Origin of the sequence: Streptomyces sp. NPDC048352 (assembly GCF_040651895.1) — a bacterium.
In the GTDB taxonomy this organism is placed as follows: Bacteria; Actinomycetota; Actinomycetes; order Streptomycetales; family Streptomycetaceae; genus Streptomyces.
Genome location: NZ_JBEZKZ010000005.1, coordinates 1 through 115343 on the forward strand (window position 1 = coordinate 1; position 115343 = coordinate 115343).

Genomic DNA, 115343 nt, shown 5'->3' on the forward strand with positions numbered 1-115343 from the left:
GGCCGGGGCCCCCGCACACGCCCGCCCCCGGGGCCGGGGCCGTCACCGGCGGGCTGGCCGTCGTCGCCCTGCTGCTGTGCGCGGGCCCCCTCGCCGGCGGCGCCGTCCAGGAGTTCCTGGACCGGATGGCCGGGGTCTTCGCGCTGGTCGCGCTCTCCGGCTCCGTGATGCTCGGCCTCGCCACCGTCTTCCGCGACGTACTCACCCCCGGCCGACGGCAGTTCGCGCAGCTCCTGCACCGCGCGGCCGGCCTGGCCGGCGTCGGCTTCCTGCTCGTCCACATCGGCGTCAAGGTCGCCGGCGAGAGGATCGACGCCGCCGACGCGGTGCTCGGCTGGGGGAGCGGGGACCTCCTCGTCGACCTCGGCACCCTGGCCGCCCAGCTCTTCGTACTCGCCCTGCTCACCGGCCTGTGGCGGGGCGTCTTCGCCACCCGCCGCTGGATCCGCCCCTTCCGGGTCCTCCACGGGCTCGCGTACGCCGGCTGGGCCGCCGGGCTGGTCCACGGCCTCGGCGCCGGCCGGACCCCCGCCGCCTGGGTCGTCGCCGCCTACGCCCTCTGCGCCGCCGCCACCGTCGCGGCCCTCGTCCACCGCCTCACCCGCGGCCGCCGCACCCGCACCACCCGCTGAACCGCCCCGGACCGCACGGATCCGGCCGGAGGGCGCCGCCCCCGGCCGGAAACGCGCGCCCGGGGCCTTCCCGCGTAGAGCGAATATAGATCCGCCCCCAAGGATCGGCGTGTTGCATCCGCCGCCCTGGGCGGACGGGGCTGCCGACACACCCCCCCTCAAACGCATTGGAAGGACTGGTCGCGCATGCGGACCCAGACGAACAGCCTCCGTGGGCAGAGCAGCACCGGATCCCCCGGGTTCGCGCTGCGCCTGGACGGTGTCGTGAAGGAGTACGGAAAGAGCGGGCGCGGAGTGCGCGCGCTGGACGGCGTCTCGGTCGGCATCGAGCGCGGCTCGTTCACGGCCGTCATGGGACCCTCCGGTTCCGGCAAGTCGACCTTCCTGCACTGCGCGGCCGGCCTGGACAAGCCGTCCAGCGGCAAGGCCTTCATCGGCGACACCGAACTCGGGGGGATGAACGAGACCCAGCTGACCAAGCTGCGCCGCCAGCGCATCGGCTTCGTCTTCCAGGCCTTCAACCTCATTCCGGCGCTGTCGGTGCGCCAGAACGTGGAGCTGCCGCTGCGCCTGGCCGGCGAGCGCCTCGACGCGGCCTGGCTGGAGGAGATCCTCACGCGCGTGGGCCTGGGCGGCCGCGCCACCCACCGGCCCGCCGAGCTCTCCGGCGGCCAGCAGCAGCGCGTGGCCATCGCCCGCGCCCTGATCACCCGGCCCGACGTCATCTTCGGCGACGAGCCCACCGGCGCCCTCGACACCGTGACCGCCAAGGAGATCCTCTCCCTGCTGCGGTCCTGCGTCGACGAGACCGGCCAGACCGTGGTCATGGTCACCCACGACCCGGTCGCCGCCTCCTACGCCGACACCGTCCTCTTCCTCGCCGACGGCCGGATCGCCGACCGGATGCAGGCCCCCACCGCCGACCGCGTCGCCGACCGCATGACCCACCTGGGAGCGTGGGCCTGATGCTGCGATACGCCCTGCAGACCCTGCGCGCCCGCAAGGGCGGCTTCATCGGGGCCTTCCTCGCCCTCTTCTGCGCCGCCGCGCTCGTCACCGCCTGCGGCATCCTCCTGGAGACCGGCCTGAGGGGAACGATCGGCACCGAGCGCTACGCCGGTACCCCGGTGATCGTCGGCGGTGACCAGAACGTCCACCAGGTCACCGTCAAGAACAAGGGGGACAAGACCAAGACGAAGGCGAAGGAGAAGCCGCTCGGCGAGCGCGTCTGGCTCCCCGCCGACACCGCCGCCACCCTCGGCTCGCTGCCCGGCGTCCAGGCCGCACTGCCGGAGATCACCTTCCCGGCGTACGCGGTCAGCCCCAAGGGGCAGGTCGTCCCCGGCGTCGACGGCAAGCCCTCCTACGGCCACTCCTGGACCTCCGCGGCCCTGACCCCCTTCACCCTGGCCGAGGGCGCCGCCCCGGCCGGCGCCGACGAGGTCGTCGTCGACCGCGAACTGGCCCGCCGGGCCGGCATCAAGCCCGGCACCGAGCTGACCGTCCAGGCCACCGGCTCCCCGCGCACGTACCGGGTCAGCGGCATCGCGGCGCCCGCCGGCGGCGACCTGGAGCAGCAGACCTCGCTGTTCTTCTCGGACGCCGAGGCCGAGCGGCTGTCGGGCCGCGAAGGCCAGGCCGCGGTGGTCGGCGTGCTCGCCAAGCCCGGCGTGTCCACCGCGGACCTCGCCGCGCAGGTCGAGAAGGCCCTCGCCGGCACCGGCGCCCAGGTGGTCACCGGCGGTGAGCGCGGCCCGGTCGAGTTCCTCGACGCGGCCAAGGCCCGGATCAAGCTCGTCTCCATGGGCGGCGCCATCGGCGGCACCTCCCTGCTCGTCGCGATCCTCGTGGTCGTCGGCACCTTCGCCCTGTCCATCCAGCAGCGCTACCGCGAACTGGCCCTGCTGCGCGCCATCGCGGCGACGCCCAAGCAGGTCCGCCAGCTCATCGGCCGCGAGGCACTGATCGTCGGCGCGCTCGCCGGTGTCCTCGGCTCGGTCACGGGCCTGCCCATCGCCTACTGGCTGCACGGCAAGTTCGTCGGCTTCAAGGCGATCCCCGACACCCTCGAAGTCACCTTCAGCGTCTTCCCGTTCTTCGCGGCCATCGGCGCGGCCCTGCTGGGCGCCTGGGCGGCCGCGCGGATCTCCGCCCGCCGCACCGCCCGCATCCGTCCCGCCGAGGCCCTGTCCGAGGCGGCCATGGAGCAGCGGAACTTCGCCTGGGGCCGGCTCGGCGCCGGCGCCGCGTTCCTGGCCGGCGGTGTCGTCCTCCTCGTGGTCCTCGCGGCGCTGCGCAGCGAGCCGGCCTCGACCCCGGTGACCTTCCTGTCGGTCGTCGTCCTCGCGGTGGCGGTCTCGCTGCTGGGGCCGCTGATCGCCCGGATCGCGGTCGCCGTCCTCGGTGTCCCGCTCAAGGCCTCCCGGGTCGGCGGCTACCTGGCCACGGCCAACGCCCGCGCCAACACCAAGCGGCTGTCCGCGGCCGTCACCCCGCTCGCCCTGCTGATCGGCATGGCCTGCACCGTGTTCTTCGTCCAGACCACCATGGGCGCGGCCGCCACCGCCCAGGCCAAGGCCGGCAACAAGGCGGACTGGGTCGTCGGCTCGGCCGGCCCCGGCGTGCCCGCGCAGGCCGCGGACAGCCTGCGCCGGGTCCCCGGCGTGTCGGCGGTGACGGAGGTCGTACGCACCTCCGTGCGCGTCGGCCTGGAGAAGTACCCGGCGCAGGGCGTCTCCACCGAGGGCCTGACCCGCACCTGGGACCCGGGCGTCAGCGCCGGCACCCTGGACGGCTTCGGGGCGCGGTCGGTCGCGCTGAGCGACGTCGCGGCCGACAACCTGGGCAAGAAGCCGGGGGACAAGCTGAAGCTGACCCTGGGCGACGGCACCGAGACCGAGCTGACCGTGGCGGCCGTCTACGACCGCGGGCTCGGCTTCGGCGACCTGACCATGTCCCACGAGCTGGTCGTCAAGCACGTCGACAACCCGCTGGCCTCCTCGCTGCTGGTCAAGACCGCCGGCGAGGGCAAGCCCGGCCGCGCCGAGCTGCAGAAGGCCGTGGGGCCGCTGCCCGGCGTCGGGGTGCTCGACCGGGACCAGGTCGAGGACCTCCAGGCCGAGGTCCAGCAGTCCAACGCCGAGGTCAACTACGTGGCCATGGGCCTGATCATCGCCTTCACCGCGATCGCCGTGGTCAACACGCTGGCCATGTCGGTCTCCGACCGGATCCGCGAGTTCGCCCTGCTCCAGCTCGTCGGCACCACGCGCCGCCAGGTGATGGGCATGCTCCGGATCGAGTGCGCCCTGGTGGTCATCATCTCCGCCGTGCTGGGCACGGGCATCGCCTTCGCGGTGCTCACCGCCTTCAGCGTCGGGATGACGGGCTCCGCGTCCCCGTCCATCGACCCCTGGATGTACCTCGGGGTGCTGGGCTTCGCGGCGGTCCTCACCGTCCTGGCCACGCTGGTCCCGGGCCGTCTCGCCCTGACGGGCCGCCCCGCGGACGTCATCGGCTCGCGCCAGTAACGGCTCGACGGCCGGAGGGCCGGCCCCCTGGTGGGGGCCGGCCCTCCGGCCTTGGGTGCGTGCGGGGCGGGCGTCAGTTGAGCACCGCCCCGCCGCCCTTGCGGTCCACGCGGCTGCGCCGGTGGTCCAGGTGCGCGTAGACCCGGTGGAGCCAGCGGTCCTGGCCGTCGTAACGAGGGGTGAAGGAGGTCCTGCCGTGTACGGCGAGCCGGTTGTCCACCACCGCGAGGTCACCGACCCGCAGGGCCAGGGCCGACATCGTCCGCATGAGCGCCTCGCGCAGGTCGCCCATGGCGTCCGCCGCCTCGTCGTCCAGCGGGTGCGTCGCGGCGAAGTCCACCAGGATGTTCGGGTCCTCGGGGTCCCCGACCAGGATCGGGTGCGCCGGAGTGACGGAATTCAGGTCGCCGAAGGACGGCGGCGGCTCGGTGAGGAACCGCGGCGCGGCCAGGACCGAGACCGTGTGCCCGGAAAGCAGCGGAAGGGCCCGCCGGATCGAGGACGTGCACAGTTTCGCGTCACCCGTCGGGTCCTCGCGCACGCACAGCAGGCCCACGTAGTCGGGCTTGTTGTCATGGAAGGCGTTCTCGACGTGGAGTTCCAGGAGAACCGATCCTGCATTGCTCTGCGAATTCTCGCTCCCCGGCACCGGAACGACGTTCTGGACCAGGGCGCCGGTCTTTTCGCTGCGGTAGGCGATGACCTCCCCGAGCTGCAGCATCGCCGCCGTGACCAGGGCCGACGCCACGGCCGGCACCCGCTCCACGGAACCGGGCACCGCAGGGGTCTCCGGCAGCGGGTCGTTCGCCACCACCGGAACGTTGCGCAGCAGCAGCACCGCGTCCGGGCCGGCGTCGTGACGGAACCGGCGCAGCGCCGTGAGGACCGTGCGCGGCAGCATCGCCGAGGCGTCCCGGACGGCGTCCAGCCATGCCGGATCGTCGATCAGCGCCGGAGTGGACTCGAGCACCTCCGCGGCCAGGGCGCTCAGCCCGTCGCGCTCGGCGTCCGTGAGGGTGACGGCGTCCGGCGTCGTACCGGTCGCGGAAAGAGTAAGGGTGTGTTCCCGGGTACGGGGCATGGAGGAATTCCTCGGGTAGACGAGCCTTGACCCGAGTCAGTTTCCGGACGTGCTCTATCCCATTCCTATGGAAAACGCTCCCGCACGGTCCGGGGAAATAGGTATAGGCGGGACATAGTTGCCCGCCGAATGCTTATGGGGCGGCTTTGTACCGGGTCGACCCCGAGTTCAGCCGCAGGTCCCGCACCATCCGACGGGGGAGAAGAGGGGAGGATTTTCATGGCATTGAGAGAAGAGGATCCCGCCCACGGCGCGGCGATGGCCGCGGCCGGCGCCCTCGGCGCCCAGGGGGAGGCCCACGTCTGGTGGTGGCGTCCGCCGGAGCAGACCGATCCGGCCGACCTGCCGCTGCTGGACACCGAGGAGTTCCGGCGGGCGCTGTCCCTGCCCGCCGAACGCGACGCCGCGGCCTTCGTCCGCTCCCGCGCCGCCGCCCGCCGGGCCCTCGGGGCGCTGTTCGCCCTCGAACCCCGGGACATCGCGCTCGGCCGGGACGACTGTCCCGGCTGCGGCGACGCCAGTCACGGTCCGCCCCGGCTCGTCGTCCCGTCGGTGCCGCTCGCCCTCAGCATGAGCCGGACGAACGGCTGCGGGGTCTTCGTGCTCGGCGCGGGGCCCGCGATCGGCATCGACGCCGAGGCCCTGCGCCCGGTCCGCGGCTCGGCGACCACCGATCCCGACCTGACCCCCGCCGAACGCGCCCACCTGGGCGCACTGCCGCCCGGCCCCGGCCGGGACGCGGCCTTCCACCGGATCTGGACCCGCAAGGAGGCCGTGGTCAAGGCCACCGGCCTCGGCCTCTCCGGCGTCGAACTGGGCCTGCTGGAAACCCATCCGGCCCGCAGCGGCCCGGTCCGGGTCACCCACACCCACCGCGGCCGGACCACCGCCTGGACCGTCGAGGACCTCCCGGTCTTCGAGGGCGTCGCCGTGGCGCTCGCCCGGCCGGCGGGACCCGCCGCGCACGGCCCGGTCCACCACCACACCGACCGCACGACCGCCCCCTGAACCCGCCACGCTCCCCGTCCCCAGCCGACCGTCCCGGTACCGCCTCAGCGAAAGGCCCGTAGCGCCATGACCATCGAGTCCTTCCTCCCCGTCGACGAGCTGATCGCCGACGACGCCCTCCACGGCCGGCCGTCCTCCGGCTCCCCGGCCGGCGACCCGTCCTTCGACGCCCCCGGCCGGCTGCTCGGCCTGACCCGGCAGGACCTGGACGCGTACTTCACGCAGATCGCGGAGGCCGTCGAGCAGGACGACCCGGGCCCGGCCGCGCGCGGCGGCTGGGAGGAGCGGGAGCGGATGCGGTTCTCCACCTGGGTCCGCCGGGTCTACGAACACCCGCTGTCACCGGCCGTCTTCGCGCTCCCCGCCACCCGGTTCGTCCGCGGGGTCCAGCTCGCCCAGGCCGCCGAACTCGCGTTCCGCATCGACGTGGGGCGCGCCCGGGCGAAGGCCGCGAAGCCCTCCGCCGAGGTACGGGCCACCGCCGCCGTCGCGTCGGCCTGGGCCATCGCCGCCGACGCGCTCTCCCAGTCGCCCCGCCCGCCGCGCGAGCGGGTCGTCGGCGACGTGTGGACGATCGTGCGGGAGACCATCGAGCCCGCCCTGCGGCCGGCCGGCACCTTCCAGCACCGCTCCCACAGCTCCTGGTGAGGGTGGGGGCCGCCCCGGCGCCCGGCCGGCCCGCTCACCGCACCGCGGAGGGGAAGGCGTCCCGCGTGGTCAGCGACGCCGCCAGCAGCCGCACCAGGTCGTTGCACCGGTACAGCGGCCTGCCCTGGGCGTCCAGCCCGGACAGCTCCATCAGGGCGCAGTCCACCAGGGCGTCCAGCGCGGACTCCGCCTCCTCCTCCGCCGAGCCCAGCACCAGCGCCGCGTACTGGGCGGAGAAGGGTTCCCCGTCCCAGTCGGCCAGCCCGGTCAGCGCGGCCAGCTCGGGTCCGCCCAGCCGGCGTACGCAGTGCACCAGCGCCTCGCGCACGCTCACGTCGCCGTACGCCAGCTCGCCCAGCCGGGCGTCGGGATCGGCGAGCCGGGCCGCCATGCGCGAGACCGGCCAGTGCGGGCGCGCCGCGAGCCGGGCACCGGTCACCGACAGGGCCAGCGGCAGCCCCGCGCAGTACGCGACCAGGTCGTCGGCCCCGTCCGGGTCCGCCTCCAGCCGGTCCCGGCCGGCCAGCGAGGCCAGCAGCTCCAGGGCCTCGTCGTCGCCGAGCGGCGTCAGCGCGGTGGTGTCCGCGCCCGCCACCCGCGCCAGCCGGGCCTGGCTGGTGATCAGCACCGCCGACTCGGGCCCGCCCGGCAGCAGCGGGGCCACCTGCCGGTCGCCGACCGCGCCGTCCAGGACGAGCAGCAGCCGGGCACCCGAGGTCCGGGTCCGGTACAGCCGCACCAGTTCCTCCAGGTCCTGAGCGGCGGCGGCCGGCGGCGGCTCCCCGAGGGCCCGCAGCAGCCGGACCAGCACCTCGGCCGGCTCCTTCGGAGCGCCGTCCGGGTGGCACAGCTCCACGTACAGCTGCCCGTCGGGGTACCGCGCGGCGCAGTCCTGGGCCGCGCGCACCGCCAGCGCCGTCTTGCCCACCCCGGCCATTCCGGTGACCAGCAGCCGGCGCGGGCGGCCGTCCTCGCGGGTCAGCCGCTCGCGCAGCGCGGCCAGTTCGGTGCGCCGGCCGGTGAACTCCCCGTAGGGCGCCGGCAGCGTCGAGGGCGCGCCGGCCCGGCCCGCGGCCGGGGCCGCGACCGCCGGGGCGCCGTCCGCAGCGGACGGCGCGGGGGCGGCCGAGGCCAGGCCCAGGCCACCGCCCAGCACCGCCTGGTAGGTGGAGCCCAGCGCCTCGCCCGGGTCCACGCCCAGCTGGTCGGCGAGGACCGCCCGCCCCTCGTAGTAGGTGTGCAGCGCGTCGGCCTGCCGCCCGCAGCGGTACAGGGCCGTCATCAGCTGGGCGCGCAGGCGTTCCCGTACGGGGTGCTCGGCGACCAGCCCGGTCAGTTCGGCGGTGACCTGCTCGTGCCGGCCGACGGCCAGGTCGGCCTCGATCCGGCTCTCGAGCGCGAGCATCCGCGCCTCCTCCAGCGGGGGCAGCTCGGCCTCGATCATCTGCTCGGTCGCGTTGGCCAGCGCGGTGCCCCGCCACAGGTCCAGCGCGTCGCGCAGCAGCGAGCCGGCCTCCTCGAAGCGCCGCTCGGCGAGGGCCTCACGGCCCAGCCGGTCGAGCCGGGTGAACTCGTGCAGGTCGATCCACGCCCCGGGCGCCCGCAGCACGTAGCCGGGCTGGCGCCGGACGATCTCGATCTCCTCACCGAGGTGCTTGCGCAGCCTCGACATGTACGTGTAGATCTGCGCGCTCGCCGTGGCCGGCGGGTCCCACCCCCACAGGAGCGCGCTGAGCCGGGCATCGGAGACCACGCGTCCCTCGGACAGCAGCAGCGCGGCGAGCACCGTGTGCACCTTCGAACCGGAGAGCGGGATCGTAGCGCCGCCTCCCCGTTTGGCCTCGATCGGCCCGAGCAGCCGGAAGTCCATGCGGCACCCCCTTCTGGTATGAGCGTCCGTTCTGGATTCCAGAAGCTATGCGGGAGCCTTATTGGCGGGTTATCGCCCGGCGTCCGGCCCCGGGGGCGCACCGATATCCGCCGGCCGCGCGGTTGACGCCCGGTCAGACGGGCAGGCCCGTGGGCTCCTTGATCCGCTTCATGATGATCTGGGAGTTGACCTCGGTGACCCCCGAGAGCGCCGTCAGCCGCTCGATCCACAGCCGCTCGTACGCGCGCAGGTCCGCGACCGCGATGCGCAGCAGGCAGCCGGGGCTGCCGAAGAGGCGGTAGGCCTCGACGACGTCGGGGATGTCCTGGAGGGCCGCCTCGAAGGCCTCGACGGCCTCCCGGTCCCGGCGGACCTCCACCGACACCAGCACCTCGAAGCCGCGCCCGACCGCCTCGGGGTCGATCACCGCCCGGTAGCCCTGGATCACCCCGTCCTGTTCCAGCTGCCGCACGCGGCGCATGCACGGGGAGGGGGTCAGGCCCACGCGCTGGGCGAGCTCCTGGTTGCTGAGCCGGCCGTCGCTCTGAAGCTCGCGCAAGATTTCACGGTCAATCGCGTCCATCGCGCAATTATCGCTCAGTGTTTGTTACAGGTGGGCTCAAACGCGCAATCGCATTGCGCGTAGATCTCACTATCATTGCCCTCTCCAGAAAATCTGTACGAACCCCGTCCGGGGGTCCGCACGCGCAAACGGAAGGGTGGCCATGGGGCGCATCGTCGTCATCAGCACCGGCGGGACGATAGCCAGCCGGTGGACGGGTTCGGGCTTCGCCGCCGAGGCGGACGGACGCGAGGTCATGGCCACCGCCCCGCTGCCCGAGGGCATCACCGTCGAGGTCGTCGACCTGTTCAGCGTGAACAGCCCCCGCCTGACCACCGCCCACCAGCTGACCCTGCTGCGCACCGTCCACGAGGTCCTCGCCGACCCCGGCGTCGACGGCATCGTCGTCACCCACGGCACCGACACCCTGGAGGAGTCGGCCTTCCTGGTCGACCTGCATCACCACGACGCGCGCAGCGTCGTCTTCACCGGCTCGCAGCTGCCGATGGGCTCCGCCGACGGCGACGGCCCCGGCAACCTCTACGACGCCCTGCTCACCGCCGCGACCACGCGCGGCCTGGGCGTACTGATCACCTTCGCGGGCCGGGTGCACGCCGCCCGCGGCACGGTCAAGACCCAGGCGGTGGCCCTGGACGCGTTCGCCGACCCCTCCAAGGAACTGCTCGGGAAGGTCGGCTTCGGCAAGGTCACCGTACTGCGCCAGGCCGAGCGCCCCGCCCCGCTCACGCTGCCCGCCATGCCGGAGCTGCCGCCGCGCGTGGACATGGTGATGCACCACGCCGACGGCGACCCGCTGCTGCTGAACGCCGCCGTCGAGGCCGGAGCCCAGGGCATCGTCCTCATCGGCACCGGCGCGGGCAACGCCACCCCCGAGATCGTCGAAGCCGTACGGGCCGCCATCGCCCGGGGCGTGCTCGTCGCCCTCACCACCCGCGTCGCGGCCGGGCCGGTCACCGAGATCTACACGCACGGCGGAGCGGTCGACCTCGTCGCCGCCGGAGCCGTCCCGACCGGCACGTTGCGCGCCGGCCAGGCCCGTATCGCGGTGCTCGCGGCGCTCCTGTCCGCCACCGACCCCGCCGCCCGGACCCGGGCCCTGCGCGCGGCCCTCGGCACCCCCGACCCGGCCCTGGTCGACGCGTAGGATCCCGCCGCCGCGCACCTCCCGGGCCCCATAGGATCTCCGCAACGGACATGACGTCGCGGGGGGACGCAGACATGGAGCCCGGGATCATCGGCACGCGGCTGGCCTCGGCCGCCATCGGCCCGCTCGTCAGGAAGCTCTTCGTCGCCGAAGGCCCGGGAGCCGGCCTCGTCGACAAGCCGATCCGGATCTCCGGCTACGTCTCCTTCACCGGCGAGAAGCGCTCCCTGACGGAGTCCGACCTGCGCACCCTGGCGGCGAAGCTGGTCCGCCAGGCCCTGCGCACGGGCGAACGCCCCGTCGCCGCCGACGAGCAACGGGCGGTGGCCGACGCCCTGGCCGCCACGCTGCACGCCCTCGGCGACCTCACGCTCAGCGACGTGGACGCGGTCCGGCTCGGCGCCGCCGATTTCGCCCGCGCCCTGCGCCGCGCGGCGTCCCGCCCCGAACGGGAACTCACGGCGGACGCCACGTACTTCTACGAGCGGCTGCTCGAAGCCGCCTGCCTGCACATCCTGCACTTCTTCACCCAGCGCTCGACGTTCGTCGCCCACTCCCTCGTCGCACAGACGCGCGGGATCGCGGAGCTGACGGCCAAGGTGGACGAACTGATCCGCCGCGACCCGCTCCCGGGCGCGCAGGACGCCGCGTTCGAGGAGGAGTACCTCCCGTACGTGGCGCGCAGGCACGCGAAGCTCACCATCTACGGCATCGACCTGGGCAACTCCCCGACCCGGTGGCCACTGGACGCGGCGTACCTGAGCCTGGAGGCGTCGGTGCGGCCGGGGATGCGGATGATTCCGGCGAGCGACCTGGACCCGGATGCCGGAGCCGACGCGCCTTCGGGCGTGTTCGCCGTCGACGGCCCCGTCGACCCGGCCCGGGCCGAGTGGATCCTGCGAGCGCTCGCCGAGGGCCCGCAGCGCGCGGACGAGGCTCTCGCCCGCAGCTCCAGGGTCCTGCTGCGCGGCGAGGCCGGCTCCGGCAAGACCACCCTCGTGCAGTGGCTGGCCGTATCCGCCGCCCGCCAGGACCTCCCGCCGCAGATGGCGTACCTGGAGGACCGGATCCCCTTCGTCCTGCCCCTGCGCACGCTGACCCGCCACGGCGAACGGCTCCCCGAGCCCCGGGACTTCCTCACGGCCGCCGGCTGCCCGCTCGGCGGGAGCCAGCCCGAGGGCTGGGCGCACCGCGTCCTCGCCGCCGGACGCGGGCTGGTCCTGATCGACGGCATCGACGAGGTCCCCGACCGCGAACGCGACCGCACCCGCACCTGGCTGCGCGACCTCATGGACCTGTACGACGGCGACAACCGCTGGCTCCTCACCTCCCGCCCCTCCGCCGTCGGCATGGACTGGCTCGCCGAGGAGGGTTTCACCGAGTTGGTCCTCTCCGCGATGGGCCCCGCCGAGATCGCCACCTTCATCAAGCGCTGGCATGCCGCGGCCCGTCGGGGCACGGACGAGGACAAGGAGCTGGATTCGTACGAGACCCAGCTGCTCACCGCCGTCCGCCTCAAGCCGGACCTCGGCCGTCTCGCCACCAACCCCCTGATGTGCGGCCTGATCTGCGCCCTCCACCGCGACCGGCGGGGCTACCTGCCGCACGGCCGCAAGGACCTCTACGAGGCCGCGCTCTCCATGCTGCTCAGCCGCCGCGACCGCGAGCGCGACATGCGCGTCCCGGACCTGCGGGAGGAGCCGCAGCTCGACCTGCTCCAGCGCCTCGCGTACTGGCTGATCAAGAACGGCCGTACGGAGATGGACCGTTCCCGGGCCGAGGACATCATCGCCCGCGCCCTCCCCGCCGTCCCGGAGGCGGCGGCCCTGGGGGAGGCGCCCGCCGTCTTCGAGCACTTCCTCCAGCGCAGCGGCCTGCTCCGCGAACCGGCCCCCGGCACGGTCGACTTCGTCCACCGCACCTTCCAGGACTTCCTGGGCGCCCGCGCCGCCGTGGAGGACGGCGACTTCGGCCTGCTGACCGCTCACGCCGCCGACGACCAGTGGGAGGACGTCATCCGCATGGCGGTCGCCCTCGCCCGGCCCGGCGAACGCGTGACGGTCTTCCGGGACCTGCTCGCCCTGGGCGACCGCTCCACCGACCGGCGCACCAGGGCGCGCGTTTACCTGCTCGCCGCCGCCTGCCTGGAACACGCCACCGCCCTCGCCCCGGACGTGCGCGCGGAGGTGGAATCGCGCGCGGCCACCCTCATTCCGCCACGGGACCAGGAGGAGGCCCGAGCCCTGGCCGAGGTCGGCCCTCTGGTCCTGGGGCTGCTCCCGGGCCCCGCGAGTCTCGCCGCCGGGGACGCCCACCACGTGGTGATCACCGCCTCACACGTCGCGTCGCCGGCCGCGGTTCCCTTCCTCGCCCAGTTCGCCCGGCATCCCTTCACGCCCGTCCGTTCCCAGCTCGTATGGGCATGGTCGCGCTTCGACCTCGGCGACTACGCGGACGAGATCATCGCCCGCCTGGAGCCGGGCGGCCTCCTCTACACCGTCCAGTCCGATGAGCAACTGGAGCAGCTGGAGCGCATCGGGCTCCGTCCGGCCAACCTGGACGTGAGGCGGGGTGTGTCCTCGGAAGCCCTGGCGGACTTCCTCGACGGATGTCGCCCCACCCATCTTGTGCTCCTGCGCTTTCCCGCGGCCGATCTGACGTTCCTGACGGCGGAGACCGCTCCGCGTGGCCTCTCCCTCCACGACTGCCCGAACCTGGCGGACCTCTCCGCGATGGGAGGGCTGCCGATCGAGCAGCTGAACATCAGCACCTCCCGGACGGACTTCGACCTGCGTGCGATGTCAGAGCTGGGAAAGTTGCGGACCCTCAGCATCGACGGTCCCGTCGGCATGGCCTGGACCGTGCGGGACCTCCCCCCGAACGCCCCCCTGAGCGCCCTCTCCGTCTCCGGAGGGGTCGCCAGGACGCACGCGATCGAGGGGCTCGGGACCTTCTCGGAACTCCGCCACCTGGCGCTCAACCCGGCGTCCGCTCCGGTGTCGGACGCCGACTGGCAGGAGATCCGCGCCCTGCCCCTTGACTCCCTCACGGTGCCCGCCGCGTCGCTCGACACGCTCCCGGCGGACGCGACCCTGCCGAGTGTGATCAGTCTGCACCTCTCCAGCACCGGGGACGGAGCCCTCCGGAGGGCCATCCAGCGGCTGCCGGCCCTCTTTCCCCGCCTGACGTTCTGCCAGTTCGTCGGAGATCTCAGCGCGGAGGGGAACATCGACATCACACCCCTGGCGGAACTGACGGAACTGGAGGAGATCTTCATCGAAGCGGACCGAGGCCGTCTCCGCGGCACCGACCTGCTCCAGCACGTGTCCCTGGGCTGCTCCCCGACCGACGGCTGACCCGCGTGCGGGCCCGGCGCCCCGGCCCGCACGCGGGCCGGGTCAGCCCCCGAACGCCCCCAGGATCCGGTCCGCCGCCGACGTCGCGGTGACGGAGCCCTCCCGGACCGCCGCTTCCAGCGAAGGGGCCAGCTCCCGTACCGCCGGGTCCGCCCGCAACCGCTCCAACAGTTCGTCGCGGACCATCGACCAGGTCCACTCCACCTGCTGCGCGGCCCGCTTCGCCGCCAGCCGGCCGCCCGTCTCCAGGACCGTCCGGTGCTGTTCCAGCCGGTTCCACACCTCGTCCAGGCCCGCCGACTCCCGCGCGCTGCACGTCAGCACCGGCGGCGTCCACGCGGCGTCCGCCGGGTGCATCAGGCGCAGCGCGCCCGACAACTCCCGGGCGGCGGCCTTCGCGTCGCGCTCGTGCGGGCCGTCCGCCTTGTTCACCGCGAGGACGTCCGCCAGTTCCAGGACGCCCTTCTTGATGCCCTGGAGCTGGTCGCCCGTACGGGCCAGCGACAGCAGCAGGAAGGAGTCCACCATTCCCGCCACCGTCGTCTCCGACTGGCCGACGCCGACCGTCTCCACGAGGACCACGTCGTAGCCCGCCGCCTCCATGACGATCATCGACTCGCGCGTGGCCTTGGCGACCCCGCCCAGGGTCCCCGCCGACGGCGAGGGCCGCACGAAGGCGGCCGGGTCCACGGCCAGCCGCTCCATCCGGGTCTTGTCGCCCAGGATGGAGCCGCCCGTACGGGTCGAGGACGGATCCACCGCGAGGACGGCGACCCGGTGCCCGAGGCCCGTCAGCATCGTGCCGAACGCGTCGATGAAGGTGGACTTGCCCACCCCCGGCACCCCGCTGATGCCGATCCGGCGCGCCCTGCCCGCATGGGGCAGCAGCTCCGTCAGCAGCCGCTGCGCCAGGGCGCGGTGGTCCGCCCGGGTGGACTCGACCAGGGTGATGGCGCGCGCGACGTGCGCGCGCCTCCCGTCGAGCACGCCCTTCACGTACACGTCGACGTCGATCTTCGGGGGCATGTCCGGCCCCCGCCTACAGCTCGTGGCCCAGATCCGCGGCCAGCCGCGTCACCAGGTCGTGGGCCGCGTCGGGGATGACCGTGCCCGGCGGGAACACCGCCGTCGCGCCCATCTCCAGCAGGGTCGGGACGTCGGCCGGCGGGATGACCCCGCCCACCACGATCATGATGTCCTCGCGCCCCTCCTCCGCCAGCTGCTCGCGCAGCGCCGGGACGAGGGTCAGGTGGCCGGCCGCCAGCGACGAGACGCCCACCACGTGGACGTCCGCCTCGACGGCCTGGCGGGCCACCTCCGCGGGGGTCTGGAACAGTGGGCCGACGTCCACGTCGAAGCCCAGGTCGGCGAAGGCCGTCGCGATCACCTTCTGGCCGCGGTCGTGGCCGTCCTGGCCCATCTTGGCGACCAGGATGCGCGGACGGCGGCCCTCCGCCTCCTCGAACCGGTCGACGAGCGCACGGGTGCGCTCCACGGACGGGGACTCGCCTGCTTCGGTGCGGTACACACCGGAGATCGTACGGATCTGGCTGGCGTGCCGCCCGTACACCTTCTCGAGTGCGTCCGAGATCTCACCGACGGTCGCCTTGGCCCGCGCCGCGTCCACCGCCAGCGCGAGGAGGTTGCCCTCCAGGCCCTGGCCGGCCCCGCGCTCGGCGGCGTTCGTCAGCGCGCGCAGCGCGTCCTGGGTGCGGGACTCGTCGCGCTCCTCGCGCAGCCGGCGCAGCTTGGCGATCTGCTGGGCGCGCACCGAGGAGTTGTCGACCACGAGCACGTCGATCTGCTCGTCGTTCTCCACCCGGTACTTGTTCACGCCGATCACCGGCTGGCGGCCGGAGTCGATGCGCGCCTGCGTACGGGCGGCGGCCTCCTCCACGCGCAGCTTCGGGATGCCCGCGTCGATGGCCTGCGCCATGCCGCCGGCCGCCTCGACCTCCTGGATGTGCTGCCAGGCCCGCCGCGCCAGGTCGTACGTCAGCTTCTCCACGTACGCGCTGCCGCCCCACGGGTCGATCGACCGGCAGGTCCCCGACTCCTGCTGGAGCAGCAGCTGGGTGTTGCGGGCGATGCGCGCCGAGAAGTCCGTCGGCAGGGCGAGGGCCTCGTCGAGGGCGTTGGTGTGCAGCGACTGGGTGTGCCCCTGGGTCGCCGCCATCGCCTCGATGCACGTACGGGTCACGTTGTTGAAGACGTCCTGCGCGGTCAGCGACCAGCCGGAGGTCTGCGAATGCGTGCGCAGCGACAGCGACTTGCCGTTCTTCGGGTCGAACTGGCTGACCAGCTTCGCCCACAGCAGGCGGGCCGCGCGCAGCTTGGCGACCTCCATGAAGAAGTTCATGCCGATCGCCCAGAAGAACGACAGGCGCGGGGCGAAGGCGTCCACGTCCAGCCCGGCGCCCTGACCGGCCCGCAGGTACTCCACGCCGTCCGCGAGGGTGTACGCCAGCTCCAGGTCGGCCGTGGCCCCCGCCTCCTGGATGTGGTACCCGGAGATGGAGATGGAGTTGTAGCGCGGCATCTTCTGCGAGGTGAAGGAGAAGATGTCGGAGATGATCCGCATCGAGGGCTTCGGCGGATAGATGTAGGTGTTACGGACCATGAACTCCTTGAGGATGTCGTTCTGGATGGTCCCGGCGAGCTTGTCGGGGGAGACGCCCTGCTCCTCCGCCGCCACGATGTAGAGCGCGAGGACCGGCAGCACCGCGCCGTTCATCGTCATCGACACCGACATCTTGTCCAGCGGGATGCCGTCGAAGAGCTGGCGCATGTCGTAGATCGAGTCGATCGCCACGCCGGCCATGCCGACGTCGCCCGTCACGCGCGGGTGGTCGCTGTCGTAGCCCCGGTGCGTCGGCAGGTCGAACGCCACCGACAGGCCCTTCTGGCCGGACGCCAGGTTGCGCCGGTAGAAGGCGTTGGACTCCTCGGCCGTGGAGAAGCCGGCGTACTGCCGGATCGTCCAGGGCTGGTTGACGTACATCGTCGGGTAGGGGCCCCGCAGGTACGGCGCCATGCCCGGGTAGGTGCCCAGGAAGTCCAGGCCCTCCAGGTCCCGCCCGGTGTACAGCGGCTGAACGCCGATGCCCTCGGGCGTCTCCCACAGCAGGTCGCCGGTGGCGGTCCCGGTGGATTCCTTCACCGCGGCCCGCCACTGGTCCTCGGTGGCACCGCTCGGGGCCGTGCCGAGGGCGAGCTCGGAGAAATCGGGGATGCTCACTGAGCGACTCCCATCCGGTCGAGTACGGAGGACAGCACGGCGACCGCGTCGCAGCCGGCGAACACGTACTCGTCCACGGCGTCGGCGCAGGTGCCGGGCTTGCCCGCGAGGAACACGGTCGTCGCGCCGGCCCCGCGCAGGGCGGCGGCGACCGCTTCTGCCTGCTCCGCGTACAGCGCGTCGCCGGAGCACAGCACCGCCACGCCGTCGGCGCCGCTCGCCGCGTACGCCTCGGCGGCGCTCGCGGCGTCCACGGACACCGGGTCGTGCACGGGCTCGATGCCGCCCGCCTGGAACAGGTTCGAGGCGAAGGTGGCGCGCGCGGTGTGCGCGGAAGCCGGGCCCAGCGCGGCGAGGAAGATCCTCGGGCGGGCGCCGGTGGCCTCCAGGTGCGCGTCGCTGCGGGCGCGCAGCGCCTCGTACGCCTCGTCGCGCCGCACCCGGGGCAGGCCGCCGGACGGCGCCGCGGGCAGCGGCTCGCGGACCACGGGCTTCTCCGACAGCAGCGGGAACTCGCTGACCCCGGTCACCGGTTCGCGGCGGGTGGCCAGCTTCTTCGAGCGCGCCGCCCAGGTGGCCGCGAGCCGCTCCGCGACCATGCCCGAGCGCAGCGCGGCGGCCTGGCCGCCCGCCCGCTCGACGGTCTGGAAGAACTCCCAGGCCGCGTGGGCCAGTTCGTCGGTCAGCTGCTCCACGTAGTACGAGCCGCCCGCCGGGTCGATCACCCGGGCCAGGTGCGACTCCTCCAGCAGGATGGTCGAGGTGTTGCGGGCGATGCGGCGCGCGAAGGCGTCCGGCAGGCCCAGTTCGCTGTCGAAGGGGAGCACGGTGACGGAGTCCGCGCCGCCCACCCCCGCCGCCATGCAGGCGACGGTGGTCCGCAGCATGTTCACCCACGGGTCGCGGCGGGTCATCATCACCGGCGAGGTGACGGCGTGCTGCCGCTGGGCGCCCGCCTCCGGGGCGCCGCAGGCCTCGGCGACCCGGGCCCACAGGCGGCGTGCGGCCCGCAGCTTGGCGATGGTCAGGAACTGGTCGGCGGTCGCCGAGTAGCGGAACTCCAGCTGCCCGAAGGCGGCTTCGGCGCTCAGTCCGCCCTCGGTCAGGGCGCGCAGGTACGCGACCCCGGTGGCCAGGGACAGGCCCAGCTCCTCGGCGGCCGAGCCGCCCGCCTCGTGGTAGGGCAGGGCGTCGACGGTCAGGGCGCGCACGCCCGGCCAGGACGCGGCCGCCTCGCGGGCCAGCTCGACGGCGGGCGAGGGGTCCAGGGCCTCGCCGGTGCGGGCCTCGTGGCCCAGCGGGTCGATGCCGAGTGCGGCGCGGGCGGCCTCGGGGCTGATGCCCCGCTCCGTGTACAGGGCGAGCAACGCCCGCGCGGCGTCGGCGTACGCGGCGCCCGCGTCGAGGGTGACCGGCGCGAGGTCGAGGTAGACCCCGTCGAGGGCCCGGCCCAGACCCCCGACCGGGATGCCGCCGTGGCCGACGGTCAGCCACAGGGAGGTGGTGCCGTTCTCGAGGTCGGCGAGGGCCGCCTCGTTGACCCGTACCGGATCACTGCCCGCGAGGCGCTGGCGCACGTCCCACCCGGAGGCGCTGGTGCCCTCGGGGGTGCCGCCCCGTACGAAGGGCGCGAACCCGGGGAAGCCGGTGTCGGGGCCGTCCGTGTCGGGGCGCGCCGTGTACAGGGGACGGGTGGTGAGCCCGTCCTCGAGCGTGGTGGACAGCGCTGCTTCCGCTGCCTCGCCGGATACTTCCTTGCCCGACTTGCGCAGTACGCCTTCGACGAGGCGTTGCCACTGCTCATGTGTCGCGTCAGGAAATTCGGCGGCCAGGGAGAGCCCGTCGTCAGGCAGGACCGTCATGGCTCGAATGCTAGGGGGGGCCGCTCAACCGAGACCAGAACCATCGGATGTGATCTCCCCCTCGCACATGAGCCCCGGGCCCTCCCCCCGTCCCCTCCGCAACGCACGAGGCCGAAACCGGCCCCGCGGGCGTTCGGGGAGTGGGGTCCGGTGCGGAACGTCAGGGGATGCGGGGCGCGGCCTCGGGGAGCGGCGCAGGGCGGGCAGGGGGTGGGGAGGGGTGCGGCCCGTGCAGCGGCACACCCGGCCCCGCGAGGCCGCCGGCATGGCGGCCGCGTTGCGGGCCCGTGAAATCCGGCCAGGCGTTTTCGGCCGCCCGCCAGGGCGAAAGGCCAGGTCAGCGGGCATGCACCCGTACCCCGCGGGACCCCCGGCCGGGGTTGACCCCCGGCGGGGGCGCTGACAGGCTCCGACCCATGACCGCGAACGCGCACCTCGCCCCGCGGCTCCACACCTCCGGCCCCCGCACCGCTGCGGCCGCGTGTCCGGGCCGCTGTCCGGCCCTCATCGGGGCCTGAGCACCCCGAGCCGCCCGGCCCTGCGCCGCCCCGGCCCCCGCGTCACCGCTCTCTCCTGAGCCGTCCCGCGCCCCCGGCGGTATCCGCCGATTCGTCCACACCCCTGCGCCCCGCCGGCGCCCCCTTCCGCGCAGCCGGGAGCGGGCACCCGCGGGTGCGTCCCCATGTTTCCTCCGCTCCCGGGAGTCCCCATGACCACGGTCACCGCCACCACTGTCACCACCGCCACCATCACCGTCACCCGCCTCGGCGGCCGCATCGGGGCCGAGATCGGCGGCGTACGGCTCGGCGGCGCCCTCGCGCCCGAGACCGTCGCCGAGATCCGTGCCGCCCTCCTCGCCCACAAGGTCGTCTTCTTCCGCGGCCAGGACCACCTCGACGAGGCCGGCCACGAGGCCTTCGCCCGGCTGCTCGGGACGCCCGTCGCGCATCCCACCGTCCCCTCCGCCGACGGCCGGTACGCCCTCGGCATCGACTCCCACCACGGCGCCCGCGCCAACCAGTGGCACACCGACGTCACCTTCGTCCCCGCCTACCCCGCCTTCTCGATCCTCCGCGCCGTCACCGTCCCCCCGTACGGCGGCAACACCCTCTGGGCCAACACCGCCACCGCCTACTCCCACCTCCCCGAGCCGCTGCGCGCCCTCGCCGACGGTCTGCGCGCCCTCCACTCCAACGAGTACGACTACGCCGCCCTCAGGCCCGACGCCCTGCCCGAGGCCCTCGCGCAGTACCGCGAGGTGTTCACCTCGACGGCCTTCCTCACCGAGCACCCGGTGGTCCGGGTCCACCCCGAGACCGGGGAACGCACCCTGCTGCTCGGCAACTTCGTCCAGCGGATCCAGGGCCTGACCGGGCGTGACAGCCGTACGCTCCTCGACCTCTTCCAGGCGCACATCGAGAGCCCCGAGAACACCGTCCGCTGGCAGTGGCGGACCGGCGACGTCGCGATCTGGGACAACCGCGCCACCCAGCACTACGGCGTCGACGACTCCGACGACCACGAGCGCACCCTGCGCCGGGTCACCGTCGACGGCGAGGTCCCGGTCGGCCCCGACGGGGTGCCGTCCCGGCTGATCAGCCCGGAGTCCGTCCCGGACCCCTCCTTCGGCATCCCGTCCGGAGCCTCCACGACCACCGCCTGACCGCCAGAACGGAGCACCCCGTGCCCAAGCTCCTCGCCCTCACCGGCAGCCCCTCCGCCCACTCCCGCACCGACGTCGTCGCCGAGCACGTGCTGCGGCGCCTGTCGCACGCCGGGTTCGAGACCGCCCGCCTCCCCGTACGCACCCTGCCCGCCGCCGACCTGCTCTCCGCCCGGCGCGGGGAGCCGGAGATCCGGCGCGCCCTGGAAGCCGTCGCCGAAGCCGACGGCCTGGTCATCGCGACCCCGGTCTACAAGGCCTCGTACACCGGGCTGCTCAAGGCCTTCCTCGACCTGCTCCCGCAGGACGGCCTGGCCGGGAAGACGATCCTGCCCCTCGCCACCGGCGGCAGCCTCGCCCACGTGCTGACCCTCGACTACGCCCTGCGCCCGGTCCTCGCCGCCCTCGGCGCCCGGCACGTCACCGCCGGGCGGTTCGTCCTCGACTCCTCGGTCGAACGCGGAGCCGGCCCCGACCGGCTGCGGCCCGAAGCCGAGCTCGACCTCTTCCAGGCCGTCGACGAGTTCGCCGGGGCCCTGCGCCCGGCCGCCGCCCTTACCCCGACCCCGTAACCGCAAGGACCACGCCATGCCCGCAGCACCCGTCACGACCACCCGCTCCCGGCGCCAGTTCCTCACCCTGCTCGGCATCTCGGCGGCCGCCGTGAGCTGCGGCACGGCCACCGCCACCGGAGGCGGCCGCCGCTCCGGGGGCCAGGTCACCACCCTCAAGTACCAGGGCAACGTCGGCGCCGTCACGCTCCCCGAGCTGGCCGCCGACCTCGGCTACCTCGGGGACCTCCGGCTGGAATGGGTCGGCAACACCATCAGCGGACCCCAGGACATCCAGTCCGCCGCCACCGGCCAGATCCACTTCGGCGGGGCCTTCAACGGCGCGATCGTCAAACTCGCCGCGGGCAACGCCCCGATCACCTCCGTCATCTCCTACTACGGCGTCGACCGGGATGCCTACAGCGGCTACTACGTCCTGGAGGACAGCCCCCTCCGTTCCGCCCGCGACCTCCTCGGCAAGAAGGTCGGCATGAACACCCTGGGCGCGCACGCCCAGGCCCTCCTGGACATCTACCTGAGCCGCAACGGCATCTCCAAGGCCGACGCCGCCAGGGTCGAGGCGCTGGTCGTACCGCCCGTCAACACCGAGCAGGTGCTGCGGCAGAAGCAGATCGACGTCGGCGTGCTGGGCGGCGTCCTGCGCGACAAGGCCCTCGCGGCCGGCGGAATCAGGCCGCTGTTCAGCGACTTCGACCTGCTCGGCGCGTTCAGCGCCGGCTCGTACGTGATGACGAAGCAGTTCGTGAAGGAGAACCCGGACACCGTCCGCACCTTCGTGACCGGGGTCGGCAAGGCCATCGAATGGTCGCGCACCACCCCGCACGAGGAGGTCGTCGCCCGTCAGACCGAGATCGTCAAGAAGCGCGGCCGCAACGAGGACACCGCCACCCTCCGCTACTGGCGCTCCTACGGCGTCGCCGGGCAGTACGGGCGCATCGAGGACAAGGAGTTCCAGCTGTGGCTGGACTGGCTCGGCGAGCGCGGCGAGGTCAAACCCGGCCGGCTCAAGGCCGCTGACCTGTACACCAACGAGTTCAACGGCCAGGGGAAGGGCTGAACCGGCATGGCCAAGATCGTGTTCGAGTCGGTGACCAAGACGTTCCCGGTCAAGGGGGGTGGGAAAGGTGCCGAGTTCACCGCTCTCGACGGCATCGACCTGGAGATCGGCTCCGGCGAGTTCCTGGTCGTCGTGGGCCCCAGCGGCTGCGGCAAGTCGACCCTCCTCGACCTCCTCGGCGGGCTGACCCGCCCCACCTCCGGACGCGTCCTGCTCGACGGCGCGCCCGTCACCGGTCCCGGACCGGACCGGGGCACCGTCTTCCAGCAGTACGCCCTGCTGCCCTGGCGCACCGCGCTTGGCAACGTCGAGTTCGGCCTGGAGGCCACCGGCGTCCCCCGCCGCCAACGCGCCGAGCGCGCCCGGGAGTTCCTCGACCTGGTCGGTCTCGGCGGGTTCGAGGACCGCCACCCCCACGAGCTCTCCGGCGGCATGCGCCAGCGGGTCGCGATCGCCCGGTCGCTGGCGTACGACCCGGACGTGCTGCTGATGGACGAGCCCTTCGCCGCGCTGGACGCGCAGACCCGCGAGTCCCTCCAGGACGAGCTGCGGCGCATCTGGCAGCGCACCGGCAAGACGGTCGTGTTCATCACGCACGGCATCGAGGAGGCCGTCTACCTCGGGCAGCGGGTGGCCGTCATCACCTCCCGCCCCGGCCGCGTCAAGGAGGTCGTCCCGGTCTCCCTCGGCGACCGGCCCGCCGCGTCCACCGGCGAGGACCCGCGCTCCAGCCCGGAGTTCGCCCGCTACCGCCACGAGATCTGGAGCCTGCTCCACGACGAGGTGGCCCGCGCCCAGCAACTGGAGAAGGAAGAGGCCGCCGCATGAGCACCCACACCCCCGCCCCGACCCGGCCCGGGCCGGACGTACGGGAACCCGTGCGCCCGGCACCGGCCCCGCCGGCCCCCGCGGCCGAGGTCCCGGCGGCCGAGGCCCCCGCCCCGGCGGCGCCCCCGCGCCGACCGGCCCGGGCCCGGGCCGTCCTGCGGTGGCTGCGGGCCGGCCTGCTCCGCTCGGCCGCCGTCCTCGTCCTGCTCGCGCTGTGGGAGACCGCACCGCGCCTCGGCCTGGTCGACGCCACCTTCCTGCCCCCGGTCAGCGAGGTGGCCCGGGCCTGGTGGGAGCTGCTCGGCGACGGGCAGCTGGGCGAGCACACCCGGGCCAGCCTCACCCGCTCCTTCGGCGGCTTCGCCATCGCCGTTGCGGTGGCGGTCCCGCTCGGCCTGCTGATCGGCTGGTACCGGCCCGTCGCCGCGTTCCTCGGCCCGCTGTTGGAACTGTTCCGCAACACGGCGGCCCTCGCCCTGCTCCCCGTCTTCGTCCTGCTCCTCGGCATCGGGGAGACCTCGAAGGTGTCGATCGTCGTCTACGCCTGCGTCTGGCCCGTCCTGCTGAACACCATCAGCGCCGTCGGGAACGCCGACCCCACCCTGATCCGGCTGGCCCGGTCGATGGACCTCTCCACGCCCCGGCTCTTCCAGAAGGTGATCCTCCCGGCCTCCGTCCCCGCGGTCTTCACCGGCATCCGGCTCGCGGGAGCGGTCTCGATCCTGGTCCTGGTGGCCGCCGAGATGGTCGGCGCCAAGGCGGGGCTCGGGTACTTGATCAACGCCTCGCAGTTCAACTTCGCCATTCCGCAGATGTACGCGGGGATCGTCACGATCTCGGCGATCGGCGTGGCCTTCAACCAGCTGCTGGTCACGGTCGAACGCCGCCTCAGCCTCTGGCGCGTCCCCGCCTGACCGCCTGACCGCCGGGCCCGCCAGGCCCCCCGTCCCGCCCGCCCGACCCAGGGAACGAACATGCCCGCACCCCGCACCCTCCACCTCAACGCCTTCCTGATGAACGCCGGCCACCACGACGCCGCCTGGCGGCACCCGGCCGGCAGCCCCGAGCGCATCACCGACGTGCGCTACTTCCAGGAGCTGGCCCGCACCGCCGAACGCGGACGGCTGGACTCGATCTTCTTCGCGGACGGCCTGGCCCTCTGGGGCAAGGCCCGCCACAACGCCCTCGGCGGGTTCGAGCCGCTCACCCTGCTCTCCGCCATCGCCGCCGTCACCGAGCACATCGGCCTGATCGCCACCGCCTCCACCACCTTCAACGAGCCCTACCACCTCGCCCGCGCGTTCGCCTCCCTCGACCACATCAGCGGCGGTCGCGCCGGCTGGAACATCGTCACCTCCTCCACCGTCGACGAGGCCCGCAACTTCAACCGCGACGAACACCTGGAGCACGGCCTGCGCTACGAGCGCGCCCACGAGTTCCTCGACGTCGCCACCAAGCTCTGGGACAGCTGGGAGGACGACGCGATCGTCCTCGACAAGGAGCGCGGCATCTACGCCGACACCGACAGGCTCCACCCCGCCGCGCACCGCGGCGAGCACTTCGCCGTCGCCGGACCGCTCAACGTGCCCCGCTCCCCGCAGGGCCACCCGCTGCTCGTGCAGGCCGGATCCTCCGAGGCCGGCAAGGAGTTCGCGGCCCGGTACGCCGAGGCCGTCTTCACCGCCCAGCAGACCCTCGCCGACGGCCAGACCTTCTACAAGGACCTCAAGTCACGCCTGGCCCGCCACGGCCGCACCGAGGACGACCTGCTCGTCCTGCCCGGCATCGCCCCCCTCATCGGCTCCACCGAGGCCGAGGCGAAGGCCCTGGAGCAGGAGCTCACCGACCTCCAGGTCCCCGAGTACGGGCTCGCCCAGCTCTCCGGGATGCTCGGCACCGACCTCTCCGGCGCCGACCTCGACGGCCCGCTGCCCGACCTCCCCGAGGAGCGGGACATCAACGGCAACAAGAGCCGCTTCACGCTCGTCGCCGAGATCGCCCGCCGCGACGGCCTGACCCTGCGCGAACTGATCGCCCGTCTCGGCGCCGGCCGCGGCCACCGCGTCTTCGCCGGCACCCCCGAGCAGATCGCCGACCAGCTGGAGGAGTGGTTCACCCGGGGCGCCGCCGACGGCTTCAACATCATGCCGCCCGTCCTTCCCACCGGCCTCACCGACTTCGTCGACCAGGTCGTACCGATCCTCCAGGCGCGCGGCCTCTTCCGCACCGGGTACGCGGGACGCACCCTGCGCGAGAACTACGGCCTTCCGCGCCCCGCCAACCGGTACACCCGGTAGGGGCGAGCACGTACGCGGGCCCCCGGGGCCCGCGTACGCGTGCCGGACCGCCGCGCGCCCGGGTCAGACCGTGAGGACGATCTTCCCCCGGGTCCGGCCGGCGGCGCTCAGGGCCCACGCCTCGGCGGCCTCCTCCAGCGGCAGCACGTGCCCGACCCGGACGGCGAGCCGGCCCGCGTCGGCGAGCTCCCCGAGAGCGGTGAGGTCGGCGCTGGAGGCCCGCGCCCAGATGTGCCGGGCGCCCTTGGCCCCGGCGTCGTTGTCGGCGACGGAGATCACCGGACCGCCCGGCCGGACGACCGACTGGAGCAGCTCGACCCCGCCCTCGCCGTGGAAGTCGAGCCCCACGTCCGCCCCTCCGGGGGCCAGGGCGCGGATCCGGTCCTCCACGCCGTCCCCGTAGGCGACCGGTTCCGCGCCCAGGGCGCGCAGGTAGGCGTGGTGGTGGGCGCCCGCCGTGCCGATGACCCGGGCGCCGAGGGAGACCGCGATCTGCACGCCCAGCGAGCCGACGCCGCCGGCCGCCGAGTGGATGACGACGGTCTGGCCGGCCGTGACGCCGGCGCGGGTGACCGCCTGATAGGAGGTGAGCCCGGCGAGGGGCAGGCCCGCGGCCTCCTCGAAGGTCAGCGTGCGGGGCTTGCGGGCGAGGGTGCGGACGGGGGCGGAGACCAGCTCGGCGTACGTGCCCAGCTGCACCCACTCCTTGCGGACGTAGCCGTAGACCTCGTCGCCCACGGCGTAGTCGTCGGTGTCGGGCCCGACGGCCTCGACGACGCCGGAGACGTCCCAGCCGGGGATGACGGGGTGGCGGACCTCGAGGACGTGGCCGAGGAACCCGGCCGCGAGCTTCCAGTCCACCGGGTTGACCCCGGCGGCCTTGACCCGGATGAGGACCTCTCCCGGACCGACCCTGGGTTCGGGTACCTCAACGAGCCGTAAGGAGGCGGGGGTTCCGTAGCCGCTGTAGGTGATTGCCTTCATGTACGGCGCAACGAGAGGACTGGCGGACGGTATTCCGGTTCACCGGCGGGCTCGAGCGGTCCTCAGGCGGGGAGCGAGTTGCGGTGCGAGCGCCGCCGGGCCGCGCTGAGCAGGGCCTGGATCTGGACGCCCGCCTGGCCGGCCTCGTCGAGGACGGAGGGGAAGGGCAGCCGCACGTCGCGGTGGCCGGCGCGCTCCTCCAGGCGCAGGGTGATCCCGTACCGGTCCAGGGCCAGCGGCAGCGCGCGGACGACGGCGGCCGAGGGCAGGGGGCGCACCAGCCGCAGCAGCAGGGTCACCAGCTCGGGGTGGTCGTCCAGGAGGTGGGTGAGCATGCCCGCCTCGTACGGGGCCAGCGGGTCGGGCCGGGCCCCGTCCAGTTCCTCCAGCCCGATGTACGAGGTCCCCCGCGCGGTCTCCAGGACCGCCCGGCCGTACTCCACGCAGGCGGTGGCCCCCGGGGCGGAACCCTCGCCGGCCCAGGGCGTCAGCAGCCGGCCCAGGACGGTGACGCGGGCGCGCACCCGGTCGCGTACGGGCGTCGGGGCGACGTCGGTGAACTCCAGCCGGACGGCGGGCGCGGCACCGCCCGGCAGCGGGTCGGGGTCACCGGCGGCGGGCGCGGCGGGGTGGAGGTGCAGCCGGCCGAGCACGTCGCCGCCCTCGAGGTCGCGGACCTCGTGGCGCACCCCGTCGATCACCACCGTCATCGAGTGCGCGGCGGCCAGGACGGAGCGGACCCGTTCGGCCCCGGTGGGCGCGGCGGGCGGGGCGGCGGGGGCACCGGTCAGGCGCATGCGGATCTCTCCCTCGGCGAAGCGACTTAGGTAACCCTAACCTAACCGATCTGCCGGTCGGGGAGTACCCCGCGGGCCAGCCGGCCCAGCGTCTCGGCGATCCGTGCGGGCGCGAAGCCGAGGGTGTGCCGCTGGAACTGGTAGACCTCCGGGGACAGCGGGCTCAGCAGGGCGTCCACGCTGACGTCGGGATCGGCGGCGCCGGCCTCCACCAACACGACGCGGACGTGCTCGCGCCAGTGGCGGTACATGCCGCACGTGAAGCGGGCCGGGCCGGGCCCGGTGACCAGCGCCAGCGGAAGGTGTCGCTCCAGGTGCTCCAGGGCCGCCGAGTAGAACGCCGCCAGCCGCTGCGCCGGGGGAGCGCCGGGCCCCAGCGGGGGCGGGCCGAAGGCGAGGCGCCCCCGCAGGATCCGCTCGTGCTCCTCCAGGAGGGCGGCGGCCACGGAGGCGGGATCGGGGAAGCGCCGGTAGAGCGTGGCCCGCCCCACGCCGGCCGCCTTGGCTATGTGGTCCATCGTCACGCCGCGGGGGTCCCGCTCGGTGAACAACTGCTCGGCGGCCGCGAGGATCTGCACGCGGTTGCGGATGGCGTCCTCGCGCTGCCGGGGGTGCGGGAGCCGCCCACCGCGCCCGGGCGCGGCGTGCCGGGCGGGACCGGCGCCCTCGGTGTCGCGTAACGTGCGGACCTCGTCGCCATTGGTCATGGCGGCGACCCTACGTGCTCCGTGTCGGTGTTGGGCTGAACGGGTGAAACACGAGAGGATAGGGGGATGCACATGAAGCGCACGGCCGAGGCGGCCCGGTGAGCAGGTACGACGTCACCGACGAGCAGTGGGAGGGACTCGCGCAGGTGGTACCCCTGCGCAGTCGCAACGAATGGCCCTCCCGGGTGGACCACCGCACCATCCCCAAGGCCCCCGGGGCGGCCGCGGCGGAACAGCGGCGCTTCGTGGTGATCCGGGTTCAGATCTTCGCCGACGCGCGGGAGGTGGCGGAGTACCTGATCGCGCAGATCCCCGTACTGCTGGACCTCACCGGCGCGGACAGCGAAGTGGCCAAGCGCATCCTCGACTTCAGCAGCGGCGTGGTCTTCGGCCTGGGCAGCGGCATGCACCGGGTCGACCGCAACGTCTTCCTGCTGGCGCCGGTCGGCACCGAGGTCGAGGGGATCGCGGCGGCAGCCGTCCCCCGATCGTAGGAAGGTCGCGGCGGCGGAACGGTTCGGCGGGCGCCCGTCGCCCCCGGCGGACCGTACCGTCCGGCCATGGACGCCACCCTGGACGCGGTGAGGCCCGGCCCACCCGCCGCCCCCGCCGACGCACCGCACCCCCGCACGGCCGCTGCTGACACCCCGTTACCGGACCTGGCCGGAGCCGCGGACCCGGCCGAGCCCGCCGGAGCCCCGGAGCCCCCGGAACCGGCCGAGCCCGCCGGAGCCCCGGAGCCCCCGGAACCTGCCGAGCCCGCCGGAGCCCCGGAACCCGCCCGAGCTGCGGAGCCGCCCGAGCCCGCCGAGCCCGTCGCCGGAGCCCCGGAGCCCGCCGAGCCCGCCGCCGGAGCCGCGGAACCCGCCCGAGCCGCGGAGCCGCCGGAGGCCGCCGAGCCCGCGCCGGCGCCGGGTTGCGCTCCGGTGTCCGGGGCCACGTCGGAGGGCGCCTCCGCCGGCGGAGCCGCTCCCGGTACGCCGCCGACTGCCGGCGCCGCCACCCCCTCCGGGACCGAGGCCGGTCCGGTCCGGCCCGCCGTCACCGAGTTGCGGCTGTCCGCCTTCGGGGCGCACCGGGCGGCGGTGTTCCCGCTGGGCCCCGTGACGCTCTTCACCGGCCCCAGCGGCAGCGGCAAGTCCCAGGCCCTGGCCGCTTACGAGGCCCTGGCCGCCCTCGCCTCCGGGGCCACCCTGGGCGAGGTCTTCCCCGACCCCGTGTCCCGGGTGCCCGAGCGGGCCCTCCCCGACCGCGGCGGGCGGCGCGGCTTCCACATCGGCTGCACGGTGGACGGCCCGGCCGGCCCCGTCCGGCTCGACCTCGCGGTCCAGGCCGAGCCCGTGCTGCGCATCGCCGGCGAACGGCTCTCCCAGGACGGCCGGATCCTGCTCGCCACCGCCCTGCGCGACCCGCGCCGACGCACCGTCGAGGCCGCCTGGTTCACCGGCGGCACCGTCGGCCGGACCCGCGCCGCGCTGCCCGACGACCGGCTCGGCACCGTCCTGCTGCCGCTGCGCGTCGCCGGGTCCACCGCGGGGCAGCGCCGGGTCCTGGCCGCCGCCGAGCAGGTGGTGGTCGCACTGCGCTCGGTGTTCCCCTGCGATCCGCGCCCCGGCCGCATGCGGGAGCCCGTCCTGCCCGGGGAAGGCCGGCTGCGGACCGACTGCGGCAACCTCGCCGACGTGCTCCGCCGGACCCGGCACGAGTGCGGCACCCGCCACGCGCTGCTGGCCGGCGCGGCACGGGCCGGGTGCGCCGGGCCGGTGGCGGGACTGGATGTACGGGCGGCCGCCGACGGCACCGGGCTCGTGACGGCCGTGCTCGACCGGGGCCCCGCCCGCCCCGCCACCGGCCTCGGCCGGCTCGGCGCGGGCGAACTGCGCTTCCTGGCACTGGCACTCGTCCTGCTCACCGGGCCCGGGGTGCTGGCCGTGGACCCGGCCGCCGAACTGCTTTCCGCCCGCCAGGCCCTCACCGTGCTCGCCGACGGCCTCGACCGCGGCCTGGACCGGCGGCAGGCGGCCGAGCTGCTGCGGCTGGCCCTGCTGTCCGGCGGGCGCGGCCACATCCGGCTGGTGGCATCGGTCGGCGAGGACACCGCGGGAACCGGGCGGGCTCTCCCCGGCGTCTCGGTGGTAGACCTGTCCCCATGAACGCTGCACCCGCGGGCCACGGTCCCGCTCAGCCGGACGGCGAACGGCTCTACCGGCTCCAGCGACGGCTGGCCGATTTCGCCGCAGCCCGGGACTGGGCCCCGTACCACACGCCCAAGAACCTGGCCGTGGCCCTGAGCGTGGAGGCCTCCGAACTGGTCGAGATCTTCCAGTGGCTGACACCGGAACAGTCGGCGGCGGTCATGGAAAAGCCGGAAAGCGCACAGAGGGTGGCGGACGAGGTGGCCGACGTGATGGCGTATCTCCTGCAGTTCTGTGAGGTTCTCGGGGTGGATGTGCTGGATGCGCTGGCGGCGAAGATCGAGAGGAACGAGCACCGCTTCCCGGTAACCGGCACTTCGACACCAGATCGTCACTCTTCGGAGTGATGGCGTCGTCCACAACCATGTTTGTGTCCACAGATTTCCGAATACCCCTGGCTTTACTGGCTCGTTGCCTTCACTCTGGGTAGTGGAGAACGGCGGGATGTCGTGCGGACGGGGGACGGCATATGGATGCGGTACGGCTCATCGCGGCCGGCCGGCACGCGCTGGCACGGAGCGGGGCGGCATGGGACATCGTGGGCGAGGCCTGGCAGGCCCAGGCGCTCGCGCACGGCATCGGGAGCTGGCTGGCGGTCACCGGGCCGCCGGAGCTGAGAGCGGAGGCGGGGGGACTGGGAGAAGCCGGCGGCAGAGGCTGCGGGGTCATCGACCGCGCGGCCCTGTACGCCGAGGGCAGACCGCCCGAACAGCCGCCGAGAGCGGTGCAGCTGACCGGCGTGGCCGACGTACGGCAGGCGCTCCTCGGGCTCCAGGAGCTGCTCGGCGAAGTCGGCATAGCGCTCGTCGGGGTGGCCTGCGCGACGGACGACGAGGGTCTGTACTGGCAGTGCATAGAGTCGATCGACGCGGCGGACGAGTCGAGCGACCGGGTGCGGGCGCTGCTGCGCCGGATGGCGTCGGTGCGCGAGCGGGGATCGGCGTCGGGAGTGAGCTGAGCCCGCCGGGCAAGCGGGCGCGGGGCTCGGCGGCTCCGTGCCCGGGCGGTCCGGCGGCGGAGGAGCGGTGCGCCGCCGAACGGCACCGCGCCGGCGCGGCGGCGCGGTCATGCGGCTGTGGGGTCCCGCCGCGCGCGACGGGACCCCCGCACGGTCAGACGGACCGGTCGGAGTGGTGGTCGGAGCGGAGCCCGCCCTCGTACGCGGGGCCGCCCGGGGCCGCCGGCGCGGCCGGAGGAGTGCGGTCCGCGGAGTGCTGGAGGTCGGCGTCGAGCTGGGAGAGGTCGGCGTTCAGCGCCGCCATCAGCTCCTCCATCTGCTGGAGCAGGCCCTTCGGCGCGCCGCCCTGGGCGGGGTCCGGGGACTCCTGGCGTGCGTGGTCGTGTGCTGCCTGTCCGGTCTGTCCTGGATGCTCGGGCACGGACTCGTGGGACATGGCGGCCTCCTCGGCCCTGGCCCCTCCGGTGCGGAAGGGGGCGGTGGACGCGTCGGCGCAAGGCCGCCGGCGCGCGGGCCGGGCGGTCCGGCTCCGTCCGAGCCAACGATCTCCATCGGCGCTGGTCACTGGCGGGGCGGGGGGCGGACCTCCCGGTTGACGCAGATTCACCCGGCAGGGGCGGGGAGGGCAGGATGGGAGGCATGGACCTCCGCATTTTCACCGAACCCCAGCAGGGTGCCGACTACGACACCCTCCTGACCGTCGCCAAGGCCACCGAAGACCTCGGCTTCGACGCGTTCTTCCGCTCGGACCACTACCTCCGGATGGGCTCCGTCGACGGCCTGCCGGGTCCCACCGACGCCTGGATCACCCTCGCGGGCCTGGCCCGCGAGACCCAGCGGATCCGGCTGGGCACGCTGATGACGGCCGGTACCTTCCGGCTGCCCGGCGTGCTCGCGATCCAGGTGGCCCAGGTCGACCAGATGTCCGGCGGCCGGGTGGAACTCGGCCTGGGCGCAGGCTGGTTCGAGGAAGAGCACAAGGCCTACGGGATCCCCTTCCCGGCGGAGCGGATGGCCCGGCTGGAGGAGCAGCTGGCCATCGTCACCGGCCTCTGGGCCACCGCGCCCGGTGCGGTCTTCGACTACCGAGGCGTCCACTACCAGGTGGAGAAGTCACCGGCCCTGCCCAAGCCCGCCCAGGCCAAGGTGCCCGTCCTCATCGGCGGCCACGGCGCCCGGCGCACGCCCCGCCTGGCCGCCCGGTACGCGGACGAGTTCAACATGCCGTTCGCCTCGGTCGAGGACAGCCGCCGCCAGTTCGCCCGGGTCAGGGAGGCCGCCGCCGAGGCCGGGCGCGAGGCGGACGCGCTCGTCTACTCCAACGCCCTGGTGGTGTGCGTCGGCAAGGACGACGCCGAGGTCGCCCGTCGCGCCGCCGCGATCGGGCGCGAGGTGGACGAACTGAAGGCCAACGGCCTCGCCGGTTCTCCGGACGAGGTCGTCGAGAAGCTCGGCACCTACGCCGCCATCGGCTCCTCGCGCGTCTACCTCCAGGTCCTCGACCTCGACGACCTGGACCATCTGGAGCTGATCTCCAGCCAGGTCCTGTCCCAGCTCGGCTAGGAGGGGGTCGGCGATGCCCCGTGCGACCGGCCCGCTCGCCGGAGCCCTCGCCCGCAGGGCCGTACTCCTGGACGGCGGGCTGAGCAACCAGCTCGCCGCCCAGGGCTGCGACCTGTCCGGGGGCATGTGGACGGGCCGGGTGCTCGCCGAACGCCCCGACCAGGTGGAAGCCGCGCACACGGCGTACGCCCAGGCCGGCGCCGAGGTGCTGATCACCGCGAGCTACCAGGTCGGGCAGCACCCCGCCCTGCTGGAGCGCGGGGTGCGGGTCGCCGCGGACGCGGCGCGGGCCGCCGGGCACGAGGTCTGGGTGGCCGCCTCGGTGGGCCCGTACGGGGCGGTGCTCGCGGACGGCTCGGAGTACCGCGGCCGGTACGGCCTCACGGTGGAGGAGCTGGCCGCCTTCCACCGGCCCCGGATCGGGGCGCTGCTGGCGGCGGGCCCGGACGTGCTGGCCCTGGAGACCGTCCCGGACACCGAGGAGGCCGAGGCCCTGCTGCGGGTCCTGGCCGGGACGGGAGCCCGCGCCTGGCTCGGCTACACCGTCGCGGGCGGCCGTACCCGGGCCGGCCAGCCCCTCGCGGAGGCCTTCGCCCTGGCGGCGGCCGCCCCCGAGATGATCGCGGTCGGCGTCAACTGCTGTGATCCCGCCGACGTGTTGCCCGCTCTGGAGGCCGCCGCCTCCGTCACCGCGAAGCCGCTGGTCGCCTACCCCAACGACGGCTCCGTCTGGGACGCGGCCACCGGGACCTGGAACGCCCCGTCCGTCCCCGCCCGTTGGCCCGTCGAGGCCTGGCGCACGGCGGGCGCCCGCCTCATCGGCGGCTGCTGCCGCATCGGCCCGGACCGCATCGCCGCCCTGGCCGCCCGTCTGGCCTGACCCGGCCCGCCCGGGGACGCCGGCAAGAGTGCCCGGCCGACTATCACTCGATCGGGTGAAGTGCCTTTCTGGGGGGCTCCCGCTGGGATAGGCAGGAGGGATGAAGCGCACCAGCAGGACGGGCGCCGCCGCCAGGCGCCGCATCACCCGCTCCCGGGCGTGCGGGGAGAAGAAGCAGTTCGCGAACGAGGCCGCCGCGGAACACGCCGCGAGCGAGATGAACCGCATCCAGCCGTGGCAGCACGAGCGGATCGCCTACCTGTGCCCGTACAGCGGCAGCGAGCCGCACTGGCACATCGGCCGCCCGCTGAACATCCCCAAGCAGCGCTGAGTGAAGCCCGTTGCGGTTCCCGGGCACCGGAGGCCGCACCGCACCCAGGGCCGCCGCGGCCCGCCGCACCGGCCCGCGGCGGCGCGTGAGCCGCAGCCCGTGAGCGGGGCTTCGCGTAAAGGCGCGCCGTAAAGCGGAGGCCCCCGTACGGCCCGGAATTAGGTCGTATGGGGGAACTTTCGCGCGGAAGCCCCGGGAAAGCGGCGGCGGGATCGTTCATCCAGGGCAGCGGAGTGTCCGCGACCCAGGAAGGACGGAACGTCACCTATGAAGATGACCGCGCGCGGAAGCATTGCGGCGCTCATGACCTGTATGGCCGCGGCCGCCGCGGCCTCCCCCGCCGCAGCCGACTCGGTCCCGGTGGGTGTCCCGCTCGAGGCCGTGGAGACCACGCTCGGTGTGGCCGCCCCGCACCTGGCCACCGGCGTCCCGGTGCCGATCGTCGGTGCCCCGGAGGCGCCGCGCTACCACACGGGGAACCTGCTGCCGGCCCCACTGCTGCCGATGGTGCCGATCGCCGCCGACCTCGGGGCCACCCGGCTCAGCTCCGCGGTCCCCAACCTCGCCGGGGAGCCGGCGACCGACGGCGAGGGCTCCCTGGAGTCCCCGGCGAGCACCCTGCGCACCCGCACCCCGGGCGCGAACGTCGGCGCCCCGCTGACCATGCCGGACGGCGGCAACTTCGGGCTCCCCAACCTGACCGCCCCGGACCTCGGCCTGATCGCCCCGGAAGTGGTCGGCGCCCCGACGGCACTTCTCGGCCTGCGCTGAGCCGGGAAAGCCGACTCGAGGTCAAAAGGCCGCCCGGTCTGGGAACGTGTACGGCATGGGATTCCACGTCGACTCCGAGACCGGGCGGCTGCGCCGCGTCATCCTCCACCGGCCCGACCTGGAGCTGAAGCGGCTCACACCGAGCAACAAGGACGCCCTGCTCTTCGACGACGTGCTGTGGGTGCGCCGGGCACGCCAGGAGCACGACGGCTTCGCGGACGTGCTGCGCGACCGGGGCGTCGCCGTCCACCTCTTCGGCGACCTGCTGCGGGAGGCCCTCGACATCCCCGAGGCACGGCACCTCGTACTGGACCGGGTCTTCGACGAGAAGGAGTACGGCCCGCTCGCCACGGACCACCTGCGCTCGGTCTTCGACGGGCTGTCCTCGGCCGCCCTCGCGGAGGCGCTGGTCGGCGGCATGACGAAGCGGGAGTTCCTGGAACGGCACGCCGAGCCGCTCTCGGTGCGCTTCCACGCCCTGGAGATGGACGGCTTCCTGCTGGGACCGCTGCCCAACCACCTGTTCACCCGCGACACCTCCGCCTGGATCTACGACGGGGTGTCCATCAACGCCATGCGCTGGCCCGCCCGCCAGCGCGAGACCGTCCACTTCGAGGCGATCTACCGGCACCACCCGCTCTTCACCGGCTCCGGCCCCTTCCACTACTGGTCGCAGGGCCAGGCGGACTACCCCTCGACCATCGAGGGCGGGGACGTCCTGGTCATCGGCAACGGCGCGGTGCTCATCGGGATGAGCGAGCGGACCACCCCGCAGGCGGTGGAGATGCTCGCCCGGGGCCTGTTCGCGGCCGGCTCGGCGACGGTCATCGTGGCCCTGGACATGCCCAAGCGGCGGGCCTTCATGCACCTGGACACGGTGATGACGATGGTGGACGCAGATACGTTCACTCAGTACGCCGGGCTCGGCATGCTGCGCTCCTACACGATCCGCCCGGGCGACGGCCCGAGCGAGCTGCGGGTCAGCGACCACCCGCCGGAGCAGATGCACCGGGCCATCGCCGAGGCCCTCGGCCTGGACAGGGTGCGGGTGCTCACCGCCACGCAGGACGTGCACGCCGCCGAGCGCGAGCAGTGGGACGACGGGTGCAACGTGCTGGCCGTCGAGCCGGGGGTGGTCGTCGCCTACGAGCGGAACGTCACCACCAACACCCACCTGCGCAAGGAAGGCATCGAGGTGATCGAGATCCCGGGCAGCGAGCTGGGGCGGGGCCGCGGCGGACCGCGCTGCATGAGCTGCCCCGTGGAGCGGGACGCCGGGTGAGCGGGATGCGTCCGCCGCAGCGGCGCGACGCCGTGTGATGTGATCCACGAAACCGCATATCAATACAGAGGATCGTATAGACTTCCAGTCATCCCCTGTCAGCGCACACTGGAGCGTCCCATGGCCACCGACCTCTTCGGCCGCAGTTTCCTCAAGGAGCTCGACTTCACCGCCGCCGAGTTCCGCGGCCTCGTCGAGCTCGCAGCCGAACTCAAGGCGGCCAAGAAGGCCGGCGCCGAGCAGCGCCGGCTCCAGGGCAAGAACCTCGCCCTGATCTTCGAGAAGACCTCCACGCGCACCCGCTGCGCCTTCGAGGTCGCCGCCGCCGACCAGGGCGCCCACACCGTCTACCTCGACCCGTCCGGCTCGCAGATCGGCCACAAGGAGTCCGTCCGGGACACGGCGCGGGTGCTCGGCCGGATGTTCGACGGCATCGAGTACCGCGGTGACAGCCAGCAGGCGGTCGAGGAGCTCGCCGCCTTCTCCGGCGTGCCCGTCTTCAACGGACTCACCGACGACTGGCACCCGACCCAGATGCTCGCCGACGTGCTCACCATGACCGAGCACTGCGCCAAGCCGCTGGAGCGCACCGCCTTCGCCTATCTGGGCGACGCCCGCTTCAACATGGGCAACTCCTACCTGGTGACCGGGGCGCTGCTGGGCATGGACGTGCGCATCGTCGCGCCGAAGGCGTTCTGGCCCGCCGAGGCCGTCGTGGCGCGGGCCCGGGAGCTGGCCGCGGCCAGCGGGGCGCGGATCACGCTGACCGAGGAGGTCGCCGAGGGCGTGGCGCAGGCCGACTTCGTGGCCACGGACGTCTGGGTGTCGATGGGGGAGCCCAAGGAGGTCTGGGACCAGCGGATCGAAGCCCTGGCCCCGTACGCCGTCACGATGGACGTGCTGCGCGCGACCGGGAACCCGGACGTGAAGTTCCTGCACTGCCTGCCCGCCTACCACGACCTGGGCACCAAGGTGGCCCGGGAGGTCCACGAGCGGCACGGACTGGACTCGCTGGAGGTCACGGACGAGGTGTTCGAGTCCGCGCACTCCGTCGTCTTCGACGAGGCGGAGAACCGGCTGCACACCATCAAGGCCGTGCTCGTCGCGACGCTCGCCGAGCCGACGGCCTAGCCGACGGGTCGCTCCCGAGCGGCCCCCGCATAGTCATGCGGGGCTGCGGACTCCGCGGTCGTCGCCCGCGCCGGGACCGCCGCCAGCGTGAACCAGACGGCCTTGCCGCGCGCGGTGGGCCGGTGGCCGCAGGCGGAGCTGAGGGTCCGGATCAGCAGCAGCCCGCGGCCGTGCTCCTGCCAGGGATCGGGGAAGCCGGCGCCCGGGCGGGCGAGGAGGTCACCGGGCGGCTCGGGATCGCCGTCGTGGACCTCGACCTGGCAGCCGTTCGCCCGCAGCTCCACGACCAGCTCGATCGGGGCTCCCCCCGCGGTGTGCTCGACGGCGTTGGCCACCAGCTCGGCGGTCAGCAGCTCCGCGGTGTCGCTGTCGGGGGCCCGCTCGGCGTCGGTCAGCGCGGTGCGGACCAGAGCGCGGGCCAGGGGCACGGCGGCCGTCGTGTGCGGGAGGGCGATCCGCCAGGCGGAGGCGTCGTGCACGGCGGGGTCCGTCCTTCCGTGAGGGAGAGGGGCGAGGCGCGCCGGGCTGCCGCCCGGGGGCGGCGCGCACCGGCGCGAGGAAATCTCGTATTCAACGATACGAAGTGGAACCGTGGGTCCGTAGGGCACCCCGGCGCAGCGGCCCGGGACCACGGTGGGCGGGCCGGGGGGACTTCCGGCCCGTGCGCCCGCCGTCCGGACGCATCTTGTCGCGTTTCTCTGACGGTGGTCACAAGTCGGTGATAACTTCGATGGTGTGAGCCCCTTCACCGGTTCCACACCAGCGACCGAACGGTGGCGCCACCTGCGGGTGACCCGGCAGGACGGCGTGGCCACCGTCACCCTCGACCGCCCCGAGAAGCTGAACGCGCTCACCTTCGGCGCCTACGCCGACCTGCGCGATCTGCTCGCCGAACTGTCCCGGACCCGTTCCGTCCGCGCCCTCGTCCTGGCCGGCGAGGGGCGCGGCTTCTGCTCCGGCGGAGACGTGGACGAGATCATCGGCGCCACCCTCGCCATGGACACCGCCCAGCTCCTCGACTTCAACCGGATGACCGGCCAGGTGGTGCGCGCGATCCGCGAATGCCCCTTCCCGGTCGTCGCCGCCGTGCACGGCGTGGCCGCCGGCGCCGGAGCGGTGCTCGCCCTCGCCGCCGACTTCCGCATCGCCGACCCCTCCGCCCGCTTCGCCTTCCTCTTCACCCGCGTCGGCCTCTCCGGCGGGGACATGGGCGCCGCCTACCTGCTGCCCCGGGTCGTGGGCCTCGGCCACGCCACCCGGCTCCTGATGCTCGGAGAGCCCGTACGCGCCGCCGAGGCCGAGCGGATCGGCCTGCTCAGCGAGCTGGTCGACGAGGGCAAGGCCGACGCCCGGGCCGCCGAACTGGCCGCCCACCTCGCCGCCGGGCCCGCCCTCGCGTACGCCCAGACCAAGGCCCTGCTCACCGCCGAGCTGGACATGCCCCTGACCGCCTCCGTGGAACTGGACGCCAACACCCAGGCCCTGCTGATGAACGGCCAGGACTACGCAGAGTTCCACGCCGCGTTCACCGCGAAGCGGCCCCCGGAGTGGAAGGGCAGGTAGCCCCATGTCCGCGAGCGCCATGAGGACGGCCGTCGTCGGCGGCGGACCGGGCGGGCTCTACGCCGCCGCGCTGCTGGCCCGCCGCGGACACGCGGTCGAGGTGTGGGAACGCAACGCGCCCGACGACACGTTCGGCTTCGGGGTGGTGCTGTCGGACGAGACCCTCGGCGGCATCGAACGGGCCGACACCGCCGTGCACGCCGCCCTCGCCGCCGAGTTCGTGCGCTGGGACGACGTGGACGTCGTCCACCGGGGCCGGCTGCTGACCTCCGGCGGCCACGGCTTCGCCGCCCTCGGCCGGCGCCGGCTGCTGGAGATCCTGCACGAGCGCTGCGCCGCCCTCGGAGTCCGCCTGCGCTTCCGCACCGAGGCGCCCGACGCCTTCGAACTGGCGAACGCGTACGACCTGGTGGTCGCCGCGGACGGAGTGCACAGCGCCACCCGCGCGCGCGGAGCCGCCCGCTTCCGGCCCACCGAGACCCCCGGGCGCTGCCGCTACATCTGGCTCGCCGCCGACTTCGCCCTCGACTCCTTCCGCTTCGAGATCGCGGAGACCGAGCACGGCGTCATGCAGCTGCACGGCTACCCGTACGCGGCCGACGCCTCCACGGTGATCGTGGAGATGCGCGAGGAGGTGTGGCGCGCCGCGGGCCTCGACCTGTGCGACGAGGCCGAGTCCGTGTCCCGCTGCGCCAAGACGTTCGGGGAGGCCCTGCGCGGCCGGCCGCTGCACGGCAACCGCTCGGCGTGGACCCGCTTCCGCACCGTCGTCAACGAGCACTGGTCGCACGGCAACGTGGTGCTGCTCGGCGACGCGGCGCACACCGCGCACTTCTCCATCGGTTCCGGGACCAAGCTCGCCGTCGAGGACGCCCTCGCCCTCGCCGAAGCCCTGGACCGGCAGCCGGACGTCCCCTCCGCCCTGGCCGCCTACGAGGAGGAGCGGCGTCCGGCGGTGGCCAGCACCCAGCGCGCCGCGGCCGCCAGCATGCGCTGGTTCGAGGAACTCGCCGGGTACGTCGACCAGCCCGCCCGGCAGTTCGCCTTCAACCTGCTCACCCGCAGCCGCCGGGTCACCCACGACAACCTGCGGCTGCGCGACGAGCGGTTCACCCGCGCGGTGGAACGCGACTTCGGCTGCCCCGAGGACGCGGCCGGGGCGGGAACCCCGCCCATGTTCACGCCGTTCACCCTGCGCGGGCTCACCCTGCGCAACCGCGTCGTGGTCTCGCCGATGGACGTGTACTCCGCCCGCGAGGGCGTGCCCGGCGACTTCCACCTCGTCCACCTGGGCGGGCGGGCCCTCGGGGGAGCCGGGCTCGTCATGACGGAGATGGTGTGCGTCAGCGCGGAGGGCCGGATCACCCCCGGCTGCGCCGGCCTGTGGACCGCGGAGCAGGCGGCCGCCTGGAAGCGGATCGCCGACTTCGTCCACACCAGCGCGCCCGGTACCGCCCTCGGCGTCCAGCTCGGCCACTCCGGCCGCAAGGGCTCGACGCGCCTGATGTGGGAGGGCATGGACGAACCGCTCCCGGACGGCAACTGGCCCCTGGTCGCCGCCTCCGCGCTGCCGTACAAGCCCGGGGTGTCCGCCGTCCCGCGCGCCCTGGAGGCCGCCGACCTCGCCGCGATCCGCTCCGACTTCGCGGCGGCCGCGCTACGGGCCGCCGACTGCGGCTTCGACCTGCTGGAACTGCACTGCGCCCACGGCTACCTGCTGTCCGGGTTCCTCTCCCCGCTCACCAACCACCGCGACGACGCCTACGGCGGCACCCTGGAGAACCGGCTGCGCTTCCCCCTGGAGGTCTTCGACGCGGTCCGCGAGGTCTGGCCCGAGGAGCGCCCGATGACGGTCCGGCTCTCCGCCACCGACTGGGCGCCCGGCGGCACCACCCCGGAGGAGGCCGAACGGATCGCGGCCGCCTTCGCCGCCCACGGCGCCGACGCCGTCGACGTCTCCACCGGACAGGTCGTCGCCGAGGAGACCCCGGAGTTCGGGCGCTCGTACCAGACCCCCTACGCCGACCGGATCCGCAACGCGCTGGGCGTCCCCGTCATCGCCGTCGGTGCGATCTCCTCCTGGGACGACGTCAACTCCCTGCTGCTGGCCGGACGCGCCGACCTCTGCGCGCTCGGCCGCCCGCACCTGTACGACCCGCACTGGACGCTGCACGCGGCCGCCGAACAGGGGTACGCCGGCCCGGGCGCGCCCTGGCCGGCCCCGTACCGGGCCGGCAGCCGCAAGCCCCCGACCGGAAAGGGCTGACGCGCCGCCTCGTCATCCGGACCGACCTGACCGTGTCGCCCGAGGGGAAGGCCACCGCCGACGCCCTGCCGGCGACGGTCCTCGACCAGGTCTACCGGGGCCTGGCGTTCCCCACCGTCACCGACTCCGGCCGAGCGCCTTCCCCCGGCCCCTCCAGCACGACCCGGTCCTCGACCGGGACGTAGCCCAGGCGCTGGTAGAGGCCGTTGCTGGTGGGGTTGGCCAGGTCGGTGAAGAGCAGCACCCGCTCCGCGCCCGCCGCGTACGCCGCCCCGCTCGCCGCGTGCGTCACCCCGGCGGCGTACCCGCGGCCCCGCTCGGCGGGCGGGGTGTAGACCGGCCCGATCCGCGAGACGCCGGCGGTCGGGCGGGAGAACCCGGCCAGGGACACCGGGGTGCCGCCGTGCTCCCAGAGCAGGCAGCCGCCGTAGGAGATCCGGTCGCGCAGGGCGGCTTCGGAGGCGGTTCCGGGCAGTGCGCACTCCCGGTTGAACGCCCCGACCCACTCCAGCAGCAGCGGCAGGTCCGCCTCGGCTGCGGGGCGGCCGCGGCCCTCGGGGACCGGGTCCGGGGCGAGGCTCCCGGCCAGCACATAGAGCCGGTTCTCCTCCGCGACGCGGGCCGGCGCCCCCCAGATGCCGGCCAGCGCCGACGCGTCGGCCCGGCGGGCGTTCAGGCTGCCGGTCCCGGCGAGCAGTGGCTCGGAGGCGAAGGCCCGGGCCAGCGCGCGGACCGCCTCGGCGGGCAGCGCCCCGAGCAGCAGCGGGAAGGGCGGGGTGCGCAGCAGGGCCCCGGCGACGCGCCCGTCGGCACCGGTCCACCAGCCGAAGACGGGGTCGGCGGGGCCGAAGGCGTGCGGGCCCCGCCGCTCCAGCGCATCGGTGACGGTCAGCAGGACGGTGTTGACGACGGGCTGCGCGGCCACGGCGGGGCGCGCGGCGGCCAGATAGGCCGCCAGATCAGAGCTGAAGGTCCATGTCATGCCCCATCGTGGCGGGCCCGGGAAGCGGTCCGCACCGGGTTTTCGCCCCGGCCTGCGAGTGTGCATGGCGGCCGTGCGTGGCGGCCGTGTGGGAGGGGGGCGGCGGGCGTGCGGGGGCCCGGTCCGTGCGCTCCCCCGCGTGGGGGAGGTGATCCCCCCGCGCGGGGGAGGATCGGGTCACGGGCCGCTGGGATCTTGGGAGTGCGAGCAGGAGCAGGCCCCCCCAACTGTGGGGGCCACCGGAACGAGGAGGAACCATGAGCAGCACGCACACCACCCCGGCGGCGCACCTCCAGGGGACGGGCGCCGCGCCGCTACGGCTGCACGAAGCGGGCGCCGGTGTCGCGCAGCCGGGCGTGGAGCTCGGCGAAGACCGCCGCGGCCCGGTCGCCCGGCCAGTCCGCCGGGAGCAGCTCGCGGGGCAGGCCCGGGTCGGCGTAGGGCAGCCGGCGCCAGGTGTCCAGGGCGAGCAGGTAGGCCCGGTAGGCGGCCTCGGGGGTGGGCTCGGGTCCCGACTGGAGGGCGCGCAGGACCGGCTCGTGCAGGTCGAGGAACTCCTCGTGCTGCTTGGCCAGCGCCGCCAGGTCCCACCAGCGGGCCACCGCCTCGGCGGTGGGGGCGAAGCCGGCGTGGGCGCCGCGGAAGAGCTCCACGTACGGCGTCAGGTGCAGCCGGTCCAGCGTGTGCCCGGTCTCCCGTGCCACCTGCGCCGGGGCGATCCACACCCCCGGGGCCACCGCCCCGAAGCCGAGCCGGGCCAGCCGCGAGCGCAGCAGGTGCCGCTTGTGCCGCTCCTGCTCGGGCACCGAGAAGACCGCGACCAGCCACTCCGACGACACCGGCTCGGCGCCGTAGATCCGCCGGTCCCCGTCCTCCAGCAGCTGCCGCGCCTCGTCGGAGAGCGCATAGGCCGCCGAGCCGTCCCGGGCCTTCGCGGGCACCAGGAAGGCGCGTCGCTTCAGCCGGGACACCGAGGAGCGGACGGAGGGCGCGTCGACACCGGCCGCGCCCAGCAGGCGGACCAGCGCCGAGACCGGTACGGCCCCCTCGAAGGACCGCCCGTAGGCTCCGTAGAAAGTGACGATCAAAGACCGCGGGGTGTGCTGCTCGACCACGGGTTCACTCTAGATCGCGCAGCCGGAACCGCTGCAGTTTGCCGGTCGCCGTCCGGGGGAGCGAGGGGAGGAAGACGAAGGAGCGCGGGCACTTGTGGGGGGCCAGCTCCGCCAGCATGAAGGTACGCAGCGCCTCCTCCGTCAGCACTACTCCCTCCCGCAGGACGGTGTACGCCACCGCGATCTGGCCCCGCCGCTCGTCGGGGCGGCCGACGACCGCCGCCTCCACCACGTCCGGATGGCGCAGCAGGGCCTCTTCGACCTCCGGGCCCGCGATGTTGTAGCCCGAGGAGATGATCATGTCGTCGGCGCGGGCGACGTAGCGGAAGTACCCCTCCGGGTCGCGGACGTAGGTGTCGCCCGTCAGGTTCCAGCCACCCCGTACGTACTCGTCCTGCCGGGGGTCGGCCAGGTACCGGCAGCCCACCGGACCGCGCACGGCCAGCAGCCCCGGCTCGTTGTCGGGCACGGGCCGCCCGGAGGGGTCCACCACCCGCGCCTGCCAGCCGGGGACCACCCGGCCGGTGGTACCGGGCCGGATGTCCTCGTCGGCGGCGGAGATGAAGATGTGCAGCAGCTCGGTGGCGCCGATGCCGTTGATGATCCGCAGCCCGGTGCGCTCGTACCAGGCCTGCCAGGTGGCGGCGGGCAGGTTCTCGCCGGCCGACACGCAGCGGCGCAGCGCCGACAGGTCGTAGGCCCCCGTGTCGTACGGGCCGAGGGTGTCCAGCATCGACCGGTAGGCGGTGGGCGCCGTGAACAGCACCGTGACCCGGTGCTCGGCGAGCGCGGGCAGCAGGGTGCGGGGCGTGGCCTGCTCCAGCAGCAGCGCGCAGGCGCCGGCGCGCAGCGGGAAGACGACCAGCCCCCCGAGGCCGAAGGTGAACCCGAGCGGCGGACTGCCGGCGAACACGTCGTCGGGGCGCGGGCGCAGGACGTTGCGGGAGAAGGTGTCGGCTACGGCGAGGAGGTCCCGGTGGAAGTGCATGCAGCCCTTGGGGCGCCCGGTGGTCCCGGAGGTGAAGGCGATCAGGGCGACGTCGTCGGCGGAGGTCCCGACCGCGGGGTAGGGCGCGGTGTGCGCCTCGGCCAGCCGCAGCAGGTCGTCCTCGCCCCCGCCGCCGTAGGGGGTGATCCGCAGCCCGGGCACCGATGCCCTGGCCAGGTCGTCGAGGGCGCTCACATGGCACAGGGCGTGCCCGACCCGGGCCATCGAGCAGACCGTCGCCAGCTCCTGGGCGCGCTGCTGGGCCAGGACGGTGACGGCCACCGCGCCCGCCTTCATCACCGCCAGCCAGCAGGCGGCGAGCCAGGGGCCGGTGGGCCCGCGCAGGAGCACCCGGTTGCCGGGGACGACGCCCAGGTCGATGGTGAGGGCGTGGGCGAGGGCGTCGACGCGTTCGCGCAGCTGCCCGTACGACCACACGGCGCCCGCGCCGTCGCGGAAGGCGGGCCGGTCGGGTCCGAACCGCTCGATGGTGGCGTCGAGCAGTTCGGCGCCGCAGTTCAGCCGGTCCGGGTAGGCCAATTCGGGCAGGTCGAAGACGAGCTGCGGCCAGGCGTGGGCGGGCGGCAGGTGGTCACGGGCAAAGGTGTCGGCGTGAGCGGATGGCTTGAGCTCCAAGGCGGGTTCGCCCCCTTGCAACGTCCGGGTTTCGGGATGGAGCCGGCCGTGCGGACTGCGTTCCGAGCGTATCGTGATGGTGACGGCAGTCAACAGGACGCGATAAGAGTGTCGACGGGACTTGGGGGCATTCGGATGGCCGGATTCGCGCTCGGGGCGGAAGAAGAGGAATGGTGCGGCCGGTTGCGCACCCTGTCGCGCGACCGGCTGCGGCCGCTCGCCGAGAAGGGCGAGCCCGGCCGGGTGAACCGGCCCCTGCTGGCCGAACTGGGGGAACTGGGGCTGCTGGAGCGGGTCTTCAGCTCGGGCGCGCTGGAGCTGTGCCTGCTGCGGGAGTCCCTCGCCTACGGGTGCACCGAGGCGGAAACGGCCCTGGCGCTCCAGGGGCTCGGGGCGCATCCCGTGCTCCGGTCGGGCAGCGCGGCCCAGCGGGAGCGGTGGCTGCCGGGGGTGCGGGCGGGGCGGTACGTGGCGGCGTTCGCACTGAGCGAGCCGGGCGCCGGCTCCGACGCGGCGGCGCTCGCCCTGACGGCGGCGCAGGACGGGCCGGGCTGGCGGCTGGAGGGAGCGAAGTGCTGGATCTCCAACGCGCCCGAAGCCGATTTCTACACCGTCTTCGCCCGGACGGGTGAGGCGCCGGGGGCGAAGGGCATCACGGCCTTCCTGGTCCCGGCGGACCGGCCGGGGCTCAGCGGCGAGGCCCTGGAGATGCTCTCCCCGCACCCGATCGGCTCGCTCGCCTTCGACGGGGTGCCGGTCGGCCGGGAGGACGTCCTGGGCGAGCCCGGGCAGGGGTTCCGCGTCGCGATGCAGACCCTGAACCTCTTCCGGCCGAGCGTGGGCGCATTCGCTGTCGGCATGGCCCGGGCCGCGCTCGACGCGACGCTGGCCCACACGGCCGGGCGTACCGCCTTCGGCGGGGTGCTCGCCGACCTCCAGGCGGTCGCGCACCGGGTGGCGGAGATGGCCACCCGCACCGAGGCCGCCCGCCTGCTGGTGTATGCGGCGGCGGGCGCGTACGACAGCGGGGCCGCCGACGTCCCCGGCCGGGCGGCCATGGCCAAGCTCCTGGCCACGGAGACGGCCCAGTACGTGGTGGACCACGCCGTCCAGCTGCACGGCGCGGCCGCCCTGCGCCGGGGCCACCTGCTGGAGCACCTGTACCGGGAGGTGCGGGCGCCCAGGATCTACGAGGGGGCGAGCGAGGTGCAGCGCACCATCATCGCCAAGGAGCTCTACCGGGGGGTGGCGGCGCGATGAGCCCGGAGCGCCTCAACCCGCCGGAACTGTCCCCGGCCACGGGCTTCTCCCACGCCGTGGCGGCGGCCGGCTCGCGGATCGTCTTCCTGGCCGGCCAGACCGCGCTGGACGGCTCCGGGAAGGTGGTCGGCGACACCCTCCCCGAGCAGTTCGAGCGCGCCCTGGCCAACCTGCTGACCGCCCTCGCGGCGGCCGGCGGGGCCCCGTCCGACCTGGCCCGGGTGACGGTGTACGCGGTGGACGTGGAGGCCTACCGCGTACACGCCGCCGAGCTGGGCCGCGTCTGGCGCCGCCTTGCGGGCCGCGACTACCCGGCGATGGCGGTGATCGGGGTGGTCCGCCTGTGGGACACCGAAGCCCAGGTGGAACTGGACGGCATCGCGGTGCTGCCCTAGCGGGGCGCCCGTCAGCGGGTGTCGAGGAGGGAGCCCATCCACTCCTCGATGCCCGCCACCGTCCGCGGCAGGGCGCCCGACATCAGGCGGGCGCCGTCCGCCGTGATGACCAGGTCGTCCTCGATGCGCACGCCGATGCCGCGCAGCTCCGCCGGGAGCGTCTCGTCGTCCGGCTGGAGGTAGAGGCCCGGCTCCACCGTCAGGACCTGGCCCTCCTCCAGCACCCCGTCCAGGTAGGTCTCGGCCCGCGCCTTCGCGCAGTCGTGGACGTCCAGCCCCAGCATGTGCCCGCTGCTGCACAGGGTGTACCGCCGGTGCAGGTCGCCCCGCGCGTCCTTGAGGATGCCCCATTCGGTGAGCCCCTCCGCGATGACCCGCATCCCGGCCCGGTGGAAGTCCCGGAAGCTCGCGCCCGGCCGCAGCGCCGCCATGCCGGCCTCCTGCGCGGCCAGCACCAGCTCGTAGACCTGCCGCTGCACGGGGGAGAACCGGCCCGACAGCGGGAGCGTCCGGGTGATGTCGGCCGTGTAGAGGGTGTCCGTCTCCACGCCCGCGTCCAGCAGCAGCAGTTCGTCCCGGTCCAGCCGGCCGTCGTTGCGGATCCAGTGCAGCACGCACGCGTGGGCGCCCGACGCGGCGATCGTCTCGTAGCCCGTGCCGTTGCCCTCGGCCCGGGCGCGCAGACCGAACACCCCCTCGATCCAGCGCTCCCCGCGCGGGTGGGCCAGCGCGCGCGGCAGGGCCCGTACGACGTCCTCGAAGCCGGCCGCCGTGTGGTCGACGGCGAGTTGGAGCTGCTCCACCTCCCAGGCGTCCTTGACCAGGCGCAGCTCGGCGAGGGCGGTGGCCAGCTCCGGGTCGGTGGCGGCGTCGCGGCCCGGCGGGGTCCCGAGGGCGTCGAGGTGGGCGCAGCGGATGCCGGTCAGCCGCTCCGCCTCCGCCAGGTCCGGGCGGCGGCCCACCCAGAACTCTCCGTGGCGCCGGTCGCGGTAGAACTCCTCGTTGCCGTCGGCCCGGGGCGAGCGGGGCCGTACGTACAGCACCGCCTCGTGGCCGTGCGGCCCGGACGGCTCCAGCACCAGGACGTGGCCGACCTGGTCCTCGCCCGTCAGCCCGGTCAGCCAGGCGTAGGCGCTGTGCGGCCGGAAGCGGTGGTCGCAGTCGTTCGTGCGCACCTTCAGCTCGCCGGCCGGTACGAGGAGCCGCTCGCCCGGGAACCGCGCCGAGAGCCGGGCGCGGCGGGCGGGGGTGACGGCGTACGAGGCGGCGCGCGCGGTGCCCGCCGACGGCGAGGGCGCCCACTTCCCCGCCATGAAGCGGGACAACTCGTCTGATACCGGCAGGTCGTGGCTGCCCGTGTTCAGGCGGGAGGAGGTGTCGGTCACTGGGGCTCCCTCAAGAAGTACTGAACTGGTGTGCGCACAGGTCTTGTCAGTGCAATTTCACATTACTATGTTACAGCTCACACCGCGGCACGTTAATCCCCGTCAAACGCCGCGTGACGCAGGGCAGTTCACGCACCTTCCCCCACCTCCCTCCCAACAGGAGTTCCCGGTGTCCCAGTCCAGAGCTGTGCGTACGTCTCTCCTCTCCGCCGCCGTCGCGGTCACCCTCCTGGCCACCGCCGGCCAGGCCGTGACCCAGGCCGCCGCCGCCGAGCGGGGCGCCCCCGCCACCACCTTCTCCGCCGGCGCCCCGGCCGCGCCGGCCACGGCGCCCAACCCCTTCGACGAGGTCGACCGCCTGGCCGACGCCAAGGAGCTGGTCCCGGCGCCCGCCCCGGCCCCCGGCGGAGGAGCCGTCACCGACGGCCGGGTGCCCGGCGCCGCGCCGGTGGCGGAGGCCCCGGGTTCCTCGCGCGCTGCCAAACGCGCGGAGAAGAGCCGCACGACCCCCGGGTCCGCGCCCACCGCCAAGAGCGTCGCCGGGGGCGTCCCCTGCACCCTCGACGGGATCAGGAACCTCACGCCGGAGCAGTTCGCCGACTTCCTCGGCGACCAGGCCGTCACCGCCGACGGCTGTCTGCGCGGGCTGATCTGGACCTGGGACGCCCGCCTGGCGCCCGTCATGTCCGACGCCCACGTCCAGGCCGTCTCCCGCCGCATATCCACCCTGGCCGCCGCCCACGACGGCCGTAACTCCTCCCACCTGGAGGAGATGTTCACCTACCTGCACGCCGTCGCCTACCACGACTTCTCGCGCGACGAGATCGACGTCACCGACGCCCCCACCACCGCCGCGATACGCAAGGCCATCGACGACTTCGGCAACGCCGCGCGGACCTTCGACGTCACCCCCACCAACGCCCGCACCCTGCGCGAGGCCCTCTACGCCGCCGGCCCGGGCCTGCGCCAGTACCAGCTCGGCCTGATCAAGAAGGTCCTGGCCACCATGGACCCGGCCCACCCGGCCACGCACCTGGACGCCGGCTGGGCGGGCGCCGCCCTCGCCGCGCTCTCCACCAACTACCTGGGCGTCTACCCGGGCAACGACGACACGGCCTTCCACGCGGCGGTCGCGGGGGACGCCGCGTACCGGGCCGCCTTCAAGGCCTTCGTCGGCTACACCCACCTCAAGGGCACCGGCAACGCCTGGGTGGTGCGCGACACCCTCAGCGAGTACGGCCGCTTCGGGCAGGTGGAGGGCCTCAGGGACCAGGTGGTTGCCGACCTCGGCGCCATGCTGGAGCCGGTCAAGTCCGCGTTCGGCAGCGAACCCTGGGCGAAGGTCGTCTCCTGGCTGAACGTCTACGGGGCCTGCAAGCCGTACGCGGTGTGCAAGGAGGACATCGAGAAGCAGATCTTCCCGTACACCTACACCTACGACAACGGCGCCATCAAGGTCCGCACCGCCCTGGACCGCGCCACCGTCGACCAGCTCTACTACGCGAGCAAGCAGGTCAAGACCCAGTTCCACCGCGTCCTGGGCACCGACCAGCCGCTCGCCGGAGACCCGAACACCACCCTCAACATCGTGCTCTACGCCTCCCGCGCCGACTACGAGAACTACCACCCGATCCTGACCGGCTACGGCACCAACAACGGCGGCATCTACATCGAGAACGGCGCCACCTTCTACACCTACCAGCGCCGCGTGCCGCAGGACTCCTCCCTCACCCTCGAGGAGCTCTTCCGCCACGAGTACACGCACTACCTCAACGGCCGTTTCGCCGTGCCCGGCTTCTTCGGCGAGGGCCCCTGGTACGAGGGCGACCGCACGACCGCCATGGACGAGGGCACCGCCGAGTTCTTCGACGGCGCCACCCGCGACAACGGCATCGCGGTCCGCAAGTCCCTGGTCAAGAGCATCATCAGCGACACCGCCGGCGGCGGCCCCCGGATGACCGTCGAGCAGTTGCTGAACGCCACCTACGACGGCGACGGCTTCCGCTTCTACAGCTACGCGGGCACGTTCTTCGAGTTCCTGTGGACCGAGAAGCCCTCGCTGCTGCGCGAGATGTACGCCCACCTGCGCGCCAACGACGTCGCCGGCTACGACGCGTGGCGCCACCGCACGGGTGCGGACACCTACCTCCAGCGCGACTACAACCGCTTCCTGGACGCCCAGATCGCCAAGGTCGACCAGCTGTACGTGCCGAACACCGTCTTCACCCCGAACGAGCGGCTGCGCGACTCGGCGCTCGCCTCGGTGAAGTCCTCCTTCGCGACGGCCACGTACAACACCCCCGACTGCGTGGAGAACGGCGACCCGGGCAAGCGCCGCTTCACCTGCACCGGCCGGATCACGGCGAACCTGAAGAACTGGCGCAGCGACGACCAGAACTTCAAGGACATGTCCGAGACGGTGGACTACTTCATCCTCGACCGGGCCGGTGCGGCCTCCAACAACCTGGCCGACATGAACTGCTCCTTCGGTCCGGTGGAGATCTGGGCCACCAAGACCGCGGGGTCCGCCTCCTACAGCTGCGAGGGCCCGCTGCGCAGCTGATCCGCCCCCGGCCGGTCCCGGACCCGAACGGGGGGCGGGACCGGCCGGGCTTCCCCTAGGCACCCTCAAAAGAATGTGACATATTACTGACCATGGACGTCGTGATCATTGGCGCCGGCGTCGTCGGAGCCGCGTGCGCGTACTACGCGAGCCGCTCCGGCCTGTCCGTGGCGGTGGTGGACCGTGGACCCGTCGCGGGCGGCACCACCGGCGCGGGGGAGGGCAACCTGCTCGTCTCCGACAAGGAGGCGGGCCCCGAACTGGACCTGGCCCTCCTCTCGGTCCGCCTCTGGCGCGACCTGGCCGCGCAACTCCCGCAGGCGGTCGAGTACGAGCCGAAGGGCGGCCTGGTCGTCGCCCCGGACGAGACCACCCTGAAGGCCCTGCGCCACTTCGCCGAAGGGCAGCGCGCCGCCGGGGTCCTCTCCACCGAGGTGGCACCGGACGCCCTGCACGACCTGGAACCGCACCTCGCCCGGGGCCTGGCGGGCGGCTTCCACTACCCCCAGGACGCCCAGGTCCACCCGGCCCAGGCGGCGGCCCGTCTCCTGTCGGCGTCCGGCGCGACGCTCCACCTGGGCGAGGAGGTCACCGGCCTCGTCCTGGAGTCGGGGACCGTGCGGGGCGTGCACACCTCCCGGCGCACCCTGCGGAGCCCGGCGGTCGTCAACGCGGCGGGCACCTGGGCGGGCGCCGTGGCCTCCCTCGCCGGCGCCGCCCTCCCCGTACTGCCGCGCCGGGGCTTCGTCCTGGTCACCGAGCCCCTCCCGCGCGTGGTCCGCCACAAGGTGTACGCCGCCGACTACATCGCCGACGTGGCCAGTGACTCGGCCGCGCTCCAGTCCTCGGCGGTCGTGGAGGGCACCCCCTCGGGCCCCGTCCTCATCGGAGCCACCCGCGAACGCGTCGGCTTCGACCGCACCCTGTCCCCGGAGGCCCTGCGCCGCCTGGCGGCCCAGGCGGCCACCCTGTTCCCCGTGCTGGCGGACGCCAAGGTGATCCGCACCTACCACGGCTTCCGCCCCTACCTCCCCGACCACCTCCCGGCGATCGGCCCCGACCCCCGGGTGCCCGGCCTCTTCCACGCCTGCGGCCACGAAGGCGCGGGCATCGGCCTGGCCCCGGCGACCGGTGCCCTGATCGCGGCGTCCCTCACCGGCACCGAACCCCCGGTCCCCCTCGCCCCCTTCCGCCCCGACCGCTTCCCGGACGGCCCGACGCCGTCCGCGGCCCGCGCGGCCGCCGCCCCCTGACCACGCCCGGCCCGGGCAGAGCACCCCCGAGGAGACCCCTGATGCGCAGCCCCCGCGAGCTGGTGGGCGGCAGCCCGGCGGCCGCGTTCCCCGTCACCTTCGACGGCCGCGAACTCCCGGCCCAGGAGGGCCAGTCCGTCGCCGCCGTCCTCTGGGCCGCCGGGATCCTCGCCTGGCGCACCACCCGTGGGGGCGGCGCACCCCGCGGCGCCTTCTGCGGGATCGGCGCCTGCTACGACTGCCTCGTCACCGTCAACGGCCGCCCCAACCAGCGGGCCTGCCTCGTCCCCGCCCGCCCCGGGGACTCCGTCACCACCCAGGAAGGCACCGGCCATGCCGACCTCGCCGTCTGACGCCGCCGGCCCCGCCGCCGCGGGCGAAGCCGCCGACCTCGCCGTCGTCGGCGCCGGCCCCGCCGGCCTCGCCGCCGCCGTCACCGCCGCCCGCCTCGGCCTGCGCGTCACCCTCCTCGACGCCGGCGACCGCCCCGGCGGCCAGTACTACCGCCACCCCGCCCCCGCCCTCGGCGCCGCCCGCCCGCAGGCCCTGCACCACGGCTGGCGCGCCTTCGCCACCCGCGAAGCCGCCCTGCACGCCCACCGGACGGCGGGCCGGCTCACCTACCTCCCCCGGCACCACGTCTGGACGGTGCTCCCCGCCCCCTCCGGAACCTGGACCCTCCATGCCGTGGCCGGCCACGGCCCCGACGAGGAGCCGGCCACCCTCCGCGCCCGCCACGTCCTCCTGGCCACCGGCGCCTTCGAACGCCAACTGCCGTTCCCCGGCTGGACCCTGCCCGGCGTCGTCGGCGCGGGCGGCGCCCAGGCCATGCTCAAGAGCGGCCTCGTCCTTCCCGGCCGGCGCATCGTCGTGGCCGGCTCGGGCCCCCTCCTCCTCGCCGTGGCCGGCTCCCTCGCCGCCGCCGGAGCCACCGTCCCGGCCGTGGTCGAGGCCGCCGCGTACACCGCGTACGCCCCGCACGCCTCCGCCCTGCTCCGCAACCCGGCGAAGCTCGCCGAGGGCGCCGCGTACGGCGGCGCCCTGCTGCGCCACGGCATCCGCCTCCTGACCCGGCACGCCGTCACCGAGGCCCACGGCCGCGACCGGATCGAGGCCGTCACCATCGCCCGTCTCGGTGCCGACTGGCGCCCGCTGCCCGGCACCGCCCGCCGCGTCCCCTGCGACGCCCTCGCCGTGGGCCACGGCCTGGTGCCGCAGCTGGAGCTGGCCACCGGCCTCGGCTGTGCGACCCGCCACAGCCCCGACGGCACGGCCGCCCTGGAACTGGACGCGGAGCAGCGCACCTCCGTCCCCGGGATCTGGTCCGCCGGCGAGACCGGCGGCATCGGCGGCGCCGAACTCGCCCTCACCGAGGGGGAGATCGCCGCCCACGCGGTCGCCGGACGGCCCGCCCCCGCCAGCCTCGTCCGCCGCCGCGCCCGGCTGCGCGCCTTCGCCGACGCCATGGGCGCGGCCCACCGCCCCGGCTCCGACTGGACCGGCTGGCTGCGGGAGGAGACCGACGTGTGCCGCTGCGAGGAGGTGCCGGCCGGCCGGATCCGCGAGGCCGTGACGGAGCTGGGGGCGCGGGACGCCCGTACGGTCAAACTGCTCACCCGGGCCGGGATGGGGTGGTGCCAGGGCCGGATGTGCGGTCCGGCCGTGGCCGCCCTCGCGGGCGAGGCGCCGGCGCCCGACCGCCGTCCGCTGTCCTGCCCGGTCCCGCTGCGCCACCTCGCCGGCCTGGAGCCGACGCCCGCGCCGGATCCCGGACTTCCCCCCTCCGGCCGCTGATCCGGTCCGTCCGGACCCTTGTGGCCGCCTCACACCCACTAGTAAAATGTCACACACCACACTAGGGAGTCCCCTCATGACCCACGCGCCCACCCCCGCGCCCCGCCCCGACACCCGCACCCGCCCCTGGCACGGCATCATGGTCGCCACCACGCTGCCCCTGCGCGCGGACCTCAGCGTCGACCACGACGCCTACGCCGAACACGTCGCCTGGCTCCTCGCCAACGGCTGCGACGGCGTCGTCCCCAACGGCTCCCTCGGCGAGTACCAGACCCTCACCGACGAGGAGCGGGCCCGGGTCGTCCGCACCGCCGTGGACGCCGCCGGCGACGGCGCCCGCGTCATGCCCGGCGTCGCGGCGTACGGCAGCGACGAGGCCCGCCGCTGGGCCGACCAGGCTGCCGAGGCCGGCGCGGGCTCCGTCCTGCTCCTGCCCCCGAACGCCTTCCGCGCCGACGAGCAGACCGTACGCGCCCACTACGCGCAGGTCGCCGGGGCCGGCCTACCGGTCGTCGCGTACAACAACCCGTACGACACCAAGGTGGACCTGACCCCCTCCCTCCTCGCCCGCCTCCACGCCGACGGCAGCATCGTCGCCGTCAAGGAGTTCAGCGGCGACGTCCGGCGCGCCTACGAGATCGCCGAACTCGCCCCCGGGCTCGACCTGCTCATCGGCGCCGACGACGTCCTCCTCGAACTCGCCCTCGCCGGCGCGGTCGGCTGGATCGCCGGCTACCCCAACGCCCTGCCGCAGGCCTGCGCCACCCTCTACCGGGCCGCGGTCGCCGGCGACCTCGCCGCCGCCCTGCCGCTGTACAAGTCCCTGCACTCCCTGCTGCGCTGGGACTCCAAGACCGAGTTCGTCCAGGCCATCAAGCTCTCCATGGACCTGGCCGGACGCCCCGGCGGCGCCACCCGCCCGCCGCGCTTCCCGCTCACCGGGGAGACCGAGGCGGCCGTCCGCGCGGCCACCGAGAAGGCCCTCGCCGAAGGCCTCAACTAACCCCCGGGAGGGCTGGAATGCGCACGCGCCACGTCTACCACGCGGTGGACTCGCACACCGAGGGCATGCCCACCCGGGTGATCACCGGGGGAGTCGGGGTGATCCCCGGCGCCACCATGGCCGACAAACGGCTCCACTTCATGGAGCACATGGACCACGTCCGCACCCTGCTCATGTACGAGCCGCGCGGCCACGCGGCGATGAGCGGAGCCGTCCTCCAGCCCCCCACCCGGCCCGACGCCGACTTCGGCGTGCTCTACATCGAGGTGTCGGGCCTGCTGCCCATGTGCGGGCACGGCACGATCGGGGTGGCCACGGTGCTCGTCGAGACCGGCATGGTCCCGGCCGTCGAACCGGTCACCACCGTCCGGCTCGACACCCCGGCCGGGCTGGTGAGCGTGGACGTGCGCGTCGAGGACGGCGCCGCCACCGCCGTCACCCTCACCAACGTGCCCTCGTTCTGCGTCGGCCTCGACCTGAAGACCGAGGTGCCCGGCTTCGGCACGGTCACCTACGACCTCGCGTACGGCGGGAACTTCTACGCCTTCGTGGAACTCGACGCCCTGGGGCTCCCCTTCGACCGGGCCCGCAAGGAGGACCTGATCGCCGCCGGGCTCGCGGTCATGGACGCCGTCAACGCGGGTCCCGACCGCCCCGTCCACCCCGAGAACCCCTCCATCGCCGGGATCAAGCACGTCTACCTCGCCGCCCCCGGCTCCGACGCCCGCCGCTCCCGGCACGCCATGGCCATCCACCCCGGCTGGTTCGACCGCTCGCCCTGCGGTACGGGGACCAGCGCGCGCATGGCCCAGCTGCACGCCCGGGGGCTGCTGCCGCTCGGCACGGACTTCGTCAACGAGTCCTTCATCGGCACCGAGTTCACCGGCCGGCTCGTCGGGGAGACCACCGTCGCGGGGCACCCGGCCGTCGTCCCCACCGTCACCGGCCGGGCCTGGATCACCGGCACGGCCCAGTACTTCCTGGACCCGGCCGACCCCTTCCCCGGAGGGTTCCTCCTGTGACCACCGTCCGCACCACCGACTACCACGCGGCGGGGGAGCCCTTCCGGATCGTCTCGGACGGACTTCCCCCCGTCCCCGGGGACACCGTCGCCGAACGCTGCGCCACCGCCATCGGACCCGGGGGCTCCGGGACCGCTCCGCGCCGGGGCGCGCTGGACGACGTACGGCGCCTGCTGGTGCAGGAGCCGCGCGGGCACGCGGGGATGTACGGCGGGTTCGTGGTCCCCCCGAACGACGACGGGGCCCACTTCGGGGTGCTGTTCTGGCACAAGGACGGCTACTCCACCGCCTGCGGCCACGGCACCATGGCACTCGGCGCCTGGGCCGTGGACACCGGGCGGGTCGCGGCCCCCGACGACGGCGACGTCCAGGTGCGCATCGACGTGCCGTCCGGCCGGGTCGGCGCCACCGTCCACCGCGCCCAGGGCCGCACCACCGGGGTCACCTTCCGCAACGTCCCGGCCCGGGTGGCCGCCCGCAAGGTCCCGGTGGCCACCACCCTGGGCATCGCGGAGGCGGACATCGCGCACGCCGGGGCCTGCTACGCCTCCGTCCGCGCCCGCGACCTCGGCCTGGAGGTCACCCCGGCCGCCCTGCCCGACCTGGTACGGGCCGGCCGGGAGATCCGGGCCGCGCTGGCCACCCACCCCGCGACCTGGCACCCCGGCGGCCCGCTGCTCTCCGGGGTGTACGGGGTGGTCCTGTACGAGGAGCTGCCCGACACGCCGTTCGGGCCGCACCAGCGCAACGTCACCGTCTTCGCCGACGGGCAGACCGACCGCTCGCCCTGCGGCTCCGGCACCTCGGCGCGGCTCGCGCTGCTGGCGGAGGACGGCCGGCTCGGCGCGGGGGAGGACCTGCTCCACGAGTCGGTGATCGGCACCGTCTTCACCGGCAGGATCCTGGCGGACGGAGTCACCGAGGTCACCGGGACCGCCTACCGCACCGGCGAGCACGTCTTCACCGCCGACCCGTACGACGCCCTCGGCGCGGGCTTCCTCCTGTGACGGCCCCGCCCGCCCCACCCGGCGGGGCCGGAGCCGGGCTCCCGCAGTTCGGCGCCGAGGAGATGGCCCGCCTGCTCACCCCGGCGCGGGCCGCCGACGCCCTGGCCGACGCCCTGCGCGCCGGCCTGGACCCGGAGGCCTGCCCGCAGCGCACCGGCGTCGCGGTGCCGGGGGGCGAGCTGCTGCTGATGCCGGCCGCCACGGCCGCGTACGCCGGGGTCAAGATCGCGGGGGTCGCCCCGGGCAACCCGGCCCGCGGGCTGCCCCGGATCACCGGCAGCTACCTCCTGCTGGACGGCCCCACCCTGCGCCCGCTGGCCCTGCTCGACGGCGCGGCCCTGACCGCCCTGCGCACCCCGGCGGTGTCCGCGCTCGCCCTGCGGTACCTGGCCCCGGCCGGACGGCCGCTGCGGGTGCTGCTCTTCGGCTCGGGCCCGCAGGCGTACGGCCACCTCGAAGCGGCCCTGGCCGTCCGGGAGGCGGCGGCGGTGGTGGTCGTCGCCCGGCGCGCCGAGGGCGCCCGGAAGCTGGCGGCGCACGCCCACGCCCTCGGGGTCGCGGCCCGCACCGGCACGGGCAGCGCCGAGGAGGTGGCGGGGGCCGACCTGATCCTGTGCTGCACGACCGCCCGCGAGCCGCTCTTCGACGGGCGGCAGGTCGCCCCGGGAGCGGTGGTCGTCGCCGTCGGCTCCCACGAGCCGGACGCCCGCGAGACGGACACCGCCCTCGTGCGACGCGCGGCGGTGTACGTGGAGTCGCGGGCGGCGGCACTGCGCGAGGCGGGGGACCTGCTGGTCCCGGAGGCCGAGGGGGCGATCGGACCCGGTCATATCAGCGCCACCCTCGCCGACCTGGTCGCGGGCCGGCATCCCCGCCCCGTCCGGCCGAGTCGTCCACAGCTCTTCAAGAGCGTCGGCATGGCCTGGGAGGATCTGGCGGTGGCGGTGGCGATCTACCGGTCGGCAGCCGGGGTCAGCAGCGAAACGTGACATTGTACGCTGTTCCCCTGCCCGTCGCTGGTGTGCGGGGTCTCGGAGGAAGAGCAATGGGTGACCTGAAGCAGCACAGTCTCATCAAGGCGCAGGAGCGGCTCCGCGACCAGGTCGGCCACGCCCTCAGGGCGGCCCTGATAGCGGGCGAACTCCGCCCGGGCAGCGTCTACTCGGCGCCCGGCCTGGCCGCCGAGCTCGGCGTCTCGGCCACCCCGGTCCGCGAGGCCATGCTCGACCTCGCCCGTGAGGGCCTGGTGGAACCGGTCCGCAACAAGGGCTTCCGGATCACCGAGGTCAGCGAGCGCGACCTCGACCAGTACACCGAGCTGCGCACGATGATCGAGGTCCCGACCATCGGCAAGATCACCAAGATCGCCACGGTGGAGCAGCTGGAGCGGCTGCGCCCCGTCGCGGAGGAGATCGTCAGCAGCGCCCGCGAGCACAACCTCATCGGCTACCTGGAGGCCGACCGGCGCTTCCACCTCGGCCTGCTGGCCCTCGCGGGCAACGAGCGCCTGGTCGAGACCGTCGGCGACCTGCGCAAGCGCTCGCGGCTCTACGGCCTCACGGGCCTGGACGAGGCCGGCAAGCTGGTCTCCTCCGCCGAGGAGCACATCGAGCTGCTCGACCTGATGCTCACCGGCGACGCGGAGGCCGCCGAGGCCTGCATGCAGCGCCACCTCGGCCATGTCCGCTCCCTCTGGGCCCAGGGCCGCGACGAACCGGTGGGCCGCACCCCGGGCGGTCTCGGCTCGGGGCTCTGACCCCGCGTCACCCGGAGCGCCGCCGCCGGGCAGGCTCCCGTACGCCCCAGGGCCCGGACCTTCTGGTCCGGGCCCAACTCCGTTTCCAGGCACCCCTTTTGGACACGGCTGGATAACGGCGGCGGCAACCTCTTGTCAGTACAATTTCACATTACTATGTTACCGGTCACACCCTAAAGCGCGGCCCTTCCCTGGAGTGACCCATGACCAAGCGCACCCAGCTCACCCTCGCCACCGCCCTGGTGGCCACGCTCGTACTCGGCGTCTCGGGCTGCTCCGACACCAAGAAGGGCCCCGCGGCCGGCGGCGCTTCCAACCCCGCCGCCGCCAACGAGGGGAAAGTGCTCGGCGGTACCCCGGCCAAGGGCGGCACCCTCACCGTCCTCTCCAACCAGGACTTCTCCCACCTCGACCCCGCCCGCAACTGGACGCTGCCCACCATCGACTTCGGCACCCGGCTGCTCTACCGCACGCTGGTCACCTTCAAGGCCGAGCCCGGCAAGGCCGGCAGCGAACTGGCCCCCGACCTCGCCACCGACCTCGGCACCCCCTCCAACGGCGGCCGCACCTGGACCTTCACCCTCAAGGACGGCCTGAAGTACGAGGACGGCAGCCCCATCAAGGCGCAGGACGTCAAGTACAACGTCGAGCGCTCCTTCGCCCCCGACCTCACCGGCGGCCCCGACTACGCCGCCCAGTACCTCGCGGGCGCCGACGGCTACAAGGGCCCCCTCCAGGGGCAGCACCTCGACTCCGTCAAGACCCCCGACGACCGGACGATCGTCTTCGAACTCAAGCGGCCCGTCGCCGAGTTCTCCGCGACCGCCACCCTGCCGACCTTCGCGCCCGTCCCCCAGTCCCAGGAGAAGGGCACCCAGTACGACGCCCGCCCCTTCTCCTCCGGCCCGTACAAGATCGAGACGTACGACCGGGACAAGAAGCTCGTCCTCGTCCGCAACGAGCACTGGGACCCGAAGACCGACGCCGTCCGCAAGGCCTACCCGGACAGGTTCGTGGTCGTGATGGGCCTCAAGGGCGGGCAGGTGGACGACCGCATCATCGCCGGTGACGGCGCCGACGCCTCCGCCGTCGAGTACCAGGACATGCGGCCCGAGAGCGCGCCCAAGGTGCTGCCCAAGCCCGACGTCAAGGCGCGCCTGCTCGCCGAGTCCCAGGGCTGTACCGAGATGCTCCACCTGAACAACTCCCGCGCCCCCTTCAACGACCCCAAGGTGCGCGAGGCGATGCAGTACGCCGTCGACAAGGAGGCCGTGGTCACCGCGGGCGGCGGCCCCGCCCTCAACGAGGTCGCCACCGCCTACCTGCCCCCGGCCCTGACCGGCGGCAAGCAGGCCGACACCCTCAGGATCGCGCCGTCCGGCGACCCCGCCAAGGCCAAGGAGCTCCTGAAGGCCGCCGGCAAGGAGGGCCTGAAGGTCTCCCTGGCCGTCTCCACCGGCGACAAGGGCAAGGCCGAGGCCATCCAGCAGGGCCTGTCCCGCGTCGGGATCGAGGTCGTCATCGACACCGTCGACCCCGGCGCCTACTACGACGTCATCGGCGACCTGTCCACCACCCCCGACATGACCCTCACCGGCTGGTGCCCCGACTACCCCTCCGGCTCCACCTGGATCCCCTTCGTCTTCGACGGACGCACCGTCAAGGACAAGGGCAACCAGGGCAACTACTCCCAGTTCCGCGACGAGGCCACCATGAAGCGGATCGACGAGATCAACGCCATGGCCGACGCCAAGCAGGCCAACCAGGCCTGGATCGACCTCGACGCCGAGATCATGAAGAAGGCCCCGGCCGTCCCGGTCCTGCTGGAGCGCAAGCCGCTGCTCGTCGGCACCAACATCGCCGGCGCCTACGGCCACCCCGTCTGGACCGGCACCATCGACTACGGCACCGTCGGCCTCAAGGACCCCTCGAAGAGCCAGGGCTGAGGCGGCGGGGAACCGACAGCGCCATGACCACCACCGCACCGGCGTCCGGACCCCCGGCGCCCGACGCCCCGGCCGCCGCCGCGCCCGCCGAGGGCCTCCCCCCGGGCAGCAGCCCCTGGCAGCTCGCCCGGCGGGAACTGCGCCGCCGCCCCGCCGTCCGCGTCAGCGCCTGCGTCGTCCTCCTCTTCGTCCTGATGGCCGTCACCGCCCCCTGGCTGGGCGCCCTCGGCGGCTGGTCCCCCGACGAGTTCGACAAGACCGCCGTCGACCCCTACCTCGGCGGCCTGCCCCTCGGCTCCCTCGGCGGGATCGGTCCCGAGCACTGGCTCGGCGTCGAACCCGTCAGCGGCCGCGACCTCTTCGCCCGCGTCGTCCACGGCGCGCAGGTGTCCCTGCTCATCGCCTTCGCCGCCACCGCCATCGTCGTCCTCGCCGGAACCGCCGCGGGCATCGCGGCCGGCTACTTCGGCGGCCGCACCGACGCGGTCCTGTCCCGGCTGATGGACCTCACCATGTCCTTCCCCTCGCTGATCTTCATGATCGCGATGCTGTCGGTGGCCAAGGACGTCAACCGCATCGTCCTCATGACCGCCGTCATCGGGCTCTTCGGCTGGCCCGGCGTCGCCCGCGTCGTCCGCGGCCAGACCCTCTCCCTCAAGCACCGCGAGTACGTCGACGCCGCCCGCGTCGGCGGAGCGAGCGCCTGGCGCATCCTGACCCGCGACATCCTCCCGGGCGTCTCCGGCCCGGTCATCGCCTACACCACCCTGCTCATCCCCGGCATGATCAGCACCGAGGCGGCACTCAGCTACCTCGGCGTCGGGGTCCGACCGCCCACCCCCTCCTGGGGCCAGATGATCGCCGAGTCCGTGGCCTTCTACGAGACCGACCCGATGTACTTCGTCATCCCGAGCGTCTTCCTCTTCCTCGCGGTGCTCGCCTTCACCCTCCTCGGCGACGCCCTGCGCGACATCCTCGACCCGAGAGGAGCCCGCAGTTGATCCTCTACCTGCTGCGCCGCCTCCTCGCCCTGGCCGGCGTCCTGCTCGCCATCGCCGCCGTCACCTTCCTCATCTTCTACGTCCTGCCCAGCGACCCGGCCGCCGCCGCCTGCGGCAAGACCTGCAGCGCCGAACGGCTGGCCGACGTACGCGCGTACCTGGGGCTCGACCAGCCCCTGTGGCGGCAGTTCGCCGACTTCCTCACCGGCATCTTCACCGGCCGCACCCTCGGCTCCGGCCAGTACGCCGTCAGCTGCGACTTCCCGTGCCTGGGCTACTCGTACGAGAACTCGCTGCCCGTCTGGGACCTGCTGATGGACCGGCTCCCGGTCTCCGCCTCCCTCGCCGTCGGCGCGGCCGCCCTGTGGCTCCTGCTGGGCCTGGGCGCCGGAGTGACCGCCGCCCTGCGCAAGGACACCGCCACCGACAAGGCCCTGATGGTCGGCGCGGTCGCCGCCGCCTCCCTGCCCGTGTACTTCACCTCCGTCCTGCTGATCTACGGAGTCATCCGCGTCGCCGGACTCCTGCCCTACCCCACCTATCAGGCCCTCACCGACGACCCGCTGGCCTGGGCGTCCAACCTCCTGCTGCCCTGGACCGCGCTCGCCCTGCTCTACGCCGCCATGTACGCCCGCCAGAGCCGGGGCTCCATGATCGAGGCGATGGCCGAGCCGTACATCCGCACCGCCCGCGCCAAGGGCATGCCCGAACGCACCGTCGTCGTCAAACACGGGCTGCGCTCGGGGATGACCCCGATCCTCACCATCTTCGGCATGGACCTCGGAGGCCTGCTCGCCGGAGCCGTGATCACCGAGTCCATCTTCGGGCTCCCCGGCATCGGCAGGCTCTTCTACGGGGCGCTCGTCAGCTCCGACCAGCCCGTCGTCCTCGGGGTCACCCTGCTCGCCGCCTTCTTCATCGTCGTCGCGAACCTCGCCGTCGACCTCCTGTACGCCGTAGTCGACCCGAGGGTGAGGTACTGATGACCACCCCGCTGCTCGAAGTGCGCGACCTGCGCGTCACCTTCAGCACCCCGCGCGGGACGGTGCGCGCCGTCGACTCGCTCGGCTTCACCGTCGAAGCGGGCCGCACCCTCGGCATCGTCGGCGAATCCGGATCCGGCAAGTCCGTCACCTCCCTCGCCGTCATGGGCCTGCACCGCACCGGCGCCGAGGTCAGCGGCTCCGTCACCCTCGCGGGACAGGAGCTCACCGGTCTCCCCGAGAAGGAACTGGCCAAGGTCCGCGGCCGCCGCATGGCCATGATCTTCCAGGACCCGCTGTCCAGCCTGCACCCCTACTACACCGTCGGCGAGCAGATCGCCGAGCACGTCCGGGTGCACTTCAAGGCCGGCCGGGCCGCCGCCCGCAAACGCGCCGTCGACATGCTCGGCGAGGTCGGCATCCCCGAACCGGCCCGCCGCGCGGGGGAGTACCCGCACCAGTTCTCCGGCGGCATGCGCCAGCGCGCGATGATCGCCATGGCCCTGGCGTGCGAGCCCGAGCTGCTGATCGCCGACGAGCCCACCACCGCCCTCGACGTCACCGTCCAGGCGCAGATCCTCGAGCTGATCGCCCGCCTCCAGGAGGAACGCGGCCTCGGCGTCGTGATGATCACCCACGACCTGGGGGTGGTGGCCCGGGTCGCCCACGAGGTGCTGGTCATGTACGGCGGCCGGGCCGCCGAACAGGCCCCCGCCGAGGAGCTGTTCGCCGACCCGGCGCACCCCTACACCCGGGGCCTGCTCGACTCCCTGCCCCGCCTCGACAGCGCCGACGACGTCCCGCTGCCCTCCATCCCGGGCTCCCCGCCGTCCCTGCTGGACCCGGCCCCCGGCTGCGCCTTCGCCCCGCGCTGCCCCAGGGCCGCCGCCGGCCCGCCGCCGGAGCGGGAGCGCTGTACGGGCGAGCGCCCGCCGCTGCTCCCGTACGGCTCTCCCGCCCGCTCGGCGGCCTGCCACTTCGCTGGCTCCGCCCCCGCCCCGGAGGTGTCCCGATGACCGCCCCGGCCACCGGCCAGGACCGGGCCGCGCAGCCGGCCCCGGCCGGCCCCCTGCTCTCCGTACGGGACCTGACCATGACCTTCCCCGGCAAGCGGTCGCTGACCGGGCGCCGGGCGGCGCCCGTGCGGGCCGTCGACGGGATCTCCTTCGACCTGGAGGCCGGACGCACCCTCGGCCTCGTCGGCGAGTCCGGCTGCGGGAAGTCCACCACCGGCCGGATGCTGGTGCGGCTGCTGGAACCCACCTCCGGCAGCATCGCCTTCGACGGCCGCGACATCAGCCGGCTCTCCCAAGGGGCGCTGCGGCCGCTGCGCAGGAACCTCCAGATGGTCTTCCAGGACCCGCACTCCTCCCTCAACCCCCGCCAGACGGTCGCCCGGATCATCGCCGACCCCCTGCTGGTGCAGGGCTGGAGCGCGGCGGACGCCCGCCGCCGGGCCGCCGAACTGATGGAGCTGACCGGACTGATCCCGGAGCACATCGACCGCTACCCGCACGAGTTCTCCGGCGGCCAGGCGCAGCGCATCGGCATCGCCCGCTCGCTGGCCACCAGCCCCCGGCTGGTGATCGCCGACGAGCCGGTCTCCGCCCTCGACGTCTCCGTCCAGGCGCAGATCGTCAACCTGATGGAGCGGCTGCGCGCGGAACTGGGCCTGGCGTACGTGTTCATCGCGCACGACCTCTCGGTCGTCAAACGGGTGAGCGACCGGGTGGCGGTCATGTACCTCGGCCGGATCGTCGAGATCGGGGACAAGAAGTCCCTCTACGAAGACCCGCAGCACCCGTACACCCGGGCGCTGCTGTCCGCCGTCCCGCTGCCCGACCCGGCGGCGGAGCGGCGGCGCGAGCGGATCGTGCTGCTCGGCGACCCGCCGAGCCCGGCCGCCCCGCCCCCGGGGTGCACCTTCCATCCGCGCTGTCCCGTGGCGCAGGAGATCTGCCGCACCGAGCGGCCGTTGTTGCGGCCGGTCGCCTCGCGAGAGGTGGCGTGCCACCTGGCGTAGGCAGCGGGGCCCGGGTGGCTGACGGGGGATCACGGGAAGGGGAGGGGCCCCGGAGACGACGACGTCTGCGGGGCCCCTCGTCCGTGCGCGGCCGCTCAGCCGCTCAGCCGTTCACCTGCTCAGGCCCAGCTCGCGGCGGAAGAACTCCAGCTCCAGCGCCATGATCTTCTCCCGGGTGCCGCCCGGGGTCATGTGGGTCACCCCGGGCAGTGCCAGCAGCTGGTGCGGGCGGCCGGCGTCCGTGAGGGCGCGGGACAGGCGCAGGGTGTGGGAGGGGTGGACGTTGTCGTCGGCCAGGCCCGTGACCAGCAGCAGCGGCCGGGTCAGCCCGGGCGCGTCGGCGATCAGCGAGTCGCGCTCGTACACCTCGGGGTGCTCCTGCGGGAGTCCGAGGTAGCGCTCGGTGTACGCGGTGTCGTAGTGGCGGAAGTCGGTCGGCGCGGCGCCGGCGGCCGCCGCGTGGAAGACGTCCGGGCGGCGCAGTACGGCCATGGCCGACAGGTAGCCGCCGTAGGACCAGCCGCGGATCCCGACCCGGCCGAGGTCGAGGTCGCGGTGGCGTTCGCCGAGCGCCCGCAGCGCCGCGACCTGGTCCTCCAGGGTGACCTCGGAGAAGCCCCGGTACATGGCGTGGGTGAAGGCGGGCGAGACGTACGGCGTGCCCCGGTTGTCGACGGTGACGACGGCGAAGCCCTGGTCGGCCCACCACTGCCGGTGCTGCCACCGGCGCGGCTCGGCGGACACGTCCTGGTAGCCGGGGCCGCCGTAGCTGTCCATCAGCACCGGCAGCGGCCGGCCGGGGACGTGGCCGCGGGGCAGGACGAGCGCGGTGGGGACGCCGTGCTCGGTGACCCGTTCCAGGACCGGCTCCACCCGGTACGGCAGCGGCGCCGCGAGGTCGGCGGGGCTGAGCTCGCGGCCGTCGGGGGTGCGTACGGTGCGCCGGATCCCGTCGGCGTCGGCGCGGGTCAGCAGCAGGCTCCCGGCGGCCGAGGCGGACACGGAGTGCACCCCGGGCCCGTCGGCGAGCGGGGTGAGCTCCCCGCTGTCGGGGTCCAGCAGCAGCACCTGCTGCTCGGCGGGGTCGCGCAGCCCGGCCTCGATCAGCAGCCGGCCCTCGTGGACGCCGGCCACGCGGCGGACCTGTATCCCCTCGCCGGTGAGCGGTTTCCCGTCGAGGGCGAGGCCGCGCGCGGTCCCGCCGGGAGCGTCGGCGGCGGTGAGCATCCGCCCGTCGGGCAGCCGCGCCGGGGTGCCGGGCAGCGGGTCCACCCACCGGGGGTGCGTGGTGCGGGACAGCTCCCGGGTGCGGCCGGTGGCCGGGTCGGCGCTCAGCAGCAGGACGTTCTGCTGGAGCCGGTCCTGGACGGTCAGCAGGATCTCCGTCCGCGACTCCCAGCCCGCGTCGGAGACGTACGGGTACGCGGCGGCGTCCCAGTCGAGCCGTACCCGGCCGCCGCCCGGGCCGAACACCCACAGCTGCACGTCGGCGTTGGGGCCGCCCGCCTCGGGGTACGCGAAGTCCTCGGCCGGCAGCTCCGGGTGTTCCGGGTCGGCGAAGTGGCGGCGCGGGAGGGCGCTCTCGTCGACGCGGGCGGCGAGCAGGGTGACCCCGTCGGGGGACCACCAGTGGCCCCGGGGGCGGTCGAGTTCCTCGGCGGCGGCGAACTCCGCGAGGCCCCAGCGGGCCCCGTCGTCGGGGCTGACGCGGCCGCCCGGGTGGACGTACAGGGCGTCGTCGGCGACGTACGCGGTGCGCGAGCCGTCGCCGTTGGGGCGCGGGTCCAGGGCGGGGCCGGCGGCGGGGATCCGGGCGGGGGCCCCGGCGCCGTCGCAGGCGACCTCGTACAGCCGTCCGTACAGCGGGAAGACGGCGCGGCGGCCGTTGCCGGAGAGGGCGTACGAGCCGATCCCGGCGGCGACGAGGCGCGTGCGCTCGCGCAGCCGGCGCTCGGCGACGGGCAGTCCGCCCGGCTCGGGGGACAGCTCGCGCGGGTCGGCGAGCAGGGTTTCGGCGCCGGTGGCGGTGTCGAGGACCCAGAGGCCGTCGAGGGGGTCGGTGGGGCCCGTGGAGCGCAGGAACCAGAGGATGCGGCCGGCGTCGCCGAAAGCGAAGCCGCGGGGGGAGCCGTGGGTGAAGCGGGCCGTGTCGGCGGAGAGCCCGAGAAAGTGGTCCATGATCCCAGTGTGGCATGTGCAATATCACATGGCATAGCCCATTGGAGTGGTAGGCGCGGGGTCCCGGGCATAGCGTCGACTAGTGGACCCGAACGCACTGCCGAACACCACGGGGACCGACGGCACGGTCCGAGGGAGCGGAAACGGGCTGGCCCTGTTCGTGATTGCCTCCTGCCAGCTCATGGTCGTGCTCGACGTCACCATCGTGAACATCGCGTTACCACACATCCAGACCGCCCTCCACTTCTCCACCGAGAGCCTCTCCTGGGTCGTCAACGCCTACACACTCACCTTCGGCGGCCTGCTCCTGCTGGGCGGCCGCACCGGCGACATCCTCGGCAGGAAGCGCGTCTTCGTCTTCGGGATCCTGCTCTTCGGCCTGGCCTCCCTCCTCGGCGGACTCGCCCAGAGCGCCGGCCAGCTGATGGCCGCCCGCGCCCTCCAGGGCGTCGGCGGAGCCATCGCCTCCCCGACCGCGCTCGCGCTGATCACCACCACCTTCCGCGAAGGACCGGCCCGCAACCGCGCCTTCGGCGTGTTCGCCGCCGTCTCCGCGGGCGGCAGCGCGATCGGGCTCCTCGCGGGCGGGGTACTCGTCGAATGGCTCGACTGGCGCTGGGTGCTCTTCGTGAACGTCCCGATCGCCCTGCTCATCGCCGTCCTGGCGGCCAGGGTCCTGCGCGAGTCGCAACGCCACCCGGGACACTTCGACTTCCCCGGCGCGCTGCTCGGCACCGGCGGCATGGTCGCGCTCGTCTACGGCTTCATCCGCGCCTCCCAGGAGGGCTGGCGCGACGGGTTCACGCTCGGCTCCTTCGCGGCGGCCGTGGTCCTGCTGGTGCTGTTCGTCCTCAACGAGCGGCGCTCGCCCCAGCCGATCACGCCGCTGCACATGTTCGCCGACCGCAACCGGGCCGGCACGTACGGGATCATGCTCTTCCTCGCCTGCTCGATCTTCGGCATGTTCTTCTTCCTGACCCTGTTCGTGCAGAACGTGCTGGGCTTCAGCCCGCTGCGGGCCGGACTGGCCTTCCTGCCGGTCAGCGTCATGGTCGCGCTGGCGGCCGGGGTGACCTCACAGCTGCTGCCGAAGTTCGGGCCCAAGCCCTTCATGGTCACCGGCGCGCTGTGCTGCGCGGCGGGGCTGGGCTGGCTGACGTTCACCGACGTCCACTCGACCTACGCGGGCAGCATCCTCGGCCCGATCCTGGTGTTCGGCACCGGCATGGGACTGCAGTTCGTCTCCCTGACCCTGATGGCCCTGTCCGACGTCCCCGACCGGGAGTCCGGCGCGGCCTCGGGGCTGCTCAACTCCATGCAGCAGGTCGGCGGGTCGCTCGGGCTGTCCATCCTGGTCACCGTCTTCGGCACGGTCAGCCGCAACGAGGCGAAGGGCCAGGTGGCGGCCTTCCTCGGCACCGCGGGCCCCCAGGAGAAGGCCCTCTTCGCGCGCACCGGCCGGCTGCCCAAGCCCCGGGCCGACCAGGTGCTCGCCTCGGGCGTGAGCGCCGCCTTCGTGGCGGCCTCCCTCTTCACGCTGGCCGGAGCGGTGATCGCGCTCTGCGCGATCCAGGTGCGGCCCTCCGACCTGGAGCGGCTCCAGGGCAACCACACTCCGGCCGTCGTCCGGGACGAGCGCGGACGGTAGGCTCACAGGCTCATCGCAAACCGGGGGGAAATCCGATGTTCCGATCCAGCCTGCGCGGCGCCGCCGCGACCGTACTGACCGTCACCCTTGCGGCGTTCACCGTCTCCTGCGGTGGCGGTGACGGGCCGAAGGCGTCCTCGGCCCCGTCTCCCGCCCCGTCCGCCTCCTCCGCGCAGGGCTCCGGCGCCGCGTCCCCGGCCGCCGGCACCGGCGGTACGGGCGCGCCCGCGCCCGCCGGCACGCCCACCGCGCCGCCCTCCGTCGACTTCGGCAACGGCCTGCCCTCCACGCCGCCCGAACGCGTCCGCGACGCCTTCGCCGGACTCCAGGCGACCCTGGACGACTCCTGCACCCCGGGCAACTGCGCCTACTTCCTCGGCCGGGTCTACGACGAACTCCACCGCCTCGACCGCTCGATGAAGGCCGACCCGAAGGGCCCCGGGCACTTCCCGGAACCGATCGCCCTGATCGCGAAGCTCGACACGGAACTCGGCGGCGACCGCACCTTCGAGAACCTGAAGAAGCACCAGAGCACGCTGACCGGCACCCGGGACGAGATCAACACCTGGATGCAGGACCACCCCGACGACTACCGCTGACCCGCCCCTGCGCCCGCCCCGCCCCAGCGTCCGCCCCGCCCCTGCGTCCGCCCGGCCCCCGCTACCCGAGCGCCTCACGCAGCCTGGCGCCGTCGGCACGGCCCACCGTCCGCAGGGCCAGCCAGGAGCCGTCCGCGAACACCAGGTCCACCCGCGCCCGGCGGCGCCGGAGCCGGGGGACGCGGCGCGGCGCGCACGGGGCGGCGTACGACTCGCGGGCCGGATCACCCCGGCCCCAGGGCGGGCGGACGGTGACCTTCCCGGGGGCGTCGACCGTCAGGGTCCCGTACGGGCCGGCCGTCTCCTCCCGCCAGTGCGTCCAGTGGAAGCCGAACACCGCGAGGGCGAACCGGCCGGCCTCGCTGTCCCAGCCGCCGCGCAGCGCGGGCCCGTGCGCGAGCCGGCCGGCCAGCCGCAGCACCCGCTCGAAGGGGTCGAGCAGCGCCCCCACCGCGTCGGCCAGGTCGTCGGGCAGGGCCGTCAGGAAGCGGACGACGAAGAACCGGCCGAGCCGGGTCCGCAGCCGCTCCCGCGCGGGCGAGCCGGGCAGCAGCGCACGCGGCGGGCGGCGCACGTACGGGGACAGCCGGACCGGAATCTCCTCTTCCATCGGCCCATGATGACCTGCGGGCCCGGCCCGGTCCGAAAGGGACGGCCTAAACCTCCACGCGGCGGATCCGGCAGCGCGCCGGTCCCCGCGTCCGCAGCGTGATCCCGGCGCTCACCGGGATCCGCGTGTCCACGGCCTCGAACTCGTACGCCCGCAGGAGCATCGCCAGCGCGATCACGGACTCCAGCATCGAGAAGTGCTGCCCGATGCAGGCACGCGGGCCGCCGCCGAAGGGGAACCACGCGTAGCGGTGCCGGCCGGCCTCGGCCTCCGGCGCGAAACGGCCGGGGTCGAAGCGCTCCGGGTCGCTCCAGTATCGGGGGTGGCGGTGCGTCACCCAGGGGGCCAGGATCACATCGGCGCCCGCCGGAATGACGTGCCCCCCGATCTCGGTGGCGGCGACGGCCTTGCGGCCGATCACGGGCGCGGCGGGGTAGAGCCGCATGGCCTCCTTGAGCACCTGGGTGAGGTACGGGAGGCGTTCCAGGTCGGCGGCGCCGGGCGTGCGCCCGCCGTCCAGCACGCCCAGCACCTCCTCCCGCGCCCGGGCCTGCTCCTCGGGGTGGCGGCCGAGCAGGTGCAGGGTGAAGGCGAGCGAGGTGGCGGTCGTCTCGTGCCCGGCCAGCAGGAAGACGAGCACCTGGTCGCGCAGTTCGGCGGCGTCGAAGGTCGCGTCGTCCGCGCTCCGCGCGCCGGCCATCAGCGTCAGCAGGTCCTCGCCCCCGGCGGGCCCGGGGGCCGCCCCGCGCCGCTCGGCGACGATCCCGTCGCAGACGGCGTACAGCTCGTCCATCGCGGCGGCCGCCCGCCGGTTGCCCGGCGTCGGCCAGGTGCGCGGGAGGTTGGCGGGGGAGTAGCCGCGGCGCAGCACGTACTCGGTGATGACCGGAAAGCACCGGTGCACGACGTCGGCGGTGGCATCGACGTCCGCGCCGAACAGGATCCGGGACACGGCGCGCAGGGCCAGGTGCGTCATCTCGGCGGAGACGTCGACGACGCCGTCCCGCGCCTGCGCCCACGCGGCGAGGACGCCCTCGGTCTCGGCGGCGACGGCCCCGGCGTAGCCGTCCACCCGCTTGCGGGTGAACAGCGGCTGGAGCAGCCTGCGCTGGCGTACGTAGTCTCCGTCCTGGCTGGTCAGCAGGCCGTTGCCGAAGGAGTCCCGGACCTCCTGGTAGAAGGCGTTGTCCTTGCGGAAGTTGGCCGCCTCGGAGGCCAGCACCCGCTGGGCGCCCTCGGCGGAGAACACGCAGTACAGCTCGGCGCGCAGCCCGGGCGGCCCGGCGCTGATCCGTACGACGTCACCGTGCCGCTGCCGGGCCCGCAGATAGGTGCCGAGGGAGTCCGACTTCAGGTCGAACAGCGACCCGAGGACCGGCACCCCCTCGAGCCCCGGAACCCGCACCCCGTCCGCCGTGGTCCCCGTCCCGCCCGCCATGGCCGCCCCCCTCGAAACCGTCCGATGGGGGGATTCTGTCCGGCCCGCCCGTCCCGGGCGAGGCCCTGCCGGTCGTGCGGCCGGATATCGACCCCGCGGTCCGGCAGGGCCGCGCTGCCTACTTGTCGCAGGCGATGCCGTCCTTGTCCCGGTCGAGGCCCTCGCGGTAGCCGGGCTGGCCGCGGCGCATGGGCGCCACCCCCGCCGCCCTCGCGGCGTCGCAGCTCTTGTAGTAGACGCCTTCGGCGCCGCTGCCGCCGGTGGACCCGTCGGTGGGTCCCTCCGTGGCGGGCTTGGGCTTGGGCTTGGGCGGGGTCGGCGCGGGCGCCGGAACGGTCGGGGACTCCGGGGACTTCGGGGACTTCGGAGCCGTCGAGGCCGGCGCCCCGGCCCGGTCCGGGCAGGAGGTGCCGGGCGCGACGAGGGACAGTTCGACGGCGGTGCCGGCGGTGACCGCGGTGCCCGCCGCCGGCGTCTGGAAGCACACCTCCCACTCGCTGTGGTCCTTGGCCGGGGTGACGCCCGCGTACGCCCCGCGCGCCTCGACCGGCGTACTGACCACCTGCCGCACGAGCGCCTCGGCGGCGGCGGACTTCTGCCCGACGACCGCCGGCATCACCGACGGCGCGGAGGCACCGGCCGAGGCCGACGCGGACGCCGGCGGCGCCGTACCGGGCTTCCCGCCGGCCGCGCCCTTCTTCGGCGCACCGTCCTCACACCCGCCCAGCAGGAGCACGACGGCCCCCACCACGCCCACCACGGCGACACCCCGACGCTGGAACACAGCTCGACCCCCCGGATCAACAACGGAAACCGCCGCAGCCTAGACGCGCCGTCCCGCCCGAGTCAGCGGGTTTGTCATATTCATCCGCCCGCGGGGACCCGACGAGGGCCGGTGAGGTCTAGTCTCGCGGCGTGGACCTGCACCAGGTGTACCCCTCCGGTTTCCGGTAGCGCACCCAGGAACGACCTGGGGCGCGCTGGAGGCCTTCATGTCCCGCACCGCCCACCACACCGCCGATCAACGCACCCCGTACGGCCGTCAGCGCCGCGAGGAGCACGACCGGCTGGACCGGCACCGGATCCAGCACACCGGCCCCTGGCGCCGGGTCGACATCCGCACCCTGCGGTACTCCGCCACCGAACTCCGCGCCGCCGAAAAGGAAGGCCGGCGCCCCCGGCCGCAGGAGGTTCGTCGCTCCTTCGACATCTGGCGGTACTGCTGCGCCTTCACGGGGTCCCTGTCCGAGGCGGCAAACCTGGAGGAGCGCACCGCCAGGGCTCGGCTCCGCGTCGCGGCACGGAAGGCGCTGTTCGACCCCGAGACGGTCATCGAGCCCTACCGCACCCGCTACCAGGCCCACTGGGACTCCTGGTGACGCTGCTTCCGTCATCGGCTTCCCGGACATGACGGAGCCCCCGCCCCCGGATCACTCCGGGGGCGGGGGCCAGGTTGCCCGGCATCCCCCGGTGCTCCAGGAGGCGCCTCGACGGGTGCAAGCGTCCCTGGACGCGCGGGCCTCAGATGTCCCGGAAGATCTCGATCTGGGCGCCCACCGAGTTGAGGCGTTCCGCCAGTTCCTCGTAGCCGCGGTTGATGACGTAGACGTTGCGCAGCACCGAGGTGCCCTCCGCGGCCATCATGGCCAGGAGCACGACCACCGCCGGGCGCAGGGCCGGCGGGCACATCATCTCCGCCGCGCGCCAGCGGGTGGGGCCCTCGACCAGGACGCGGTGGGGGTCCAGGAGCTGGAGGCGGCCGCCGAGGCGGTTGAGGTCGGTCAGGTAGATGGCCCGGTTGTCGTACACCCAGTCGTGGATCAGGGTCTGGCCCTGGGCGGCCGCGGCGATGGCGGCGAAGAACGGGACGTTGTCGATGTTCAGCCCCGGGAACGGCATCGGGTGGATCTTGTCGATCGGGGCTTCGAGCTTGGAGGGGCGGACCGTGAGGTCGACCAGGCGGGTGCGGCCGTTGTCCGCGACGTACTCCGCCGAGCGGTCGTGGTCGAGGCCCATCTCCTCCAGGACCGCGAGCTCGATCTCCATGAACTCGATCGGGACCCGGCGGATCGTCAGCTCCGACTCGGTGACGACGGCGGCCGCCACCAGGCTCATCGCCTCGACCGGGTCCTCGGAGGGGGAGTAGTCGACGTCGGCGTCGATGACCGGAATGCCGTGGACGGTCAGCGTGGTGGTGCCGATGCCCTCGACCTTCACGCCCAGCGCCTCCAGGAAGAAGCACAGGTCCTGGACCATGTAGTTCGAGGAGGCGTTGCGGATGACGGTGACGCCGTCGTGGCGCGCCGCGGCCAGCAGGGCGTTCTCGGTGACCGTGTCCCCGCGCTCGGTCAGGACGATCGGACGGCCGGGGGAGACGCCCGCCGCGACCTTCGCGTGGTAGATGCCCTCGGTCGCGGTGATGTCCAGGCCGAAGCGGCGCAGGGCGATCATGTGGGGCTCGATGGTGCGGGTGCCGAGGTCGCAGCCGCCGGCGTACGGCAGGCGGAACTGGTCCATGCGGTGCAGCAGCGGGCCCAGGAACATGATGATGCTGCGGGTGCGGCGGGCCGCGTCGGCGTCGATGGCGTCCATGTCGAGGCGGGCCGGCGGGACGATCTCCAGGTCCACGCCGTCGTTGATCCACCGGGTGCGGACGCCGATGGAGTTGAGGACCTCCAGGAGGCGGTAGACCTCTTCGATGCGGGCCACCCGGCGCAGGACGGTGCGGCCCTTGTTGAGCAGTGAGGCGCACAGCAGCGCCACGCACGCGTTCTTGCTCGTCTTGACGTCGATGGCGCCGGAGAGGCGGCGGCCGCCGACGACGCGCAGGTGCATCGGGCCGGCGTAGCCCAGGGAGACGATCTCGCTGTCGAGCGCTTCACCGATTCGGGCGATCATCTCAAGGCTGATGTTCTGGTTGCCGCGCTCGATGCGGTTGACGGCACTCTGGCTGGTGCCCAGGGCGTCGGCGAGCTGACTCTGTGTCCAGCCACGGTGCTGCCGGGCGTCACGGATGAGCTTGCCGATGCGTACGAGGTAGTCGTCTGCCATGGGTGCACCGTATCTCAGATATGAGATGGTGATCGAGTTGGGTAGGGCCAAACGGGTGTTATTCGACGTCAGATGGCCTTCTGCGGCCTATGTCCGGGTTGCGGGTGCGGGGGGCGAGGGGGCCGCGGCCCGGCCCCCTCGACGCCCCCGCGAGGCCCTCCCCTCGCCCCTCAGCGCTCCGTGCAGCCGCAGGCCCGGTGCCGGCCTCCGTGCACCGCGGCGTACGAGGCCGGGCGCGGTCCCGCCGCCGCGCGTGCCAGTCCGGCCGCCGCCGCCCGGCCCGCCGCCGAGTCGGCGTCGTGCACCACCCGGCCGCCGACCAGCGTCATCCGCACCCGCGTCCCGCTGATGTCGGCCACCGGGCACCGCGTCACATCCCGGTCCAGCAGCACCAGATCCGCCGCCTTGCCCCGCTCCACCGTGCCGGTCAGCCCCTCCTGCCGCAGCTGCCAGGCCGTACCCAGGGTGTGCATCCGCAGGACGGAGGTGCGGCTCAGGGCCTCCAGCTCCGGGTGGAGCGCGCCCGTGCCGGAGTCACCCTGGCGGTCGATCGCGGTGCGGAGCTGGTTCCACACCTGGAGCGCGTCCACCGGCCAGTCGGACCCGCCGGTCAGCCGGGCGCCGGCGCGCTCGAGGCTGCGTGCCGGGTACAGCCGGCGGTGCCGCTCCGGCCCGATGTACGGCAGCAGCGCCTCCATCGTCCAGGTGTCCTCGGCGGCCCACTGGAGCTGCATGCAGGCGGCCACCCCCAGTTCGGCGAACCGCCGCAGGTCGGCGGGGTGGACGAGCTGGAGGTGCGCGATCGCGTTGCGGGGGTCGCGCCGCCCCGTGATCCGGCGCGCGGCCTCGTATCCGTCCAGGGCGGTGCGCACCGCCCGGTCGCCCAGGCCGTGGGCGTGCATCTGCCAGCCGATCCCGTTGAACGCGGCGGTCAGCCGCCCGTAGTCGGCCGCCGAGGTGTACAGCTCGCCCCGGTTGGCCGTGGGGCGGCCCTGTCCGTCGAGGTACGGCTCCAGCAGCGCGGCCGTCTGCGCCGGGTACTCGATGACCCCGTCGAGGAACACCTTCACGGTGCCGAAGCGCAGCCCCGCCACCTCGCGGAACTCCCGCTCCAGGTCCCGCGCGTACGCCACCGAGCCGGCCGGGTCCCTCGTCTGCTCCACGTCCAGCCGGATCGCCGGGACGATCCGCTGCGGCAGCCGGCCGGCGGCGGAGAGCGCCCGGTAGAGCTCCAGTTCGTGCCGCCCCACGAGCGCGTCCATCATCGTGGTCACCCCGGAGGCCGCCGCCCGTCCCAGCACCTTCGCGCAGGCCTCGACCAGTTCGGCCCGGGTGGGCGCCGGGACGTGCCGCTTCACCAGCTCCTGCGCGTCGTCCTTGAGTACGCCGCTCGGCTGCCCGTCCGGGCCCTTGACGATCCGGCCGCCGGGCGGGTCGGGCGTGGCGGCGGTGATGCCCGCGACGTCCAGGGCCCGCTGGGAGGCCCACAGGTTGTGCCCGTCACCGCCGACGAGGACGACCGGCCGCCGAGTCGGCAGCGCGTCCAGCAGCGCGTGGTGCGGGAGGGTGCCGGCGGGCAGCAGCCCGACCGGGTTCCAGTCCTCCACCACCAGCCAGGTGTCGGGCTCGGCGCCCGCGCCGCCGGTGTCTGCGAGGAAGCCCGTGAGGATCTCCGCCAGCTGGGCCGCCGTCGTCAGCGCGCCCTCCAGCGACGGCCGCAGCGAGCGGTCGCCGGCCCCGAGCGGGTGGACGTGCCCGTCGTGGATCCCGCTCATCAGGGTGGCCCCGCGCGCGTCGACGACCTCGGTGTCCCGGCCGGCCAGCCGGCGTACCTCGGCGTCCCCGCCCGCGGCCAGGATCCGCCCGTCGCGGCCGACCGCCACCGCCGTCACCGGCGCGCCGCCCGGGGTGCCCGTGAACACCCGCGCGCCGCGCACCACCAGTGCCGCCGAGCCCCGCGCCGACCCCGCCGACCCTGCCGACGCCGCCGAGGCGCTGCCGGCACCGAGCAGACCCCCCGCTCCGGCGGCACCGGCCGCCGCGAGGAGCCCGCGCCGGGAAACAGAAGACGTCATGACCACTCCAAACCGTTGGCTGTGGCCAGGACACTGGGTGATTAACCCCTTAACCAGAACCCGCCCGCGGCGACGGAATCCGCACCGGGGAGCCGCCCCCGCGATCCGCCCGCGCCGCCCCCTCACCGCGCCCCGCGGCACTCCGTACGATGGCCCGCGTGCCGCCCGGACCGACCCTCGCCGACATCGCCCGCGCCGCGGAGGTGTCCACCGCCACGGTCTCGCACGCCCTCAACGGCACCGGCCGCCTCGGCGAGAGCACCCGCCGCCGGGTCCGCGAGGTCGCGACCGGCCTGGGGTACGGCGCCCCGCGCGCGCCCCGGACCCGCACCCTGGGCCTGGCCGTGACCACCTTCGCCGGGGCCGCGTGGAACTTCGTGGCCGTCGCCTACTTCGCCCGCTGGCTGACCGCCGCCACCTCCGCCGCCCACGCCCACGGCTACGCCCTGACCACCCTCCCGGCCGACCGCGGGGCCGGGACCCCGTGGCACCACCTCGCCGTCGACGGCATGCTGCTGCTCGACAGCCCCTGCGACGACCCGGTGCTGCGCGCCCTGCGCGCCCGGGGCATCCCGCTCGTCTTCGACGGGCGGCCCGCCGATCCGCGTCCCGGCGACGTCTGGGTCGACAACGACCACGCCGCGACCACCCGTGAGGTCCTCGACCACCTCGCGGCGTCCGGCGCCGGCCGCATCGCGCTGCACGGCGGCTTCGGCGACGAGCACTACACCCGGGCCGTCACCGAGGCGTACGAGCGCTGGTGCGCGCGGCGGGGCCGGCCGCCGCTGCTGATCCGCTTCGACCCGCACGACGGCCCCGGCCACGCCTTCGACCGGGCCTTCGCGGAGGGAGCGGCCGACGCCGTGTACTCCCTGTACGACCCCGGCGGCCGCCAGGTGCTGGCCGCCGCCGCGCGGCACGGCCTGGCGGTGCCGGCGGACCTGCTGCTGGTGTGCGCCAGCGAGGACCCGGCGTACGCGCACGCCCGGCCCCCGGTGACCACCGTGACCCTCCACCCGGAGGCCCTCGCCGGGGCGGCGGTGTCGGCCCTCGTGGCGCTGCTGGAGCCGGCCGCCCCGGTGCGCTCGGGCGGCCCCTCCGCCCCGGCCGCCCCGGTCACCGTCCCGGCGGCCCTGCTCCAGCGGATCTCGTCCGTTCGTTGAGCGCGGCATGGCGAGAGTGGACCGTCCGGCGCGAGGGAGCGGACAGCGCGACGTGACGAGAGGGAGGCGTGCTGACCACCAGCCGCGGCCATGTACTAGAGTTATCTCGACATCGAGATATCTGCCGAAGGCGTTCCGCAGCCGCCCCCGCTGATAAGGGTTACCTAACTTAGCCCTACCTTAGCGGATTGGCCCCAGGGCGTGGCGGCAGGATTGCGGTTATACGCGCGAAATCATGCATGAAGGAGACTGTCGTGTCGGCGAACAGCTTCGACGCCCGCAGCACGCTGCAGGTGGGCGACGAGTCGTACGAGATCTTCCGGCTGGACAAGGTCGAGGGCGCCGCGCGCCTTCCCTACAGCCTGAAGGTCCTGCTGGAGAACCTGCTCCGCACCGAGGACGGCGCGAACATCACCGCCGACCACATCCGGGCGCTCGGCGGCTGGGACTCCCAGGCGCAGCCCAGCCAGGAGATCCAGTTCACGCCGGCCCGCGTGATCATGCAGGACTTCACCGGCGTTCCCTGTGTCGTGGACCTCGCCACCATGCGTGAGGCCGTGAAGGAGCTCGGCGGCGACCCGTCCAAGATCAACCCGCTGGCCCCGGCCGAGCTGGTCATCGACCACTCGGTCATCGCCGACAAGTTCGGCACCAAGGACGCGTTCTCCCAGAACGTGGAGCTGGAGTACGGCCGCAACAAGGAGCGCTACCAGTTCCTGCGCTGGGGCCAGACCGCCTTCGACGAGTTCAAGGTCGTCCCCCCGGGCACCGGCATCGTCCACCAGGTCAACATCGAGCACCTGGCCCGCACGGTCATGGTCCGGGGCGGCCAGGCCTACCCCGACACCCTCGTCGGCACCGACTCGCACACCACCATGGTCAACGGCCTGGGCGTGCTGGGCTGGGGCGTCGGCGGCATCGAGGCCGAGGCCGCGATGCTCGGCCAGCCGGTCTCCATGCTGATCCCGCGCGTCGTGGGCTTCAAGCTGACCGGCGAGCTGCCGACCGGCACCACCGCCACCGACCTGGTGCTGACCATCACCGAGATGCTGCGCAAGCACGGCGTCGTCGGCAAGTTCGTCGAGTTCTACGGTGAGGGCGTCGCCGCCACCTCCCTCGCGAACCGCGCCACCATCGGCAACATGTCGCCGGAGTTCGGCTCCACCGCCGCGATCTTCCCGATCGACGACGAGACGCTGAAGTACCTGCGCCTGACGGGCCGCGACGCCCAGCAGGTCGCGCTGGTCGAGGCGTACGCCAAGGAGCAGGGCCTGTGGCTGGACCCGGCCGCCGAGCCGGACTTCTCCGAGAAGCTGGAGCTCGACCTCTCCACGGTCGTCCCCTCCATCGCCGGCCCGAAGCGCCCGCAGGACCGCATCGTCCTGGCCAACGCCGCGCAGCAGTTCGCCCAGGACGTCCGCAACTACGTCGACGACGTGGACGAGGCGGGCAAGGAGTCCTTCCCGGCCTCCGACGCCCCGGCGAACCACCCGAACGGCGCCCCGTCCAAGCCCACCCTGGTGACCCTGGCCGACGGCTCCTCCTTCGAGATCGACCACGGCGCCGTCACCGTCGCCGCGATCACCTCCTGCACCAACACCTCGAACCCCTACGTCATGGTCGCCGCCGCGCTCGTGGCCAAGAAGGCGGTCGAGAAGGGCCTGACCCGCAAGCCGTGGGTCAAGACCACCCTGGCCCCCGGTTCGAAGGTCGTCACCGACTACTTCGACAAGGCCGGCCTGACCCCGTACCTGGACAAGATGGGCTTCAACCTCGTCGGGTACGGCTGCACCACCTGCATCGGCAACTCCGGTCCTCTGGACGAGGAGATCTCGAAGGCGATCAACGAGCACGACCTCGCGGTCACCTCGGTGCTCTCCGGCAACCGCAACTTCGAGGGCCGCATCAACCCCGACGTCAAGATGAACTACCTGGCCTCCCCGCCGCTGGTCGTCGCGTACGCCATCGCGGGCTCCATGAAGGTGGACATCACCAAGGACGCCATCGGCACCGACACCGAGGGCAAGCCGGTCTTCCTCCAGGACATCTGGCCGTCCGAGGCCGAGGTCAACGACGTCGTGGCGAACGCCATCGGCGAGGACATGTTCAACAAGTCCTACCAGGACGTCTTCGCGGGCGACGCCCAGTGGCAGGCGCTGTCGATCCCGACCGGCAACACCTTCGAGTGGGACCCGCAGTCCACCTACGTGCGCAAGCCCCCCTACTTCGAGGGCATGACGATGGAGACCACCCCGGTCTCCGACATCGCCGGCGCCCGCGTGCTGGCGAAGCTGGGCGACTCGGTCACCACCGACCACATCTCCCCGGCCGGTGCGATCAAGGCCGACACCCCGGCCGGCAAGTACCTCACCGAGCACGGCGTCGAGCGCCGCGACTTCAACTCGTACGGTTCCCGCCGCGGCAACCACGAGGTCATGATCCGCGGCACCTTCGCCAACATCCGCCTGCGCAACCAGATCGCGCCGGGCACCGAGGGCGGCTTCACCCGCGACTTCACCGTCGAGGGCGCACCGGTCTCCTTCATCTACGACGCCTCCCAGAACTACCAGGCCGCCGGCATCCCGCTGGTCATCCTGGCGGGCAAGGAGTACGGCTCCGGCTCGTCCCGCGACTGGGCGGCCAAGGGCACCGCGCTGCTCGGCGTCAAGGCCGTCATCGCCGAGTCCTACGAGCGCATCCACCGCTCGAACCTGATCGGCATGGGCGTCCTGCCCCTGCAGTTCCCCGAGGGCGCCACCGCGGCCTCCCTGGGCCTCACCGGCGAGGAGACCTTCTCCTTCACCGGTGTGGAGGAGCTGAACAACGGCACCACCCCGCGCACGGTGAAGGTCACCACCGACACCGGTGTCTCCTTCGACGCGGTCGTCCGCATCGACACGCCGGGTGAGGCCGACTACTACCGCAACGGCGGCATCATGCAGTACGTCCTGCGGAACCTCATCCGCGGCTAAGGGCGCGCCAGGCGGAGCGATCCGCCGTCTGTCGGCACCATAGGGCCGTACCCCCGTCAAGGGGGTGCGGCCCTTCCGCTTTTCGTGGCGGACGGTCCCAGGTGACGGACAGGTCTCAACTCGGAAAAGCCGGGAACGATCCTTGTGCACGATCTTGCTCAGCCGAGCGGAAGTGGACTATACCTGTGCGCGTCCGGGCCACCGCGCGACGAGCGGCCCCGGGCCGGGGGATGCCGGGGGACCTGCGGTGATGCCCGCATGGACGGCAACTGCCGTGATTTCCGGCCTCCTTCACCCTCCTGACGAAGGCGAGGACATGAGCATGGGATCCACCGGTGAGGGCCTCGGCCGCCGTGATCTGATCAAGCGTTCCGCAGCGCTCGGACTGATCAGCGTGCCGACGATGAGCTTCCTGTCCGCCTGCGCCTCCGGCGGCGAGGGCACGACGAAGGGCCCCGACAAGGGGGCCGTGTCCAAGGAGAACCCCTTCGGCCTCGCCAAGGGCGGCAAGCTCGACGTGGTCATCTTCAAGGGCGGTTTCGGCGACGACTACGCGAAGGCCTGGGAGGCCGCCTTCGACAAGAAGTGGGGCACCACCAGCTCCCACCTGGGCACCCAGGAGATCGCGGCCAAGCTCCAGCCCCGCTTCAACGGCGGCACCCCGCCGGACGTCCTCAACGACTCCGGCGCCCAGATGATCAAGATCGACGTCCTCGCCAAGGGCGGCCAGCTCGCCGACCTGAGCGCGCTCCTCGACGCCCCCTCGCTCGACGACCCGGCCAAGAAGGTCCGCGACACCCTGATCGCCGGCACGGTCCAACAGGGCACCCAGGGCGGCACGTTCGTCGCCCTCAACTACGTCTACACCGTCTTCGGCCTCTGGTACTCCGGCAAGCTCTTCAAGGAGAAGGGCTGGACCGAGCCGAAGACCTGGGACGAGTTCCTGGCCGTCTGCGCCAAGGCCAAGGAGGCCGGCATCGGCGGCCTGGCCCACCAGGGCAAGTACCCGTACTACATCAATGTCGTCATCATGGACCTGATCGCCAAGAAGGGCGGTCTGGAGGCCATGAAGGCCATCGACAACCTGGAGCCGAACGCCTTCGAGGGCAACCCCGCCGCCCTGGCCGCCGTCGAGGCGGTCTACGAGGTGGTCGAGAAGGGCTACCTCATGCCCGGCACCAACGGCCTCACCCACACGGAGTCCCAGACCGCCTGGAACCAGTACAAGGCGGCCTTCATCCCCTCCGGCTCCTGGCTGGAGAACGAGCAGCTCAAGCAGACCCCGGAGGACTTCGACATGAAGTTCCTGCCGGTACCGCTGCTCGCCGACAGCAAACTGCCCTTCACCGCCATCCGCGCCGGCGCCAACGAGGCCTTCGTCGTCCCGGAGAAGGCCGCCAACAAGGCCGGCGGCCTGGAGTTCCTGCGCACCATGCTCTCCCGCGAATGGTCGACGGTCTTCGCCCAGCAGGCCAACTCGCTCACCGTCGTCAAGGACGGGGTCGACCCGGGCGTCAAGCTCCGCCCGGGCACCCAGTCGGCCGTCGCCGCGGTCAAGGCGGCCGGGGAGAACACCTTCAACTACCTCTACCCCGACTGGTACAGCGAGATGGACGCCGACATCCAGAACGCGTCCAATGAGCTGATGGCCCAGCGGATCCAGCCGAAGGAGTGGATCAGGCGGGCCCAGGCTGCGGTAGACAAGGCTGCCAAGGACCCCAACGCCAAGAACAACCACCGCAGCTGACCCCGCGTCCACCGGCAGCGTCACCAGGGACGGACACCATGAGCCACCTAGCCCGGCGCAGGGGAAGGGCCGGCTTCATCGCCGGCTTCCTCCTCCTGCCGCTCGCGCTGTACCTGACCTTCGTCATCTGGCCGTACGTCCAGACGTTCGGCTATTCCTTCACCAACTGGTCGGGGCAGTCGCCGACCTTCGACTTCGTCGGCCTGGAGAACTACTCCACCCTGCTGGAGGACGAGGTCTTCCGCGACGCCCTGTGGCACAACCTGCTGCTCCTGGTGTTCGTCCCCGTCATCACCATCCTGCTCGCCCTCTTCTTCGCCTTCATGGTGAACGCGGGAGGGCGCAGCGGGGCCGGCGGGGTGCGAGGCGTGCGGGGATCGGGCTTCTACAAGATCGTCTACTTCTTCCCGCAGGTCCTCTCCCTGGCCATCCTCGCGGTGCTCTTCGGAGCGGTGTACCGCAGCGACGAGGGCGGCCTGCTGAACGGGCTCCTCGCCCGGATCGGGCTCGTCGACCCGGCCGACCCCGTCGAATGGCTCAACCGGCCCGGCCTCGTCCTGTGGTGCCTGCTGCTGGTGGTGGTCTGGCACGGCGTCGGCTTCTACCTCGTCCTCTTCTCGGCGGCCATGCAGTCCGTGCCCAAGGACATCTACGAGGCCGCCCTGCTCGACGGCGCGGGGCGCGCCCAGACCTTCTTCAGGGTCACGCTGCCCCTGCTGTGGGACTCTGTGCAGACCTCCGCGGTCTACCTGGGCATCGCCGCGATGGACATGTTCGTCCTGGTGTCGACCATGACCTCGGGCCAGTTCGGCGGCGGACCCGACCACCACAGCGAGGTCATGGCGACGGTGCTGATGCGCAACTTCCTGTACTTCGGCAAGAGCGGATACGCCTGCGCCATGGGCGTGGTCATGCTCGCCCTGACCATGATCCTCTCCATCGTCACGCTGCGCGCCACCCGCCGCGAGCGCATCGAGTTCTGAGAGGAGATCCCCGATGACCGCAGAGTCCACTGTGATCAAGGCGCCGGGCGAGCCCTCGCCCGAGCGGTCCGGCGGCGCCGGCGGCCGCGCCCGGGACGGCGGGAGGCGCCGTTCCGACGGCATGGTGCTGAACGTCTTCTCGCACGGCTTCCTCGCCGTCTGGGCGCTCCTGATCGTCCTGCCGCTGGTCTGGCTGGCCCTCGGCTCGTTCAAGACCGACAGCCAGATCGGCGCCTCGGCCCTCGGCTGGCCCTCCCACTGGCACTTCGACGCCTTCGGCCGGGCCTGGGACAAGGGCATCGGCGGCTACTTCGGCCACACGCTGATCGTGATGGCCTTCTCGGTGCCGCTGACCATGCTGCTCGGTTCCATGGCCGCGTACGTACTGGCCCGCTACCCCTTCCGGGGGAACCGGATCATCTACTACTTCTTCGTCAGCGGGGCGATGTTCCCCGTCTTCCTGGCGCTCGTGCCGCTGTTCTTCATGGTCAAGCGCCTGGACATGCTCAACACGTACCAGGGGCTGATCCTGGTCTACATCGCCTACTCGATGCCCTTCACCGTCTTCTTCATGCACTCCTTCTTCCGGACCCTGCCGACGGCGGTGCACGAGGCGGCGGTGATCGACGGGGCCTCCGACACCCGGATCTTCTTCCAGGTGATGCTGCCGATGGCCAAGCCCGGCCTGATCAGCGTGGGGATATTCAATGTCCTGGGCCAGTGGAACCAGTACATCCTGCCCTCCGTGCTGATGCAGCCCCAGAGCGGCTCCGACCCCGAGCGCTACTTGCTCACCCAGGGTCTGATCCAGCTCCAGTACCAGATGGGCTACGAGACGGACCTGCCGGTCCTCTTCGCCGGCGTGACCATCGCGATGATCCCCATGCTCGTGGTCTACCTGTCCTTCCAGCGCCAGATCCAGGCCGGGCTGACCTCCGCGACGCTCAAGTAGCCGCTGCCGACCGGATGACGTATGCCTGACAGGAGAGTCACGGCGTGCGGGGGGAGGGGAAAAGGAGGATCATCGGGTTCGCTCCGCCTCAGGCTCTTGACGACTGGATACCTAAAGGCTCGACTTAAGGTTCACAAGTTGGAGAGACGCCGGGGTCTCGGAGCACGCAGCCGCGACGACCGGCCGGGGGGCGGCGCACCGCCGCCGCTAAAGGCAGGAGTGGATGAGTCGTGCAGACTCCCGGATCGCAGTCCTCGCTGCACCGCGCGAACCTGGAGAGGGTCGTGCGGGCCGTGCGCCTCGCCGGCTCGCTGACCCAGGCGGAGATCGCCCGCACCACCGGACTGTCGGCGGCCACGGTCTCCAACATCGTCCGTGAGCTCAAGGAGAGCGGGACCGTCGAGGTCACCGACACCTCGGCCGGCGGCCGCCGGGCCCGCAGCGTCTCGCTCAGCGGGGACGCGGGCATCGTGATCGGCGTGGACTTCGGCCACACCCACCTGCGGGTGGCGGTGGGCAACCTCGCGCACCAGGTGCTGGCCGAGGAGGCCGAGCCGCTGGACGTGGACGCCTCCTGGGTGGACGGCTTCGACCGGGCGGAATCCCTGGTCGGACGGCTGGTCCAGGGCATCGGCGTGTCCCGGGACAAGGTCATCGGCGTCGGGCTCGGCGTGCCCGGGCCCATCGACGTGGAGTCCGGCACCCTGGGCTCGACCGCGATCCTGCCGGGCTGGGCCGGGATCAACCCGCGCCAGGAGCTCGCGCAGCGCCTGGGCGTGCCGGTCTACGTGGACAACGACGCGAACCTCGGCGCGCTGGGGGAGCTCGTCTGGGGGAGCGGCCGGGGGGTGCGCGACCTGGCATACATCAAGGTCGCGAGCGGTGTCGGCGCCGGCCTGGTGATCAACGGCCAGATCTACCGGGGGCCCGGCGGCACGGCCGGGGAGATCGGGCACATCACCCTCGACGAGTCGGGCCCCGTCTGCCGCTGCGGCAACCGGGGCTGCCTGGAGACCTTCGCCGCCGCGCGCTACGTCCTGCCCCTGCTCCAGGGCACCCACGGGCTCGACCTGACGATGGAGAAGGTGGTCGAGCTCGCCCGCGGCGGGGACCCGGGCTGCCGCCGGGTCATCACCGACGTGGGCCGGCACATCGGCAGCGGCGTGGCCAGCCTGTGCAACCTCCTGAACCCGAGCCGGGTGGTGCTCGGCGGCTCGCTGGCGGAGGCCGGCGAGCTGGTCCTGACGCCGATCCGCGAGTCCGTGGGCCGGTACGCGATCCCGAGCGCGGCCCGCCAGCTGTCGGTCCTCACGGGGTCGCTGGGCGGCCGGGCGGAAGTACTCGGCGCGCTGGCCCTCGTACTCAGTGAGATGGGCGATTCGACACTTTTGACGGAAAATGGCTTTGGGATGCGAGCCCCCGCCGTCATGTCTTCAGTTAGATAACGGATGGCACCGTTGTCATCTCGTTAAGGATTCACTCCTTGACGACAAACTTGCGGCCGGGGTTGACTCACATCCACCTCGGCCGCAACGTTGCGGCCTCGTCAGGGAGGTTCAACGAATGAACACGCGTATGCGTAGAGCCGCCGTAGCCGTCGCCGCCGGCGCCATGGCCGTCTCGCTGGCCGCTTGTGGCAGCGCCAAGGAAGCGGGCGGCGAGAAGAAGCCCTCCGGCTCCGCAGCGGCCGGTGACGCCGTCAAGATCGGTCTGCTCCTGCCGGAGAACCAGACCGCGCGCTACGAGAAGTTCGACAAGCCGCTGATCGAGAAGAAGATCGCCGACCTCACCGGCGGCAAGGCCGAGGTCGTCTACGCCAACGCCAAGCAGGACGCGACCACGCAGAACTCGCAGGTCGACACGATGATCACCAACAAGGTGAACGTCCTGATCGTCGACGCGGTCGACGCCAAGGCCATCGCCGGCTCGGTCAAGAAGGCCAAGGACGCCGGCATCCCGGTCGTCGCCTACGACCGCCTGGCCGAGGGCCCGATCGACGCCTACACCTCCTTCGACAACGAAGAGGTCGGCAAGGTCCAGGGCAAGGCGCTGCTGGAGGCCCTGGGCGACAAGGCCAAGGACGGCCAGATCGTCATGATGAACGGCTCCGTCACCGACCCGAACGCCGCGCTGTTCAAGAAGGGCGCCCACTCCGTCCTCGACGGCAAGGTGAACATCGGCAAGGAGTACGACACCAAGGAGTGGAAGCCGGAGAACGCCAACACCAACATGGCGGGCGCGCTGACCGCGCTCGGCAAGGACAAGGTGATCGGCGTCTACTCCGCGAACGACGGCATGGCCGGCGGCATCATCACCGCCCTCAAGGCCGCCGGCCTGTCCCCCCTGCCCCCGGTCACCGGCCAGGACGCCGAGCTCGCCGGTGTGCAGCGGATCGTGGCGGGCGAGCAGTTCATGAGCGTCTACAAGCCGTACGCCCCCGAGGCCGCGGCCGCCGCCGAGATGGCCGTCGCCCTCGCCAAGGGCGAGAAGATCGACGGGATCATCAACAACAAGATCGACAGCCCGACCTCCAAGGGCGTTCCGTCCGTGCTGATCCCGGTCGTCTCGCTCACCAAGGCCAACATCAAGGACACCGTCGTCAAGGACGGCGTCTACACGGTCGACGAGATCTGCACCGAGAAGTTCGCGACCGCCTGCGCCACCATCGGCCTCAAGTAAGGCCCTGCCGCCGCCCTCGCGGCGCGGCGGCCCACGTGCCCTGCCCGGCGCCCCACCCCTCATACCCCGCCATCCGCGGGGCGCCGGGCAGAAACGTTTCACCCTTTCGCTCGCAGTTACCCCCCATCCGCCCCGCTCCTGCTCTTTTGCACGACATCCCCGCCGGTCAGGCGGCGAAGGAGATGGTTCATGTGTCCGCTGCGCCCGTGCTGGCGTTGCGAGGGGTCTCGAAGCGGTTCGGCGCCGTCCAGGCCCTGACCGACGTAGAACTCGAGATCCACTCCGGTGAGGTCGTCGCCCTGGTGGGCGACAACGGCGCCGGCAAGTCCACGCTGGTCAAGACGATCGCCGGCGTGCACCCCATCGATGACGGAGTCATCGAGTGGGAAGGCCGCCCGGTCTCCATCGGCAAGCCCCACGACGCCCAGAACCTCGGCATCGCGACCGTCTACCAGGACCTCGCGCTGTGCGACAACATCGACGTCGTCGGCAACCTCTTCCTCGGGCGCGAGCTCAAGCGGTTCGGCGTCCTCGACGAGGTGGAGATGGAGCGCCGCGCCCGCGAGCTCCTGACCACCCTGTCCATCCGGATCCCCAGTGTCCGGATCCCCATCGCCTCGCTCTCCGGCGGCCAGCGCCAGACCGTGGCGATCGCCCGCTCGATGCTGGGCGAGCCCCGGCTCGTCATCCTCGACGAGCCCACCGCCGCCCTCGGCGTCGAGCAGACCGCACAGGTGCTCGACCTCGTGGAGCGGCTGCGCGAGCGCGGCCACGCCGTCATCCTCATCAGCCACAACATGGCCGATGTGAAGGCCGTCGCCGACAAGGTCGCGGTGCTGCGGCTGGGCCGCAACAACGGTGTCTTCAACGTCGCCGACACCTCGCAGGAAGAGATCATCTCCGCCATCACCGGGGCCACGGACAACGCCGTGACCCGCCGGGCGGCCCGCACCGGGGAGGCCCGCAAGTGAGCACCGAACACCACACCGCGGCGGAAGAGGTGGCCCGGCTGGCCAACCCCGCCGCCCCGGCGGACGCCATTCCGGTGGTCGACCCGCGCCTGCTCGTGCGCGAGCAGGGCCTGTCCGGCTACCTGAGCGAGTTCGGCCGCAAGATGAAGGCCGGCGACCTGGGCTCCATCCCGGTCGTCCTCGGCCTGATCATCATCTGGAGCATCTTCCAGGGGCTGAACTCGAACTTCCTCTCCCCGGAGAACCTCTCCAACATCGCGATCACGATGGTCGCCACCGGCATGATGGCCGTCGGCATCATCTTCGTGCTGCTGCTCGGCGAGATCGACCTCTCGGTCGGCTCGGTCAGCGGTGTCTCGGGCGCCATCGTCGCCGTCCTCGCCGTCACCCACGGCGTCAACGAGTGGGTCGCGATCCTCGCCGCGGTCGGCGGGGGCGCCCTCATCGGCGCGGTCCACGGCTTCTTCTTCGCCAAGATCGGCGCGCCCGCCTTCGCCGTCACCCTGTCCGGCCTGCTGTTCTGGTCCGGCGCGATGCTGCAGATCCTCGGCAGCAACGGCACCATCAACCTCGACTCCGAGGGCGTGGTCGGGCAGCTCACCACGTACTACTTCTCGGACGTGGCCGCCGGCTACGGCCTCGCGGCGCTCGCCACGGTGGCGTACTTCCTCGCCACCTTCTTCGACAACCGCCGCCGCGAAGCCGCCGGGGTGCCCTCCCGGCCGCTGAGCGAGATCCTGCTGCGCACCGGCCTGCTGGCCCTGTTCACGTTCGGCCCCGCCGTGGTGTTCAACCAGTACAAGGGCCTGCCGCTCGCGCTGGTGCTCTTCGTGGTGGCCCTGGTCGGCACGGACTTCCTCCTGCGCCGCACCACCTTCGGCCGCAACGTCTTCGCCCTGGGCGGCAGCGTCGAGGCCTCCCGCCGCGCGGGCATCAACGTCAACGGGATCCGCATCGCGGTCTTCGCCATCGCGGGCACCTTCGCGGCCGTCGGCGGCCTCTTCTGGGCCTCCAAGATCGCGGCCGCCAACCAGAGCGCCGGCGCCGGCGACCTGCTGATGAACGTCATCGCGGCGGCCGTCATCGGCGGCACCAGCCTCTTCGGCGGCCGCGGCCGGACCTGGAACGCCCTCCTCGGCGTGATGGTCATCACCTCCATCCAGTACGGTCTGGCCCTGGAGGGGATCGCGACCCCGATCCAGTACATGATCACCGGTGCCGTACTGCTGGCCACGGTGGTCATCGACTCGGTCACCCGCAAGACCCAGAAGACGGCCGGCCGCGCCTGACCGCGCGACCCGGGCCGTCCCCGGGCGGTAAGAACCGTCACAGTGCCCGGTGCCACCACGAGTGGCACCGGGCACGCGTGCGTGCGTATGCGCGTACGGATGTGCTGGTATACGCCCGTTTGGGATGTGTGATTGCGCGGCGGGGGGTGCAGGTATGACAAAGGCGTGACCCGCCAGGCACCGCCCGATGACCGCCCTCGCGAGCGGAACATTAGACTCGACAGACCAGCAAGCAACTGCAAGGAGGCACGGGTGCTGCTGACCCGCATCAAGGGACCGCGCGATCTGGACCGGCTCAGCCAGGACGAGCTCAACCAGCTCGCCGCCGAGATCAGGTCCTTCCTGGTCGACGCCGTCTCCAAGACCGGCGGGCACCTCGGCCCCAACCTCGGCGTGGTCGAACTGACGATCGCCCTGCACCGGGTCTTCGAATCGCCCAAGGACAAGGTCCTCTTCGACACCGGCCACCAGGCCTACGTCCACAAGCTGCTCACCGGCCGCCAGGACTTCGGGAACCTGCGCTCCAAGGGCGGCCTGTCCGGCTACCCCTCGCGCGCCGAGTCCGACCACGACGTGATCGAGAACTCCCACGCCTCCACGGTGCTGGGCTGGGCCGACGGCCTCGCCAAGGCCAACGAGGTGCTCCGCCGCGAGGACCACCACGTCGCCGCCGTCATCGGCGACGGCGCGCTCACCGGCGGCATGGCCTGGGAGGCGCTGAACAACATCGCCGCCGCGAAGGACCGGCCGCTCGTCATCGTCGTCAACGACAACGAGCGCTCCTACGGCCCCACCATCGGCGGCCTCGCCAACCACCTCGCGACCCTGCGCACCACGGACGGCTACGAGCGCTTCCTGGCCCGCGGCAAGGAACTCCTGGAGCGCACCCCGGTCGTGGGCAAGCCGCTCTTCGAGACGCTGCACGGCGCCAAGAAGGGCCTCAAGGACTTCATCGCCCCGCAGGGCATGTTCGAGGACCTGGGCCTGAAGTACATCGGCCCCATCGACGGCCACGACATCGAGGCCCTGGAGTCCGCCCTCCAGCGGGCCAAGCGGTTCAGCGGACCGGTCATCGTGCACTGCCTCACCCAGAAGGGCCGCGGCTACACCCCGGCGCTGGAGCACGAGGCGGACCGCTTCCACGCGGTCGGCGTCATCCACCCGGACACCGGCCTGCCGGTCAAGACCGCCGCCGCCAGCTGGACCTCCGTCTTCGCCGACGAAATGGTCAAGCTCGGCCACGAGCGCGAGGACATCGTCGGCATCACCGCCGCCATGCTCCACCCGGTCGGCCTCCACAAGTTCGCCGAGGCCTTCCCGGACCGGATCTACGACGTCGGCATCGCCGAGCAGCACGGCGCCACGTCGGCCGCGGGCCTCGCCACCGGCGGCGTCCACCCCGTCTTCGCCGTCTACGCCACCTTCCTCAACCGCGCCTTCGACCAGGTCCTCATGGACGTCGCCCTGCACAAGTGCGGGGTCACCTTCGTCCTGGACCGGGCCGGCGTCACCGGTGACGACGGCGCCTCCCACAACGGCATGTGGGACATGTCCATCCTCCAGGTCGTCCCCGGCCTGCGGCTGGCCGCCCCGCGCGACGCCGAACAGCTGCGCGCCCAGCTGCGGGAGGCCGTCGAGGTCAAGGACGCCCCGACCGTCGTGCGCTACTCCAAGGGCGTCGTCGGCCCGGCCGTCCCGGCCGTCGGCCGGATCGGCGGCATGGACCTCCTGCGCACCCCGGCCCCCGACGTCACCCGGCCGGACGTACTCATCGTCTCGGTCGGAGCGCTCGCGCCGATGTGCCTGGAGATCGCCGACCTGCTCGACAAGCAGGGCATCTCCTCGACCGTGGTCGACCCCCGCTGGGTCAAGCCCGTGGACGAGGCCCTCGCCCCGCTCGCCGACCGCCACCGGGTCGTCGTCACCGTCGAGGACAACGGCCGCACCGGCGGAGTGGGCGCCGCGGTCTCGCAGGCCCTGCGCGACGCGGGCGTCGACGTGCCGCTGCGCGACTTCGGCATCCCGCAGCGCTTCCTCGACCACGCGCTGCGCAAGGAGATCATGGCCGAGATCGGCCTGACCGCCCCGGACATCGCCCGTCAGGTGACGGGCCTGGTCGCGAAGCTGGACGGCCGTTACGAGAGCGAGCAGGCCGCCGCCGTCGACTAGTCCGCGTCCGTCCGGATCGCGCAGCGCGGTTGCACGTCACGGGTCGGGAGATCACCCTTGAAGGGTGGGCCTCCCGGCCCGTTTCGCGTACTTCTTGGGAGGTGCGTCGGTGAGCAGGGATCTGAACAGCCCCTTCCGCACCAAGACGGTGGAACAGTCCATCCGTGACACGGAGGAGCCGGAACACGCGCTCCGCAAATCGCTCTCCGCCTGGGACCTGACGGTCTTCGGCGTCGGCGTCATCATCGGTACCGGCATCTTCGTCCTCACGGGCATCGCGGCCCGCAACAACGCCGGGCCCGCCACCGCCCTCTCCTTCGTGGCATCGGGCGTCGTCTGTGCCCTCGCGGCCCTCTGCTACGCCGAGTTCGCCTCCACCGTCCCGGTGGCCGGCTCGGCGTACACCTTCGCGTACGCGTCGATCGGCGAACTGCCCGCCTGGATCATCGGCTGGGACCTGGTGCTCGAATTCGCGCTCGGCACCGCCGTCGTGGCGGTCGGCTGGTCCGGATACGTGCGCCACCTCATGCACACGAACCTCGGCTGGGACATGCCCGTCGCGCTGTCCGGGCCCGACGGGGGCGGCACCTTCGACCTGCTGGCCTTCCTGCTGGTCCTGGCGCTGACCGCGGTCCTGGTCGTCGGGACGAAGCTGTCGGCCCGGATCACCGCGATCGTCGTCGCCATCAAGGTCACCGTGGTGCTGCTGGTCATCATCGCCGGCCTGTTCTTCATCAAGGCGGACAACTACTCGCCGTTCATCCCGCCGGCCGAGCCACAGCCCGGAGGAAGCGGCTGGAAAGCCCCACTGGTCCAGCTGCTGTTCGGCTACGAGCCCACCAACTTCGGCGTCATGGGCATCTTCACCGCGGCCTCCCTCGTCTTCTTCGCCTTCATCGGCTTCGACGTCGTGGCCACCGCGGCGGAGGAGACCAGGAACCCCCAACGGGACATGCCGCGCGGCATCCTGGGCTCGCTGCTCATCTGCACGCTGCTCTACGTCGCCGTGACGGTCGTCGTCACCGGGATGCAGTACTACCGGGAGATGTCGCCGACCGCCCCGCTCGCCGCCGCCTTCAAGGCCGTCGACCAGCCCTTCTTCTCCGGCGCCATCAGCCTCGGTGCCGCCGTCGGCCTCATCACGGTCTGCATGATCCTGCTGCTGGGCCAGACCCGGGTGTTCTTCGCGATGAGCCGGGACGGCCTGCTGCCGCGGGTCTTCTCGGTCACCCACCCCAAGTACCGCACCCCTTACCGGGCCACCGTGCTGCTGGGTGTGATCATCGCCGTCGTCGCGGGGTTCACCAGCCTCGAGAAGCTCGCGGAACTGGTGAACATCGGCACCCTGTTCGCCTTCGTCGTGGTGGCCCTCGGCGTGATCATCCTGCGCCGCACCCGCCCCGATCTGCACCGGGCCTTCCGCACCCCCTGGGTGCCGGTGATCCCGATCCTGTCCATGGCGGCCTCGCTCTGGCTGATGCTCAACCTGCCGGCCGAGACCTGGCTGCGCTTCGGGATCTGGATGGTCGTCGGCTTCGTCGTCTACTTCCTGTACGGCAGGCGCATGAGCCGCCTGGGCCAAGCGGCCCGGGAGACCGCACGGCCCGGCACACGGCCCTAGGGAACGGTCCTAGGACTCCGTCGACGGGGACGGCTCGGGCGCCGGGGACTTGGCGCCCGGGCCGCCCTTGGCGGGGGAGTCCTTCGCCGAGGCGGGCACCTTCTGGTCGGTGCGCAGGGCCTCCCACAACCGGGAGGCCTGCTCCTGCGCGACGACGACCCGGTTCCGGTCCACCTTGTCGTAGGCCACCGGCAGCATGATGGTCTCCATGGTGGACGGGTCCACGCCCTGCATGCTCCGCGCGAAGTCCGACAGCGCGGTGAGCGAGGCCAGATCGGAGTCGGTGGTCAGCGACTTGGTGCCGGCGTCGGCGAGCTTGTAGAGCCGCGCCGGATTGCCGAGGGCGTCCTGCTTCTTGATCTCGGACAGCATCGCGAGCAGGAACTGCTGCTGGAGCCCTATGCGTCCGAGGTCGCTGCCGTCGCCGTAGCCGTAGCGGGTCCGTACGAACTTCAGCGAGTCGGCGCCGTTCAGCCGGTGCGTTCCCGCGTCCAGCTTGAGTCCGCCCTTCGCGCCGGTCATCGGCTGGTCGAGGGTGACCGTGACCCCGCCGAGGGCGTCCACCAGCCCCTTGAAGCCGGCGAAGTCCACCTCGACGAAATGGTCCACTCGGATGCCGGAGAGCTGTTCCACCGTCTTGACGACACAGGCCGGACCGGCCAGCGCGTAGACGGAGTTGAACATGACCCGGCTCGCCTCCGGGACGGTCCCGCCGTCCTTGTCCCTGCACTCGGGCCGGGTGATGAGGGTGTCGCGCGGGATGCTCACCGCGGTGGCCCGGGCCCGGCCCGCGGGTATGTGCACCAGCATCGCGGTGTCGGAGCGGGCTCCGCTGACATCGCCGTGGTCGAGCTCCCCGTTGGCCCCGGCCCGCGAGTCCGAGCCGAGCACCAGGACGTTCTGGGCGTTCTGCACCACCTTCGGGGGCCGGTTGTCGGTGCCGATCGCCCGGTCCAGGTCGACGCTGTCGATGTTCCCGCTGAGGTGGCTGTAGACCCACCAGCCGGACCCCGCCGCGCCGAGGACCAGCACGGCCGCCGTCCAGGCGAGCCCGCGCCGGATCCGGCTCGCGCGCGAACGGGGCGTCGTCGTGGCGCTGGGGTCTGAAGTCATGCCCGGGGACCGGTCCTTCCGAACGGGTGGGGGGAGATCCGGTGGGGATCTCGCGGTGATCTCGCGGGCTACAACATAGACGCAGGGACCCGCCCCGGAGCCCCGGGGTATCCTGATTCTGTTCGAATGGTGAAGCGGAAGGGTTGCTTGCGGTTCATGGCGACGCGATCCCGACGCAGCCCGGCCAAGCCCCTCGGCGACGCCTCCGGACCGGGTCAGGCCCCCGTACGCGACTGGAACACCGTGGCACTCGGCCCCCTGACGGGGCGTTGGGTCCTCGCCGGCAAGGACGGGCGGCTCACCGCCTACGCGCGCGCCGAGGCCGGCCTGCTGCGCTGGACCGAACGCGCCCCCGGCGGCCCCGGGTGGAGCGGCCCCGACCTCTTCCCCGCCGACGGGCTCACCGACCTCGCCGTGGGCCAGGGCCCGGACGGCTACGCCCACTTCGCCGGCCGGCGCCGCACCCGGACCGAGGACGGCGAGAGCGTCACCTACCACCACGCGGTCCAGTACCAGAGCGGCCGCCCCGTGGGCCCGTGGCAATCCCTCGGCACCCTCTACCAGCGGCCCGGGATGGAGCACCGCGGCGGCCCGCCCGCGGTGGCGGTGGACGCCCACGGCGCCCCCCACGTCTTCGTCCGCAACGCCGGGCGCGGGGTCCACGTCAAACGCCAGGACCGGAAGGGCACCTGGTCGGCGTGGGAGGACCTGCGGGGCAGCAAGACCTTCGAGGGGGCCGGCGCCGATTCGACCGCCGGGGGCCGGGTCTGGCTGGCCGCGCCCGGGGAGAAGGGGCTCTCCCTGTGGGCCCAGAGCGCACCCGGAGGCCCCCTGCAGCGGGGCGAGGACGTCCCGTACCTCGCCCAGGACGGTTCGGCGCGCACGCTGGAGACGGCGCCGGGCCGCGTCACCCACTTCTGGCACGCGGCCGACGGCAGCGGGGTGTTCGCCTGCCGCGCGGGCGCAGGGGTCCTGGCACTGGGCGGCGGGCCGGCGCTCGGAGCGGTGGCGGCCGTCCGCGCGCTGGTCGACGGCTACGACTGCACGGTGCTGGCCCACCGGGCCGTCAACGGCCGTACCGCCCTGGCGGCGTACCCCACGGAACACGAGGCGGCCGGGCTCTGGTGGACCGAGATCGGCGAGGAGTGCCTGGACTCCCCGGCGCTGGCCGTGGACGCCCGGGGCCTGCTCGTCATCGCCTGTATCAGCGCCCGGGGCGAACTGCTGGTCAACCGGCAGAAGGACAGCTCGGGCCTGTCACTGGGCCGCTGGCAGCGCTTCTGACGGGGTCGGGGCGGCGCCGCGCCTGCGGCGGGATCCTGGACAGCTGGTGGCGGTCCACCGCCAGCGCCGATATCCGGCGCAGGAAGTCCACCGACCGCTCGGCGGTGTCGGGGGTGATCCAGGCGTCGTCGATCTCGCACAGCTCCACCCGCACGGGCGAGCCGCCCAGCACGATGGGCAGGGTGTAGGCGACGGTGGACGCGAAGGTCAGCACGGACTCGCCGATGGGCTCGGTCAGCGCGGTCAGTTCGAGCGGCAGGTCGGGGTGGACGATCTCCATGCCGGTGAGCCCGGCGATCCGCTCCAGCTTGGGCCGGCTCTCCCTGCGGTGCGCCAGGTAGCGCCCGGCCGCCCGGCTGCGGGCGATCCAGCCGACCGCGTCGACGTAGCGGTCCTCGTCGATGACCCCGGTCTCCACGAGGGAGCTGCCCGCGAGGTCGGCGCCGGACCGCACGCGCACGGGGCCGAAGGTCGCCCGGCTCCAGGCGTAGTCGTTGGGGCGGACCTCGGTGCCCGGCGGCGCGGCCACCGGCATGCACGTGAAGAAGGTGGTGCGCTCCAGGTCCTCCCGGGCCAGCCAGCGGTTCACCGGCCCGCCGCCCTTGGCGGACGGCTTCAGCTCGCCCTGGTGCCAGCGCGTCAGCTGCCGGCCGTACGTCAGCAGGCTGACCAGCTCCGTGGTGGCGGTCCCGTCGTCCACGACGACCACCTCGCGGGCCTTGGAACGGGGCAGCAGCAGCTGGATCGTGCGGGAGAACAGGTCCCCGATCACCAGGCGCCGGGCGGACGCGACCGCGCGGCCGAGGCGGACGAGCTCCCCGGCCCGCCCCAGGTAGCCGGCGCGGACCTCGTAGCGCCGCCAGACCAGCTTGGACTGGGAGGCGAACCGGCACAGCCGGCGGACCTGCGCGCGCGAACGCGGGTCCACCGGCTGGAGCACGGCGATGGTGAGGGACGCTGCCTCGCCCGGGTGGACGTACGCCCACTCCAGGACGTTCAGTAGTTGAGCCGGGCTCTCCACCAGGGCGAGGGTGTCGCTCATGCCGAGGCCGTCACGCCCTCGGCGGCGAGGGTGCCCTGGACCCGGCGGAGCTTCTTCATCGGACCGAGTTCGGAGGCGTAGACGCGCTTGACGCCGTCGCCGAGGGCGGTCTCGATGGTGCGGATGTCGCGGACCAGGCGGGCCAGGCCGCCCGGTTCGACGGAGGCGGCCTGGTCGGAGCCCCACATGGCCCGGTCCAGGGTGATGTGCCGCTCCACGGCGCAGGCGCCGAGGGCGACGGCGGCGACGGTGGTCTGCAGGCCCGTCTCGTGGCCGGAGTAGCCGATCGGGACGTTCGGGTACTCCTCCTGGAGCGTGTTGATCACGCGCAGGTTGAGCTCCTCGGCCTTCGCCGGGTAGGTCGAGGTGGCGTGCAGCAGGACGACGTTCGCGCTGCCCAGCACCTCCACGGCGTGCCGGATCTGCTGCGGGGTGGACATACCGGTGGACAGGATGACCGTCTTGCCGGTGGCGCGCAGGGCGAGCAGCAGCTCGTCGTCGGTCAGGGAGGCGGAGGCGACCTTGTGGGCCGGGACGTCGAACTTCTCCAGGAAGGTCACGGCCTCGGTGTCCCAGGGGGAGGCGAACCAGTCGATGCCGCGCTCGGCGCAGTGCTCGCCGATGGCCCGGTACTCGTCCTCGCCGAACTCGACGCGGTGGCGGTAGTCGATGTACGTCATCCGGCCCCAGGGGGTGTCCCGCTCGATGTCCCACTGGTCGCGCGGGGTGCATATCTCGGGGGTGCGCTTCTGGAACTTCACCGCGTCACAGCCCGCGTCGGCGGCCGCGTCGACGAGCGCGAGGGCCTTCTCGAGGTCGCCGTTGTGGTTGATGCCGATCTCGCCGATCACATAGGTCGGCCGGCCGGGGCCGACCTCCTTGTTCCCGATGCGGCGGATTCGGTTGCTGTGCACCACTGTTCAGAGTTCCTTTCCGGTGTACTGCGAGGGGTTCGGCGACGAGGGGGCCGCCGGGGTCTGCTGCGGGTCGAGGAGCGGGGCCAGGGCCCGGGCCCGGTCGAGGTCGCCCGGTTCGTCGATCTCGATGGCCCGCTCCGGGGCCGTGGGGACGAGCTGGGTCCGGCCGAAGAAGCGGTGTCCGTGCCGGCGGAAGCCGTCGGCGCGCATGGCGTACACGGCCCCCGACTCCAGGTACTCGGGGGTGCGGTCCTGGCGGCGCAGCCGCACCGCGCTGTCGTGGTTCACCCCGTGCGCCCGGTGTCCGGGCCCGGCGTCCGCGGGCTCGGTGGCCCACAGGAAGCCGTGGAAGGGCACGGCGGTGAACGCTGAGTCGGCGCCGTCGCGGACGACGGACAGCACGGTCTCGTCGACCTCGCGCGGGGTGGTGAAGGGGCTCGTGCACTGGACGAAGACGAGGACGTCCACCGCCTCTCCGTGCCGTTCCTCCAGGGTGTCCAGCGCGTGCAGCAGCGCGGACTCGCTGGAGGCCCGGTCCGAGCCCAGCTCCGCGGGACGGTCGACGACCTCGGCGCCGGCCGCGCGGGCGGCGCGGGCGATCGCCGCGTCGTCGGTGGAGACCACGACCCGGGTCACGTGGGCGGCGCCGCGGCAGGCCAGGACCGCCCGGGCGACGAGGGGGACCCCGCCGACCTCGGCGGTGTTCTTGCCCGGGATGCCCTTGGAGCCGCCCCGGGCGGGTATGACGGCGGTGACGTTCACGAGGCTCTCCCCTGGGGTGCCGGGATGACGGGGGCGGTCACACGCCGCCCCACTGCTGGATCTTCGGGGCCACGCGCTGGACCCCGAACTGGTAGGCGACCTTCAGCACGCGGCGCGAGGTGCGCCGCATCGGGCCGCCGGCCCGCCCGGCGACGGCGCCCGCGCCGGGGGAGCCGTCCGGGTTCAGCCCCCGCCGGCGCAGCAGCGTACCGACGTACTCGGGGGCGCTCGCGGCCGTGTAATAGGGGGATATCGGGGGCAGCGGAAGCCCGCGCAACCCGTCGATCCGACGGCGCAGTTCCCCGTACGGGTCCACCGCGCGGATTCCCTGGTCGGCCGTCCAGGATTCGTCCGCGATCGGGGCGGCGCCCTCGTCTATCGCGGTCCAGTCGGTGACGCAGCCGGAACCGGTGAAATAGTGGTTGCCGTGGATCTCCCGTACGCCGAGATCGCTGAGGATGGCGGTCGGCATTCCGCGGTGCATCGATTCGAGCGCGGCCGTGGAACTGACCGTGACCAGCAGGTCGGTACGGTCGAGGGTGTCCGACATGTTGCCGTACACGAAATGCAGATTGGGCGGCAGCGGTTCTTCCAGCTGTTCCGCGAGCACCTGGTAGTGGTAGGCCTCCACATGGGTGGTCGCCTCACCCGGCTTGCTGCGGAGTTTGACGAGTACGTCACGTCCCGGGCGGAGCCTCGCGTGGGATATCGCGCGGCGCAGCATGTAAAGGCGGCCGCTGCGGTCGGCGGGCACCGAGGGCTGGACCGCGAAACACACCGTATAGGGGTGGGCGGCGTGGGTCCGGTTAGGGTCGTAAGGCCGCTGGTCGAGAAAGGGGAGCGCCGTCTGCACGATGCAGGAAACGGGAATTCCGAGGGGCTCGTACACCTCGGTGAACCGGCGCCGGTCGAAAGGACTGTTGGCGAGGACGATGTCGGCGCCCGCCCGCAGCAGCAGCCCGTCGGCCATCTTCTCGTAGACGACGCCGACGTAACCGGTCATCAGGATCGGCCGCCGGGGCGCCCCGGCGAACCGGTGGGCGAGCGCGTGCAGGGCCGCGTGGGTGGCGCCGCCGACCGTGCCCAGGATGATCAGGTCCGCTCCGTCGAGTTCCGGCGCCGCCGCGAAAGCGGCGAGCGTGGCCTCGGTGATCGAGGCGGGGGTGATGCCGACCTCCGCCAGCTGGCGCGCCGTCGGGGTGCTGCGGCCGCGCAGCATGTGGGCGTGCACCTCGCTGCCCGGTGCCAGGCCCACCGCCAGCCCCGCGCCCCATTTCCAGCGGGTGTCGGAGTCGGCGAGCACGTGGATGCGCACTTGGTGATTCCCGGGTCGGTCGGCGGAGCCCAACTGCCGTCGGCGTACCCGCGGCGGGCCGCGGGCAGGGGCGGGATCGTCGCCGGGCCCGATAGACCCTACATGCTCACCTGAGCCTTATGTGTCACGAAAAGGCTTCGACGGCCAAGGGAGTTGTACGTCACACCCGGGGGATCCTGGAGCCTCTCCGCGCACTCCTATCATGATGTCCGGTCCGTCCGCACGGCTTCGGCGGATGTGTGGGCAATGGGGAGAAGGTGAGTGCTTCCGGTGGTGACCCTTTCGGTAATCGTCGCGATGTGTGACGTCCGGGAGTTCTGTCGGACGGCGCTCAAGTCCTTGGCGCTCAACGCCCGGGAGGATTTCGAGTTCATCGTCGTGGACGACGGGTCCGTCGACGGGACGTCAGAAATCCTGGCGGAGATGGTTCCCTCGATACCCGGCGCCGTGTTGATCCGCAACGAGCGCAACCTGGGAATTTCGGCCACGCGCAACATAGGCCTGTCCGCGGCCCGCGGACGCTTCTTCACCTTCCTCGACGGCGACGACTGGTACGCCCCCGGATATCTGGCGCAGCTGGTCGGCTGGATGAGTCAGTCGGGCGTCGATTTCCTGCGCACCGGACACGTCCGCGTGTACGGCAGGAAACGCAAGATCGTGACGGCGCCGCTCGCCCCGAGGGCCCTCCCGCTGAATCCCGCGGACTACATCGGGCCCGTCGACGCCTCCACCTTCATGGACTACCCGCAGTCCTGGGCCGGCATCTACGACCGCGAACGGCTCCTGGAGGCCGGCGCGCTCTTCTTCGACGAGAGCCTGCGCACCGCCGAGGACCGGCCCTGGTTCTACAAGCTGCACCTGCGGACCCGGTCCTTCGGAGTCGTCGACCTCCACGGCATCTTCTACCGCCGCGATGTGGCCACTTCCCTCACCAAGGTCCCCGACGAGCGGCAGCTGGACTTCCTTCCGGCCTTCCGCCTCATTTTCGAGGAGCTCGCCGGACACCCGCGCGGATATGAACTCTCCTTCAAGGCGATGCGAACTCTCTGCGCGCTCATCGTCATTCACATGGACCGCGCCGAGTCGTACGAGGAACTCACCCGGGGTCTGCTGCTGGAACGGAGCGCGCAGATCCTCTTCGACCTCCCCCAGGACGTCCTGGAAGGGACCCTGGAAGGAATGGACTCCCCACGCGTGAAGAAGCTCAGAGCACTGATGTCCCGGCACCCGGGCGCCGCCGCCCGATGACCCGGATATTCGCCGCCTCCACCCTCTACGGCGCCATGACGGTGGCCGCCGCCATCGACGCCGGCCAGCTCGGCCACGACGACCGCGAGCGGATCCTGCTCGTGTGCAACAACGTCGACATCCCCGAGGTCGCGACGCCGCTGCACCACATGCCCGGCGCCGCCCCCGTCCTCGCGCGCTTCCACCGCGTCGTCTACTGGAACGACCTCATCTACCCGTTCCACCCCGCGCTGTGGTCCCCCCGCGACGAGGACGCCCCCCTGTGGCGCACCGTCATGGCGGAGAAGATCGGCATCCGGCCGGGCCCCCTGGAACTCGTCGTCGAGTCGATCCAGGTCAAGCCCGCCCAGACGCTCTGCAAGATCTTCTCGGACGCCACGCTCGCCGTGTACGCCGACGGCCTCATGAGCTACGGCCCCACCCGCAACGACCTGCCCCGCAGCATCCACGGCCGGATCGACCGGGTCCTCTACCTCGACCTGGTCCCCACCCTGCTGCCGATGCTGCTCACCGAGTACGGGATCCCCTCGCAGCCCGTCCACACCGCCGCCGTCCTCAAGTTGATGGCGGAGGTCACCCACGCGTGCCGCCCGATCCTCGACCGGGTGATCCCGGCGCAGCTCGCCCGGACCGGGCCGGACGCCGCCGTCCTGCTGGGCCAGTACCTCTCCCCCCTCGGCATCCTCACCGAGGAGGAAGAGGAGGAGCTGCACCTGCGCATGTTCCGCAGCGCGCTGCGGCTCGGACACACCTCCGTCGTCTTCAAACCCCACCCCAGCGCGCCCTCCACCCTCGCCGACGCCCTCGGTGAGGCGGCCCGCGAGGCCGGGGTCGCCTTCCTCGTGCTCGACGTCCCCGTCCTCGCCGAGACCGTCTTCGCGTACCTGCGCCCCCACCGCGTGATCGGCTGCTTCTCCACCGGCCTGTTCACCGCCCGCGCCCTGTACGGGATCCCCGTCGCCCAGATCGGTGCCCTGGAGGTCATCCGGCGGATGCGGCCGTACGCCAACAGCAACCGCATCCCCGCCACCCTCACCCACGCCCTGCTGCCCGACCTGGAGGCGCCCACCGGCGCCCCGGCCGACCGGGTGCTGGACGTCGGGCACGTCCGGGGCGAGGTCACCCCGTACGTCCAGGCCGTCGGCTACTGCATGCAGCCCAAGCGGTACGCGTTCCTGCGTCCGGTGGCCGAGGAGTACGTGGCCGCCGCCGTCGACCAGTGGGAGGGCCGGCCCGAGCTGTCCATGCACTTCAACGAGCGCACCCGGACCCGCCTCGACCTGCCGGGCCCGCGCACCTGGAAGTGGCGCCGCGGCGGGGGCTGGACGTTCCTCGCCGCCAGGGAACGCGCCGCGGACGACGCGCCCTTCACCGACATCACCCTCAGCGGCTTCGCCTCGCTCGTCGAGGCCAAGGACGACCGGGGCGTCCTGGAGGTGGGCGCGCGGCTGCTCGCCGAGCACGAGAACCTCGACCTGCTCCTCGGCATGGCCCAGGCGCACATCCGCCGCAAGGAGGCCGACCAGGCCAAGCGGCGCATCAAGCGGGCCTTCGAGATCTCCGCGGACAGCGGGCGGGCCCTGGTGTGGCTGCGGATCGCGGAGACCGCCGCGAAACTGGGCAAGGCCGGCGACGACCTGCGCCGCCAGGCCGCGCGGCGGGCGCTGAGCATCAACCCGGACTCGCCGGCCGCCCAGCGCCTGGTCAAGTCCGGCCGGCTGGGCCGCAGGTAGCCGGGGGGAACGGGAACGGCCCGTCCGCACGGGTGCGGACGGGCCGTTCTGCGTACTGCCTGAGGTGTTACGCCGGGACGCTGGCGACACCCTGCGCGAGGAACTTCTTGCCGTTCACCCGCTCGGAGACGCCCTCACGGTCCAGGTACGGGGTGATGCCGCCCAGGTGGAAGGGCCAGCCCGCACCGGTGATGAGGCAGAGGTCGATGTCCTGGGCCTCGGCCACGACACCCTCCTCCAGCATCAGGCCGATCTCCTGCGCCACCGCGTCCAGGACGCGGTCGCGGACCTGCTCCTCCGTCAGGACGGAGTCGCCCTGCACCAGGAGGGCGGCGACCTCGGGGTCCAGCTCCGGCTTGCCGGAGTCGTAGACGTAGAAGCCGCGCTTGCCGGCCTTGACGACCGCGGCCAGGTTCGGGGAGACGGTGAAGCGCTCCGGGAAGGAACGGTTCAGCGTCTCGGAGACGTGCAGGCCGATCGCCGGACCCACGAGCTCCAGCAGCACCAGCGGCGACATCGGCAGGCCGAGCGGCTCGATGGCCTTCTCCGCCGTGGCCACCGGGGTGCCCTCGTCGATGACGTTCTGGATCTCGCCCATGAAGCGGGTCAGGATGCGGTTCACGACGAACGCCGGGGCGTCCTTGGTGAGGACCGCGGTCTTCTTCAGCTTCTTGGCGACACCGAAGGCCGTGGCGAGCGAGGCCTCGTCGGTCTGCTCACCGCGGACGATCTCCAGCAGCGGGAGGATCGCGACCGGGTTGAAGAAGTGGAAGCCGACCACGCGCTCCGGGTGCCGGAGCTTGGAGGCCATCTCCGACACCGACAGCGAGGAGGTGTTGGTGGCGAGGATCGCGTGCGCCGGGGCGACCGCCTCGACCTCCGCGAACACCTTCTGCTTGACGGACATCTCCTCGAACACGGCCTCGATGATGAAGTCCGCGTCCGCGAAGCCCTCGGCCTTGTCCAGGACGCCGGTCACCAGGGCGGTCAGGCGGTTGGCCTTGTCCTGGTTGATGCGGCCCTTGCCCAGCAGCTTCTGGATCTCGGCGTGGACGTAGCCCACGCCCTTGTCCACGCGCTCCTGGTCGATGTCGGTGAGGACCACCGGCACCTCCAGGCGGCGCAGGAACAGCAGAGCCAGCTGCGAGGCCATCAGGCCCGCGCCGACGACGCCGACCTTGGTGACCGGACGCGCCAGCGACTTGTCCGGGGCGCCGGCCGGGCGCTTGCCGCGCTTCTGGACCAGGTTGAAGGCGTAGATGCCCGAGCGCAGCTCGCCGCCCATGATCAGGTCCGCGAGGGCCTGGTCCTCGGCGTCGAAACCGGCCTGGAGGTCGCCGTCCTTGGCCGCGGCGATGATGTCCAGCGCGCGGTAGGCGGCCGGAGCGGCGCCGTGCACCTTGGAGTCCGCGATGAAGCGGCCCTTGGCGACGGCCGCGTCCCAGGCCTCGCCGCGGTCGACCTCGGCGCGCACGACCTCGGTCTCGCCCTTCAGGACCTTCGCGGTCCAGATGAGGGACTGCTCCAGGAAGTCCGCGCCCTCGAAGATCGCGTCGGCGATGCCGAGCTCGAAGACCTGCTTGCCCTTCAGCTGGCGGTTCTGGTTGAGCGAGTTCTCGATGATGACCGAGACCGCGCGCTCCGCGCCGATCAGGTTCGGGAGGATGGCGCAGCCGCCCCAGCCCGGAACCAGGCCGAGGAAGACCTCGGGCAGCGAGAAGGCCGGGATGGCCTTCGAGACGGTGCGGTAGGAGCAGTGCAGGCCGACCTCGACACCGCCGCCCATCGCCGCGCCGTTGTAGTAGGCGAAGGTCGGGACGGCCAGCGCGGACAGGCGCTTGAAGACGTCGTGGCCGCCCTTGCCGATGGCGAGCGCCTCGTCGTGCTTCTTCAGCAGCTCGACGCCCTTGAGGTCGGCGCCGACCGCGAAGATGAACGGCTTGCCGGTGACGCCCGCGCCGACGATGGAGCCCGCGAGGGCCTCCTGCTCGACCTGGTCGATCGCCGCGTTGAGGTTGGCGAGGGACTGCGGGCCGAAGGTGGTCGGCTTGGTGTGGTCGAAGCCGTTGTCCAGCGTGATGAGCGCGAAGCGCCCGGCGCCGAACGGCAGGTCCAGGTGGCGGACGTGCGCGGACGTGACGACCTCGTCCGGGAACAGCTCGGCCGCGCCCTTCAGGAGCTCAGCGGTGGTGCTCACTTGGAGTCTCCCTCGGCGTTGAAGTTCGGGTTCTCCCAGATGACCGTGGCGCCCATGCCGAAGCCGACGCACATGGTGGTCAGGCCGTAGCGGACGTGCGGCTGCTCCTCGAACTGGCGGGCCAGCTGCGTCATCAGGCGGACGCCGGAGGAGGCCAGCGGGTGGCCGAAGGCGATGGCGCCGCCGTACTGGTTGACGCGGGCGTCGTCGTCGGCGATGCCGTAGTGCTCCAGGAAGGCCAGCACCTGCACGGCGAAGGCCTCGTTGATCTCGAACAGGCCGATGTCGTCGATCGTCAGACCGGCCTGCGCGAGGGCCTTCTCGGTGGCCGGGATCGGGCCGTAGCCCATGACCTCCGGCTCGACACCCGCGAAGGAGTAGGAGACGAGGCGCATCTTGACCGGGAGGTTGTTCTCGCGGGCGAAGTCCTCGGACGCGATGATCGCGGCGGTGGCACCGTCGTTGAGACCGGCGGCGTTGCCCGCGGTGACCCGGCCGTGCGTGCGGAACGGGGTCTTCAGGCCGGCCAGGTTCTCCAGCGTGGTGCCCGGGCGCATCGGCTCGTCGGAGGTGACCAGGCCCCAGCCGGTCTCGCCCGCGGCCTCGTTGGTGTTGCGCACCGAGATCGGGACCAGGTCCTGCTGGATCTTGCCGTCGGCGTACGCCTTGGCGGCCTTCTCCTGCGAGCGCACGGCGTACTCGTCGGCGCGGAGCTTGGTGATCGTCGGGTACCGGTCGTGCAGGTTCTCGGCGGTCATGCCCATGAACAGGGCGGACTCGTCGACCAGCTTCTCGGAGACGAAGCGCGGGTTCGGGTCGACGCCCTCGCCCATGGGGTGGCGGCCCATGTGCTCGACACCGCCGGCGAGGGCGACGTCGTACGCACCGAAGGCCACACCGCCCGCGACGGCGGTCACGGCGGTCAGCGCGCCGGCGCACATGCGGTCGATGGAGTAGCCCGGGACGGACTGCGGCAGGCCCGCGAGGATGCCGGCGGTGCGGCCCAGCGTCAGGCCCTGGTCGCCGATCTGGGTGGTCGCCGCGATGGCGACCTCGTCGATCTTCTTGGGGTCGAGGTCCGGGTTGCGGCGCAGCAGCTCCCGGATCGCCTTCACGACGAGGTCGTCGGCGCGGGTCTCGTGGTAGATGCCCTTCGGGCCCGCCTTGCCGAACGGGGTGCGGACGCCGTCGACGAAGACGACGTCCCTGACGGTACGAGGCACGTTGGCTCTCCTCCAGGTACGGGATGGCGCTGCTGCGCGGGGGCGGCCCGGCCGACTGGCTGAGCGCCCGCTCACCCGGCCATGCTACTTGCCGGTAACCGGCGTGCACACCCCCTCCCCGAACAGCGGCGAAGGTCACACTCCCGAACCCGCGCGCCCCTTCCGCGCGCCCGTCCGATCGGAGCGCCCCGGGCTACCCGAACGGGTCGGACACCGGTCCGGGCGGGTGCGTCGAGGGCCCCGGGCGCCCGCGCCTGCGGATCCTGGCCCGGTCTCGGCGTCCCGGCATCCCGGCCGGGGCCGAACGGACCGAAAGGGACCCCCCCATGCCGGCCGCGCCCATCATCACCACCGACCACCCCGTACCCCATGTCTCCCAGCTCCCCGTCACCAAAGGGGAGACCATCAACCTCTTCGTGCGCGAGCGCGACGGCACGAAGAACCCCGCGGAGCGGACCGCGGTGCTGATGTTGCACGGCCGCAGCGTCCCGGTGCTGCCGGGCGCGGACTTCGGCACCGGAAAGTACAACTGGATGATGTTCCTGGCAGAGGCGGGCTACGACGTCTTCGCCATGGACCTCCAGGGTCACGGACGCTCGTACCGGCCCCCGGTGATGGACGAGCCCCGCAACGCCAACCCCAAGCAGCAGGGCATCGTCCACAACGGCCACCCGCTGCCGGGCCCGGGGCCCGACCCGGTGGTGGACCCGCGGCAGCTCGGGGACACCCGCAGCGACGTGTCCGAGGTGCACACCGTCGTGGAGTTCATCAAGAAGCGGCACAACCTGAAGAAGGTCGCCCTCATGGGCTGGTCCGCCGCGGCACAGGTGTTCGGCCCCTACTCCATCCAGTACTCGGAGAACGTATCGAGCCTGTTCCTCCTGGCGCCGGTCTTCCCGCCGGACGGCCCGGCCGCCGAGAGCGGCACCGATTGGGACCCGCCGCTCCCGCTTCCGCTGTCCACCCCGCCCGGCACGTGGGGCTTCCCGATGAACCTCCTCAGCAGGAAGGGCTTCGCGGACGCCTGGGCGAAGGAGCTGGGCTGTCCCGGACAGCGCGACGACGACATCGAGGACAAGGTGTGGGCCGCGATCATGGAAAGCGACACGCTGGGGCGCACCTGGGGTCCGCCGACCGCGTCCGGGGCGCCGCAGGGGGTGCTCCGCTACCGGAACCCCTTCTGGTGGGGCTGGAACAAGACCGGGGCCAAGCTCCAGGGAGTGCTCGGTGACAAGGTGCCCGTGCTCATCGCGTACGGGGAGCGTGACAAGACGGTCAACAGTCCGCCGGGAACCGTGCCCTTCCTCTCCGTCACCGAGCTCTACAAGACCATCCCCGGCCCGAAGAAGCTGATGTTCAAGCTGGCCTGCTCCGGTCATCAGATCCCGTGGGAGCGGATGTCCAAGCACGTGCACCACCTGTCCCGCGAATGGCTCAAACACACCGCCATCGACGGGCACACCCAGGGCAGCTTCCTCATGGACAAGGACGGCAACATCACCACCGCGCCGTGAAACGACGCAGGCCCCCGGCTCGGGGAGCCGGGGGCCTGCGCGGGGTGGAGCGGGATCAGGCGGTCGCCGCCAGAGCGGTCACCAGCACGGGCGTGACCTGCTCGATCTGCCAGGGGCGGGCGCCGTGGTCCGCGAGGGCCTGGGCGACCGTGTCCGGCCCCAGCCGCTGCGGGGGCTCCCAGCACAGCCGGCGCACCGTGTCCGGGGTGATCAGGTTCTCCTGCGGCAGGTTCAGCTGCTCGGCCAGCGCCGACACGGCCGCACGGGCCGCCGACAGCCGCGCCGCGGCGGCCGGGTCCTTGTCCGCCCAGGAACGCGGCGGCGGCGGGCCCGCCGGGGACGCACCCGGCTGCGGCAGCTCGCTCTCGGGCAGGGCCTTCGCCCGGTCCACGGCGGCCATCCACTGGTCCAGCTGGCGCCGGCCCATCCGCTGCCCGTACCCGGGAAGCGCCGACAGGGCGTGCACGTTCGAAGGCAGGGCCAGGGCCGCCTCGACGATCGCCGCGTCGCCCAGCACCTTGCCGGGGGAGACGTCCCGGCGCTGCGCGATGCGGTCGCGGGACTCCCACAGCTCCCGGACGACGGCCATCTGGCGGCGGCGGCGCACCTTGTGCATGCCGGAGGTGCGGCGCCAGGGGTCCTTGCGGGGCGGGGCGGGCGGGGCCGAGGCGATGGCGTCGAACTCCTGGCGGGCCCACTCCAGCTTGCCCTGCCGGTCCAGCTCCTTCTCCAGCGCGTCCCGCAGGTCCACCAGCAGCTCCACGTCGAGCGCGGCGTAGCGCAGCCACGGCTCGGGAAGCGGGCGGGTCGACCAGTCGACGGCGGAGTGCCCCTTCTCCAGGGCGTAGCCGAGCACGCTCTCGACCATGGCGCCGAGGCCGACGCGGGGGAAGCCCGCCAGGCGGCCGGCCAGCTCGGTGTCGAACAGCGAGGTCGGCACCATGCCTATGTCCCGCAGGCACGGCAGGTCCTGGGTGGCGGCGTGCAGGATCCACTCGGTCCCGGAGAGGGCTTCGCCCAGCGCGGACAGGTCGGGGCAGCCGACCGGGTCGATCAGCGCGGAGCCCGCACCCTCGCGGCGCAGCTGCACGAGGTAGGCGCGCTGCCCGTAGCGGTAGCCGGAGGCGCGCTCGGCGTCCACGGCCACGGGCCCGGTGCCGGCGGCGAAGGCCGCGACGACCCGGGCGAGGGCCTCGGCGTCGGCGACGACGGGCGGAATGCCCTCACGGGGCTCGAGCAAGGGAATCGGCGTCGGCTGCCCATCGGACGGAACCTCGGCGTCCGGGGGGCCGCCCCCGGTGGTGGTGCGCAGGTGTGCTGCGGTCTCTTGGGCGTCGGTCACCGGTCAAGGGTATCCGGGTATGTGACGCGCCCGTCGCCGGAACGTTCCGTCGACGGGCGCGAGGGGGAGCGGGGCGGCCGGTTCCCGGGGGCTCCCGGCGGGTCGCCCGGAGCCGCGGGGCGGATCAGTGGATGATCCCCGTCCGCAGGGCGACGGCGACCATTCCGGCCCGGTCGCCGGTGCCCAGCTTGCGGGCGATCCGGGCGAGGTGCGACTTGACGGTCAGGGCGGACAGGCCCATCGAGACGCCGATGGCCTTGTTGGACTGGCCCTCCGCGACGAGGCGCAGGACCTCGACCTCGCGGCCGGAGAGCTCTCGGTAGCCGCCCGGGTGGCTCGGGGCACCCGGGGGGCGGCGGTGCATGCGGGCGGCGGCGGCGCCGATGGGGGCGGCGCCGGGCCGGGTGGGGAGCCCGATGTTGGTCCGGGTTCCGGTGACGACGTAGCCCTTCACCCCGCCCGCGAGGGCGTTGCGCACGGCGCCGATGTCATCGGCGGCCGACAGGGCCAGGCCGTTCGGCCAGCCGGCGGCGCGGGTCTCGGAGAGCAGGGTGAGACCGGAACCGTCGGGCAGGTGTACGTCGGCCACGCAGATGTCGCGCGGGCTGCCGACGCGGGGGCGGGCCTCCGCGATGGACGAAGCCTCGATCACGTCACGGACTCCGAGGGCCCACAGATGGCGGGTCACCGTGGAACGGACGCGCGGGTCGGCCACGACGACCATGGCCGTCGGCTTGTTCGGGCGGTAGGCGACCAGGCTTGCGGGCTGCTCGAGAAGAACGGACACCTAGGCCTCCTGGGGGAGTGGCGGGACGGGCCGGCTCGGGGAAGGGAAGCCGGTTCGCACCGTTCGGATGGTCACTGACTCCTTCGGCACGTCACCCACCCGGCTTTAGGGAATGATCACGATTTGGTGAGTAACAATTCGGGCAATTCGGACGCACGATCGATCAAGCGATGATCAGAAGGCCGCCCGGCGCGCACCGTTCTGACACCCCGTTACGACATCGGGCGTCCGATCCGGGCGCGCGCGAGGGGGCCGGACGGCCCCTAGCGGCGGCGGGGCTACGGGTGGTGCGGACCGCGCCGCTGTGGCAGGGACACCACGCCGGTCGCGTTGTCCGTCGGCCCCACCGGCGGCAGCCCGGCGATCTGGCACAGCAGCTCGCACCACGCCGCCAGGTGCGCCGTGGTGTCCGGCACCCCGCCCGCCCCCTCCCGGGGGGTCCACGAGGCCCTGATCTCGATCTGGGTGGCCGGACGGCGTTCCGCGAGCCCGCCGAAGTAGTGCGAGGCGGCCATGGTCACCGTCCCGCTCGCCTCCCCGTACCCCAGCCCGCGCGCCTCCAGCGCCCCCGTCAGCCAGGACCAGCACACCTCCGGCAGGAGCGGGTCGGCCGCCATCTCCGGCTCCAGCTCCGCCCGTACGAGCGTCACCAGCCGGAAGGTGCCCTGCCAGGCCTCGTGCCCGGCCGGGTCGTGGAGCAGGATGAGCCGGCCGTCGGCCAGATCGTCCTCGCCGTCCACGACCGCCGCCTCCAGCGCGTAGGCGTGGGGCGCCAGGCGCTGGGGCGGCTTCGTCGGGTCGATCTCGATCCCCGGCCGCAGCCGCGCCTTGCGCAAGCCCTCGACCGCCCGCCGGAACGGGAGCGGGACGGAGCTCTCCTTCGCGCCGCCCGTACCCTCGGCGCCATCTGAAAATCGTCCCTGAGCCGCAGCCATGCCGGGAAGACTAGGCGGAACGAGCGCCCGTACGGCGCAGGGACACCCGCGCCGGGCCGGGCACTTCGTCATACGTGCGAAGATTCGGGTCGTGAGCGCCAACGAACGCCCCCAGGGCCCGCCGAGTCAGACGTACGATTCCGCCTTCCTGAAGGCGTGCAGGCGAGAGCCGGTACCCCACACCCCCGTGTGGTTCATGCGGCAGGCGGGGCGCTCACTCCCCGAGTACCGCAAGGTGCGCGAGGGCACGGCCATGCTGGAGTCCTGCATGCGCCCCGACCTGGTCACCGAGATCACCATGCAGCCCGTACGGCGCCACAACGTCGACGCGGCGATCTTCTTCTCGGACATCGTCGTCCCGCTGAAGGCCATCGGCGTCGACCTGGACATCAAGCCGGGCATCGGCCCGGTCGTCGCCCAGCCGATCCGCCGCCGCGAGGACCTCGCACAGCTGCGCGACCTCACCCCGGAGGACGTCACGTACGTCACCGAGGCGATCGGCATGCTCACGGGTGAACTGGGCGGCACGCCGTTGATCGGCTTCGCCGGCGCGCCCTTCACCCTCGCGAGCTACCTCGTCGAGGGCGGTCCGTCCAAGAACCACGAGCACACCAAGGCCCTCATGTACGGGGACCCCGGCCTGTGGGCCGAGCTGCTCGACCGCCTCGCCGAGATCACCTCCGCCTTCCTCAAGGTCCAGATCGAGGCCGGCGTCTCCGCCGTCCAGCTCTTCGACTCCTGGGTCGGCGCGCTGGCCCCGGCGGACTACCGCCGCTCGGTCATGCCCGCCTCCGCGAAGGTCTTCTCCGCCGTCGAGCACTACGGGGTCCCGCGCATCCACTTCGGCGTGGGCACCGGCGAGCTGCTGGGCCTGATGGGCGAGGCCGGCGCCGACGTCATGGGCGTCGACTACCGGGTCTCGCTGGACGAGGCCGTGCGCCGGGTCGGCCCCGGCAAGGCGCTCCAGGGCAACCTGGACCCGGCCGTCCTCTTCTCCACCCCCGAGGCCGTCGAGGCCAAGGCGGACGAGGTGCTGGCCGCCGCGGCGGGCCTGGAGGGCCACGTCTTCAACCTCGGCCACGGCGTCCTGCCGACCACCGACCCGGACGCCCTGACCCGCCTGGTGGACTACGTCCACACGAAGACGGCCCGCTAGAGCCGGAGGTCCGGGGGCGGGTGCCTGCGGCGTCTGTCCCCTACCCGCCCTTCCACCGTTCCCCGGGGCTCCGCCCCGGACCCCGTTGCGTTCGAGGCGCGGGGTCCGGGGGCGGAGCCGCCGGGAAGGCGACCCGCTAGACCCCCGCCGCCCGCACCGCGGAGACGGCCTTGCGGGCGGCGACCAGCACCGGGTCCCACACCGGGGAGAACGGCGGGGCGTAGCCCAGGTCCAGGGAGACGACCTGCTCCACCGTCATGCCCGCCGTCAGGGCGACGGCCGCGATGTCCACCCGCTTCGCCGAGCCCGCCCCGCCGACGATCTGGACGCCGAGCAGGCGGCCCGTGCGCTGCTCCGCGAGCATCTTGACCGTCATCTGCGCCGCGCCCGGGTAGTAGCCCGCCGTGTTCGTCGAGCGGACGGCGGCCGTCACGAACCGCAGGCCCGCCTCCCGCGCGTCCTTCTCGCGCAGTCCGGTACGGGCGATCTCCAGGTCGCAGACCTTGCTGACCGCCGTGCCGACGACCCCCGGGAAGGTCGCGTAGCCGCCGCCCGCCCCCGAGCCAATGACCTGGCCGTGCTTGTTGGCGTGCGTGCCCAGCGGGATGTGCCGCAGCCGGCCCGCCACCAGGTCCAGCACCTCCACGCAGTCACCGCCCGCCCAGATGTCCTCGTGCCCCCGGACCCGCATCGACAGGTCCGTCAGCAGGCCCCCGGACTCGCCCAGCGGCAGCCCGGCCGCCCGGGCCAGGGACGTACGCGGCTCGACGCCGAGGCCGAGCACCACCACGTCCGCCGGGTACTCCTGCCCGTCCGCCGTGACCACCGCGCGGGCCCGGCCCTCCCCGTCGTGCAGGACCTCCACCGCCTCGGCGCGGGCCACCGTACGGATCCCCATGCCGTTCATCGCGCTGTGCACCAGGGCGCCCATGTCCGGGTCCAGGGTGGACATGGGCTGCTCGCCCCGGTGCAGGACCGTGACCTCGTACCCCCGCCCGGTCAGGGCCTCGGCCATCTCCACCCCGATGTAGCCCGCGCCGACCACGACCGCCCGGCGGCCCTCCGTCCGCTCCAGGGTCCCCATCAGGCGCTGCCCGTCGTCCAGGGTCTGGATCCCGTGCACCCCGTGCGCGCCGATCCCCGGCAGCTTCGGCCGGACCGGGCGGGCGCCGGTGGCCAGGACCAGCTTGTCGTAGCCCGTCCAGGACTCGGCGCCGCTCTCCAGGTCGCGGGAGCGCACCCGGCGGCCCGGCACGTCCAGCTCCACGACCTCCGTGCGGGTGCGCAGGTCGATGCCCCGGTCGCGGTGCTCCTGGGGGGTGCGGGCGATCAGGTCGTCCCGCTCGCCGACCAGGCCGCCGACCCAGTACGGGATCCCGCACGCGGAGTACGAGGTGAAGTGCCCGCGCTCGAAGGCGATGATCTCCAGCTCCTCCGGGCCCTTCAGCCGCCGGGCCTGTGACGCGGCGGACATCCCCGCCGCGTCCCCGCCGACCACCACCAGTCGTTCCACCGCCATCGTCCGCCCCGCCTCCGTGCGCGCCTTCGCCTACGGGGACACGCTACGGGCGCATCCTCCGTCAGTCCTGGACATCCGCTCCGGGCTCCACCGGGGCTCCGGCCCTGCCCCGGGCATCCGCGGGGACGGCCTGGCGCGGTACCCGGGTCCGGGCCGGGCCCGTCGCCGGCTTCGCCGGGCGCAGCCGGCGGTACGCCCTGAACCCGAGGAACACCAGCGCGCCGGCGATCGCGAACGGCAGCACCGCCGCGACCGCGAGGGCCAGGTAGCGCACGAGCGTCGTGAACAGGCTCCAGCCGCCGTCCAGGGCGTCCCCCAGGCCCGGCTCCTCCTCCTCGCGCTCCGCCGCGGCCGCCGCGGGCTCCGAGACGGACACCGTGACCGTGCCCAGCGCGGTCTGGTCCTTCAGCGCGTTCTGCTGGGCCAGCAGCGACTCCAGGTCGGACTGGCGCCGGCTCAGCTCGCCCTCCAGCATCACCACGTCGCTCAGCGCCGAGGCCTTCTCCATCATCTCCCGCACCCGGGCCACGCTGGCCTGCTGGGACTTGACGCGGCTGTCGACGTCGGCGACCTTCTCGGTGACGTCCTGCGCCTCGACCTTCCGGTTCAGCAGCTTCCCGCTGCCCTCCAGGGCGCCGATCACCGCGTCGAAGCGTTCGCCCGGCACCCGCAGCGTCAGCGTCGAGGTCATCCGGCCGTCCTTGGCGCGCTCGGTGGACTCGTTGCCGACGTACCCGCCCGCGCCCTCGGCCGCCGTGCGGGCCGCGGCCAGGGCCTTCTGCGGCTCCGCCGTCTCGATGGCCAGCGTCCCCGTACGGATGACGTGCGGGCGCAGCGGCGCCTGCGTCCCGGCTCCGGCGTCGGTCCCCGACGCCGGGGGAGCGGCCGCTCCGGCCCCCGGCTTGCCCGGGGCGGCGGCCCCTTCCCGCGGCCCCGCGACCGCGGCCCGGTCGGAGGCGGCCCGGCCGCCGTCGGCCCCGCATCCCGCGAGGACGAGGGCCCCGGCGAGGGAGAGGCCGGCCAGCGCCGCGGCGCGGCGGTGTCTGTGGAGCGCGTGCATCGTCAGTACCCCCGGGGGATCGGCTGATGTCCCCCCTTCGACGTCCCGCGCCCCCGGGCGGGTTTCGCCCGCCAGGTCCCGGCCTGATCCCGATGCGGTCACGTTCCGGCCTCACCGGCCGGTCTGCGACGATGTGTTCATGCACGAAGCGGACACACGTACGGACGGGCCGGCCCCCTCGCGGCACGTCGTCGTCATCGGCGGCGGCATCGCCGGGCTCGCGGCCGCCCACCGGCTGCTCGCCGGCGGAGTCCGCGTCACCCTTCTCGAAGCGGGCCCGCGCCTCGGCGGCAAGCTGTACGCCTCGGAGCTCGCGGGCGCCCCCGTCGACCTCGGCGCCGAATCCGTGCTCGCCCGCCGCCCCGAGGCCCTGGAGCTCGCCCGGGCCGTCGGCCTCGGCGACGCCCTCCAGCCCCCGGCCACCACCACCGCCCGGCTGTGGACCCGCGGCGCGCTGCGCGAGATGCCCCGCGGCCACGTGATGGGCGTCCCGGGCGACACGGCCCCGCTCGCGGCCTCCGGCGTGCTGTCCGCCGAGGGCCTCGCCCGCATCTCCGCCGACACGGCACTGCCGCCCACCGAGGTCGGTGACGACGTGGCCGTCGGCGCGTACGTCGCCGCCCGGATGGGCCGCGAGGTCGTCGACCGGCTCGTCGAACCGCTGCTCGGCGGGGTCTACGCCGGCGACGCGTACCGCATCTCGATGCGCGCCGCCGTCCCCGCCCTGTACGAGGCCGTCCGCACCCACCCCACGCTGACCGAGAGCGTCCGCTCCCTCCAGGGCGGGGCCGCCGCCCGCGCGGCCGCCGAGCGGACCACCGTCACCGGTGCGGCCGCCACCGGCGCCTTCTTCGCCGGGATCGCCGGCGGCATCGGCCGGCTGCCGCTCGCCGTCGCCGACGCCTGCCGGGCCGCCGGGGCGCGGCTGCTGACCGGCACCCCGGTGCGCGGCATCAGCCGTACCCCCGCCGGCTGGCGGATCACCGCCGACGGTGAGGTCCTCGACGCCGACGCCGTGGTCCTCGCCACCCCCGCCGGACCCGCCGCCGAACTGCTCGCCCCGCACGCGCCGACGGCCGCCGCCGGGCTGCGCGAGGTCGAGTACGCCTCCATGGCCCTGGTCACGATGGCCTTCCGGCGCGGTGACCTGCCCGCCGCGATCGCCGACGGAGGCGCCAGCGGGTTCCTCGTACCGCCCGTGGACGGCCGGACGATCAAGGCGTCCACCTTCTCCAGCAACAAGTGGTCCTGGGCCGGGGCCGACCCCGAGCTGTTCCTGCTGCGCACCTCCGTCGGCCGCCACGGCGACGACGGCGACCTCCAGCGGGAGGACGCCGAGCTGGTCGACGTCTCCCTCGGCGACCTCGGCGAGGCCGTCGGGCTGGCCGCCCGGCCGGTGGCCGCGACCGTCACCCGCTGGGACGGCGGACTGCCCCAGTACCCGGTCGGCCACCTCGCCCGCGTCGAGCGGATCAGGGCCGCCGTCGCCGCGCTGCCCGGCTTCGTCGTCTGCGGGGCCCTGTACGACGGCGTGGGCGTCCCGGCCTGCATCGCGAGCGCCCGCACGGCGGCCGACGCGGTGATCGCCGCGATGGCCACCCCTGGGACAGACCACTGATCAGCACACGGGACAATGGACACATGACTGCACCAGAGAAGATTCCCAACGCGGGGAAGAAGGCGAAGGACCTCAACGAGGTCATCCGCTACACCCTGTGGTCCGTCTTCAAGCTGAAGGACGTCCTGCCGGAGGACCGCACCGGCTTCGCCGACGAGGTCCAGGAGCTCTTCGACCAGCTGGCAGCCAAGGACATCACCGTCCGCGGCACCTATGACGTCTCCGGCCTGCGCGCCGACGCGGACATCATGATCTGGTGGCACGCCGAGACCTCGGACGAGCTGCAGACCGCCTACAACCTGTTCCGCCGCACCAGGCTGGGCCGCGCGCTGGAGCCGGTGTGGTCGAACATGGCCCTGCACCGCCCGGCCGAGTTCAACAAGTCGCACATCCCGGCCTTCCTGGCCGACGAGGTCGCCCGCGACTACGTCAGCGTGTACCCCTTCGTGCGCAGCTACGACTGGTACCTGCTGCCCGACGAGGACCGCCGCCGCATGCTCGCCGACCACGGCAAGATGGCCCGCGGC

94 protein-coding genes and 1 pseudogene (1 of these 95 running past the window's edge) are annotated in these 115343 nt (G+C 73.1%); 62 read left to right on the forward strand and 33 right to left on the reverse strand.

All coding sequences use genetic code 11. From position 1 onward, the window contains the following. The 3 genes from AB0D45_RS04430 to AB0D45_RS04440 form a co-directional block, all read left to right on the forward strand. A partial coding sequence (locus AB0D45_RS04430) for a hypothetical protein (protein WP_362455243.1) occupies positions 1 to 632 on the forward strand: 632 nt, incomplete at its 5' end. Positions 633 to 818: 186 nt separating this feature from the next. Continuing rightward, positions 819 to 1598: an ABC transporter ATP-binding protein gene (locus AB0D45_RS04435; protein WP_361596523.1), complete on the forward strand. Its 780-nt coding sequence runs from the start codon at positions 819 to 821 to the stop codon at positions 1596 to 1598. After that, positions 1598 to 4159 (forward strand): FtsX-like permease family protein, encoded by a 2562-nt coding sequence (locus AB0D45_RS04440; RefSeq protein ID WP_362455244.1) that lies wholly within the window; start codon positions 1598 to 1600, stop codon positions 4157 to 4159. Before AB0D45_RS04435 ends, AB0D45_RS04440 begins: the two co-directional genes overlap by 1 nt. A gap of 73 nt (positions 4160 to 4232) precedes the next feature. Here AB0D45_RS04440 and AB0D45_RS04445 read toward each other — a convergent pair whose 3' ends face one another. Beyond that, positions 4233 to 5240 carry a TauD/TfdA family dioxygenase gene (locus tag AB0D45_RS04445; RefSeq protein WP_362455245.1) on the reverse strand — a complete coding sequence of 336 codons (1008 nt, stop codon included), beginning with the start codon at positions 5238 to 5240 and terminating at the stop codon, positions 4233 to 4235. Positions 5241 to 5459: 219 nt separating this feature from the next. Here AB0D45_RS04445 and AB0D45_RS04450 point away from each other — a divergent pair, with 219 nt between their 5' ends. Further along, a complete protein-coding gene (locus AB0D45_RS04450) occupies positions 5460 to 6248 on the forward strand; it encodes a 4'-phosphopantetheinyl transferase superfamily protein (RefSeq protein WP_362455246.1) in 789 nt (262 codons plus the stop codon). A gap of 66 nt (positions 6249 to 6314) precedes the next feature. Further along, positions 6315 to 6896, forward strand: coding sequence for a hypothetical protein (locus AB0D45_RS04455; RefSeq protein WP_362455247.1), 582 nt, complete (start codon positions 6315 to 6317; stop codon positions 6894 to 6896). 34 nt (positions 6897 to 6930) lie between these two features. Here the strand turns inward: AB0D45_RS04455 and AB0D45_RS04460 are convergent, their stop codons facing one another. Further along, complete coding sequence (locus tag AB0D45_RS04460; protein ID WP_362455248.1) at positions 6931 to 8766, reverse strand: BTAD domain-containing putative transcriptional regulator; 1836 nt, start codon at positions 8764 to 8766, stop codon at positions 6931 to 6933. Positions 8767 to 8899: 133 nt separating this feature from the next. Next, positions 8900 to 9349: an Lrp/AsnC family transcriptional regulator gene (locus AB0D45_RS04465; RefSeq protein ID WP_361596505.1), complete on the reverse strand. Its 450-nt coding sequence runs from the start codon at positions 9347 to 9349 to the stop codon at positions 8900 to 8902. 142 nt (positions 9350 to 9491) lie between these two features. Between AB0D45_RS04465 and AB0D45_RS04470 the strand changes: the two genes are divergently transcribed. Next, on the forward strand, positions 9492 to 10493 hold the full coding sequence (locus tag AB0D45_RS04470) for an asparaginase (RefSeq protein ID WP_362455249.1): 1002 nt from the start codon (positions 9492 to 9494) through the stop codon (positions 10491 to 10493). Between the two features lie 50 nt (positions 10494 to 10543). Further along, complete coding sequence (locus AB0D45_RS04475) at positions 10544 to 13849, forward strand: NACHT domain-containing protein (RefSeq protein WP_362455250.1); 3306 nt, start codon at positions 10544 to 10546, stop codon at positions 13847 to 13849. Positions 13850 to 13891: 42 nt separating this feature from the next. On the opposite strand, the gene meaB is transcribed toward AB0D45_RS04475, so the two are convergent. The 3 genes from meaB to AB0D45_RS04490 are packed head-to-tail and all read right to left on the reverse strand — an operon-like array spanning position 13892 to position 18949. Then, entirely contained in the window at positions 13892 to 14875 is a 984-nt protein-coding gene (gene meaB / locus AB0D45_RS04480; RefSeq protein ID WP_362455251.1) for a methylmalonyl Co-A mutase-associated GTPase MeaB, read from the reverse strand. A gap of 13 nt (positions 14876 to 14888) precedes the next feature. Then, positions 14889 to 17087: a methylmalonyl-CoA mutase gene (scpA, locus tag AB0D45_RS04485; RefSeq protein ID WP_362455252.1), complete on the reverse strand. Its 2199-nt coding sequence runs from the start codon at positions 17085 to 17087 to the stop codon at positions 14889 to 14891. Then, the gene (locus tag AB0D45_RS04490) at positions 17084 to 18949 is read right to left on the reverse strand and encodes a methylmalonyl-CoA mutase family protein (RefSeq protein WP_361596490.1); all 1866 of its coding nucleotides are present in this window, start codon (positions 18947 to 18949) and stop codon (positions 17084 to 17086) included. Before AB0D45_RS04490 ends, scpA begins: the two co-directional genes overlap by 4 nt. A gap of 709 nt (positions 18950 to 19658) precedes the next feature. Here AB0D45_RS04490 and AB0D45_RS04495 point away from each other — a divergent pair. The 6 genes from AB0D45_RS04495 to AB0D45_RS04520 are packed head-to-tail and all read left to right on the forward strand — an operon-like array spanning position 19659 to position 25366. Continuing rightward, complete coding sequence (locus AB0D45_RS04495) at positions 19659 to 20612, forward strand: TauD/TfdA family dioxygenase (protein ID WP_361596487.1); 954 nt, start codon at positions 19659 to 19661, stop codon at positions 20610 to 20612. 20 nt (positions 20613 to 20632) lie between these two features. Further along, complete coding sequence (gene ssuE / locus AB0D45_RS04500; protein WP_362455253.1) at positions 20633 to 21184, forward strand: NADPH-dependent FMN reductase; 552 nt, start codon at positions 20633 to 20635, stop codon at positions 21182 to 21184. Positions 21185 to 21200: 16 nt separating this feature from the next. Next, positions 21201 to 22241: an ABC transporter substrate-binding protein gene (locus AB0D45_RS04505; RefSeq protein WP_361596481.1), complete on the forward strand. Its 1041-nt coding sequence runs from the start codon at positions 21201 to 21203 to the stop codon at positions 22239 to 22241. 6 nt (positions 22242 to 22247) lie between these two features. Continuing rightward, on the forward strand, positions 22248 to 23069 hold the full coding sequence (locus AB0D45_RS04510; protein WP_361596478.1) for an ABC transporter ATP-binding protein: 822 nt from the start codon (positions 22248 to 22250) through the stop codon (positions 23067 to 23069). Continuing rightward, entirely contained in the window at positions 23066 to 23983 is a 918-nt protein-coding gene (locus tag AB0D45_RS04515) for an ABC transporter permease (RefSeq protein WP_362455254.1), read from the forward strand. Before AB0D45_RS04510 ends, AB0D45_RS04515 begins: the two co-directional genes overlap by 4 nt. Before the next feature lie 60 nt (positions 23984 to 24043). Further along, positions 24044 to 25366, forward strand: a complete 1323-nt coding sequence (locus AB0D45_RS04520; RefSeq protein WP_362455255.1) for an LLM class flavin-dependent oxidoreductase — start codon at positions 24044 to 24046, stop codon at positions 25364 to 25366. 63 nt (positions 25367 to 25429) lie between these two features. Here AB0D45_RS04520 and AB0D45_RS04525 read toward each other — a convergent pair whose 3' ends face one another. The 3 genes from AB0D45_RS04525 to AB0D45_RS04535 form a co-directional block, all read right to left on the reverse strand. Further along, positions 25430 to 26350: an NADP-dependent oxidoreductase gene (locus tag AB0D45_RS04525; RefSeq protein ID WP_362455256.1), complete on the reverse strand. Its 921-nt coding sequence runs from the start codon at positions 26348 to 26350 to the stop codon at positions 25430 to 25432. A 62-nt stretch (positions 26351 to 26412) separates the two neighbouring features. Further along, positions 26413 to 27147 (reverse strand): DUF2470 domain-containing protein, encoded by a 735-nt coding sequence (locus AB0D45_RS04530; RefSeq protein WP_362455257.1) that lies wholly within the window; start codon positions 27145 to 27147, stop codon positions 26413 to 26415. 41 nt (positions 27148 to 27188) lie between these two features. Then, positions 27189 to 27854 (reverse strand): helix-turn-helix domain-containing protein, encoded by a 666-nt coding sequence (locus AB0D45_RS04535; protein ID WP_362455258.1) that lies wholly within the window; start codon positions 27852 to 27854, stop codon positions 27189 to 27191. A 98-nt stretch (positions 27855 to 27952) separates the two neighbouring features. On the opposite strand from AB0D45_RS04535, the gene AB0D45_RS04540 reads away from it, so the two are divergent. From AB0D45_RS04540 to AB0D45_RS04555, 4 genes are all read left to right on the forward strand, one after another. Beyond that, complete coding sequence (locus tag AB0D45_RS04540; protein WP_125606022.1) at positions 27953 to 28348, forward strand: cell division protein SepF; 396 nt, start codon at positions 27953 to 27955, stop codon at positions 28346 to 28348. A gap of 555 nt (positions 28349 to 28903) precedes the next feature. Further along, positions 28904 to 30007: an ATP-binding protein gene (locus AB0D45_RS04545; protein ID WP_362455342.1), complete on the forward strand. Its 1104-nt coding sequence runs from the start codon at positions 28904 to 28906 to the stop codon at positions 30005 to 30007. Continuing rightward, the gene (locus AB0D45_RS04550) at positions 30004 to 30396 is read left to right on the forward strand and encodes a nucleotide pyrophosphohydrolase (protein ID WP_362455259.1); all 393 of its coding nucleotides are present in this window, start codon (positions 30004 to 30006) and stop codon (positions 30394 to 30396) included. Before AB0D45_RS04545 ends, AB0D45_RS04550 begins: the two co-directional genes overlap by 4 nt. 122 nt (positions 30397 to 30518) lie before the next feature. Next, positions 30519 to 31007: a DUF6099 family protein gene (locus AB0D45_RS04555; protein ID WP_361596453.1), complete on the forward strand. Its 489-nt coding sequence runs from the start codon at positions 30519 to 30521 to the stop codon at positions 31005 to 31007. Between the two features lie 154 nt (positions 31008 to 31161). On the opposite strand, the gene AB0D45_RS04560 is transcribed toward AB0D45_RS04555, so the two are convergent. Continuing rightward, positions 31162 to 31443 carry a hypothetical protein gene (locus AB0D45_RS04560; RefSeq protein WP_362455346.1) on the reverse strand — a complete coding sequence of 94 codons (282 nt, stop codon included), beginning with the start codon at positions 31441 to 31443 and terminating at the stop codon, positions 31162 to 31164. 203 nt (positions 31444 to 31646) lie between these two features. Between AB0D45_RS04560 and AB0D45_RS04565 the strand changes: the two genes are divergently transcribed. The 6 genes from AB0D45_RS04565 (at position 31647) to argF (ending at position 36965) form a co-directional block, all read left to right on the forward strand. Beyond that, a complete protein-coding gene (locus AB0D45_RS04565; RefSeq protein WP_362455260.1) occupies positions 31647 to 32570 on the forward strand; it encodes an LLM class F420-dependent oxidoreductase in 924 nt (307 codons plus the stop codon). 13 nt (positions 32571 to 32583) lie between these two features. Further along, entirely contained in the window at positions 32584 to 33450 is an 867-nt protein-coding gene (gene mmuM, locus AB0D45_RS04570) for a homocysteine S-methyltransferase (RefSeq protein WP_362455261.1), read from the forward strand. Positions 33451 to 33550: 100 nt separating this feature from the next. Next, a complete protein-coding gene (locus AB0D45_RS04575; RefSeq protein WP_361596441.1) occupies positions 33551 to 33781 on the forward strand; it encodes a hypothetical protein in 231 nt (76 codons plus the stop codon). A 273-nt stretch (positions 33782 to 34054) separates the two neighbouring features. After that, positions 34055 to 34552, forward strand: a complete 498-nt coding sequence (locus tag AB0D45_RS04580) for a hypothetical protein (protein ID WP_361596438.1) — start codon at positions 34055 to 34057, stop codon at positions 34550 to 34552. A 55-nt stretch (positions 34553 to 34607) separates the two neighbouring features. Then, positions 34608 to 35834: an arginine deiminase gene (locus AB0D45_RS04585; RefSeq protein WP_361596435.1), complete on the forward strand. Its 1227-nt coding sequence runs from the start codon at positions 34608 to 34610 to the stop codon at positions 35832 to 35834. 120 nt (positions 35835 to 35954) lie between these two features. After that, positions 35955 to 36965: an ornithine carbamoyltransferase gene (argF, locus tag AB0D45_RS04590; protein WP_362455262.1), complete on the forward strand. Its 1011-nt coding sequence runs from the start codon at positions 35955 to 35957 to the stop codon at positions 36963 to 36965. Here argF and AB0D45_RS04595 read toward each other — a convergent pair. Then, positions 36962 to 37444 (reverse strand): ATP-binding protein, encoded by a 483-nt coding sequence (locus tag AB0D45_RS04595; protein WP_362455263.1) that lies wholly within the window; start codon positions 37442 to 37444, stop codon positions 36962 to 36964. The two genes, argF and AB0D45_RS04595, sit on opposite strands and share 4 nt — an antisense overlap. 256 nt (positions 37445 to 37700) lie before the next feature. On the opposite strand from AB0D45_RS04595, the gene AB0D45_RS04600 reads away from it, so the two are divergent. Both AB0D45_RS04600 and AB0D45_RS04605 read left to right on the forward strand, forming a co-directional pair. Next, on the forward strand, positions 37701 to 38528 hold the full coding sequence (locus tag AB0D45_RS04600; RefSeq protein WP_362455264.1) for an enoyl-CoA hydratase family protein: 828 nt from the start codon (positions 37701 to 37703) through the stop codon (positions 38526 to 38528). A 4-nt stretch (positions 38529 to 38532) separates the two neighbouring features. After that, entirely contained in the window at positions 38533 to 40794 is a 2262-nt protein-coding gene (locus AB0D45_RS04605; RefSeq protein WP_362455265.1) for a bifunctional salicylyl-CoA 5-hydroxylase/oxidoreductase, read from the forward strand. Between the two features lie 91 nt (positions 40795 to 40885). Here AB0D45_RS04605 and AB0D45_RS04610 read toward each other — a convergent pair whose 3' ends face one another. The 3 genes from AB0D45_RS04610 to AB0D45_RS04620 all read right to left on the reverse strand — a co-directional run bounded on the left by AB0D45_RS04610 (position 40886) and on the right by AB0D45_RS04620 (position 44515). Next, positions 40886 to 41776, reverse strand: a complete 891-nt coding sequence (locus AB0D45_RS04610) for a GNAT family N-acetyltransferase (RefSeq protein ID WP_362455266.1) — start codon at positions 41774 to 41776, stop codon at positions 40886 to 40888. Between the two features lie 314 nt (positions 41777 to 42090). Next, entirely contained in the window at positions 42091 to 42891 is an 801-nt protein-coding gene (locus tag AB0D45_RS04615; protein ID WP_361596417.1) for a PaaX family transcriptional regulator C-terminal domain-containing protein, read from the reverse strand. A 4-nt stretch (positions 42892 to 42895) separates the two neighbouring features. Further along, entirely contained in the window at positions 42896 to 44515 is a 1620-nt protein-coding gene (locus tag AB0D45_RS04620) for an AMP-binding protein (RefSeq protein ID WP_362455267.1), read from the reverse strand. 135 nt (positions 44516 to 44650) lie between these two features. Between AB0D45_RS04620 and AB0D45_RS04625 the strand changes: the two genes are divergently transcribed. Continuing rightward, positions 44651 to 45775 carry an acyl-CoA dehydrogenase family protein gene (locus tag AB0D45_RS04625; RefSeq protein WP_361596411.1) on the forward strand — a complete coding sequence of 375 codons (1125 nt, stop codon included), beginning with the start codon at positions 44651 to 44653 and terminating at the stop codon, positions 45773 to 45775. Then, complete coding sequence (locus AB0D45_RS04630) at positions 45772 to 46170, forward strand: RidA family protein (protein WP_361596408.1); 399 nt, start codon at positions 45772 to 45774, stop codon at positions 46168 to 46170. The genes AB0D45_RS04625 and AB0D45_RS04630 overlap by 4 nt, the downstream gene beginning before the upstream one ends. A gap of 11 nt (positions 46171 to 46181) precedes the next feature. Here AB0D45_RS04630 and AB0D45_RS04635 read toward each other — a convergent pair whose 3' ends face one another. Further along, entirely contained in the window at positions 46182 to 47555 is a 1374-nt protein-coding gene (locus AB0D45_RS04635) for an aminopeptidase P family protein (protein ID WP_362455268.1), read from the reverse strand. Between the two features lie 169 nt (positions 47556 to 47724). On the opposite strand from AB0D45_RS04635, the gene AB0D45_RS04640 reads away from it, so the two are divergent. From AB0D45_RS04640 to AB0D45_RS04705, 14 genes are all read left to right on the forward strand, one after another. Continuing rightward, positions 47725 to 50118 (forward strand): collagenase, encoded by a 2394-nt coding sequence (locus AB0D45_RS04640; protein WP_362455269.1) that lies wholly within the window; start codon positions 47725 to 47727, stop codon positions 50116 to 50118. 92 nt (positions 50119 to 50210) lie between these two features. Then, complete coding sequence (locus AB0D45_RS04645) at positions 50211 to 51371, forward strand: FAD-dependent oxidoreductase (protein WP_362455270.1); 1161 nt, start codon at positions 50211 to 50213, stop codon at positions 51369 to 51371. Between the two features lie 38 nt (positions 51372 to 51409). Next, positions 51410 to 51724: a (2Fe-2S)-binding protein gene (locus AB0D45_RS04650; protein WP_361596538.1), complete on the forward strand. Its 315-nt coding sequence runs from the start codon at positions 51410 to 51412 to the stop codon at positions 51722 to 51724. Beyond that, positions 51705 to 53165: an NAD(P)/FAD-dependent oxidoreductase gene (locus AB0D45_RS04655; protein ID WP_362455271.1), complete on the forward strand. Its 1461-nt coding sequence runs from the start codon at positions 51705 to 51707 to the stop codon at positions 53163 to 53165. Before AB0D45_RS04650 ends, AB0D45_RS04655 begins: the two co-directional genes overlap by 20 nt. A 76-nt stretch (positions 53166 to 53241) precedes the next feature. Further along, positions 53242 to 54168 (forward strand): dihydrodipicolinate synthase family protein, encoded by a 927-nt coding sequence (locus AB0D45_RS04660; protein WP_362455272.1) that lies wholly within the window; start codon positions 53242 to 53244, stop codon positions 54166 to 54168. A gap of 17 nt (positions 54169 to 54185) precedes the next feature. Continuing rightward, entirely contained in the window at positions 54186 to 55190 is a 1005-nt protein-coding gene (locus AB0D45_RS04665) for a proline racemase family protein (protein WP_362455273.1), read from the forward strand. After that, positions 55187 to 56197: a proline racemase family protein gene (locus tag AB0D45_RS04670; protein ID WP_362455274.1), complete on the forward strand. Its 1011-nt coding sequence runs from the start codon at positions 55187 to 55189 to the stop codon at positions 56195 to 56197. Before AB0D45_RS04665 ends, AB0D45_RS04670 begins: the two co-directional genes overlap by 4 nt. After that, a complete protein-coding gene (locus AB0D45_RS04675) occupies positions 56194 to 57186 on the forward strand; it encodes an ornithine cyclodeaminase family protein (protein WP_362455275.1) in 993 nt (330 codons plus the stop codon). Before AB0D45_RS04670 ends, AB0D45_RS04675 begins: the two co-directional genes overlap by 4 nt. Positions 57187 to 57242: 56 nt before the next feature. Beyond that, entirely contained in the window at positions 57243 to 57953 is a 711-nt protein-coding gene (locus tag AB0D45_RS04680) for a GntR family transcriptional regulator (RefSeq protein ID WP_361596381.1), read from the forward strand. Between the two features lie 203 nt (positions 57954 to 58156). Then, positions 58157 to 59899: an ABC transporter substrate-binding protein gene (locus AB0D45_RS04685; RefSeq protein ID WP_362455276.1), complete on the forward strand. Its 1743-nt coding sequence runs from the start codon at positions 58157 to 58159 to the stop codon at positions 59897 to 59899. 23 nt (positions 59900 to 59922) lie between these two features. Beyond that, complete coding sequence (locus tag AB0D45_RS04690) at positions 59923 to 60900, forward strand: ABC transporter permease (RefSeq protein WP_362455277.1); 978 nt, start codon at positions 59923 to 59925, stop codon at positions 60898 to 60900. Next, a complete protein-coding gene (locus AB0D45_RS04695) occupies positions 60897 to 61883 on the forward strand; it encodes an ABC transporter permease (protein ID WP_362455278.1) in 987 nt (328 codons plus the stop codon). The genes AB0D45_RS04690 and AB0D45_RS04695 overlap by 4 nt, the downstream gene beginning before the upstream one ends. After that, complete coding sequence (locus AB0D45_RS04700) at positions 61883 to 62899, forward strand: ABC transporter ATP-binding protein (RefSeq protein WP_361596369.1); 1017 nt, start codon at positions 61883 to 61885, stop codon at positions 62897 to 62899. The genes AB0D45_RS04695 and AB0D45_RS04700 overlap by 1 nt, the downstream gene beginning before the upstream one ends. Continuing rightward, positions 62896 to 63906, forward strand: a complete 1011-nt coding sequence (locus tag AB0D45_RS04705) for an oligopeptide/dipeptide ABC transporter ATP-binding protein (protein WP_362455279.1) — start codon at positions 62896 to 62898, stop codon at positions 63904 to 63906. Before AB0D45_RS04700 ends, AB0D45_RS04705 begins: the two co-directional genes overlap by 4 nt. Before the next feature lie 111 nt (positions 63907 to 64017). Here AB0D45_RS04705 and AB0D45_RS04710 read toward each other — a convergent pair whose 3' ends face one another. After that, complete coding sequence (locus AB0D45_RS04710) at positions 64018 to 66084, reverse strand: prolyl oligopeptidase family serine peptidase (protein WP_362455280.1); 2067 nt, start codon at positions 66082 to 66084, stop codon at positions 64018 to 64020. A 181-nt stretch (positions 66085 to 66265) separates the two neighbouring features. On the opposite strand from AB0D45_RS04710, the gene AB0D45_RS04715 reads away from it, so the two are divergent. Together AB0D45_RS04715 and AB0D45_RS04720 are read left to right on the forward strand one after the other, a co-directional pair. Further along, entirely contained in the window at positions 66266 to 67732 is a 1467-nt protein-coding gene (locus tag AB0D45_RS04715; protein WP_362455343.1) for an MFS transporter, read from the forward strand. Between the two features lie 35 nt (positions 67733 to 67767). After that, positions 67768 to 68331 (forward strand): hypothetical protein, encoded by a 564-nt coding sequence (locus AB0D45_RS04720; protein WP_362455281.1) that lies wholly within the window; start codon positions 67768 to 67770, stop codon positions 68329 to 68331. 61 nt (positions 68332 to 68392) lie between these two features. Here AB0D45_RS04720 and AB0D45_RS04725 read toward each other — a convergent pair whose 3' ends face one another. From AB0D45_RS04725 to AB0D45_RS04735, 3 genes are all read right to left on the reverse strand, one after another. Continuing rightward, entirely contained in the window at positions 68393 to 68941 is a 549-nt protein-coding gene (locus AB0D45_RS04725) for a hypothetical protein (RefSeq protein ID WP_362455282.1), read from the reverse strand. Between the two features lie 46 nt (positions 68942 to 68987). Further along, positions 68988 to 70379, reverse strand: coding sequence for a cytochrome P450 (locus tag AB0D45_RS04730; protein WP_362455283.1), 1392 nt, complete (start codon positions 70377 to 70379; stop codon positions 68988 to 68990). A 118-nt stretch (positions 70380 to 70497) separates the two neighbouring features. After that, positions 70498 to 71163 carry an excalibur calcium-binding domain-containing protein gene (locus AB0D45_RS04735; RefSeq protein WP_362455284.1) on the reverse strand — a complete coding sequence of 222 codons (666 nt, stop codon included), beginning with the start codon at positions 71161 to 71163 and terminating at the stop codon, positions 70498 to 70500. A gap of 208 nt (positions 71164 to 71371) precedes the next feature. On the opposite strand from AB0D45_RS04735, the gene AB0D45_RS04740 reads away from it, so the two are divergent. Further along, positions 71372 to 71758: a hypothetical protein gene (locus AB0D45_RS04740; RefSeq protein ID WP_362455285.1), complete on the forward strand. Its 387-nt coding sequence runs from the start codon at positions 71372 to 71374 to the stop codon at positions 71756 to 71758. Positions 71759 to 71900: 142 nt separating this feature from the next. On the opposite strand, the gene AB0D45_RS04745 is transcribed toward AB0D45_RS04740, so the two are convergent. Beyond that, on the reverse strand, positions 71901 to 73430 hold the full coding sequence (locus AB0D45_RS04745; RefSeq protein ID WP_362455286.1) for a UDP-N-acetylglucosamine 1-carboxyvinyltransferase: 1530 nt from the start codon (positions 73428 to 73430) through the stop codon (positions 71901 to 71903). 170 nt (positions 73431 to 73600) lie between these two features. Then, a complete protein-coding gene (locus tag AB0D45_RS04750; protein ID WP_362455287.1) occupies positions 73601 to 75505 on the reverse strand; it encodes an amidohydrolase in 1905 nt (634 codons plus the stop codon). 149 nt (positions 75506 to 75654) lie between these two features. On the opposite strand from AB0D45_RS04750, the gene AB0D45_RS04755 reads away from it, so the two are divergent. The 11 genes from AB0D45_RS04755 to AB0D45_RS04805 all read left to right on the forward strand — a co-directional run bounded on the left by AB0D45_RS04755 (position 75655) and on the right by AB0D45_RS04805 (position 92051). Then, entirely contained in the window at positions 75655 to 76668 is a 1014-nt protein-coding gene (locus tag AB0D45_RS04755) for a LacI family DNA-binding transcriptional regulator (protein WP_362455288.1), read from the forward strand. A gap of 254 nt (positions 76669 to 76922) precedes the next feature. Next, positions 76923 to 79640 (forward strand): aconitate hydratase AcnA, encoded by a 2718-nt coding sequence (gene acnA, locus AB0D45_RS04760; RefSeq protein WP_362455289.1) that lies wholly within the window; start codon positions 76923 to 76925, stop codon positions 79638 to 79640. A 316-nt stretch (positions 79641 to 79956) separates the two neighbouring features. Further along, positions 79957 to 81387: an N-acetylglucosamine/diacetylchitobiose ABC transporter substrate-binding protein gene (gene ngcE / locus AB0D45_RS04765; protein WP_362455290.1), complete on the forward strand. Its 1431-nt coding sequence runs from the start codon at positions 79957 to 79959 to the stop codon at positions 81385 to 81387. A gap of 38 nt (positions 81388 to 81425) precedes the next feature. Then, positions 81426 to 82370, forward strand: a complete 945-nt coding sequence (locus AB0D45_RS04770; RefSeq protein ID WP_362455291.1) for a sugar ABC transporter permease — start codon at positions 81426 to 81428, stop codon at positions 82368 to 82370. Positions 82371 to 82383: 13 nt separating this feature from the next. Beyond that, positions 82384 to 83322 (forward strand): carbohydrate ABC transporter permease, encoded by a 939-nt coding sequence (locus tag AB0D45_RS04775; RefSeq protein WP_362455292.1) that lies wholly within the window; start codon positions 82384 to 82386, stop codon positions 83320 to 83322. 230 nt (positions 83323 to 83552) lie between these two features. Then, positions 83553 to 84767: an ROK family transcriptional regulator gene (locus AB0D45_RS04780; RefSeq protein ID WP_361596310.1), complete on the forward strand. Its 1215-nt coding sequence runs from the start codon at positions 83553 to 83555 to the stop codon at positions 84765 to 84767. Positions 84768 to 84885: 118 nt separating this feature from the next. Then, on the forward strand, positions 84886 to 86001 hold the full coding sequence (locus AB0D45_RS04785) for a substrate-binding domain-containing protein (protein ID WP_361596307.1): 1116 nt from the start codon (positions 84886 to 84888) through the stop codon (positions 85999 to 86001). 182 nt (positions 86002 to 86183) lie between these two features. Further along, entirely contained in the window at positions 86184 to 86972 is a 789-nt protein-coding gene (locus AB0D45_RS04790) for an ATP-binding cassette domain-containing protein (RefSeq protein ID WP_361596304.1), read from the forward strand. A 29-nt stretch (positions 86973 to 87001) separates the two neighbouring features. After that, entirely contained in the window at positions 87002 to 88261 is a 1260-nt protein-coding gene (locus AB0D45_RS04795; protein WP_361596532.1) for a sugar ABC transporter permease, read from the forward strand. Positions 88262 to 88513: 252 nt separating this feature from the next. After that, the gene (gene dxs, locus AB0D45_RS04800) at positions 88514 to 90430 is read left to right on the forward strand and encodes a 1-deoxy-D-xylulose-5-phosphate synthase (protein WP_361596300.1); all 1917 of its coding nucleotides are present in this window, start codon (positions 88514 to 88516) and stop codon (positions 90428 to 90430) included. 109 nt (positions 90431 to 90539) lie between these two features. Further along, positions 90540 to 92051 carry an amino acid permease gene (locus tag AB0D45_RS04805; RefSeq protein ID WP_361596297.1) on the forward strand — a complete coding sequence of 504 codons (1512 nt, stop codon included), beginning with the start codon at positions 90540 to 90542 and terminating at the stop codon, positions 92049 to 92051. Between the two features lie 9 nt (positions 92052 to 92060). Here AB0D45_RS04805 and AB0D45_RS04810 read toward each other — a convergent pair whose 3' ends face one another. Beyond that, entirely contained in the window at positions 92061 to 93164 is a 1104-nt protein-coding gene (locus AB0D45_RS04810) for an LCP family protein (RefSeq protein WP_362455293.1), read from the reverse strand. 156 nt (positions 93165 to 93320) lie between these two features. On the opposite strand from AB0D45_RS04810, the gene AB0D45_RS04815 reads away from it, so the two are divergent. Then, positions 93321 to 94448: a hypothetical protein gene (locus tag AB0D45_RS04815; protein ID WP_362455294.1), complete on the forward strand. Its 1128-nt coding sequence runs from the start codon at positions 93321 to 93323 to the stop codon at positions 94446 to 94448. Here AB0D45_RS04815 and AB0D45_RS04820 read toward each other — a convergent pair. From AB0D45_RS04820 to AB0D45_RS04835, 4 genes and pseudogenes are all read right to left on the reverse strand, one after another. Continuing rightward, complete coding sequence (locus AB0D45_RS04820) at positions 94393 to 95490, reverse strand: hypothetical protein (RefSeq protein WP_362455295.1); 1098 nt, start codon at positions 95488 to 95490, stop codon at positions 94393 to 94395. The genes AB0D45_RS04815 and AB0D45_RS04820 overlap by 56 nt on opposite strands. Next, positions 95487 to 96404, reverse strand: a complete 918-nt coding sequence (locus AB0D45_RS04825; RefSeq protein WP_362455296.1) for an N-acetylneuraminate synthase family protein — start codon at positions 96402 to 96404, stop codon at positions 95487 to 95489. The genes AB0D45_RS04820 and AB0D45_RS04825 overlap by 4 nt, the downstream gene beginning before the upstream one ends. A 72-nt stretch (positions 96405 to 96476) precedes the next feature. Further along, a pseudogene (locus AB0D45_RS04830) lies at positions 96477 to 97169 on the reverse strand (acylneuraminate cytidylyltransferase family protein); the annotation flags it as partial. A gap of 37 nt (positions 97170 to 97206) precedes the next feature. Beyond that, a complete protein-coding gene (locus AB0D45_RS04835; protein ID WP_361596282.1) occupies positions 97207 to 98484 on the reverse strand; it encodes a DUF6716 putative glycosyltransferase in 1278 nt (425 codons plus the stop codon). A gap of 273 nt (positions 98485 to 98757) precedes the next feature. On the opposite strand from AB0D45_RS04835, the gene AB0D45_RS04840 reads away from it, so the two are divergent. Beyond that, complete coding sequence (locus tag AB0D45_RS04840) at positions 98758 to 99732, forward strand: glycosyltransferase family 2 protein (RefSeq protein ID WP_362455297.1); 975 nt, start codon at positions 98758 to 98760, stop codon at positions 99730 to 99732. Next, a complete protein-coding gene (locus tag AB0D45_RS04845; protein WP_362455298.1) occupies positions 99729 to 101465 on the forward strand; it encodes a polysialyltransferase family glycosyltransferase in 1737 nt (578 codons plus the stop codon). Before AB0D45_RS04840 ends, AB0D45_RS04845 begins: the two co-directional genes overlap by 4 nt. Positions 101466 to 101532: 67 nt before the next feature. Here AB0D45_RS04845 and AB0D45_RS04850 read toward each other — a convergent pair whose 3' ends face one another. Then, positions 101533 to 103662: a 3-hydroxyacyl-CoA dehydrogenase NAD-binding domain-containing protein gene (locus AB0D45_RS04850; protein WP_362455299.1), complete on the reverse strand. Its 2130-nt coding sequence runs from the start codon at positions 103660 to 103662 to the stop codon at positions 101533 to 101535. Then, on the reverse strand, positions 103659 to 104885 hold the full coding sequence (locus AB0D45_RS04855; RefSeq protein WP_007267189.1) for an acetyl-CoA C-acyltransferase: 1227 nt from the start codon (positions 104883 to 104885) through the stop codon (positions 103659 to 103661). Before AB0D45_RS04855 ends, AB0D45_RS04850 begins: the two co-directional genes overlap by 4 nt. A gap of 326 nt (positions 104886 to 105211) precedes the next feature. Here AB0D45_RS04855 and AB0D45_RS04860 point away from each other — a divergent pair, with 326 nt between their 5' ends. Then, complete coding sequence (locus AB0D45_RS04860) at positions 105212 to 106399, forward strand: alpha/beta fold hydrolase (protein ID WP_362455300.1); 1188 nt, start codon at positions 105212 to 105214, stop codon at positions 106397 to 106399. 55 nt (positions 106400 to 106454) lie between these two features. Here AB0D45_RS04860 and AB0D45_RS04865 read toward each other — a convergent pair whose 3' ends face one another. The 3 genes from AB0D45_RS04865 to AB0D45_RS04875 all read right to left on the reverse strand — a co-directional run bounded on the left by AB0D45_RS04865 (position 106455) and on the right by AB0D45_RS04875 (position 109463). Continuing rightward, the gene (locus AB0D45_RS04865; protein ID WP_362455301.1) at positions 106455 to 107741 is read right to left on the reverse strand and encodes a ribonuclease D; all 1287 of its coding nucleotides are present in this window, start codon (positions 107739 to 107741) and stop codon (positions 106455 to 106457) included. A gap of 124 nt (positions 107742 to 107865) precedes the next feature. Further along, a complete protein-coding gene (locus AB0D45_RS04870) occupies positions 107866 to 108528 on the reverse strand; it encodes a response regulator transcription factor (protein WP_007267191.1) in 663 nt (220 codons plus the stop codon). Between the two features lie 278 nt (positions 108529 to 108806). Then, complete coding sequence (locus AB0D45_RS04875; protein WP_361603589.1) at positions 108807 to 109463, reverse strand: DUF3000 domain-containing protein; 657 nt, start codon at positions 109461 to 109463, stop codon at positions 108807 to 108809. Positions 109464 to 109554: 91 nt separating this feature from the next. On the opposite strand from AB0D45_RS04875, the gene hemE reads away from it, so the two are divergent. Then, a complete protein-coding gene (gene hemE, locus AB0D45_RS04880) occupies positions 109555 to 110619 on the forward strand; it encodes a uroporphyrinogen decarboxylase (RefSeq protein ID WP_362455302.1) in 1065 nt (354 codons plus the stop codon). Positions 110620 to 110755: 136 nt separating this feature from the next. Here hemE and AB0D45_RS04885 read toward each other — a convergent pair whose 3' ends face one another. Further along, a complete protein-coding gene (locus tag AB0D45_RS04885; protein WP_362455303.1) occupies positions 110756 to 112138 on the reverse strand; it encodes an FAD-dependent oxidoreductase in 1383 nt (460 codons plus the stop codon). 61 nt (positions 112139 to 112199) lie between these two features. Beyond that, entirely contained in the window at positions 112200 to 113198 is a 999-nt protein-coding gene (locus tag AB0D45_RS04890; RefSeq protein ID WP_362455304.1) for a DUF4349 domain-containing protein, read from the reverse strand. A 139-nt stretch (positions 113199 to 113337) separates the two neighbouring features. On the opposite strand from AB0D45_RS04890, the gene hemG reads away from it, so the two are divergent. Next, positions 113338 to 114816 carry a protoporphyrinogen oxidase gene (gene hemG, locus AB0D45_RS04895; protein ID WP_362455305.1) on the forward strand — a complete coding sequence of 493 codons (1479 nt, stop codon included), beginning with the start codon at positions 113338 to 113340 and terminating at the stop codon, positions 114814 to 114816. A gap of 23 nt (positions 114817 to 114839) precedes the next feature. Beyond that, a protein-coding gene (gene hemQ, locus AB0D45_RS04900; protein ID WP_361603574.1) for a hydrogen peroxide-dependent heme synthase crosses the window boundary here: on the forward strand, positions 114840 to 115343 show its 5' portion. It continues 210 nt past the right edge of the window; the window shows 504 of its 714 coding nt (coding positions 1-504); it begins with the start codon at positions 114840 to 114842; its stop codon lies off the right edge, out of view.

Coding starts and splice junctions, on each gene's coding strand:
- AB0D45_RS04815 (WP_362455294.1), top strand. CDS start 93,321: ATGGCGACGCGATCCCGACGCAGCCCGGCCAAGCCCCTCGGCGACGCC.
- AB0D45_RS04665 (WP_362455273.1), top strand. CDS start 54,186: ATGCGCACGCGCCACGTCTACCACGCGGTGGACTCGCACACCGAGGGC.
- AB0D45_RS04660 (WP_362455272.1), top strand. CDS start 53,242: ATGACCCACGCGCCCACCCCCGCGCCCCGCCCCGACACCCGCACCCGC.
- ngcE (WP_362455290.1), top strand. CDS start 79,957: ATGAGCATGGGATCCACCGGTGAGGGCCTCGGCCGCCGTGATCTGATC.
- AB0D45_RS04845 (WP_362455298.1), top strand. CDS start 99,729: ATGACCCGGATATTCGCCGCCTCCACCCTCTACGGCGCCATGACGGTG.
- mmuM (WP_362455261.1), top strand. CDS start 32,584: ATGCCCCGTGCGACCGGCCCGCTCGCCGGAGCCCTCGCCCGCAGGGCC.
- AB0D45_RS04510 (WP_361596478.1), top strand. CDS start 22,248: ATGGCCAAGATCGTGTTCGAGTCGGTGACCAAGACGTTCCCGGTCAAG.
- AB0D45_RS04505 (WP_361596481.1), top strand. CDS start 21,201: ATGCCCGCAGCACCCGTCACGACCACCCGCTCCCGGCGCCAGTTCCTC.
- AB0D45_RS04775 (WP_362455292.1), top strand. CDS start 82,384: ATGACCGCAGAGTCCACTGTGATCAAGGCGCCGGGCGAGCCCTCGCCC.
- AB0D45_RS04885 (WP_362455303.1), bottom strand. CDS start 112,138: ATGGCGGTGGAACGACTGGTGGTGGTCGGCGGGGACGCGGCGGGGATG.
- AB0D45_RS04890 (WP_362455304.1), bottom strand. CDS start 113,198: ATGCACGCGCTCCACAGACACCGCCGCGCCGCGGCGCTGGCCGGCCTC.
- AB0D45_RS04455 (WP_362455247.1), top strand. CDS start 6,315: ATGACCATCGAGTCCTTCCTCCCCGTCGACGAGCTGATCGCCGACGAC.
- AB0D45_RS04495 (WP_361596487.1), top strand. CDS start 19,659: ATGACCACGGTCACCGCCACCACTGTCACCACCGCCACCATCACCGTC.
- AB0D45_RS04685 (WP_362455276.1), top strand. CDS start 58,157: ATGACCAAGCGCACCCAGCTCACCCTCGCCACCGCCCTGGTGGCCACG.
- AB0D45_RS04520 (WP_362455255.1), top strand. CDS start 24,044: ATGCCCGCACCCCGCACCCTCCACCTCAACGCCTTCCTGATGAACGCC.
- AB0D45_RS04705 (WP_362455279.1), top strand. CDS start 62,896: ATGACCGCCCCGGCCACCGGCCAGGACCGGGCCGCGCAGCCGGCCCCG.
- AB0D45_RS04875 (WP_361603589.1), bottom strand. CDS start 109,463: ATGGCTGCGGCTCAGGGACGATTTTCAGATGGCGCCGAGGGTACGGGC.
- AB0D45_RS04750 (WP_362455287.1), bottom strand. CDS start 75,505: ATGACGTCTTCTGTTTCCCGGCGCGGGCTCCTCGCGGCGGCCGGTGCC.
- AB0D45_RS04785 (WP_361596307.1), top strand. CDS start 84,886: ATGAACACGCGTATGCGTAGAGCCGCCGTAGCCGTCGCCGCCGGCGCC.
- AB0D45_RS04715 (WP_362455343.1), top strand. CDS start 66,266: ATGGTCGTGCTCGACGTCACCATCGTGAACATCGCGTTACCACACATC.
- AB0D45_RS04530 (WP_362455257.1), bottom strand. CDS start 27,147: ATGCGCCTGACCGGTGCCCCCGCCGCCCCGCCCGCCGCGCCCACCGGG.
- AB0D45_RS04580 (WP_361596438.1), top strand. CDS start 34,055: ATGACCGCGCGCGGAAGCATTGCGGCGCTCATGACCTGTATGGCCGCG.
- AB0D45_RS04555 (WP_361596453.1), top strand. CDS start 30,519: ATGGATGCGGTACGGCTCATCGCGGCCGGCCGGCACGCGCTGGCACGG.
- AB0D45_RS04645 (WP_362455270.1), top strand. CDS start 50,211: ATGGACGTCGTGATCATTGGCGCCGGCGTCGTCGGAGCCGCGTGCGCG.
- AB0D45_RS04770 (WP_362455291.1), top strand. CDS start 81,426: ATGAGCCACCTAGCCCGGCGCAGGGGAAGGGCCGGCTTCATCGCCGGC.
- AB0D45_RS04740 (WP_362455285.1), top strand. CDS start 71,372: ATGTCCCGCACCGCCCACCACACCGCCGATCAACGCACCCCGTACGGC.
- AB0D45_RS04440 (WP_362455244.1), top strand. CDS start 1,598: ATGCTGCGATACGCCCTGCAGACCCTGCGCGCCCGCAAGGGCGGCTTC.
- AB0D45_RS04755 (WP_362455288.1), top strand. CDS start 75,655: ATGGCCCGCGTGCCGCCCGGACCGACCCTCGCCGACATCGCCCGCGCC.
- AB0D45_RS04655 (WP_362455271.1), top strand. CDS start 51,705: ATGCCGACCTCGCCGTCTGACGCCGCCGGCCCCGCCGCCGCGGGCGAA.
- AB0D45_RS04450 (WP_362455246.1), top strand. CDS start 5,460: ATGGCATTGAGAGAAGAGGATCCCGCCCACGGCGCGGCGATGGCCGCG.
- AB0D45_RS04535 (WP_362455258.1), bottom strand. CDS start 27,854: ATGACCAATGGCGACGAGGTCCGCACGTTACGCGACACCGAGGGCGCC.
- AB0D45_RS04690 (WP_362455277.1), top strand. CDS start 59,923: ATGACCACCACCGCACCGGCGTCCGGACCCCCGGCGCCCGACGCCCCG.
- AB0D45_RS04470 (WP_362455249.1), top strand. CDS start 9,492: ATGGGGCGCATCGTCGTCATCAGCACCGGCGGGACGATAGCCAGCCGG.
- AB0D45_RS04820 (WP_362455295.1), bottom strand. CDS start 95,490: ATGAGCGACACCCTCGCCCTGGTGGAGAGCCCGGCTCAACTACTGAAC.
- AB0D45_RS04610 (WP_362455266.1), bottom strand. CDS start 41,776: ATGACATGGACCTTCAGCTCTGATCTGGCGGCCTATCTGGCCGCCGCG.
- AB0D45_RS04525 (WP_362455256.1), bottom strand. CDS start 26,350: ATGAAGGCAATCACCTACAGCGGCTACGGAACCCCCGCCTCCTTACGG.
- AB0D45_RS04860 (WP_362455300.1), top strand. CDS start 105,212: ATGCCGGCCGCGCCCATCATCACCACCGACCACCCCGTACCCCATGTC.
- meaB (WP_362455251.1), bottom strand. CDS start 14,875: ATGCCCCCGAAGATCGACGTCGACGTGTACGTGAAGGGCGTGCTCGAC.
- AB0D45_RS04515 (WP_362455254.1), top strand. CDS start 23,066: ATGAGCACCCACACCCCCGCCCCGACCCGGCCCGGGCCGGACGTACGG.
- AB0D45_RS04435 (WP_361596523.1), top strand. CDS start 819: ATGCGGACCCAGACGAACAGCCTCCGTGGGCAGAGCAGCACCGGATCC.
- AB0D45_RS04460 (WP_362455248.1), bottom strand. CDS start 8,766: ATGGACTTCCGGCTGCTCGGGCCGATCGAGGCCAAACGGGGAGGCGGC.
- AB0D45_RS04465 (WP_361596505.1), bottom strand. CDS start 9,349: ATGGACGCGATTGACCGTGAAATCTTGCGCGAGCTTCAGAGCGACGGC.
- AB0D45_RS04445 (WP_362455245.1), bottom strand. CDS start 5,240: ATGCCCCGTACCCGGGAACACACCCTTACTCTTTCCGCGACCGGTACG.
- AB0D45_RS04710 (WP_362455280.1), bottom strand. CDS start 66,084: ATGGACCACTTTCTCGGGCTCTCCGCCGACACGGCCCGCTTCACCCAC.
- AB0D45_RS04745 (WP_362455286.1), bottom strand. CDS start 73,430: ATGGCAGACGACTACCTCGTACGCATCGGCAAGCTCATCCGTGACGCC.
- hemG (WP_362455305.1), top strand. CDS start 113,338: ATGCACGAAGCGGACACACGTACGGACGGGCCGGCCCCCTCGCGGCAC.
- AB0D45_RS04810 (WP_362455293.1), bottom strand. CDS start 93,164: ATGACTTCAGACCCCAGCGCCACGACGACGCCCCGTTCGCGCGCGAGC.
- AB0D45_RS04630 (WP_361596408.1), top strand. CDS start 45,772: ATGAGCCCGGAGCGCCTCAACCCGCCGGAACTGTCCCCGGCCACGGGC.
- AB0D45_RS04790 (WP_361596304.1), top strand. CDS start 86,184: ATGGTTCATGTGTCCGCTGCGCCCGTGCTGGCGTTGCGAGGGGTCTCG.
- AB0D45_RS04725 (WP_362455282.1), bottom strand. CDS start 68,941: ATGGAAGAGGAGATTCCGGTCCGGCTGTCCCCGTACGTGCGCCGCCCG.
- AB0D45_RS04560 (WP_362455346.1), bottom strand. CDS start 31,443: ATGTCCCACGAGTCCGTGCCCGAGCATCCAGGACAGACCGGACAGGCA.
- argF (WP_362455262.1), top strand. CDS start 35,955: ATGGCCACCGACCTCTTCGGCCGCAGTTTCCTCAAGGAGCTCGACTTC.
- AB0D45_RS04730 (WP_362455283.1), bottom strand. CDS start 70,379: ATGGCGGGCGGGACGGGGACCACGGCGGACGGGGTGCGGGTTCCGGGG.
- AB0D45_RS04680 (WP_361596381.1), top strand. CDS start 57,243: ATGGGTGACCTGAAGCAGCACAGTCTCATCAAGGCGCAGGAGCGGCTC.
- AB0D45_RS04720 (WP_362455281.1), top strand. CDS start 67,768: ATGTTCCGATCCAGCCTGCGCGGCGCCGCCGCGACCGTACTGACCGTC.
- AB0D45_RS04625 (WP_361596411.1), top strand. CDS start 44,651: ATGGCCGGATTCGCGCTCGGGGCGGAAGAAGAGGAATGGTGCGGCCGG.
- AB0D45_RS04585 (WP_361596435.1), top strand. CDS start 34,608: ATGGGATTCCACGTCGACTCCGAGACCGGGCGGCTGCGCCGCGTCATC.
- AB0D45_RS04550 (WP_362455259.1), top strand. CDS start 30,004: ATGAACGCTGCACCCGCGGGCCACGGTCCCGCTCAGCCGGACGGCGAA.
- AB0D45_RS04575 (WP_361596441.1), top strand. CDS start 33,551: ATGAAGCGCACCAGCAGGACGGGCGCCGCCGCCAGGCGCCGCATCACC.
- AB0D45_RS04475 (WP_362455250.1), top strand. CDS start 10,544: ATGACGTCGCGGGGGGACGCAGACATGGAGCCCGGGATCATCGGCACG.
- AB0D45_RS04700 (WP_361596369.1), top strand. CDS start 61,883: ATGACCACCCCGCTGCTCGAAGTGCGCGACCTGCGCGTCACCTTCAGC.
- AB0D45_RS04605 (WP_362455265.1), top strand. CDS start 38,533: ATGTCCGCGAGCGCCATGAGGACGGCCGTCGTCGGCGGCGGACCGGGC.
- AB0D45_RS04490 (WP_361596490.1), bottom strand. CDS start 18,949: ATGACGGTCCTGCCTGACGACGGGCTCTCCCTGGCCGCCGAATTTCCT.
- AB0D45_RS04565 (WP_362455260.1), top strand. CDS start 31,647: ATGGACCTCCGCATTTTCACCGAACCCCAGCAGGGTGCCGACTACGAC.